We start from the raw sequence: 115,343 nt of genomic DNA on the forward strand, positions 1-115,343 counted from the left end.
ACGCGGTGCATATTTTCAACAATGCGAGCGGCACGGTACATGTACGCCAGTTCTTGATCGGATTTAACGGCGCGGCACCAGTTGACTAGTCCAGTTGCATCGAGAAGTTGAGCATTCGGTAGGTGCGTAGTGAGTGATTCGTAAGCGGTGGCGCTAAAGTAATAGTTATCTTTTTCTACACCGATACGACCACGATCCCAAAGGCGCGGAGCCAGTACGGCTTCGACCAGGAAATCCATCGGGTGTAGCGGCGGATTCATTACATAATGGTCTGGATAGTAGGTGATGTTTTCTGCCGACATATACGCAGTCCTGTATGCTCCGTTGGCATCTTGGCAGCGTCCAAACCAAACTGGCTCATCAGATGGACCAACAACGACACATTGTGGCACGTAAAAAGACCACCCATCATAGCCTGTCAGCCACGCCATGTTAGAAGGGTCATGAATGATAAGGACATCCAATTCTCTTTCTTCCATCGATTGCCGAACTTTCGTTAACCGATCCTGGAACTCATCCAGTGTAAAATGCAAAGCAACGCCTCTCATATTTTCTCCTTGTTAGAAATCCGACGCCTTATGGGCCTTCGGAGACGCTGAGGTATTTCTACCTTCTACCAGCTAGCCAGATCTGCGTTAAAAATGATTGCAATTTACCTCTGGGGTTGTATTTGGATTAAACGATGCTGTTTAACATGTTTGTTTAACCCATACATTTCATGTCAATCATTACAATTGTGGTTTATTTTTGTGCATTTCACCTCGTTTTGTGAGTTAAAGTTCGCCATTTGTTAAATGGAAGTTACAATGAGCATTAAAAATGAATCAATTAAAATATTGTGTCATGACAATTTCTTTGAACCCGATCATTCGGCCAGGCACCGCTAAATACATCTCCATTGGTAACTATCTTGTCGAATGTGTCCGCAGTGGTTATCTAAAACCGGGGACTCGATTACCCACACATCGTGAGTTTGCAGAACAAATTGGCGTCAGCGTACAAACGGTGAGCCATGCATATGGTTATGCAGAGAAAAAAGGGGCGATCGAGTCTTGGGTTGGGAATGGTACTTTTGTCAAATCAGGTTTTGTGGATGAAAGTACGGACACGGAGTTCATGCTGACACAAGAGATGAAAGAAACGCCGGATGAAATTGATATGTCGATTGCACATCCAGTGGTGACCGATCGCCACATTACGCTTTTTAATCAGGCGTTAATGGAGATTGCTGGGCAAACAAACAATCGTGGTTTGATCAGTAAAGCAAAGCCGGTAACAGGTCAGCCTCATCATATTGAGTCAGGAGCACGATTTCTAAGTAGCCAAGGGCTGGATGTGGGTGCCGATCAAATATTACTCACAAATGGAGCATGCCATGGTTTAACGTTGGCTTTAAGCACAGTTGTTGAACACGGTGATTTAGTTGCTTGTGGTCACTTGGTTGATCATGGCTTGATCTCTCGCTCGAGAATGCTTGGATTTAAGTTGCAACCACTTGAAATGGATGAGTTTGGTATAACGCCGGATGCATTTGAATGGGCATGTAAACACAAACCAATCAAGGTATTGTGTTGCACACCTAGCATGGCTAACCCGACTAGTGCGCATATGGATCTTGCACGCCGAGAGGCGATAGCGAATATTGCGCAGCAATACGACATCTATGTAATTGAAGATGACGTGTATGGAGCACTAGAACCTAACCGTGTCCCACCCCTTGCCACATTGTTACCCGAACAAGCTTTCTATGTAACCAGTTTAACCAAAGTTGTAGCGCCAGGCATGCGCACTGGCTATCTGACGGTCCCACGTCATTTTTTGCAGCACGCGATTGGTCGTTTAGCCGCAACGAGTTGGTCTGCGACTCCATTACCATTTGAAGTTGCTCATTTGTGGATCGAGAACGGTACGTTAAATCGACTTATTCGCTTTCAAGTCAATGAGTTTGCTAAGCGACAACGAATAGCAAAAGCCGCTTTAGAAGGGCATGTTTATAGCTCGCACCCGAATGGACAGCACATTTGGTTGAGACTACCCGAGCAGTGGAATAGCGATGACCTGGTTGCTTCGGCAAAGCGTTCAGGGGTGCAGATCACGGGATATAAACCGTTTGTTCTCGATACAAATCAGCCAATGCCTTACGTGCGAATCAGCTTGGGAGCAGAAACAAACCGAGGCTACATCAAACACGGGTTATCTGTGATTGCTGAAATTCTCGATACCAACCCTCCCACCTCACACTTTTTGGTCTGAGCGATAGGTTACTTATGCTTTTATCTGATGGGCTTAAACGTTTGTAACTGAGTTTTTTCTTGTCGCCATTGTCTCGGCGATTTCCCCGTCCAACGGCGAAAGTGGCGGCTGAATACCGCAGTTTCTGCATAGCCCAGTTGCAACGCGATATCGGTAATACTCTGAATATTCTCACTTAAACGCTGCTCGGCGAAATCCTGACGCACTTGCTGCAGTAGCTGTCGATAACTCGTGCCCTGCTGCTTTAGCTTGCTTTGCAGCATTCTCGGGTGTAAATCCAATGCTCTGGCGACACGCTCCACGCTGCATTCTCCGGTCGATAGCAAACGACCAATCATATTTGCCGCTTGGTCACTAAGATTATTGGGGTAACGGGTCTGCAGCTCTTTGAGGTGTTGCTGAAAATGGCGCTCTAGTGCGTCTTCATCTTGGTGGTTCTTAGCGTTAAGTAGACTCGCTTTAAGTAGGATACCGTCAAACTTATCACCGAAACGCAGTTTGTTCTGCTGGGCAAATTCGCTCTGCTCTGCCTCGAAGCTTGCGTGTTGGATCAGGTGTAAAGAGAAGTGGCTCGCTTCAATATCAAGCAGACTGGCAATAAACATCGCCAGATGCGATACACTCAACTGCATCAACTGCGCTATACCGCGTTCGCTGTGCACATCAATACTGAGCGACAACCGTACCCAATCATCTTGTGGCGTCATGTTGAGAGTGACCCCTGACGAATGCAGATAGAGAAAATCATTCACCCGCGCCAAGGCATCACCAACCGTTTCTGCGCGGGAAACCAACATCGGCAAATCTCCCAAACTTTGCAGGTTTTGGCGCTCGGCGAGTAACGCACCAAACAACGGTTGCTGACAACGAGCAGCCGCTTCCTCCAGCAATTCCGCCAGCCTTGGATAAGCGAGATAGGTATCGGGATTGCGAAACTGCGCCGCAGACAGCCCGACGGCAGCCATAATCTCAACCGGATTCTGCCCCAGTTCGGAAACCAAGCTATCAAATTTATCGGCAGCGCCACTTCGTACGATATACATGTCTCGATTTGTAAATGTTAACAGGTTGTAAATCGCAATGTATCAAATTTACTTCGCAAAAGGTCAAGTTAGTGTCAGTGAGTTGATCTAGGTTACATTTTGATAACAACAACGCATGGATGAGAAGCTGTATGGAACTTATCAATAAAACTGCCATTGTGACTGGGGCGGCTGGTGGAATTGGCCAAGCCATTATTGCAAAGCTGAGAGAGCAAGGAGCCAAAGTGCTTGCTGTCGATATTTCAGAACAATCACTGCAAATGTACACAAGTTTTGACTCAAAGCAGTTGGGAACCTTTGTCGCGGACGTCACCGATTACCAACAAGTTGAAGCTATGGTGAAGTGCGCGGTCGAACAGTTTGGCTCGCTTGACATCATGGTCAACAACGCGGGCATCGGTGCACCGAAACCTCTGCTTGACCACGACCCAATTGCCGATTTTGAGCCGATCTCTAAGGTCAACCAAAATGGCGTTTACTACGGCATTCTTGCCTCTGGAAGACAATTCCAAGCGCAAGGCACGCCGGGCGTGATCCTCAATACTTCTTCTGTTTACGCACGAATGGCGTCTGAGATGACCTTTACCTACAACGTCAGTAAAGCCGCAGTCGATATGATGACCAAATGCGCCGCATTAGAACTCGCACCATTGGGTATTCGTGTTTGCGCTGTCGCTCCGGGACGCGTTGATACTCCGATGTTAAGGCAATACGAAGAGATTGGCCTGTGGGACCACATCCGCAAAGAACAGATGCGTCAAAACTTCACACAACCAGAAGAGATTGCTGATGTGGTGGCGTTTCTGGTCAGCGAGAAAGCCAACTGTATCAACGGTTGTACCATCAGCGCATCTGACGGTTTCGAGAATTTTAAGTACCCACTTATGGGATAGGCGAGTACGCCACATTACAGCAATAGCGAGGATGTAAGTTATGTCATTACCAGAAGTTATTCAGCACCAAGATTTCTTATTAACTCTTAATACTAATGAAGAGTCGATCATCGAAGACGCGTTACCGGGTGTGGATGTTTACCCGTTGTTTCTTGATCCAGAAAACGGGACTTGGGTGGTTCGCGCCAAATTCAAACCGGGTATCACTCTGCCTAAGCACTACCACACTGGTGTGGTGCATTTCTATACCCTGAGTGGCGCTTGGCACTACATCGAGTATCCGGACCAAGTCCAAACCGCTGGTAGTTATTTGTATGAGCCAGGTGGTTCGATTCATACCTTTCACTGTCCAGAAGAGTCGGGTGGTGCAGATGGCTTTATGGTGATCCAAGGTGCGAACATTAACTTTGACGACGAGGGTAACTTCATCAACATCATGGATGCAGGTTGGATTGAGCAAGTTGTTATTGCAACAGCGAAAGCACAAGGCTTCACTGCGCGCTACATCAAACCGGGTGCGATTGCTGGCCTAAGCGATGAGCTAGCGGAGTAACCCCATGCAACAGATGAACAGTATCATAATGCAGGATGGTAGTGTCCGCCTGAAGCAAGTCGAAATCCCCAAACCTGCAGCGGGACAAGTGTTGGTTCGTAGTCTAGCTTGTGGCATTTGTGGCTCCGACCTTCACATTACTCGACACGCGGATGAGGTATTTGATGTATTCCACCAGCTCGGGTTGATGCCTGATGAAGCCGGTGAGCACGCTCAAGTGATGTTGGGGCATGAGTTCTGTGCGGAAATTATCGAATACGGTGCCGATACGCAGCAAACGTTGTCCGTTGGTAGCCGAGTCACCTCAGTGCCGATGTTGCTCAGCCAAAATGGCGCGGGCGTTGGTGTTACTCCGGGTACTTATGGCGCTTACTCTGAGTATTTCCTGCTTGATGAAGCGTTATTGCTACCTGTGCCAGACGGAATGCCGTCTGAGGCGGCGGCATTAACCGAACCACTAGCGGTCGGTTTGCACGCGGTCAACCGCAGTGAAATCGAAACGGAAGAAACAGCGCTGGTTGTCGGTTGCGGCCCTATAGGGCTGGCGGTGATTGCTGCACTGAAACAACGTGGCGTCAGCAATATTCTTGCGGTCGATCTTCAGGAAGAAAAGCTGCAACTTGCCAGCGAGTTTGGCGCAAATCGATTGATCAACCCGACCAAGGAAGACGAGATCGCCGTTGGTGAGCAGTACGCGATGAATTCACGCCTGGTCATTTATGAGTGTGTTGGCAAGCATACCTTGATTGACGATTTTCTGCGCCGCGCTCCTGCCCGAGCGCGAATCGTCATCTCGGGTATCCATACGACACCCGCAATCATTAACTACGCGTACGCGACGGTAAAAGAGCTCGATTTGAGATTCTCTTACTACTACCAACCGCACGAGTTTGAGCAATGCCTACAAGCGATTGCCGAACATAAGTTGCCTTGGCAGAAAATGCTCACCGCCAAAGTGGGAATCGATGGTGTCGAAGACGCATTTACAAAGTTAATGACGCCAAATGATCACATCAAAGTCGTTATCGAACCTTGGCGCAGCGGCGCGTTAGAAGTGATTTAACTCTTAGCCAGATTAAGCTAGCTAAAACCAATTTTAGTTTGGTGACAGCCCCAACCGTAGCAGCTAGGTTGGGGCTTTTTTGTTAGGCCTGTTCTGCGCATTCCTGTTGCAGAGCAGGGTAATCGGTGTAGCCTCGTTCGTTTCCGCCAAACAACGTTGAGCCATCGAGTTCTGCCAACGGATGGTGATGTTGCAAGCGAGAGACTAAGTCTGGGTTTGCTACGAATGGCCGTCCGAATGCGACAAGATCCGCGTAGCCTTTCTCTAACACTTCGTTTGCTCGTTGAGGATTGTAGCGACCGGCAACAATAATAGCGTTGCGAAAGCGCTTTCTAAGTTCGATTCGAAACGTCTCAGGAATCGTTGGTGCATCGGCCCAATCGGCCTCGGACAAGTGCAAGTAGGCAATGTCGCGCTCCTGTAGCTGTTTTGATGCCTCTAGGATCGTTTGCACGATATCTGGGCAGTCCATATCTTTAAACGTAATGAATGGTGCCAATCTCACTCCAACTCGATGCGCACCAACAGCGGCGATAACTGCATCCACTACTTCGATAAGAAAACGGATACGATTGTCTCGTGAACCGCCGTAGTTGTCTGTTCGATGGTTTGAATTGGTTCTTAAGAACTGATCGATCAGATACCCATTCCCGCCGTGGATTTCCACACCATCAAAACCCGATTCAATGGCGCGTTTGGCTGCGTTCGCGAAATCACCGACAACTCGGTTGATATCCGCTTGTGTCATGGCGCGAGGCTCAACACAATCGACCATATTGCCGTTGCCTTGTTCATCTGAAATCCAAACTTGCGTCTCTACCGGAGCGAGCGCAGATGGCGCGATAGGCTGTTCACCATTTTGGAATGTTGGGTGAGACACTCTGCCCACATGCCATAGCTGACAAAACATCGCTGCGCCTTGTGATTTGACCGCTTGGGTCACACCCTGCCAGCCCGCCACTTGCGCATCGGTGTAAACGCCAGGGGTGAACGAGTAGCCTTGAGAATCGTCCGAAATTTGTGTGGCTTCGGAAATGATCAGCCCGGCAGAAGCGCGCTGTTGATAATACGTTGCCATCATCTCATTCGGGATGTTGCCCGGCTGAGTGGTGCGTGCGCGAGTCATTGGTGCCATGACAATACGGTTTTGTAGTGACAACGATTTCAGTTGAGCTGGTTCAAACAGCTTATTTGTTCTTTGTTTCATGTTGCGCTCCTCAGATAAGCACTGGCACGTTGGTCGCTTTACGAGCGCTTGCCATCCAGTGAAGTACGGCTGGATCCCATTGCACTTCGGAAGCACTGAAGAAACCGCGCAAAATGGAGAACATAATGGCTTGATCAACCAGTGATGTTTGCTTTTCTGAACTTAGGTTGAGCAAGGGTTTGGTTTGTTCTATCAAAGCGGCGACTTCTTTCGCAATCGCAGGTGTATCGTTAATCAAAGCTTCAAAATTTAACGCTTCGGTTTCTTTTTTTGCACGCCATGCTTGTTTCGCGGTTTCTGTTGCAAATTCCGGTAACGTCATGTTTGACCAACGCGGATACCCGACTTTTTGTAGCGGTAAAAACGCTTGTTTTTGCCAGTCTAAAACCGGTGTTGAGGGTTGGCTGCTTTCATTGGAAGATGCCAATTCAAGGAAGTAGTTGATGATGTCTAAGCTTTCCGCCATGGCTTCACCATCGTCTTTGATCAAAAGAGGAACTTGTTTGGCGCCGATGATGTTTGTGGTGGTGCTCTCGTCGTCATAAGCAATGTTGACGACGTCGAGCTGAATATTCAGCATGCCTGCAACAAAACGGACGCGGGCGCTAAAGGGGCAATGTTCATAAATGTACAGTTTCATGTTTTGTTTCCTATCTCTGGCTGGGCAGGGCGTGTTGTTGTGCGTTGTACAGCGTTACGGCGTTTAACTTTGCCCTGTCACATAACGTTCTGGGTCTAAACAATGTCGATAGGGTCAGTATATGGATTCGATTTAATTTGATAATTGGGTAATATCTGAATTGATTATTCAGTTTTTCCAAACAACAAGGGCGCGAAGATGGATAAGTTTTCGGATATGACGTTGTTTGTCAGCATCGTTAAACATCAAGGTCTGGCAGCGGCGGGAAGGGAGTTAGGTTTGTCTCCGGCGACGGTAACGGCAAGGCTGCAAGCGATAGAAGAACGCTATGGCGTAAAGCTGCTCAACCGAAGCACACGCCACGTATCACTGACAGACGCAGGGGCAATGTACCATCAAGCTTGTCTGAACATCATTGATAGCGTGAAAGAGACGGAAAACTTGCTGCAAACGGGTATTTCGGAAGTGCGCGGAACGTTGAAAATTTCAGCTCCACGAGATATTGGCAAACAAATTATTTCGCCGATGGTGTCGGCTTTTTCTGAGCAATATTCGGATGTGACGCCTTATCTTTATCTTAATGACAATTTATCGAACTTGGCTGAATCGGGGCTCGATTTGGTGATTCGTTACGGTGAGTTAGCGGACAGTAATCTCATTTCGCGCAAGCTGGCGTCGAGTCAACGTGTGCTGTGCGCGTCACCTGATTACTTGGCGAAGCAAGGTGTCCCAAACTGCCCACAAGATCTCGCGGCTCATCGCTGCTTAGCCATGGTGCGCAGCAATGAAGAATTAAAAACGTGGCACTTTAAAGATGAAGAGTCTCACCAATCGATCACGGTTACGCCAAAGCGCTTTTCTGATGATGGTGAAGTGATTCGACAATGGGCGTTGGACGGTGCGGGGATTGCGTTGAAATCGATTTTAGATATTCAGCAAGACCTCAAAAAACAACGTTTAGTAACGGTTTTGGATGGGTATATGAAAAACTTCAGCGCCTTTTCGCAAGGCGCTGAAGCGGATCTACATGTCATTTATCAAAGCCGCCAATATCAACCGAAAAGAGTTCGCCTGTTTTTGGACTTTCTAGTTGAGCAATTTAGCGCGCTGAGTGATGCCAGCAATCAGATCTAGATGCGATTCAGAGGTTTCTCGGCGGTGGCGATAAATCCCGACGGTGCCAGGGTTTGGTTCGTTTTCCATGGTTAAGCATCGTAAGCCAAAGGATTCCAAATACGGTTTGAGGTGGCCGGTATAAGACATCACCGCGACGCTTTCTTTCAGTACATCAATACTGGCGAGCAGAGAATCCACTTCGTAAGTCGGTCTGTCATCCAGTTGCTGCCTTTCGCGTTCATTTTGCTTCGGGATTGGGTTATCGATGATGTGAGCGAATTTCTTAGCGTCATAAGTGACCGAAAGAGCGGGGTATTCGTGCAGCATATCTTCGGTGACGGTTTTCCCTAGAAGTGGGTGGTTTGGGGAAACAAAATAGGCATCAACCGTTTGAAATAGCGGAATAAACGTAACATCACATTTAGACGACAAGCCGACAATCTCGTGGCCGATGAAGAATTCAATCTGTTCGCTGATTAATGAATCCATCAAGCCTAAGTGGTTGCCAAATTCGACGTGCGTAGATGCCGATGGCTGCTTGGTCAGATGGTCATTGAGTGCTTGTTTGACGAACAGCGGCCACCACGCATCGCCAGTACCCATTTTAATTTTTCCGACTTGGTACTGTTTCCGTTCATCAATGCTTTGCATCATTTGGTTGTATTCATGCTGCATCGCGTTGCTATGGCGATAGAGGATGCGTCCGTATTCGGTCAACACCATGCCATTAGGATGGCGTTCAAACAGCGTTACGCCGAGATTCTCTTCCAGCTTCTTTAAATTGCTTGTTACCGTTGGCTGGCTTAACCCTGCCATTCTTGCCGCAGCGCTGATGCTTTGGCAGCGTGCAACCAGTAAAAATTGCTGCAGAGATTTGTCCATTTTCTTTCCCCTCTAAGAACGAGGGGTATTTTGCACAATTTCATTTATAAATCACAAATCTGTAATCTCATTTGATTGAAATTATGCGCATTTCATAGATCTACATCACTGTTGGGGTCTGACGTATAGATGTTATCTATAGCTCGCTCCTGACTTCCTATTTTCCCCTCAAAAAGGTGTTCTTTAGACTGTCGCCAAAACAACAATCTAAGGGATGAACATGAAACCGAGTTTTATTGCGCTTGCTGTCGCGTCTTGTATTGGTCTTGCTGGGTGTGGGTCAGATTCTTCTGATGCGCCTGTGCCGGTCGACAAACCAATTATTTCAGCCGACTTATATTTACGCGGTTTAAATGGGGATTGGGGCACGGCAGAGCATGCCAAGCTAAACTATTTGGGTAATAACGAGTACGAAACCGTACTGCGCGTCGCTCGAGGTAGCAATCAGTTCAAGATTGCTGATCCGGGTTGGCAGATCCAATACACTTATTTTGAGGAGCCCGCGGCGTTCGATAAAGCTCAAGAGTACCTGCCAAAACCAGACACGAATGAAGCGTGTATGAACGATGATTGCAACTCTGAGATCACGTTTGAAGACAAAGGGTATTACAAGTTTTCTGTGAGCTTTGCCGATGAAAGTCGCGCGACAATGACTGTGACGAAAGCAACGCAAGAAGAAGCGGAAAAATACTACTCTGATGCGATTCTCGACCCTGCAATGGTGCATGAAGGGCATCAGAATAAAGAAGTGAAACTGTTCGCCAATTACGATGACTCGAGTGATACCGTGATTTTTTCGGTGAAAGATCCTAAAGCTGAGCTGCGTGAATTTGGTATTTCAACGACGACAGAATTGCGTGATGCGCTCGACCAAGGCTTAGTGATTAATGAGCAAACAGGGCCGCGAGTGGTGTCGGGTGATGTCACGTTTGACGCGTTGTTTGCGTTGACGATGAAAGAGCTAGACCAGCTTGCCGTTTCTGAAATCAAAGACGGCAATTACAACTACAACAACCCAATCAAAGCGGAAGTTTTTGAGACGGGCGCGAAGTGGCATTACGTATGGACGCGTGATTTGGCGTACGCAGCAGACCTTTCGCTTGCATTGATGAATCCAACTCGGGTGCAAAATGGTTTGAATTTCAAATTGTCCGCTTTCCGCGACACGACCGATCAGCAATACGATGGCGAGCAGATTGTGCAAGACACGGGCACTGGCGGCAGTTGGCCAATCAGTACCGACCGTACGACTTGGGCGCTTGGTGCAGAACGCTTACTTTCGGCATTGGATGGGGAAGAGTACAACCAGTTTGCAGAGCGCGCATATAAAGCGATCAGTAATACACTTGAAGCCGATCGCCTGGCGGCTTTTGATGCGAAATCCGGTTTATACACTGGTGAGCAATCATTCCTCGATTGGCGTGAGCAAACTTACTCAACGTGGACGCCAAACGATGTCAATGCGATTGGTAGCAGCAAAGCGTTATCGACAAACGTGGTTCACTACCGCGCGATTCAGCTCGCGGCTAAGTTGGCAGAGAAGTACGACTCAACCAACGCGGTCAAATACACCGAGTGGGCTGAGCAGTTAAAAACCGCTATCAACGATCAGTTTTGGAATGCCGAACGCGGTATGTACGTAAGCTATTTGTTTGACAATGGCAAAGACATTGCGGTCGACAAATACGATATGTTGGGCGAAGCGTTGGCAATCATCAGTGGCGTGGCAAGTGATGCGCAGGCGAAACAAATCATGGCCAATTACCCACACAGTGAGTTTGGCGTGCCGGTTTACTTCCCTCAACAACCGGACGTGCCTGTGTACCATAATCGCGCAATTTGGCCATTTGTTACCGCGTACAGCTTGCGCGCCGCGCATCAAACACAAAATGTGGCAGCAGCGAACAATGCCATTCAATCGTTGGTTCGTGGTACGGCAACTAATTTATCCAACATGGAAAACTTAGAGTGGCTTTCTGGTAAGTCATTCATCATCCATAGTGATCATGGTGAAGATCCAAGCATGGATGGCCCAGTTATTAACTCTCAGCGTCAGCTTTGGTCTGTGGGTGGCTACTTGAACATGGTGGTAGAGACCCTATTCGGCATCCATACCGAAACGGGCAAGTTGGAAGTGAAGCCGTTTATCACAAGTTGGGTGCGCAATAACTTGTTGGCTCAGTCTGAACAAATCACGTTGGAAAACTTTGCCTTCAAAGGAAAGAACTACTCGGTAACGATTGACTTGCCTGAAGTAAGCAAAGATGACACAGGTTACTACCCAGTTGAAAATGTCACGATGGACGATGAGGGGCATTTCCACGTGACATTGGGCGCGCTTGTGAATGTAGATAGCAGCATTACTTTAGTTTCTGATGTGAAACCGTATGTGAGTAAAGACAGCCGTGTTTATTCTCCGCAAGAGCCGACATTGGTGGTAAAAAGCGTTGATAATTCGGTTTCGATTGACGTGACGAGCAAGTACAACGTGAACTTGTATCGCAATGGCGAGCTGATTCAAAAGAACGTGATTGCTCAATCTTATTCCGACACGCCAACAGGTTTTGCTTGTTATTTGGCTGAAAGCATTAACGATAAAGGCTTCCGTTCTAACCCCAGCCAACCAGTTTGTGTCGGTGAAGAGATCCGCATCAAACTTGATGGCGAATATCAGCCACTCAAAGACAATGTCTCAGTGGTTACGGTGAGTAAAGACAGTGGCATCGTAAAAGGTGCAGAGTCGTTTACAGCTCCTGTAACGGGCACTTACCAGTTCGATGCTTGGTACAACAATAACCTAGGGCAACTTAATACTGGCATCACGAACACCGTGAAATTGTTAGAGGTATTGGATGATGCAGGTAAAGTGGTTGGTCAAGGTTACTTGCAGATGGGCCATATTGGTGAAAACCAAGGTATGCGTTACTCAACGCCAATTGAAGTGACGTTGGCGCAGGGAAAAACCTATCAGATCGCGTTGAAGGACCACTTCAATATGAGTTACCTCAAATCGAATGAAACCTACATCTACGCTGGTGGTATTGAGGGTGAAAAGAACGAAGCGCAAATCGCAGATATTCGAATTACACCTTTAATGTAGGCTGTTTTAACAAAGCAGTGTTCTAGAAAACTGTGTTCTAAGAAAAACAAAGCCGCTGAGATTATCAGCGGCTTTGTTGTATTTGCTATCGGGGGCCGTTTACAGATTAGTTTGCAGCCTGCGGACGAGGCTTACGGCGCTGACCTGACGGTTTGTTTCCTGCAGGCTTAGCATTGTTTGGCTTGCGGTTACCAGACGGTTTACCAGCGTTGCCACTCTTATTACCGTTTGGTTTATTTCCACTCGGTTTATTGTCATTTAACTTGTTGCCGTTAGGTTTACGGTCATCTGGTTTGCTGTGTGCACGACCTTGGCCTTCACGGTTACCTTTAGGCTTACCCGCACCGCCTTGGTTGGTGCTGTTTTTGTTGCCGTTGTTACCGCCGTTGAAGCGACGTTTAGGTTTGTTTGCACCATTGCCTGCTTTCTTTTCGGTTGCTGGAGCGTTTTCAACCGAAGCATTTGGCGCTTTTGGTTTTTTCGGCTTCTTAGGTTTTTTCGGTTTGATTGGGCGCGTATCCAGTTTAGATTCTGGCACCACATTGGTTGGCGCAAAACCTTCCAACTCTTTACGTGGTAGTACTTCTTGAATCAAACGTTCAATCGCAAACAACTCAGACGCTTCTAGCGCGCACACTAGTGAAATCGCTTTACCTACTTCGCCCGCACGGCCAGTACGACCAATACGGTGAACGTAGTCTTCCGCCACTTTAGGTAGCTCAAAGTTCACCACTTGCGGCAATTGAGGAATATCGATACCGCGTGCAGCAATGTCCGTCGCGACCAACACACGAATTTCACCCGATTTAAAATCCGCCAGTGCTTTGGTACGCGCGCCTTGGCTCTTGTTGCCGTGGATGGCAGCAGCCGGTAGATTTTGTTCGATCAGGAACTTCGCCAGACGGTTTGCGCCGTGTTTCGTTTTCGTAAACACCAGCACTTGCTTCCAATCGCCGTCTTTGATCAATTTAACCAACATCGGTGCTTTCTTCTTCACGTCTGCTGGGTAGATGCTTTGCTCAACCGTTCTCGCCGTCGAGTTTGCCGGGTTAACGGAAATCTCAACCGGGTTGTTCACCAAGCCTTTCGCAAGGTCGCGGATTTCATCCGAGAAAGTTGCAGAGAAAAGTAGGTTCTGACGCTGTTTTGGTAGCAGAGCTAGGATCTTACGAATGTCACGGATAAAGCCCATATCTAGCATGCGGTCTGCTTCGTCCAGTACTAGTACTTCCAGTTGGTCGAACTTCACTGCATTTTGGTTGTACAAATCCATCAGGCGGCCTGGTGTCGCGACTAACACATCCGCACCTTTGCGAAGACGCTGCATTTGCGGGTTGATCTTCACACCACCAAAAACAACCGCACTGCTTAGTGGAAGATGACGGCCGTACATAAACACGTTTTCTTGCACCTGAGCTGCAAGCTCACGTGTTGGCGTTAGGATAAGGGCACGAACTTGGTTAGCACGAACGCGAGGGCCGTTCGATAAACGCTCAAGAATCGGTAGCGTAAAGCCTGCAGTTTTACCTGTACCAGTCTGCGCTGCTGCCATTACGTCTTTCCCTTCCAAAATAGCAGGAATTGCTTTTGCCTGAATTGGCGAAGGGGTGTCGTAGCCTTTCTCTTGAATAGCTTTAAGGATTGGAGCAGATAGACCTAACGAGGTAAAACCCATATGTATGATTCTCAATTGTAGAGTTAGATAACAACGCGCCGAAAACAAATCGGTACGAAAAGTGCGACATTCTGAGGCTTTTACGCGCAGGCTTCAACTAATTCCGTCATGGATAAATATTTGAACTGGATCTCATTTCTTTTTGGCAGGCAAAACTGATAACTGGTTTGATCGATCGATTGAATGGTTTTACGTTGGCGATGCCCATTCTTACATCGCTATCACGGCATGCAGTTTGAGTTTATCGAATGCTTTTCGGAGCAAGGGGGAGGCTTGATCCTTTCATTACTCCGCTTTTGCATGCGTTAAAAACGCACTCGTCAATTGCTGAAAGAGCGAATCTACCGATGGGCGGTCGGATATATGATGGAAGAGCGGTGTGTGGACATCACCACGAATATCATCGTCATGACCGCAAAGCTGATTACACATTCGTACTGGTACGACAATCTTCTCGACGTCGGCATCAATCAGAATGCATGCTTGTGATAACACCACTTGTCCACCGCCTTTTTTAAGTAAAACGCGCTGCGCGGTTCCCACGATTTTTTGCCCGCCAATGTTGAGGTTGTACTCGCCATCGCAGTAGGAATAAGGCGTAGCATGAACATCCACTTTCACGCCGAGCTGTTTAAAGAAAACCGTTAATATCGCACATAAATCGAGATACGCTTTTTTGATGTTGTAAGGCTTGCCTTCTGGCCAGTGGTAAATGTGGGATAGATTGATAATACCTGGCACCTGAGGGACTGGGGCACCACCGGTTTTACGAGAAAAGAGCTTCCAGCCAGACGTATTTAACGCATGTTCTAACTCATTAGACACTGGCCATTTCTTACCCGCGGGAAGCACGAGCGTTGGACTTTTTACTTGCCAAAGCAATAGCACTTGCGAGAGTTGGTTGGACTGAACTTGTTTAATGAGCTCATCTTCTTTGTCAAATGCATCAGCGACTTCCGTAGCTGTGTAGCGAATTAGCTTATTTTTAGCAACCAAACTCTATCCCTCGCGGCTATTTAATCGTTACTGTTGTATCTCAGATACAGCTTTATTGCTAGGTCTGAGTGATTAGGTTTTTGCTCGCTAGCTGCATGATCACCTTTTGGATCTTTTCCGTTGTCCATTAATTCTACTTGAACACGCGATAAAAAGTTTTTGCTAGTCATCACATCAGCCATTCATAAAATCTGCCATCTATGAAAAATTTTGGCGATATAAGTATGAAAAAGCGAGTGATGACTCTCGCGTTAGCGGCATCATTAACGGGATGTGTGACGTTCCCAACTCAAGAATCTGAGCAAGTACAGGTGCTTTGGGACAATGTGAATGCGATTGAAAACTGTGAACTAATGGGTACCGTGATCGGCTCAGAAGGACACTTTTACGACTACTGGCTTCACGCCGATAAAGACATGGTTTGGGGGACGCTAAACCAAATGCGCATCAAGGCGGCGGATTTAGGCGCAGATACCTTGTACTTGTATCAACCGTTGAGCTTTTCTACGTCAGTGACGATGTTTGCAAATGCTTACAAGTGCAAACAGTAGCTATTGGCTTGATCATAATTGAAAGACAGGCGCTGCTCGCCTGTCTTTGATGCGTTCTACAAATACTGACTACTTTACGTTAATTAACGTTTGCTGTCGCCACCGCTGATGTATCAGAAAACGACAATGTAAAGTCTCGCTCGGTATTAAGCACTTTGGCTGGAAACTCTAAGCTCAACTGCGTATGTGGCGCGACTTCTGAAGCAATGCTAGTAACGAATTTTCGGTTTTCTCCAGGAGAGATCGATATGTCACTTCCACCTTGTGATGAGAGCTCAGCGATACCCATTGTTTCAAGTGTGTTACCTGCAGTATCCGCCAGGTGTAGTAAAGATTCTGACTTGTAGATTAATTCTCCACTTTCTGTGCGATATGCATTAAACGTGTTGAAATTTGGTTGTAATGATCCTTGTGAACCAATGTTAGTAACGGAAAATGTCACATTAGCGCCATCAAAGTTCTCGACTCTTACGAGTACGTTACCGTCTTGGTAACGAGCGGCTGCTGCCGCGGTTGCTTGTTGTTTCTGCCGCTGTTTCTCTTTTTCAATGTCGCTTAACTGTTTCTGCTCATTAGCGATTCGATTCTTTGCCATGGAGTACGACTGATCGACCATTGCTATTAAAGCGGGGATTGAATACAAAGTGAGGCCTTCCAAATGGTCAAAGTCGATTTTGGCATGTTGAGTACGTTTATGATTAGAAAATTGGCAGTAACCATCAATCAAACTGATGAAAGCCACTTCAAAAGTGCCCTGTAATCGGCTTACTTCCTGTGCTGCTTTCTCTAGATTTGAGCGGACTTTCCGAATCTCTTCCAAACTCTTTTGTGAAAGACGGCCGTTTGGCGATACGTCGTTAGAAACCGAAACCAGTTCTTCGGTCACAAATGGATTGTTTTCGGCTGGAATCACCGTAGTGATACGGTTGGATTTGGTGATGTCTTCGCCCAATAAAACCATCATTTTTTGCGATGCGGCGGTTGTGTTGCCCGCTAATACGTCACTACAGTTTGGCGACGTATTGGCATACACGGCGAATGCGGTAAAAAGTGAAAGTGTAACGGACCAGCCGATGGTGACGAGTCCTGTCGTGGTTCGAGTATTCATCCTGATAACCCCTCTGTCATTTGGTGCGATTCACTGACGTAATTGCCAATCAAAAGATTGGCTCGCGACATTCAGAATGGTTCTGGTCAACCCTTCGTAGTGGGTCTGCCCACAGATGCTTTTTTAGTCGTTTATCAACCACTAAGCCACGATTGATAAAGTGTCTGAAATTGAGAGCATTAACGCTGCGAAGTTGATGTCTTTGACTGAAAGATAGACGTAACTTTTCTAACCATCAAATACGTGATTGAGTTCTCATTTTTATATGAGTGAGAGGTTCAAGAGAAAACAGGCACTTACTGTAGAGAGTTGATTTGAAGGAAAAATATAAATTTTTTTGGGGAACTTTTTTGATGCTGCCTTTGAGACTTTTTTTGAATCTCAAAGGCAGGTTCTTACACTCGTGTTCAATTACAACGTGTTGAGGACATCCGCGAGTCGAGAGACAGCTGTCGTCAGTTCTTCTGGTGTAGCATTGGTAAAGTTAAGACGCAGAGCGGCTTTTACCTTTGAACCTTCTGGATAAAAGACCGGGCTCGGCACTACAGCAACCCAGTTTGCGAGAAGGTTTTTCGCCAGTTCGAAGGTGTCGCATTCTGGAATCTCGACCCAAACGAACATACCACCATCGACGGGTTTGAGTACGCAACTTTCTGGCAGCTGTTTTTGCAGTTCAGCAAACATGACATCGTAACGTGATTTGTAAAGCGCACAGATGGTTGAAATGTGCGTTTCGAAGTTGTCATGTTGCAGTAGACCATGCAGCAAAGCTTGCATAGGAATACTAGAGTGCAGATCGGCACCTTGTTTAATTTTGATGAGTGGCTCAAGGTAGCTACTCTTGCCCGTAACTACACCAATACGCAAGCCTGGTGAAGCTATTTTGGAGAAAGAGCGCAATACGATGGAGTGCTGTGGGCAGAAGTCCGAAACCAGTGGAAGCGCTTCACCAGAAAAACGCAGCTCGCGGTATGGTGCGTCTTCAATGAATGCAACGTCGTATTGGATACAAAGTTCGGCAACTTTTTGGCGAGTCTCTAGCGCCCAGCATACGCCCGTTGGGTTGTGAAAATCGGGCACAGCATAGAACATTTTCGGTTGCTGTGTAGCAAAGCATTGTTCAAGTTCTTCAAGGTTTGGACCACACTCGGTTTGTGAAACGGTCACGATGTTGGCTTGCACTAGACCGAATACTTGCATAGCACCAAGGTAGCTCGGTGCTTCCATCACCACTTTATCGCCCGGATTCACGTACGCACGCGCAATCAAATCTAGCCCTTGCTGAGAGCCCGTTGTGATCATAGCCAAATGAGATTCCGGCAGCTGGTAATAATCGGTCAAAAAGTTAAGTAGCGGGGCGTAGCCTGCTGTTGCGCCATATTGAAACACCTCTGGCATATTCGCGAGGCTTTCGAGCGTCGGTTTCATTAAGTCGATCGGGAAGGTTTTTTCGTCCGGCAAGCCACCTGCAAGAGAAATGACGTTCTTATCGCTCGCTGCTGCGAGGATCTCTCGGATGTAGGATGACTTAGTTTGTTGTAATGACTGTGCGATTTCCATGTGCTGTGCTTCTCGTAATTGTCTTTTTTTATGTCAGAAATAGTATAGGTAAATTGCCAAGCTTGGTGTGTCCATTTATGCTGTTAAATGTGTCCATTTATGCTATTTAAGCGAAAGTTTACTCCGTGAGCCATCAACAAGTTTCCAGAATCAATGACGTGCTGTTTTACATTCACCAGGACATTAGCAGAGATTTATCGGCTAAAGAGCTAGCAGATGTAGCAGCCTATTCTGAACAGCACTTCCATCGTATTTTTAAAGATGTGGTAGGGGAGTCTGTCCATCAATATATCCGTCGCACAAGAATGGAATACGCCGCCAATCAACTGATGTTTGATACCAGCTCATCGGTGTTAGACATTGCTAACAAGTGCGGCTTTAGCTCGGTATCTTCTTTTAGCCGAGCGTTTAAAGCAACGTTCGCTATGTCTCCTGGTGCGTGGCGAAAGCATGATTTACAAGTCGCAGAAAAGCCGTATCTAAAAGATCCGGAAGTGGCTGCGGGTTATCATCGGGTTGCGAAACGCGAGTTGCCAGAACCTAAAATTATGGAGGTTCCACAACGCTTTGCGGCTTATGTGCGGCATGAGGGTTATAGCCGTTCCATTCGCAATGCGTGGCTGATTTTGAAGGCGTGGGCAAGCTCTGAGAATCGGGACTTTTCGGTTCAATACGGTTTGCATCACTCCAACCCCGCTTGGGTCGAGCTCGATAAGTGTCGCTATGTGGCTTGTATGGCGATTGATAAGCCGCTTAAAGTACGCGGTGTCGTGAATCAAATGACGATTCCGGGTGGTTTGCATGCTGTTTTTCGCTTAACAGGGGTATATGGAGAGCTTCTTCCTCAATTGAGTATGGTGTTAGAGAAGTGGTTGCCGAATTCAGGCTTTAAGCAGCGTTCTACTCCCGCTTATGTTCACTATCATAAAAACCATTTCCTCAGCCATGATGAGGCGTTTGAGCTGGACTTCTATCTGCCCATCAGCTTTTTCTAACTGGAGTATTTATTTACTATCCGTAAGGAAGAAAATGCTAAGCTCTATATGGTGATTTTTTACAAATAATTGAAAATTAAATGAACATCGATCATGTAAAGCTATTTGTCCGTTTGGCTTCGACACACAACATCAGCATGGCTGGTCAGGAGCTTGGACTTTCTCCTGCTGTCGCTAGCGCACACATCAATAAACTTGAGGACAGCTTAGGAGTTCGTTTAGTTCATCGCACCACACGCAAAGTTTCCTTAACTGAAGAGGGGCAGGCATTTTTACCTCACGCGGAGGAGGTCCTTGCAACAGTGGAGGCAGCAAGGGGAGCTGTTGGCTCAGGGCAGAGCGCGCCAACGGGAGTATTACGTATAACCGCCTCTGCAACTTTTGGTCGCTTGCATATTGTGCCCGCATTAAAAGGTTTTATGGCGCGTTACCCAGGGTTAACCGTGGACTGCCGATTTTCTGATTCCATTATGGATCTGGTTGAGGGAGGTTTTGATGTCGCCATTCGTGTCGCTGAGTTGAAAGATTCTTCATTGGTCGCAAGAAAGCTTGCGCCAGATCGTCGTATTATCGTTGCATCACCAGATTATATTGAACAATTTGGGAGACCCAACAAGCCCCAAGACTTGACGAATCATGAGTGTATTAACTTAGTTGGAATGAATAATTGGTCATTCAATACAAAAGATGGAATGTTCAATGTAAGAACTTCTGGTCGTTTTAAAACCGATAATGGTGATGCGATGAGAGACGCGACGGTAAACGGGTTAGGTATTTCTATCAACTCGGTTTGGAGTGTTTATCAAGAATTACAAAGTGGTCAGCTAGTGGAAGTACTCGAAGATCACCCTTTAGCGATGGATGCTGGGATTTGGGCTGTGTACCCAAGCTCTCGTTTAATTGCGCCTAAGGTGCGTGCCTTTATTGATTACTTTGCTGAATACTATGGCACGCCACCTTATTGGGAGTTTGCGGAAAAGTGATAACAAGCTTCACTTATCGAATACATTGTTTTTAAGGTCCGAATAAAAACGAACCTCAAGATAATTCTTAATTGTTATTAATAGAGTTTGCTTAGGATTAATTCAATACTATCAATTATCTGCTGTGTTTTGCTTTGATCTAATGCATCAGGGTGTGGGGGCGCGAATGCTTCAATGTCATTATCGAAGTACATACCATGCGCTTGAGCAAACTCTTCTGATAGCGCAGCGCGAGTTAGAATATCTGCTCCTAAGCGGATATCACCACCAGCAACCCCATAAGCATCTTTAACCATCTTACTACCTAGGAATGATTTTGGGTTTACTGATACCAACATAGGGCCAGTGTTCTTAAGCTTTAGTCCGATTGCTCGTGACCACATCGTTAATGCCAATTTGCTTTGGGCATATGCTTCGCCATCTGACAATGGTTTGTTACCGAGTAAAGCGCTAGTGTTTACTGTTGTTTGTGCAGCTGAAGACAAATTAACCACACGACCCGTATCACCGAGCAACGGCAATAGCTCTCTAGTGAGTAAGTAGGGAGCAATGGTGTTGACTGCGAAGCGTACATCAAGACCCTCTTTAGTTCTTGGATTTGGTGTTGCGTACACACCAGCATTGTTAATGATGACGTCTAAATGATTGAACCGTTCTGTTATCTCCATCACTATCTGTTTTACCGCATTGGGAGAGGATAGATCAGCAACAAGGCTTTCAACTTTACCACTTTTCATCTCCCTCAAACTTTGCTCAACTTGTTGAACTTTCTCTATATTCCGGCCATGGATTATTACGTGTTGTTCACACTTAATTAACACTTTCGCGGTTTCTAAACCAATACCGTCAGTAGATCCAGTAACTAGAATTGTCTTTCGCATGATCGCTCTCATTGTTGAGGGTTATTATAGAACGATCATAGTGGCATCTTTTGCATTCGACTATTGAGACTAAAAAGAAAACACTTTCTAGGAAAAATTGAAAATAACTTTGTTGTTCTTTTTGTGGACGGTGCGACGAATTAACGTCTCATTAGATGCTACGGTTATACATGTGGTGCTCAAAAATTAGGCACTATTTTGTACTCAAATAATAGCCAAGAGGTCTCTATGTTAGGTGAAAATCACTCATTAACTCATGAATTCCCAGAACATTTGGATACCATTACCCAGCTTACCGAAAACGATGCATCATTTGCTGAAACCGTTAAAAACTACAATGCTTTAGATAAGGAAATCCGCGTACTAGAACTTCAAGGAAGCCCGATTGATGATCACGAAATGAACGTGTTAAAACATAACCGGGCTGAGCTCAAAGACTGGCTCCACTCGCGAATAATGGGTTCTTAGTGACGAAATGATCATCGGCTCGTAAATAGCGGGCCGATTTTAGTTCCAATGGACGATGCCAAGTGTGCAAACATTAGGAGTGCTGAGCAGGAGCTTGGAGCGGCAGGTGACCAGTTTTTACCCAAATGATCGTTTCTTGCTCTACAAAAGGAAAATGCTCGCTCATATGTGGGCTTCGGATCCAAGAGAGAGCGGGATAGGTACCTAGCTCGTCTCTAAACTCTCCTGACAATACGAAAATCTCTTCACCACCAAAGTGACGGTGTGGTTGAAATTTCTCACCTTTTGGCCACTTAACCAACGCGACATGTTCGTGCTCAAAATTATGTAGAGGCATGACTTGCAACCCACCGACACCACTCTGCCAGCTCGCTTGGTTTGTATTAATGCGAACTGTTTCAAGATCCTCAGATTCGAACTGATTTAGTTTAACTAAAATCACACAGCCTTCTTTGCTAAATGGTGCGTGTTGACTTCCTGGAGGGTTACGAAGGTAAGTGCCGGCAGGGTAGTCACCGTATTCGTCAGAGAATACTCCCTCGAGCACCAATATTTCTTCTCCTTGAGGGTGAGGATGAGTCGAAAACTGCGAATTTGGCTCGTATTTAACGACGCTGGTGGTATGCCCTGATTCTTTGGCTTCTCGTTCCAAAGGTTTGCGCCACACACCTTTGGAAGGGCTGGCGATCCACTCCTGTTGAGCAGTATCTATCACGATTCTTTTTGAAAAATCCATATTCAACATATTGAAATTCCGTTACTTATTTAATTACTAATTCTCATTAGTATACGTATAAAAAACATCAATTGATTCATTTGTTGATAGCCCAATTCATGGATTGAGTACGAACATGAAATCGGAGCCTAATTTAAATTTCTGCTTGTGTAATGAGAATTGTTATATTATAACATCGCAAAATTAAATGTTATAACATAACAAAAAGGAAAAAGTAGTGAATAAGAAATTGGTGTCTCTCGTGATCGGTAGCATTTTTGCATCCCCTGTTTTTGCCGACACACTATCGAACCCACAGATTGGTGTTGTTGTTGATGGCTACTACCAAGATGGCCAACGTCATAATTCTGAGCGCGAAGAAGGCTTTGGTCTAGGCCATACGGAATTAAACTTCTCATCAAATATCGACGACAAGTTTTACGGCGCATTGACCGCGGTTCTTGAAAGTCATGGTGATGAGACAGAATTAGAGCTTGAAGAGGCATTCATCGAAACTTTGGCATTGCCATATGGTGTAAACGTGCGCGCTGGCCGATTCCTATCTGACTTTGGTTACCTGAACAACCAACACATGCACACCGATAGCTTTGTTGAGCGTCCAATTGCTTATCGTACTTTCCTTGGCTCGCACTACTACGATGATGGTGTACGTGCAAACATCGTGTTGCCAACCGACCTTTATGTAAAACTTGGTGTAGAAGCGCTCAGTGGTAGCAAAATGTCTTCTGTCGAAGATGGTTCTGAAGTTGGCGTGTACACCACGACGCTGAAGCTTGGTAGTGACTTCTCCGAATCTTCAAGTTGGCAGTTTGGTTTAAGTTACCTGCGTAACGAAAACGGCAAGGTTAAAGAATTCGAAGATCACGACCACGGTCATGAAGAAGCGCATGAGCACGATCACCATCATGGCGCAGCAGTGACAGGTGCGAACCTTTACGGTGCTGATTTTGTTTGGAAATGGGCACCAGACGGTAATTACAAATACAGCAACTTCACGCTATCGGCTGAATACATGCTGTTAGACGGTGTGGTAGATAGCAAATATAAAAACGATGCAGAGTCACCAGACAACTTAAGCGCTTACTATGTTTCGGGTGTTTATCGCTTTAACCCAAGCTGGTCAGCAGGTCTACGTTACGGCGAAGCAGAAAGCTACGATGGTCATGCACATGGCGACCACATGCATTTTACTGAGCTGAATGATAAAGAAATGGATGCGATGATCGCATGGGATTCTTCTCATTTCGGTACTATCCGTGCGCAATACACTCGCATTGATAACCAAGACAGCGAGACAGACAACGTGTTCACTCTGCAATACGTGATGACATTTGGAGCGCACGGTGCTCATGCGTTCTAAGCTGACATTAAATAAATGCAGTTTGGTGATGATGGCGGCAGGAGCTGCCATCATTGCTTCGCCTGCTTCGCCTGCTTCGCCTGCTTCGGCTCTAAACATTTTCGTTTGTGAGCCAGAATGGAAAGCCTTTCTTGAAAGCCACGCGCCAGATGCCAGTATTTATTCAGCGACAACGGCTAAGCAAGACCCACATTACGTACAAGCTCGTCCTTCTTTGATTGCGAAGATGCGCCAAGCGGACATGGCAATGTGTTCGGGCGCAGAGCTAGAGGTGGGGTGGTTACCTATGCTGCAAGTTCGTAGCAGCAATGCGGCGGTGCAAAATGGTGCGCCGAGCATGATCTACGCGACGGACTTCGTGCGCATGTTAGATACTCATGCTCACGTTGACCGTAGCATGGGAGATATACACGCTCACGGTAACCCACATGTTCAATTTGCGGCAAATGACATGATTCCATTATCTCGTAAAGTCACGGAGCGCCTAAAAGCGATTGATCCCGACAACGCACAAAGTTACCAAGTGAATGGTATGAAGTTTCGTGCTCATTGGCGTAAAAAGCTTAAAGAATGGAATGAGAAAGGGGCTGCTTTAAAGGGTAAGCAAGTTGTCGGTTATCACGCGACGTATCGTTATTTGTACGATTGGCTCGGAATGAAGCAGATTGCCGATCTAGAACCTAAACCGGGCATTTCACCGACCATATCTCACCTGCAATCACTTACCAAGTTAGATGCTGACAGTTTTGATGCGATTGTTTACTCCTCTCATCAGGATCAGCGTCCAGCGAACTGGTTGCAAGATCATACTGACAAACCTGTGATTCAACTGCCATTGACCGTTTCTGAGGGTGAAAGCTTGGATGAGATGTACGATCAGGTCATTGATGATTTACTGGATGTGTTAGTGCCGCCCGTTCCTGTGAGGATCTAAGTATGGCGGATTATGCATGGCTTTTACCTGCGGTTTTGTGTGGTTTAATTGCGTTGGTTGGCAACATCGTTCTGGGGCAACAAGTTCTTAATCGTCAGATCATCTTTATAGATTTGGCGGTGGCGCAAGTCGCGGCATTGGGGGCAGCACTAAGCCACTACTGGTTGAGCCAATACGCGCTGTTCTCAGGCACATTCTTTGGCGAAATGATTGGCCCTTGGGTGATGTCTTTGATGCTTTGCGGTTTGATTGCCTTAATGGAGAAACGATACCAGCAACATTTAGAGCCCATGATTGGCAGCTTGTTTGTCGTGTCTGCATCGCTGGCGATCCTGCTGGTGAGTAAAGACCCACACGGCGGAGACTTTATTCAAGGCATTCTTAATGGGCAACTGTTATGGGCGACTTGGGCAGACGTTTGGCCTTTGGCACTCATTACCGCTGCGATGTTGCTATTAGTTTGGTTAAAACCTGCGTTTATGCGCGGTAGTGGTTTTTATCTGATCTTTGCAATCCTGATGCCCATTACGGTCAAGTTAACCGGCATTTATTTAGAATTTGCTTTGTTGGTGATTCCAGCTTTATGTGCGGCTGCATTGAAGGGAACTCGATTCTTTGTCGCCAGTATCAGCATCGGTATTGTTGGGATCTTATCGGGTATTGCCGCGTCGGCTCGCTATGACTTACCGAGTGGTGCGAGTATTGTGATCACCCTGTTTATTGCTGGCATGTTGTTTAATCTCTTGCTTCAGCCTTTTCTGGTGAAAATAACAAAACCAGCTTTTGTAAGAGATTAAGAGACAAGTAATATTGGTCTGATGAAGTAGTATTTGATTAATCAGACCAATACTTTTCTATCCAAGCCCTCCAATCGTGTAACTTTGCGCCTTCCAACACACTTTCTTACGTTGATCTTGCCATAGTCATCAAGTTGCCTTGATTAGTTCACATCCGACTCCCAGACTGTTTCTATAGTTTTTATAAGATATAAAAGACCCTGCGTATGAGAAGCGCAGCTGTAACGCGACTAGGCATAAAAACAAAAACGCTAGGGATACAAGCGAATTTGTAATCTCAACATTTAAGGAAGACCAAGATGAAACCGGAAAAAGTAGCAGTAGTCACTGGTGCGGCTCGTGGTATTGGCCAAGCGATTTGTGAGCAATTACTGGAGGATGGATTCCACGTAATCGGGCTAGACATATCGCCCGTGGAATGGAGTCAGTCGGCGCAGCTAAGCAGTTATCAAGTCAACTTGTGTGATGCCGAAGCCGTCAGTGAAGTAGTAGAAAGTGTTGTAGAGCAGCACGGAAGAATCGATGCTCTGGTTAACAACGCGGGCATCACTCGAGATGCATTGTTGCCAGATATGTTAGAGCAAGACTGGGACAGCGTGATCGACGTGAACCTAAAAGCGGTGTTCTTACTCACCCAACGTGTTGCTCCTGTCATGCTAGAGCAGGGCACAGGCAGTATTGTTAGCATTTCTTCTATAGTGGGAACGGATGGTAATATCGGCCAGAGCAACTACGGCGCAAGTAAAGGCGGCGTCATCTCAATGAGCAAAGGCTGGGCGAAAGAACTTTCAAGAAAGGGTGCACAGATACGCGTCAACTGTGTCGCGCCAGGCTTTATCGCCACCGACATGACCAAGAACCTGCCAGAGAAAGTCATTCAAATGATGGAAGGCAAAACCCCATTAGGGCGCATGGGCTCAGTTCAAGATATTGCCAATGGCGTCTCTTTCCTAACCTCAGACAAGAGCGCTTACATCACAGGCCAAGTGCTCAAGATTGACGGTGGGTTGGTATTATAGCTCGTTAATCAAAAACTAAATTAAAAATGCCTTTTACTTATGTAAAGGGCTTTTTTGTTTGAGGAATGTTATTCGGGCTTTTGACACTTTCACTTTATTCGTTTCGCACTGCCGGACTTGTATGATTAAGTATAGAGTGAGTACACATAATTCACTTTTACATCGTTCTCTGTTATTAACCTAGATATGTAGCTAATCAAAAATTTTAACTTCGAAATAGAATAGCTGTTGAGGTATTAAAGTATGATTTTGTTGCCCATGGTATTAATTTAAATGATAATGCCAAGAAATAATTAACTTTGAATACTCACTATGTACTTAAAAACTGTACTGTTTAGCGCGTCAACTCTTCTTATTTTGGGTTGTAACTCCGAATCAACTAACCCATCTACTGAAGAAAGCGGATGGATAGTTGTAAGCTCTCACTCCGAGCCAAGAAAGCATCAGGTAATTTACGAAAAACATAGCAGGAAAGGTCTAAGTCTTGCCACTAACGTTCCGGATCTTGACCTGCCTTTAACTTACCAACTGGCGAACCAAATTATTGAGGTCAAAGAAGAGCTTACATTTGGTGAAAATATTGACGGGAATCGCCTAACTTGGAAAGCTATTGGCAATTCTAAACTTAGAGAAAATCAAGTCCACTACGGAGTTAATAAAGATTACTCAGCTTCTAATGAAGGTATTGCTATCGGTTATGTTAACTTTGAGTCGAGGTTTGAGGCTGAAGGACAGCTTGGAATCGAAAAGTTAGTAATTGCGATGTATAACGATGTCAAGAGTGTCGAATTTTACTCTGGATGGGATAGTTCTAAAATATCTTGTTACCAAAATACGTTTGATGAAGACTTAGCTTGTTACGGTGAAATTTTAATTAACGACGATATAGTTCATGTTTTTGATAAATATCTGTCGTATGAATATGTAAACATGGTTTACGACACCGTTATGTCCAAAGGTCGAGAAGATATAATTGAGGCAGATTTTCAACATCAAATTAAATACTTACTAGTTGAAGAGAATAACGTTGAGATGCATTAGCTTGATTACTTTTTGGTAATGAGTGGCTTTTCGAAGCCGAAGTGACCATGAGCAAGATTATTAGATTTTACAAAACTCATTTATGTTCAAAAAATGAGTTTTGTAGATATTAAAATGCATGGAGCCAAATGCTCTCACTGATTCTATGAAGTTTTTTGTGCGCTCTAACCACAAGACAATCTATAAAAGACGTTGAGCCAACGTCTTTGCCACAATGCCACCTGTTAATAAGGCTTTCAATGCCTCTTTCTCATTACTATTCAAATGTGCGCTGGTTAATGATTTTTCTGTAAGTAACACAATTGAACGTGATAGAAGTAACAAAATTACCTCTTTGCGGTAACGTTCCCGAAAAGTTTATATATTATCGCCCTCATTGATATAAGTAGTAGAGACGCTCTGAGTACGAGCGCTCTGAAATTCAGGCTTTAGATGGACATTTAAAGTCACCATAAGTTTGCGATTTTTCTTGGGAACGTTTGCAATATGCCTAAGTATAAATTTACGTGAGACTATGGAAATGAAACTACACACTTTGACGATGGCAGTAGCGCTTGGACTGGTTACTGCACCTGTATTCGCAGCAACAGATGTTGACGCTCTTGAAAAGCGAATTAATGAATTAGAACAGAGACTTGAACAGACAGAAAAAGCATCCACAGAAGCAAATGAGAAAGCCTCAAGCTTTGAGTTTCACGGCTACGCTCGTTCCGGGCTACTGATTAATGACGATCTGAATGGTGCAGTGGGTACTGGTCCTTACATGACGGCAGCTGGTGCTATTGGCGCTCCAGTTGGGCGATTAGGGGTAGAGGATGATCACTATGTGGAAGCAAACCTTATTCACAAACGTTTTGCAGATGATGGTTCCAGCGCATTGTTCCGAATCATGTTGGCAGATAGTACGGAAACCAATAACGAATGGACGGCGAGCGAGAGTCAATTAAACGTTCGTCAGGTATATGCTGAGCTAAACAAGTTGAGTATGTTCTCTGAATCAAGAGCTTTTGCTGACGCGACGTTTTGGGCTGGTAAACGATTTGATCGTGATAACTTTGACATTCACTTCTTTGACTCGGATATTGTTTTCTTATCTGGCACTGGTGCTGGTGTGTATGACGTCCAAATGAGCGAATCATGGAAAGCAAACTTCTCGATCTATGGTCGTGATTTTGGTGAGATTGATAGCTCGTCAACGGATGTTGAAAACTATATCGCGACAATGAACAACCGCTTCGGTAATTGGCAATTGATGCTGAGCGGCATGACGTCAGCTGATAACAATGATCGCGTAGAAGGAGCAGCGGACAAAGGTTTACATGCGATGTTTGCTTACCATGGCGATACCTTCTTTGGCATGAGTGAAGGCTTCTCTAAAACCGGTATTTTGATGGGTGATGGACTGGGTGCGGAACTTAAAGGCATCGGTTCAAACGGAGATTTGTTAGAAGACGCAAAAGCCGTACGCTTGTTCAGCTATGGTGTAACACGCATCGGCGACAACTGGCGTGTAGCACCTGCGTTGCTAGCAGAACACAGCCAAGATCGCTTTGCTAAAAATGATGAATTTACGTGGGCATCGTTCAACATCCGCTTAGCGCAAGAGTTTACGCAGAACTTTGAGATGGTTTATGAAGGCTCATACCAATACATGGACCTAGACAATGCGATTGATAAAGCAAGTGGCAGTTTTTACAAAGCGACAATCGCACCAACGCTTAAGATGTCTACCGCTGCAGGTTTCTTTGACCGTCCGGAGCTACGTTTTGCAGTTAGCTACGTTGATTGGAGCGAAGACTTGAATGGCTACTCGATTAGCCAGGATGCGGGTGCTGCAACGATGGGTGATGGTGGTGAAGTTCTGTTTGCACTGCAAATGGAAACTTGGTTCTAAAGGGATCTAACCGACAAAGAGTAATAAGAAAAGCGCCAACTGATTTCAGTTGGCGCTTTTTCATTAACAGGACTGACGCTCAATTGTTTTGAAGGTTAGTACCATCTTACTCATTTCAAAACTTCTGTTGGCAATTCTATCTAGTAGCAGTTTCGCACCATTTTCACCCGCTTTATCAAATGCATAGTTAAATGTTGATAAGGTTGGGGTACACACTGATGCGAGCTCATCATCACCAACTCCTAGCACTAAAACGTCTTTACCCGGTGTTAACCCGAGCTCTTGAATCGCTCTCATCGCACCGATAGCAATACGGTCTGTCGCACAGAACAAGCCATCTAGCTTAGGGTTCTTTGTTAAGTGTTGTTTTGCCAATGAATAGCCAGAATCGATGGTAAAGTCACCACGAGCATGGAAGGCGATCTCAAAACCATGGTGTTGCAGCGCTTGAACAAATCCTTCAGAGCGTTGCTTATCTACCGCGATATCGTCACCTTGCACGCCAATAAAACCCATGGTTTGGCAACCTTTTGCAACCAGTCTATTTCCCGCTTCAAACCCTACTCGTGCGTCATCATGAATGATGCTTGGAATATTAAACATGGAACCATCTTGACCGACGAGCACAACTGGAACGGCTGAGTTTTGAATTGCTTTTACCAGCTTGGAATCGAGGTGGGTGGCGTAAAGAATGATCCCTTCAACCCGTTTTTGGTTAAAGATCTGAATGTATTCCAGTTCTTTTTCGTGGGCTTGGTGAGTGCTAGCAAGTAAGACATGTTTCCCTGCTTTTTCAAGGACATCGGTTAATCCATCGACACCTTGGGATGTGGCATGAGAGGAAACCCGAGGAACAATGACACCAACCAGATTGGTCTTTTGAGATTTTAGATCTTTAGCGACTTGGTTTGGCACATAGCCACACTCCGCTACTGCTTGGCGGACTTTCAGTTTTGTCGCTTCTTTTACGCCATATTCATCGTTTATAACCCGTGACACTGTTGATTTTGATACGCCAGCCAGACGGGCGACATCATGCAGACTCGCCATTGTTCCTATCCATTCTGTTTTTCGTTTTTGGGATTGTTTGCAAAGAGAAGATGAAAAGCTCTTTGATAAGTAGCGATTCTAACCTCCTATACTGCTCTTAGGGAGAGAATTTGACGATCATTCTCACATTCTCTCTGCTTTATCTTTGATCATTTGGTTTTATTGAGCAAAAATCTGTTTTGCAAACGTTCCCGAAGATTTCGCAAGCTCAGATAATAATCCAATGGGGTATGAAATGAATTATCCGGCAGTAGCAAAAGAGTTGTTAACTCTATTAGGTGGTAAAAGCAACATCACCGCACTTGCGCATTGTGCGACACGCTTACGCCTTGCCGTTGCAGATGAGCAAAAAATAGATGAACAAGCGATTGATAGCCTTGAAGGAGTAAAAGGGCAGTTCAAAGTTGCGGGTCAGTACCAAATCATTTTTGGATCTGGCATCGTAAACCAAGTTTATGCAGAAATGGCGAAGTTGACGGGGATGAGTGAAATGTCCACCAACGACGTTGCGTCTGCTGGCGCAGAGAAACAAAACATTGTTCAGCGCGCGGTGAAAGGGCTGTCTGATATTTTCGTTCCAATCATTCCAGCAATCGTCGCTGGTGGTTTGTTGATGGGTATCTATAACCTATTGACTGCTCAAGGCTTGTTCATTGATGGCAAATCTTTGATTGATGCCAACCCAGGACTGACAGACTTGGCGAACATGATCAACACGTTTGCGAACGCGCCGTTTGTTTACCTGCCTATTCTGCTGGCATTTTCAGCCAGTAAGAAGTTTGGCGGTAACCCATATTTAGGGGCGGCGCTAGGTATGTTGATGGTTCACCCTGACTTGCTGAATGGTTGGGGATTCGGCGGCGCATCTGTGTCTGGCAACATTCCGGTTTGGAATATTCTTGGCTTTGAAATCCAAAAAGTGGGCTACCAAGGTTCGGTGTTACCGGTTTTGGTATCGGCATTCATTCTTGCGAAGGTTGAGCTAGGCTTACGTAAAGTCATACCTTCTGTTTTAGACAACCTTTTAACGCCATTACTGGCGATTTTCATAGCGGGTTTGCTGACGTTTACTGTCGTCGGTCCGTTCACGCGTGATATTGGTTTCCTATTGGGTGATGGTCTGAACTGGCTATACAACACTGCTGGCTTTGTTGGTGGTGCGGTATTTGGTCTTATTTATGCTCCGTTTGTTATTACTGGTATGCATCACAGCTTCATTGCGATTGAAACTCAACTTCTTGCGGATATTGCGACGACGGGCGGCACCTTTATCTTTCCTATTGCGGCGATGTCTAACGTTTCTCAAGGAGCGGCAGCGTTGGCGGTGGGCGTGATGAGCAAAGATAAGAAGATGAAAGGTATTGCGATTCCATCTGGTGTTACGGGTTTGCTAGGTATTACAGAACCGGCTATGTTTGGTGTTAACTTAAAACTACGTTACCCATTTATTGCGGCAGTTTGCGCTGCGGCGTTATCAAGTGCGTTCATCACAATGTTTAATGTGAAAGCTCAGGCATTGGGCGCAGCTGGTCTTCCAGGCATCATTTCCATTACGCCAGAGAAGATTGGGTACTCCATCGCGGGTATGGTGATCGCGTTCTTGACCGCATTTGTTCTCACCATTGTTCTTGGTATGCGTGACCGCGCTAAAGTCGGTAGAAAAGCAGCGGCTTAATCTGAACTCCTTAGGGGTGGAGTCCCCCAAAATCCACTTCTTTTCCTAAATGTTTGGGGTGCTAGCCAAGCACTAATGGCTTGGCTAGCCTTTTTCAATTTTTACTTGGTAGTGAAGGTGTTCAACACGTTGGACTATCAGGGCTTTAATTTCAAGGTAAGCAAGATGAATCAAGTGTGGGTAACTGGTGATGCTGTTGTCGATCTAATACCGGAATCTGAGACTTCTTTACTCAAATGTCCCGGTGGTGCACCAGCGAATGTCGCCGTAGCTATTGCTCGTCTATCTGGTAAGAGTGCGTTTTTTGGACGTGTAGGTGATGACCCATTTGGTCGATTCATGCAATCAACGCTCGATCAAGAGGGCGTGAGCACGGAGTTTCTCGTTAAAGATCCTGAGCAAAGAACATCAACAGTGGTGGTGGATTTAGACGAGCAAGGTGAGCGCAGCTTTACGTTTATGGTAAAACCGAGCGCTGATCAGTTTATGTCTGTTGAAGACATCCCTAACTTTAAGCAAGGTGATTGGCTGCATGTCTGCTCGATTTCACTGGCAAATGAGCCAAGTCGAAGCAGCACATTTGAGGCGATCAAAAGAGTAAAAGCCGCTGGTGGTTTCATTAGCTTTGACCCTAACTTGCGTGATGAAGTGTGGCAAGATCAATCAGAAATCCAAGCTGTCGTGATGAAGGCTGTAGCGATGGCCGATGTGGTTAAGTTCTCTGAAGAAGAGCTTTTGTTCTTAACTGACTCAACATCGATGGCGCAAGGTTTACAACAAATAGCCGCTTTGAATATTGCTTTGGTCTTGGTGACACAAGGTGCGAAAGGTGTTTGGCGCGTCTTTGAAAGTCAGAGTGAACTGATCACAGGTCAAGTCGTTAGTCCGATTGATACCACAGGTGCGGGTGATGCTTTTGTCGGAGGGCTACTGGCATGCCTGTCTAGGTATGACGATTGGAAAAATCATCCTGTTGTTAGCTCTGCGATTCAATGGGCAAATGGCTGTGGTGCATTAGCGACGACGCAAAAAGGCGCAATGACCGCGCTTCCGACCCAGACAGAATTGCTGCAATTTATTGGGCAATGATCTCCAGATCCAATTTCAGTTGAGAAAAATTATGAGCTTAAACAACCGTTGGACTGTAGAGCAAAGATATCGCCGACTTGAGCAAATCCCTCAGTGTGATATCGAAGAAATGACACTTTCACGTCAGCAAGATAAAGGCTTTCCTAGTTTTCATATCGCCCCTAGATTTGGGCTGTTAAATGACCCAAATGGGTTGTGCTATTTCAATGGTGAGCACCACATCTTTTACCAGTGGACGCCTGTGGGACCAGTCCATGGAATGAAGTATTGGTACCACCTTTCTACTAAAGACTTCATCCATTTTACTGATCATGGTGTGGGTCTTCATCCCGACCAAGACTACGATTCACATGGTGTCTATTCGGGCGGTGCTTTGGTGGAAAACAACAAGGCTTTGCTGTTTTTTACTGGTAATAAGCGTGACCAAAACTGGAATCGAATTCCAGCACAGTGCTTTGCCACCATGGATTCAGATGGCAACATTGAAAAGCATGGTGTGGTCATTGAGAACGAACATTACACGGAGCACTTTCGTGATCCAAAAGTTTGGAAGAAAGGCGACGACTATTTGATGGTGGTGGGTGCTCAAACCAAAACTGAGCATGGTTCAATGGCGCTCTATCAAAGCAAAGATTTGAAAACGTGGCAGCATAAAGGTCCTATCAAGACCAAGTTTTCTGACCTTGGGTACATGTGGGAGTGTCCTGATTTCTTTGAGATTAATGGTCAATCGGTGATGCTGTTTTCTCCACAGGGCGTGAGCAGTAATAATCCTTATGATTTCAAAAACATCTATTCTGTTGCGTATATCGTGGGTGATCAGTTGAACCTAGAGTCGATGATTTTAGAAAACCACCAAGATATTTTGCAGCCAGATTATGGGTTTGATTTCTACGCCCCACAAACCTATTTAGATGAGAATGGGCGTCGCATTCTTATTGCATGGATAGGGTTGCCAGAAATCGACACACCATCGGTCACACACCAGTGGGCAGGAATGTTGTCTCTTCCTAGAGAACTAACGTTGAAAGATGGTTTTCTTGTTCAAGCTCCGCTCCCTGAGCTGAAGAGTTTAAGAAAAGAAGAGGTGGTCTTTGCACAATCCCATACACTGGAAAGCACAAGTTGTTTGATCCAATTAGACCTTGAGGGCGATGGCTTTGAACTTGAGCTGAGTAACCTCAAAGGTGACAACATCGTCTTTAGTGCGACAGAGCACGAGTTTATGCTGGACCGTCGTCACATGTCTCATTTGTACGCAGAAGAATTTGGTAGCATTCGAAAAGCACCAAGATTGGACGCTAAGCAGACGATTGATATATATATCGACAATTCTGTCATCGAGATTTTCGTTAATGGTGGCAAACACACGATGACCAGTCGTTTCTTTATTGATGACCTGAATACGGTAACGTTGAGAGGGTTGGAGCAAGCAAGGCTTTTCCCTTTGAAAGGTATTTCTGGTTTGTTTGAATCAGCTAAGTAACGGTTTCGAATACATTAAAACGCCCTTCATTGATTTAGTGAAGGGCGTTTTTCTTTCTAACTATCTAACTTAACTGCCTATCACGCACGTAAGTTGTTTGAACTAAGGTATCCAGAACAACTTCATTCTTGGTGACTTTGAAGTTTAGCGGTTGTTCTAAATCCCCAAATAGAGGTGCGCCGCCGAGTGTAGCTTACTCATCGTTGGCATCTCGAACCTAGTTCACATTATCGCGACGTTTTTACTTATAGCGTGAAAGAAAATCCCATAACCAAAGGTTCTAACTAAAAGAGATTGCAGGACTTTTATTTAGCGAATTCGACCTAATATCTTGAGTATGCCTAATCGCAGTTGGCGAAGAGGTGATGTTAATAATGCTTGCTGGCGCGTAAGACCCGTCAGTTTGAAGATGCATTCAAACACAATAAGGGAAAACAATGGCTAACGAATACATTCCACCAAAAGTTTGGACAAACGATAATGAAAACGGCGGTCAGTGGGCGAGCATCAACCGTCCGGATTCTGGCGCACGTCATGAGCAAGAGCTTCCAATTGGTGAGCACCCATTCCAACTTTACTCAATGGGTACCCCAAATGGTCAGAAAGTGACGATCATGTTTGAAGAGCTTTTGGCGGCTGGCGTAACGGCAGCAGAATACGATGCATACCTGATTAAGATTGGCGATGGCGACCAGTTTGGCTCTGGCTTTGTGGCTGTTAACCCAAACTCTAAAATTCCGGCATTGGTTGACCGTTCGGGTTCTGAGCCAGTGAACGTGTTTGAATCTGGCAACATCTTGTTTTATCTAGCAGAGAAGTTTGATCATTTCTTACCAAAAGAAGGCGCTAAGCGTGCTGAGGTAATGAACTGGTTATTCTGGCTGCAAGGTTCTGCGCCATATCTAGGCGGTGGTTTTGGTCACTTCTACGCGTACGCACCAGAGAAGTTCGAGTACCCAATCAACCGCTTTACAATGGAAGCAAAACGTCAGTTAGATGTATTAGACAAGCGTCTTGCGAACAATGAATTCCTAGGTGGCGATGAGTACAGCATCGCTGATATCGCAACATGGCCATGGTACGGCAACCTTGTGTTGGGTCGTGCTTACGATGCGGCTGAATTCTTAGACGTAGAAAGCTACAAAAACGTTGTGCGTTGGGCAAAAGTAATTGATGAGCGTGAAGCGGTAAAACGTGGTCGAATTGTGAACCGTTCATGGGGTGAAGAATGGGAGCAGTTACCTGAGCGCCACAGCGCAGAAGATATTGATAAAGTATTGAAACTTAAACCATAAGCAATCTTGGCCTAGCTACGTCAAATGAGTTTAGTTTTATCTATGCTTATACAGTGACCTTAATCAAATCTATAGCGCACCATATACGGTGCGCTATTTTTATTCTCATTTAGTCTCGAAATGCTAATTTATATCACCTCTTGAAGAGCATTTAGTTCGTAGATGAATCTTTAATGTATTTATATATTATGATGCAAAACAAAGCTCATATTTCCATGTTAAATATGGACTGGTCATACTGCTTTCTAATAATTAAATTATTTAAAAATTATAAACTGATTTTATATCCATTATAAATAAAATTAATGATAATTAATATTTGACATAACCTCTAAATTTATGTGGAATATGCGAGTTGATTTGTTTTGAAGAAATAAAATTAATTTCTAGTACTTTTATTTAAGACAAGCTTAGCTTTTAGCGATGTTTAATTATTAATGCTTATATCATGAAAGAGGATATGTATGATGTCGTCGTTTGAGTCGTACTGGGTTGGGATACGTCAAAGAATAGCCGAACAAACCGAAGGTAACCGCAGTTTAAAGTCTCTAGTCATTAAAAAGCAGCGTGTGAACTTAAATAACAGTGGGTTATCCTTTCGCGCTAAGTCCGGATGCCTTATTCCTCACTGTTATACCAAGTTCTCTGATGAGATAAACCTAAAAACATCGAAAAAATCGTCTCTTAGTTTTAAGAAAGGAAAGCTGTATTTTTCTCCGATTTAATAATAAATGAAATTTACATAAATTATAATATTAGGTTTTTAAATTTATCGATAATTAATTACAATTTTATGATGCGTTTTCAATATGTTCTCTTGGTAAGTAATTAACTGGACTTATTGTTGGTTGTTTTTGTTGTTTCCTATTTAGATATGGATAAAAGCTCAACTACTTTTCCTATACCAACTTACTCCCTGAATTGACTTGCGCGCTTTTTCTCTCCTCTCAAAAAAACATAGCGTTACGGAATTATTTTCGCTCCTGTTTCATTCTTCAAGACGAAAGCTCTACCTACCTCTCATTATTTTCGACAAACATTGAGTAAAAGTAACCAATCGTAACAAGGTGGCTGTAACTGAGCGCCGTTTCAATATACTCGTTTTTTAACTAGGTAATCCCGCGCTTTGAATTCATTCGGGTACCGTTTGTAAGCCTTAAATGCTACTAAGATAAGATGTCATGATGAGAAAAAGTACTATATTACACACAGTGTTAATTACAGGGTTCGCTGCTGTATCCTCGTTGGCTTATGCTGCGCCTTCAGTTGTGCCAAATGCGCCGGAACTCAGTTCTCGTGGTTATGTTTTGATGGACTTCCATACGGGGAAAGTACTGGTTGAACGTGATGCCCACAAACGTTTAAACCCCGCGAGTTTAACGAAGTTGATGACTGCTTATGTAGCTGGTCAAGAAATTAATACAGGCAATATTACGTTGAATGATGAGGTTGTCATCAGCCGAAATGCTTGGGCAAAAAATTTCCCAGATTCTTCAAAAATGTTTATTGAAGTCAATACTTCCGTTTCTTTGTCTGACTTATACCGTGGTCTGATTGTTCAATCTGGTAACGATGCCAGTGTCGCTATTGCTGAGCATGTTGCGGGAAGTGAATCAGGGTTTGTGAGTTTGATGAATAGTTGGGCCGCCAAGCTTGAATTGTCTAACACGGCATTCACCAACCCTCACGGCCTAGACAGTGACGGTTTATATTCGACACCTTATGATATTGCCAAGTTGGGCCAAGCGATTATTCGTGACTTACCTGATATCTATCCGCTGTATAGCGAAACCTCGTTTACTTACAATGGCATCACTCAATACAACCGTAATGGCTTGCTTCGTGATCGTAGTATGAATGTCGATGGCATGAAAACTGGTTATACAAGCGGCGCGGGTTATAGTCTAGCGACTTCTGCAACACAAGGTGATATGCGTTTGATTGCCGTAGTGATGGGAGCGAAGAGTGAGAATGTTCGTGAATCAGAAAGCAAGCAGCTGTTGAGTTATGGCTTCCGCTTTTACGATACGGTAATGCCGACTGAGGCGGGTGCGGAACTTGCGAAAGCTCGAGTTTGGATGGGCGAAAAAGACGAGCTTACTGTCGGCGTAGCTAACGATGTTTATCTCACTTTGCCAAAAGGAGATGTAAAAAATCTGCAAGCGGAAGTTGAATACAACGGTGATTTAGTTGCGCCAATTTCTGAGCAACAAGTGGTTGGTAAAGTGCTTTACAAAGTCGACGGTAAGGTCGTAAATGAAGCCGAGCTCGTTGCATTGGAGTCCGTGGAGGAAGGCAGTTTATTCAAGCGAATTTTAGACTGGTTTAAGCAATTGGTCGCTAGCTGGTTCTAAACAGTAGCGAACTTCTGTCTATATCACTCTATCTTGTTAATGTTCTATTAAATCAATTTACTAAGGCGACCAACGTGGTCGCCTTACGTTTTTGGAATACTCGTTGCGTTAAAACACAGGCCCTCTTGTAAGGGTGTGTTTTTACCTGACCAAGAGCGTTTTGTGTTTTTGGGTGCGAGAGAAAAGAAACTAGAACAAGAATGGAGTGACACGTGCACAAGATTTTATCTTTGACATTGATTTTATCGCTCATGGGCTGCGCTATGCCTTACCAGCAGGAGGTCGATAGCGGCCAATGTGTTGGAGTCATGACCTCTCAGGATGCATATGGTTATTTAAACCCAAACCATTACACGATGCAGGTACTCGCGCTAAAGCAAGAAAAAGATGTGAAAGATTATATTCGCTATATCGATCCTAAGCATCCGGTTTGGGTTAACTGGAAAAACAGCCGAGGCACGCGTTGGTATACGGTAACTGTTGGTGATTTTAAAACGAAGCAGGATGCCTACAATGCGCTTTCTTCATTACCAAGCCGTGTAAAGCAGTCATCCCCGTTTGTGCTGACTTTTGCGGAAATGCAGCGTAAGCAACAAACGAGTGTTGTGAGAATGCGTTAACCAACAAAAAACGGAAGCGATGGCTTCCGTTTTTGTATTTAGGAGTAAGCTTAAAGCGCCGCTAAAATCGTTTCTGCTTTGCTTGCTTCAAACTCTTTTGGCTCTTCAACGTTTAGCTTAGTCACTGTGCCGTTTTCAATGATCATTGCGTAACGTTGTGAGCGAATACCACCAAAGCCGCCTGTATCCATTTCAAGACCTAATGCTTTAGTAAAGCTAGCGTCGCCATCACCCAACATCAAAATCTCAGAAGCGTTTTGAGCTTCGCCCCACGCTTGCATCACAAATGCATCGTTTACAGAAACGCACGCAATTAAATCAACACCTTTTGCCTTTAGCTCATCAGCTAATACCACATAGCCTGGTAGATGGGCTTCTGAACAGGTAGGGGTGAATGCGCCAGGTACAGCAAAGAGTACGACTTTCTTGTTCGCAAACAGTTCTGTAACGTCGTGGTTCACCATACCATCGGCAGTCAACTCACTTAGAGTTGCAACTGGTAGAGCTTGGCCTTGTTGAATCATGATTCTATTCCTTTTTGTGTGCTAGTTTAGCTTTCTCAGTCTAGCGTTTATAAATGCGGTTAACCACAGAGTTTTTGTAGGGTTTTAATACCTACGCGTTTGACCTAAGGCGTGGCACTATGCCTTTATTGCAACGCTTCGTGCTGGTTTACGTATTGGCTAACAAGGTGACGATATTTCGCCTTTAACTCGTTATCGATAAAGCTGGCATCAATCGCGTTCATTGTAAATTGGGCAAGTTCACTCTTACTCATTGGATGTGCGTTGTTGACGGCCAGAAAGTTATCCGTCATGTAGCCACCAAAGTACACAGGATCGTCTGAGTTAATCGTTACGGCGACACCTTTTCGTAGCAAATCCACAATATTGTGATCTTTCATATCGTCGAATACACATAGCTTAAGATTCGATAACGGACACACTGTCAGTGGCATTTGGCTTTCGATTAAGGATTCAACTAATGCTTCATCATCAACACAGCGAACACCGTGATCCACGCGGCTCACGTAAAGCATTTCAATTGCATCGCTAATATTTTGTGCGGGGCCTTCTTCACCTGCGTGAGCAACGGTAAGTAAGCCTTCTTCTACTGCTTGTTTAAATACGCGCTTGAATTTAGCTGGCGGATGACCTTGTTCTGAAGAATCTAGTCCAACACCAATGATCTTATCACGGTGTTTCAGAATAGCCTGTAGGGTCTCTATGGCGCTCTCTTCTGAAAGGTGACGGAGAAAACACGCAATAATTTGCGAGGTAATGCCAAGTTTTTCGTGACCATCTTTTAGCGCACGAGCGATTCCATTGATAACAGTGTCAAAGTCTATGCCGCGTTCTGTGTGTGTTTGAGGGTCAAAAAAGATTTCGGTATGAACAACGTTGTCTTCTTTACAGTGCAGTAAGTATTCCCAAGTGAGATCGTAAAAATCTTGCTCCGTACGCAGAACTCCCGCTCCTTGGTAATAGAGGTCGAGAAATGATTGTAAGTCTGTGAACTGATATGCGCTGCGTAGTTCACTCGGAGAAGAGTAAGGGATCTCGATGCCGTTTCGTTTTGCTAATTTGAATAAGAGTTCCGGCTCAAGTGAACCTTCGATATGTAAGTGCAGCTCTACTTTTGGAAGACCTTGAATAAATGCGTTCATATTCCACCTTATGTGTATTGTGGATGCAGTTACTCTAAGAATAGGTATAGATAGAAATAAATCGAACGCTATCACAAAGAGTAAGACCCACGATGATCTCAACTCTTCGTAATCAGCACTTTGCGGGAACTGGTAGAGACCCCCAAACCATATCATTGGGGTTATACGAAGCAAACGAGAGGGATTATACGCAAAAATATCGCTTTGGCTATACGCAAATAACCTAACTGTCATTAGTCACGGGTTTTCCTGTGAGCGAAACGACTATTTGCAAGTCACTTGAGTATAGAGGAGCCAGTTGTTTTTGCGTGTGTGAGAGGCACGTGTAATTAGAAGAGTAGTCTAAAAGAGTGGAGATTCGTTTGAGCAAAGGTAGGTGGCGGTACCTTGCACAACGATAAAGGCAGAGAAAGCACTAGAGAGCATTTATAGATCGAATAACTTATCAAATTCTCTTTGTTCCATAATGTCTTCTATGCGGCGTCGAGTTTTCTGCTTTACCGCCGCCGCGTTTTGTTCAGACTCTTTTTTGTCTTTTTCTGACTGCTTCTTACTTTTTCTAGCCATTGGATACCTTCCAAATTAGTTGCATTATCCATTAATGCATGAAAACTGAATCAGTTAACAGTAAAACTTCCTAACTTTGAACCTGAATCACAGAGAATAGTTCCAGATTGCGTTTTCTCACAATATTCAAAATCGATCATGAAGCTATGAGAAAGAAGTTTCGGTAATACGTGCCTTCGTAAAATATCACCATTTAATTGATGTATTTTAGCGTTCCAAGAGGTTTGAGGTTGTTCTAAATTAAATTCAATTTCTAACATTTATTCTCCTGTTTTTTAGTGATTTTCTCTTTGTTAAGTAATTGATACCAATGCCTTTGACGGCCAGTTCTTTTTGAGGACATGATTTTTCCTATAAATAATAAATTAAGCAGTACTATTCAGTTTATTTTAGATAGCACAAAGCAATGCCTAAAATTAGGCTGAGTGATTGATGAAAGAATATTTTTGAAGGAGAGAGGTTTGGTGCAGCATGGGCATGCTACACCAAGAAAAGCAGTCTTATAGAGGAGTTACTTCAGTCGCTTGAGGACCTTTTTTACCTTGCTCTACATTGAAGCTTACTTTCTGACCTTCAGTCAGTGTTTTGAAACCGTCAGAAACGATAGCGTTAAAGTGTACGAATACATCTTGGCCGCCGTTGTCTTGAGATAGAAAACCGAAGCCTTTAGTTTCGTTAAACCATTTTACTGAACCAGTTACTTTAGACATAAAAATACCTTTGAATTAAACATTAAAATTATGATTTGTTTTGTGGATCTTTTCTAAGCTATTGAATGTTCAATCAAGAGGAAGTTGTACGCAGGTGTCTGAATTGGGGATTCAAGATTTTACTGAGAGGAAACTTAAACTAAATGTTGCATTAACAGCTCTCTTCTAAGAGCCAAGGCACACTATACACCTTGTTTAGAAAATAGCTACATTTATTTTAGATAAATTAAATGTGCTCATTATTAACTCGATAAATTGTATTGTTCGAAAAAGTTGAATAAGTAGAACGAATAGTATGGCTCATAATTTTAGCTCATCAACCTAAAATAGAACCTTATAGATAGCCATAGATTAAACATGCGATTTGCAAGCGGTCACAAAGATAAACTAGGAGAACTAGTATGAGTACATTCAGAGAAATTCGTCAGCTTATTCCTGCGCAACCTACTGCTGATGGTGATGGAGTGAAAATTCGCCGAGTAGCGGGTTTCAATCATGCTAGTTTTTCTCCATTTTTGATGATGGATGAACTCAAATCAGAAGACCGCGCTGACTATATCGGCGGTTTCCCTCCGCATCCGCACCGAGGTATTGAGACGCTTACTTATATGTTGAAAGGTCATTTCCAGCATCGTGATCATATGGATAATGTTGGTGAGCTTCGTTCCGGTGGTGCACAGTGGATGGCGGCAGGAAGAGGCGTCATCCATAGCGAAATGCCTATTATGAAGGAAGGCGAATTGCATGGTTTCCAAATTTGGATTAACCAGCCTGCGAAAAATAAGATGCAGCCAGCTCAATATCATGACTTTCAACCTGAAACGATCACTGAGTTTGATACTCCGAATACGGGGGTTGTACGTTTGATTGCGGGTCATATGACTATAAACAACGAACGAATTCAGGGGCCGCTAACAGAGACAGGTGTTGCTGCCACGGTAGCCGATTGGAGAGCGATGGGGGGGCAAGCTTTGAATTTGAACACGGATCAAGACAACAACATGATGCTCTATGTCTATAAAGGTCGTATTCAATTAAAAGGTCGTGAGATCAATCAAGGCGAAATGGCCATTTTCTCGAAAGGTGAATGGGTTGAATTGCAGGCCGAAAAAGAGAGTGGTGCACTGATCTTTATTGGTGAGCCAATTAATGAACCCGTGGTGCATTATGGCCCTTTTGTCATGAATAGCATGGAAGAGATAGAACAAGCCATCCAAGATTACAACTCTGGGTTGTTTGAAACTTACTAGTTTGGACTGCCTACTCGCTTTTTCAGTTAGCGAGCAAATTAAAACAGTTTTGAGCCTGAATATTGGGCTCGACCAGAAGCAAATACGATAATCCACTGCCATCGAATTTGCGTTAGCCACGTTTAATCCACGTGGCTTTTTTCTACTTCTGACTCCATCGTATGATGGCTTCCTTTCCTGCTTCAATTCCTAACTCATAAGCATGACGCAGTGGTGCTGGCGATCGACTCAGCCGTTTCAACTTGAATGTTTCAGGAGGACACACTTGAATGATTTCGATACCAGGTGGTGGGTTGTTGATCAGCGCTAAGGTCTGATTGTAGCGAACTTCACGTGTCAACATAGGTTCAATTAATCCGGGCGTTTCTTTCAACATCCTCCTAGTTAGGGCGCTGAATTTTCCTCTTGGCTTTTGATAGCTTGCGGGCTGACTGCGTAAAACCATAATCTTTTTGGCTCCTCGCTTTATTGCTTCTGCAACAGGAAGTGCGTCTGAGACGCCACCATCAACGTATTGAATTCCGTTCAGTGATACGCCATTTCGGTAAAGTACAGGCAGTGCGCTGCTGGCTTTCATTGTTTCTGCCAAGTCGTCGATATCAGGAAGGTGGTACTCCGCTTGCCCATTGTCTTGACGCGTCACGCCTAAAAAGAAAGGTCGTGAATCAGCTTTGAGCGCAGATTTATCGATGCCAAGTTCTTCGAGGGTGACATTCCACATCCAGTCTAAGTTCATCATATCACCACCACGTAGAAGTTGAGATGGAGAGATAAATTCTTTTCTTAAGCTGTAATCGAGGTAGATTTTTAAGTTACGTCCGGGCATTTTAGCTAAGTAGGCAGCCAAGTTGCTAGCACCCGCAGACACTCCCCAAAAGCTATCAAATGGAGAGAACTCGCTAGCAAGAAAATGATCGAGTATGCCGCATGAAAATACGCCTCGCATGGCTCCACCTTCGACAATCAATGCTCGAGAGCCTACTTTTTCCATCACTTCGCTCCACTCTTTATCAATCGGATAATAGCGTGCAGCTTAACGCATAATGGTTTTATACCCAAGTGGGCCAAAGGTCTAGGTTGCGTTCCTTTGAATAAAAAGGGCATCGATGGATGCCCTTGTCACTTTTAGCCTATGGAATTGCGGGTAATTGAGTCGCTAATTTAGTGAAGGAGAGCCGACTAGCCCCCTTACATAGAGCCATACCTGTAGTCCCATACTGATCGTTGTTGGAATAGTTTGATGATCACTTGTTAAATAGGCATACAAACACTATCCAGAGCGTTGTAAGCAAAAGTAATGGGGTGAATACTTTCTGGATAGAAGCGCCATCCGTTAAATTGTAAATTTTGATGGATTCATTATAAAACGCTCGTTTGAATTCTTTGAAGCTAATGTCGCTCTTCGCATGCGACTGTTCATAGTGCTGGTGCGCTGCGTCCGATAGTCGGTATTCCAAGTCTTGGAGCTCGTACTCCTTGTTAAAAAACGCATCCCAAGCCGAAAGGCGGGCTATCGTTTTAGGAGATGGATCCCCATTTAGTTTCTCTAGACGCTTAGCATAAGCTGCTTGATATTTATCCACGGTATATTCCTGTCTGAATAGACGTTGAGTTAGAACATATGTAAAAAGAAAAATAAGTAATAAAAGGTTTTTTACGTTCTATACCTGTGATAAATGCTAAAAAGTTCAATGCTCTAGCACTCCGATGTCGCAAATGATATTGATGGAATTGCTCTGCGACAAATAAAATAATTACTCTAGATAACAACGAATTTTTGTTGTTTTTTAAAAAAACTGATCATGAGATTGAGTGGGGAGTTTTACCGAGAAGAATTTCGCTACTGTAACTGTCTATATTTACTCAAAAAGAGAAAATCTTAGAAGCTTTCTTTGATTGATGTGAGATATTTTAGGTCGAAAAGCATTAATTTTGGCTATGCTTATAGTTCGTCTTTTTTGTTGTTGAACTCTACTTCGAGGGGGAAAGAACCCATATTTCGAGCATAGGATAGCTCGCTTTTTCGTTACGTCGTTCTTGGAGTTTGAATCAGTGACGACGCTATGAGTCTAGCATCTTGAACTCACTTGGGTGTATTGATTAATTATAAAAGTAAAGCAGTGCTGAGCTAGGATAAACTTCAACGTAAAGGTGACGGTATGAATATACAATCAGCCATTATTGAATATGCGATAGCGATTATAGGCTTACTTTTGACGGGCGTTACCCTCTGAGCATGACTGCCCAGAGGATAGAAAGCGCATTAGCTTTTTGCTAACGATTGATGTTGTATCGAGCCATTGCAGCCTCTTCTGACGATACAACCGTTTTACCAATTGGTGCGAGTGAAATAACCGCTAGCTTGAGGTGTTGGAGCGCAAACGGAATGCCGATTATGGTGACAAAGCATGCTGCGGCAGAAAGTACGTGACCGATAGCTAACCAAAGGCCTGCAAATACAAACCAAAGGACGTTACCAATAACGCCGAGCGGACTCGTGCCAATGTCCATTTCATTGGTCAATTCATCGCGTGAGATGGCCTCTTTACCGAATGGGAAAAAGGAAAAATTACCCATAACGATACACGCACGCCCCCAAGGTATTCCGATGATGCTAATAAAGGCCAAAATACCAAAAAACCACCATAGCAACCCCATAAATACGCCACCAAATACAAACCAAATGATGTTACCAAGTGTTCTCATTCTATTTCCTTTATTCTTGAATGTGATGATTCAGATACCTGAGAGCACCGTAAAACAAATCTAAACCGTCTGTTTTGTCAATGTGTGCTTTTGTGCCCTCATTCACCTGATTGATAGAATAATCGCCGTAGTCTTAACAGAGAATGAATGCCTTCCTTAATGCAAGTCTTTTTAGTATAGAGCGTAATACTCAATCAAGCATATAGCCAAGAATCGCATTATCTAGAGACAACTTTCTCGAGACATTGACAAATTTGCTCTGCCAATCGATGGCTGGCAATGTTGCGTGTTACTACTTCATCAGCAATATTTCCAGACTCAACGACGCCAAACCAATCGAGCAACATCGAATGGAAACCTTTACTCGTCAGCATTGGCGTCCAGTCTTTCAAATTGATTTTTTGCTCTTGGTTAGCTTGCCATAGTTTGCCTTCAACGAAGGAGTCGAACTCAACTGCCTTGTTTGCATAACAAGCTTGAACGCGCTCTGTAGTGATACCGAAGTGGCGATTCATCGAGGCGTGGAGCAAAGTATTTCCATGTTGCCACTGAATATCTAAACGCGCCAACTGACCACCTTCAAGTTGATGAGTTACATAAGCATCTTTTAGATCGGCTTTGGCTGTGACGTTAACGCTGTCTAATGGGTGAATAAAATCATCAAATATAAAGGTACGAACATCCCCCGGTAGTTGGTGACGGTTCTTTTCCCAGCGTAGCGACTTTAAGTCAGATATGTTGCCTTGCTGCACTTGTGGCATATGTTGGTTGTAAAGTGGAATGTGACGACGGTTAAAGCCCACATAGAGTGGCTGTCTCTCTTTTTCGGCAATGTCGTACAGCTTTTCCACGTCATCAGCACTATTCGCTAATGGTTTGTCGACAAAGGTTGGAATTCCATGCTGCAGAAAAAATGCCGCTATTTGAGGGTGTACGCTTGTTGCCGCATGAATCATGACGGCATCGACGCCAAAGTGCAGAAGTTGCTGGTAGTCTTGGCAGATCTCTGAGATTCGATACTGCTTAGCCAGGCTCTCAAGTGTGTTTGGGTTGCGGGTACAAAATACAAGTTCGATATTTGGAAGCTGAGTGATAACAGGAAGGTACGCTTTCTGAGCGATATCCCCTAGACCAATAATACCAATTTTCATCCTAGTCCTTATCTCGATGTATGGATCGCGGACTGTCAGTATAACGCTTGGCGTGGCGATGAGTTTAAATACCTTGTTAGAAAAAGCCTGGTTCACACTTTGAGCCAGGCTTTATTGAATGATTTAGGAAACGGCTCGGCAGGCTTTGAATATATCTAACTTGCTATCGTAGGCTTGAGTTTGTACATCCATAATGCCTAATAAAGAGTGGAACACGTTATCATGTGAGTATTGGCCTGCATTCTGTGCTTGTTTATACAAACAGTCGGTATTGATCTGCTTCGCTTGTTTAAAGCCCGAAGACAGCCACATAATCAAAGGAACACGTTTTTGGAAATCTGGTGCAAGGCCATAAGGCATACCATGTAAGAACAATCCGTTTTCGCCTAGTGACTCACCGTGATCCGATATGTAAATTAGCGCGGTATTATACTCAGACTCTAACGCTTTAAGTTTTTTGATGGTTTCTGCCAATACAAGATCGGTGTAGCGTATTGTATTGTCATATGTGTTCACTATTTGTTCGATGCTACAGTTTTCGATGTCTGCACGTGGACAGTCTGGTTTAAAGAAGGCGTTGTCTCTTGGGTAACGCTGAAAGTAGGTCGGACCGTGGCTTCCTATAAGGTGCATGGCGACCACTCGGTTACCGTGCATATCCGCGACTTCCTGATCAAAATGATCTAATAGCGCCATGTCGTAACAAGTTTGGCCATTACACATAGGGTTTACTTGCTTTCGATCCACTTCAATTTTCTTGATCTTGTGGGCTACTTCTTTATCCCCACCGTCATTTTCTTTCCAAATGAGGTCAACCCCAGCGCGCAGCATTATATCGAGAGCATTGTCCTGGTTATCCGCTTTGGTGCGTTCAAACTCGTTTCGCGTGAGCTGTGAAAACATACAAGGCACAGATACAGCAGTCGCGGTGCCACAAGACGCGACGTCTTGAAATGAGATAACATCCAGTTTACTAGTATAAGGGTTTGTCTCTCGTGTATAGCCATTGAGTTGGTAGTTCTGCGTTCGAGCGGTTTCTCCTACGACAAAAACCAGTAGTGTTGGTTTGCGCTGTGCTTGCTGTACGGCGCTATCTGACTGCTTTGCATCTGTGCCGATTTCTCGATATGGCTCTGGCGTGGTGAAATATTTCTCCTTCACATACCCGGTCGCGCTGTAAACGAACTGGGTGGGTATGATGATTTTTTTTAGGTGGCTATTGTTGCGCCCTACAGATGCGTAGTCTTGATAGTACACGCTGGCAATGACGGCGATGACAGCTAGCGACGACAGCATCGATACTAATTTGGTAACAGAGAAGTACAGTAATTGGTGACGTTGAGATTGCAGCTTGACCTTAAAGATAATTATCGCTGGGATAACTCCCATAATCAGCGTCCAAATTACAGAGTGAGCACTCAGGTAAGAACTCGCCTCGCTCGAATCGGTTTCAACAATATTGGCAATCATTCCAGAATCGAAAAGTGTGCCATAGTTATAGCTTGCGTAGCTCACCATACTTGAAACAATGATTAAAATTATAAAGAACGGCTTGCCGATCCAAGGCCAACTAAATAAATTAAAAAGGAAATTGAGCGCGGCAAGAAAGAAAATTGGTATTGTGATAATAAATCCAATCTTGACATTATCTAAGTGTGTAAAGATGCCGATCAGTTCTTTATAAATAGGGATGTTTACGACGAGAGCGAAATACAGCGCCAACAGGAAAGTAAAGGTAACGTAAGAGATACCTCTCTGTTGTAAATCATGTGTCTTCATAATGAGTGTCTTGAATAAAAATTAGAGCAAGAACGAAGCCCAAATAAAAAGGGCAAGAGTTAACGCAACAAATACTGCTGCTGAACCAATATCTTTGGCTCTACCACTGAGCTCGTGCCAGTCATCGCTAACACGGTCGACAACCGCTTCTACGGCGGAATTAATGAGTTCGACGATCAATACCAAGAACAGGCTACTGATCATCAGCACTCTTTCGTATGTGGTGACAGGAAGGAAAAAAGCACAGACGGAAAGCACCAAGGCGAGAATCAATTCTTGTCTAAAAGCGGCTTCGTGTGTCCATGCGGCTTTCAATCCTTGAAATGAATAGCCGGTCGCATCCATGACACGGCGTATACCTGTTTTACCTGGCTTCAAAATATGACCTTACTATTTAAGCATTGGGATGGAACACATATCCCAGAGAGGTAACGAGATTAATCGTTACAGCGTGAAACATTTGTGAATAGAATCCATCGCGCGATAATTTAAGAAAAGTGCTTATTTAATCAAGATCGTAGACGGTATAGCCTTTGTTCTGGAGACATTTACGCAATACGAGAGATTGGGTTTTGGTTGAATCATTTGTTCCACTCAAAGCACCAGCTCCAGCTCCTACAGCACCGCCGGCAGCAGCACCGACAGCCGCTCCACCTAATCCGTCTTCTAGCGCACCAGCAGCTGCGCCGATCAATGCGCCTGTAACTGCCCCATTAGTGGCTTCAGATTTCGCTGCCTCTGATTTGTCGACATTTTCTGCATAGCCTTGGCAGTAAAGAAAGTCTTGTTCATATGTACTAGGGTCAACATTGGTCATGTCGACGACAGGTTTTTGGTTGTAGGCGCAAGCTGTAAGCGTAGAAGTAAGCGCCATAATCAGGATAAAAGATTTATACATGAGTACTATCCATTTAGTGTGTGAATCTTATGGATTAAATGTACACTGTTTTATTGTTGGGCTCTGTCGCTTGAGTGTATTGAAGTGTCGTCTTCTGTAAACGGGGTAGGAAGGTTAAGTTAACTGTCTGATTTTTTGAGGCTAAGTGTGAAGCAAGCTCCTCCAAGTGGGCTATGGCAAATCGAAACTTCTCCACGTTGAAGCTCCATTATCTGTCTGACAATCGCCAAACCGAGCCCAAACCCGCTCGTCTTTTTGTTGCGAGATTCATCCGCGCTGTAAAATGGTTCGAATAGATGAGGCCAATGCTTTTCTTCAATACCTATGCCATCATCATGAACATTGATGAAGCAGCGGTGCTGATCGTGTTTTATCTCCACTAAAATCTGCTTATCTGCGTACCGCATTGCATTGCGCAGCAAGTTATCTAAGGCTCGCTTTAACAATTTTGGGTCAGCAAACGCGAGAACGTTTTCTGAGTTTACTTCTTGAAGCGAGATAGCGAGCGTAGTCTCTTTTTGCCATCTCTGTCGTAATTCTTTGACTAAGTTGAATAGGACGACTTCTTCTTGAGTTTGTAATGCTGTGTCAGGACGCTCCATCTTTGCGTAGTAAAGCAATTCTTCAACCATTTCTTCCATCTCGTCAATGTCTTCGACGATACTGTAAACATACTTTTTCTGTTGTTCAGTTAAGGTTGAATCCGATAACAAATCTGCTTGCCATTGTAAGCGGAAGATTGGGGTACGCAATTCATGTGCAACGGCGTTAGTTAGCATTTTATTGCTAGTGATCAAGCGAGATACTTTATCGGCCATCGTGTTAAAGCTTTTGTTTAACGTCCCAACAGACTTAGCGCTTGAGGTACTAGCTCGAGCCTTGAAGTTACCTGAGGCAAACTCAACGGTCACTCTCTCTAGCTCTCGAATCCGACGGCTTAAGAACCAGATCAACAATATGCAATACAGAGCAAATCCAGCTAAAAAGAACAACCAAACGATATTGTCATCAAAGTTGGCAGCTTTAACCACAGGACTATTCGGATTATCGCTCATTTTAAAGATAGGCGTGCTCGCATCTAGGCGGAACCAGATATCCCTTTCTTCATCGTAAGCGACGTTAACGGAGGTATCACTTTCAAACGCCTTTTTGATGTCTGTTGGAAGCTCTTCAAGCGTATGAGGCACCAACAAACGATGGCTTGATGTGGCAAATTGTTCCAACTGTTGTTGAGTATATTCTAATCCGTGTTCTTTATAGATAGGGTAGATCAGATCGTGAAAAGCTTGACCCTCATGCTCTTGTAACAGGTAGTCATAATCTGTGTTGATCTCATAAACTAAGAACTCGTATCCCCACAAGCTAGCCATAAACAGAATGATAAGGCCAACAAAGCTTTCCAGATAAATCCGTCTCATTATTCATTCCATGCATCAGGCATAAATAGGTAGCCTTTGCCGCGAACGGTAATGATTTTTTGTGGTGAGCAAGAAGCATCGCCTAGCTTCTTTCTCAGTGTCACTATGCGATTATCAATGGTGCGGTCTGTTCCATCGTATTCAATACCACGCAGTGTTTTGGTCAGCCACTCGCGTGATAGTGTTTTTTCAGCATGCGTTGCAAGAACCCACAACAAATCGAACTCGCCGTCTGTCAGCGCAATTTCTTCTTGGTTCATTACGCACGATTTACGCAATCGGTTTAAACACAGAACACCAATTTGTAGGCCGTTTTCGGACTCGGTAGGCGCCGCCTCTTTTCTTCTTAATAGCATGCGAATACGAGCCAGCAATACGCGAGGTTTGATGGGTTTAGTAACAAAGTCATCTGCGCCTATTTCTAATGCGGCGACATGATCGAAGTCATCATCACTTGCTGTCAGCATCAACACTTTGCCTTTGTAGCATTCTCGGATTTGACGACATACACTCAGACCATCTTGCCCGGGTAGCATCAAATCTAACAGCACCACGTCTGGTTGTGTGTCAATAATCGCATTGGGTGCGTCCGTCCCATTGTCGATACATTTGACCTGAAAACCTTGTTCAACAAAATACTCTCCCAACATAGTTTGTAATTTGGGATCGTCTTCCACAATGATTAGAGATGGTTTGATTTGTTGTGCGTTCATTTAAGTGATGTATACAATATTTAATATCAATGGAACTTAAACAAATTTACGAATTATTTCAAATAAAGCTTTCTCAGAATAAGGTTATCGGATGAGTTAATTGGATAAAATTGCCAATTAATGATTTAAATCTAATCACCAATCACATTTCGGGAGATGTAAAAAGGCGCAACGTTTGCGCCTAGGTATGGAATCTTAAAGCGAAATTACCGCTTATTCGGTGGTACACACGACGCTGTTGTCGCTGCCAAAAACATTTGGAACGTAAGCATCAGCTTGTGGGTCATTTTCCCACTTCGCGTCATCGAGCAAGTAACGGAACTGAACATTCCGCGCTTTAGGTAAGCGGGTTTTAAATTTAAACTGACGACTTTTCTTCACTAATTTCATCGGTTCTGGCTGCCAGTTGTTGAAGTCTCCAGCAATTTGGACAGAGTCCCACTGATCTTTATCTAGCTCGAACGTGACTTCGACTTCATCTTTTGTCTTAAAGAATCTTTTTTTAAGCATTGATCTTTCCTTGTTCGTACAAAAACTGTTCTAACTATTACTCGTGTTTCATAATGATTTCAAGTTTTATCGAATTGTTGCTGGTATCTGATGAGGGGAGTATCCGAACGGTGAATAGCTCGTTGTGCTGGTTTCGTGTACTGAGGGAGCGTTAGAGAGAAAATTCACTAGCCTAAAATAGTCAAAGAACAGAGTTTGTTAGCGAGCCGAGAGTCCGTATCTTGAAGTCAAACCGTTATCATGTATTATCTTAAATCACCATTTTCCTTGATGTAGCTATGTTGAAGTTTAACCGTACATTGTTGACTGCGATAGTTTGCTTAGTTGCTATGCTTTTGAGTAGTGTCGCTCCTGTGGCGCAGGCTTCCGCTCCGATGAAAACAATTGAAGTACGCGATCTTATTGTTCAACAGGCTGCTCTACACAAACAACTTGGCGTCAATGACGACTGCGTAGAATCACATCACGATGAGTCAGCCATCAATAAGGCACAACAATCTCACACGAGTTGTAGCTCTTCCTGCATGGTCAAAATTCCCGCCAACTTATCTCAAAACGACTTACTGCTTCTTCCTTATAGCCTTGCTTTGATTGATAGGCCTCTAGTCGAAAAAGTAGTGACAGTGATCACCAAGCTTTATCGTCCTCCGATTGTTTAATTCCTCATCTCAAATTACTTGGGGTTTACCCCTTTTTACCAAATGAAATGATTTGGCATTTGAATGCCACAAGGAAATAAACAATGAAAAAACTACTTGCCTTATGTAGTGCACTTTTACTGACTTTTACCGCTCATGCAGCGCAATTTGAAGAAGGGAAGCACTACAAAGTTCTGGATGTAAAGAAAGCATCGAAACCTGTTGTGACGGAATTCTTTTCTTTTTATTGCCCACATTGCTACAAGTTTGAGTCGCTTATTGAGCGTTTAAAACCTGCTCTGCCAAAAGAGGCAAAGTTTGAAAAGGTGCATGTGGGGTTCATGGGCGGAGATATGGCGATTCCGATGGCCAAGTCCTACGCGACGATGGTGTCGCTTGGGGTTGAAGATACAATGATTCCTGCCATGTTTGCCCAAATTCATCAAAAGCGACAAGCGCCAAAAGACGAAGCTGAGCTGAAACAACTCTTCGTTGATAATGGCGTAGAAGGTAAGAAGTTTGATGCGGCGTACAACAGTTTCGCCGTAAACTCAATGCAGAAAGGTTTTGATAAGCAATTCTCTGCTAGCACGTTAAGAGGGGTTCCGGGTGTGGTTGTGAACAATAAATACATTGTTTTGGCCAACGAAATTCGTACTTACGACGAGTACAATCAATTAGTTAATTACTTATTGACGCTGTAACTGTAAATAGCATTGATGCTTAAAAATGGCGACGGTAGAGTCGCCATTTTTTATGCTTATCACACTCGTATTATCTAAGAACGCTTGTACATGCTTGAGTCGGAACACTAGTCATAAATATGGCATGCGGATAAAACAAGCTAGCAGCAGTGATTGCAACATTACATGGCTGAGCAATCGTGGTTTTAATCACATTGGTAAGCACGGCACCTGTATTATTTACTGTTTGAGCGGCGGCTTGTTGTGCCTGGTAAGACACGCAACCTGTCGTTGCATTGATCATCGCAGTGCTAAACAAAAGTTTGCGAAAAAACATATTCATATCCTTTGTGAATGCTTTGAATTACTTATATGTGGATTGATTCATAAATGAAACAAAACAGTGTTCAAAATATGTGTGCATTCACGAAATGAACATTGTTTTATAAAAAGACGTTTTTTTGTGATCTTAGTACTGGACAGACCAGGTTATGAAACTAAAGCCAATCCGTGCATTACGATTACGCCGAAGGTCAGTTTGCTCCTCATTCCTTGATATCCCTTGGGCTCGGCGTCTTGTTCGACTTTCCTCACGAGCTTTTCTGCATACCAAACAGCAAGATACCCAATTGCTAAGAGTAGGGTAGCGACCGCGTAATGTTTGTGGCCCTGCAGTAATGCGCCCCAAGCCAGTAAGACAAAAAGGTTGCTGAGAATTAATACATTTCGGCTAAGGCGGTGGTAGTAATGCTCAATGCCATTACCCCAAAGGATGCCAGATAAAAAACTTAATATAACGGCGCTATATGCGATGAAAAATTTCTGACCACTTAAATTGAAGAGTGAGATGTCAGTGAAAATCAGCCCTAAACTAAACACAAATGGAACCAGGCCTAAGTAACCGAGTTGTAGCATGGTTGAGCGTGTTGTCATGGTCGTCACCTTACAATTGTTGCTCTATCATATTGGTAAGCGTAGTACTTGTCGGTGATGTGGAGCTTGGAAAAGTAGCAATAACTTTACCTTCAGAGCTAATCAGAAACTTGTAGAAGTTCCATTTTGGTTTTATGCCTGCTTGGTTAGTAATTTGGTTGAAGACTGGGTTCGCATCTACACCTAATACTGAAGAGCGAGCCATCATTGGAAAGGTTACCCCGTAATCGAGATAACAGACTTTCGCAGTGTTTGTTTCGCTTCCTCTATCTTGTCGAAAGTCATTGCTCGGGAAACCGATAACGGTGAAGTTTTGGTCTTTGTAAGTTTGATAGAGGGTTTCTAACTGTTCGAACTGAGGAGTGAAGCCGCACTGGCTTGCTGTATTGACGACTAGTAGTGTCTTTCCCTTAAAGCTTTCGCATAGATCGACTTCTTCCGTTGAGTTTAACAACCTTTGCTTACCTTGAAGAATATCAGGGCACTCAGATGCAAGAGCAAGCGAATTCATGGAGAGAAAGCTAACGAGAGCGGCGAGTTTCAGTAATCCTTTCATGGTGTTGTTCCCCTTGTTTTCAATAAGTATAACTACTCAAGTGCAAAGAGGATCGATCAAAAAAGCCGCACAAATGCGCGGCTTTTTTCAAGAGCTGAGATCTGACTATGCCAGTTTCAACTCGAACTGGTTCAGGTACATTACCATGTCTTCAATCGTCAGTACCGGCATGTTGTGCAGGCGACCGAATGCTACGATCTCCGGTGCCTTTGCCATCGTGCCATCTGGATTGGTCACTTCACACAGTACGCCAGCGGGTTGAAGCCCTGCCATTTGCATCAGATCAATCGTACCTTCTGTGTGACCACGGCGAGTCATTACACCACCTGGACGTGCGCGCAGAGGGAATACGTGACCCGGGCGAGCAAGATCTTCCGGTTTTGCGTGCGGGTTTGCCGCCGTTTTAATGGTCGTTACGCGGTCTGCTGCTGAAACACCCGTTGTTACACCAACTTTCGCTTCAATAGAAACCGTAAATGCGGTTTGGTTTGCGCTGTTGTTGTTTACCACCATTGGAGGCAGTTCCAGTTTGTCTGCTTGAGCATCTGTTAAGCACAAACAAACGATGCCGCTACATTCGCGGATCATCAATGCCATTTGCTCGTTAGTGAGGTGCTCGACTGAATAAATGATATCGCCTTCGTTTTCGCGATCTTCATCATCAAGAAGCAGTACGCCACGGCCTTCTTTTAAAGCGATAAGTGCGTTTTCAACGCGAGTAATTGGGTCGCCGAATTCGGCAAGTAGTGATGACTGATTCATGGTTAACTCCTAAATTTCACCAGAATCAGGGCGGTATGAGAGATCGCCGTAAAATACGATCAAAAAGAAGTGCACCAGCATTCTTAGCGATCTGACTCGCTATGCTGGTGTATTCTTATTCTCTTTCATCCGGACTATAACCGTCGGCTCTGGCATCTCACCAGATCTGCTGACCTCGACGAATCGAGCGCTCGCGGGCTCACTTGAAAAAGTATACCGCCGGTGGGGAATTTCGCCCCGCCCTGAGAACAATTAAAAATGTACCACTTCATCCAAGTTGTGAAGAAGTGGAGCTAGGATAGTACTGCGAACTGAATAGCTTGGAAAGTCGATTCCATCTGTATGATGGAAAAGTGTGCTATCGACGGAAATAATCTGTGCGAATAAAGTGATCAATCTGCTGCGGCACGAAGGTGTTGTAAATCAGGCTCGTATGCGTTTGCTTCACTTCGATATGATCTTGCATACCGTCCAGTCTTGTCTCTTCTACGGTAACGGTACCGTCCGACATGGTGTTGTCATTACGGATCAACAATGGGCGAGCGCCAATCGGCATCGTTCCTGCGATACTGCCGAGTTTTTGAGGGAAATCCCAAGCGTCATCATGTTTGTTTAATCCGTGGTGTGGCGAATTGCCTAAAATTGCACCCAATCCGAGATCTTGAATTCGACCTACAATGGACGCGCCTTTAAGAGGCGAACCGATAGCGACAACATGAGAGATTAAGTTAGTGCTCGGTTTTCTGTTGGCGAGATAGCGCTTAATCATCAAGCCTCCCAAGCTGTGTCCCACGAGCACGTTTGTGGTCAGTGGATTAAGCGAATGATCAATAGAATCAAACAGTGAAGACTCATCGATAGCAACAGTGTTATAGCTGAGTACTTGCGTTTCGTATCCGAGTTTTCTCAGCTTTTGGCTAAGAGGCTGCATGACCAGCCCATGCATATAAAGACCATGTAAGATGATGATTTTCATAATACCTCCTAGATTTATGACGTCGTAGGTATCCTACTCTAATTGACAAGAAACTACTTGTGCTTTGTGGTGCATATTTACGTTTTGCTGCAAAGTTTGACTGCTGTAGCAAGCGACTCAGCCCAGTAAATCCTGTACTTGTTGTTGCAATTGATGACGATTTAAAGACGCAGGACTTAACACTTCACCGATAACAACATCCACTTTTGACCAAAAACGAGTCGGTCGTTTTGTGAGAGCATGTCCGCCTTTGTGGCTGAAAAAAGAACCCCAAAGCCCTTTTAACGCCATAGGGATGACAGGAACAGGGTTACGTTCAAGGATTTTCTCTACACCAGGGCGAAACTCACCCAATTGACCGTTAGACGTTAAACGACCCTCAGGGAAGATACAGACAACCTCACCGTCGTAAAGTGCTTGTTCAATCTCCTCAAATGCTCGTCGGTAAGTGTCGGCACACTTACGTGGAGAACAGATCGGGATAACACCGGCATGACGGAATACATATTTAAGAACAGGTAGCTCGCTGATGGACTTGTCCATCACAAAACGAACCGGGCGAGTAGAGGTTCCCATCAAAATCAACGCATCGACATAGCTAACATGGTTAGCCACGATTAACACAGCACCTTGTTCAGGAATATGTTGACGCCCCTTTACAGACACACGATACATACAATGGCTGAGTAAATAACTGATAAAGCGTTGTGTGAATTCCGGTACTTGACGATAGACATAGACTGCCACGAAGAAGTTACCTATTGCCATCATGGCAAACAGTTCCACAATAGAAAGCTCTAGTACGCTGAGTACAACGATCGAAACCAAAGCAGACACCACCATAAACAATGCATTCATGATGTTGTTAGCAGCAATGGCACGTGCACATTCCCCTTTGTTTGAACGCGATTGGATGAACGCATAAAGAGGAACAATAAAGACACCGCCGCTTACACCAACAAGGAACAGGTCAATCATGACGCGCAGATGTTTGGATTCAGCAACGAAGCTTTGCACATCATAAAAGTGCACCGGAAGCGATGGATAACTCGGGACTGCCCATAGCAAGTCGACGCCAAACACTGTCAGTCCAAGGATACCGAATGGCAAAATACCAAGCTCAACGTGGTTGAAAGAGAGCTTTTCACACAACCAAGAGCCTGTCGCGATACCAATGGAAAACAATGCCAACAGTAAAGAAACGACAGTACTGTCTGCAAACAAATGTTCGCGTGCGAAGTTAGGGAATTGAGTTAGGTAAGTCGCACCCATGAACCAGAACCAACTGATGGCAAGAATAGACATCCAGATGCCTCTCTGCTTTTTTGCCACTTTTAACGTGTTCTTTAAACCAGAAATCGGTTCAAACTTCGCTTTGTCATTTGATTGGCTAGGCATCGCTGGAATATTCACGCTGCTCATGAACCCAAGCAAAGACAAGGTAATCACGACACAAGAAGCAATCAAGGTACCATTAGGAGTGGCTAGCAGCAGACCTGCGCTAAGCGTACCTATAAGAATCGAAAGAAACGTGCCCATTTCAACCCAAGCATTTCCTTTAACAAGCTCATTTGGTTTGAGCGCTTGTGGTAGTAAGGCGTATTTCACGGGGCCAAAATAGGCCGATTGAGTGCCTGTCATAAACAGCAGAACCAGCATAAGCATGGCACTTTGGGTGGCAATAGCGGTTGCTGCGCAAGACATGATAGCTAGTTCGATGAGCTTTAGACGTCGGATTAATTTGGCTTTGTCCATGCTGTCAGCGACGGCACCAGCATGCGCTGAGAATAGAAAGAAAGGTAGGATGAATAAGCCTGCCGCCAAATTAACGAATAGATTGACGGATATTGGTAGGTTATCAATTTGGCTGTATGTCACCATCAATAACAGAACGTTTTTGTAGATGTTGTCATTGAGTGCGCCAAGGCATTGCGTCACAAAGTAAGGAAAAAAGCGTTTTGAGAAAAACATACGGGCCCCGATTAAACAAAGTCGAATGAGATGGGAGCACTTTATGCTCAATGAACGATTAAACCAGCTTTCTCTTTCAAGTGACGTTGTATGCCACCAAAAGTAACGAAATTCGTTACTTTTATTTCCATTTGTTTATTGAGTTACTAATTGCGAGACTTATTGGTGAGTTTTCTTTCCCATGGTTCAAACAAAGGGAACGTCCAGCGACGCATCGCAATAATCAGAGAGGTGCCGTGTTTTTCGTCCATATCGAGAGAGCTATCACTTTGGCAAGCCTGATAAAACTCATCGATGACCTTTTGCAGTTTCTGTTGTAGCTTCTTGTTGCTTGGTACACTCATCAGTCCTGTTGCCATGGAGAACTTTTCATCTTCACCAGAAAAGTAGCTTTGGAAAAAGGCGTCTTGAACTTGCTGTTGGAAGAACCGTTGAATAGGGCCGCCCATCTGCCACTTAAATGTCGGAGATATACGCAAACGAATTTTGTTATTTGGCTGCAAGTCGATGATGTTCAGCCGATCCAAATGAGCAAGCTTTTGCACCAGTTCCAACTCATTGAAGGTATATTGCTGAACGATTTGTTCAAACTGATAGCCATTTACAACACAGATCGCCACGAGCAGCAGGGCTTTATCGTTAACCAGCTGCTTTTCTTGCTCTAACGTTAGCGACTCCAGACCTTTATTGTGCGCAGCCGCGAGCTTAAATAGTTCCGCCATTTCTAAACCAATCAATTGGCAAATTCGTTCTAAGCGCTCAAGGCTAATGTGCTGACCTTCAGCGAGTAAACGTTTGACGCTTCCTTCACTTAAATCAAGGTGTTGTGCAACATCGGCATAATGCAGCCCAGTTAACTTTAGTTGGCGTTTAAGCTCTTTAATTAACGTATAGCTTTCTGACATTTACGCTGTTACCTCGTCGTGTAACTGCTCTAGGTACGTTTGCATAAAGGTTTTGCGTTTTTGCGCTTCGCGTCTTGCTGACTCTGTGTTCATGGTTTCAGCGATTTTGAATAACTTGGTCTGAAAGTGATCCAGAGTGAATTGTTTATCGTTAAGTTCACGTTCTTCGGCAAATATATCGCTGTCGTTGTAAAGTTGCGCGTTAAATTGAGTGCTGACTTGAATGCATCGCGTCACGCCAATTGCGCCTAAAGCGTCCAGACGGTCGGCATCTTGGACGATTTTGGCTTCCAACGTATTTGGCCTGATGTTTGCGCTAAAGCTGTGTGCCTCTATCGCATGAGCAATGGCATCATGATATTGCTGCGGATAATCGATACTCTCTAAAAATGCGACCGCTTTTTTGGCTGCGATGATTGAGCTCTCTTTGCGATTTGGGTGATCTTTCGGGTAAGTAAAGCAATCATGCAAATAGGCAGCCGGTAATACAATCGCGATGTCTGCATTTTCTTCTTTGCAGAGCTGTTTCGCTGTTTTGACCACGCGTTTTACGTGTTTAAGATCATGAGCTGCATCTACTTGCATCTCTTGCTGCATAAATTCCAAAAATTGCGGTTCTATCTGGCTTAATGACGTCATGGTTCATATCTACAACTAAAATGAAGTCAGAAGTATGCCCAACGCTTAGAATAATTTCCAAGTGCGATGGTGTAATTGAGATTCAGCCACCAGAACCTTGTGCAACGTTTGGTACTCAGCCGTTTTATATGGCCTTTCAATGTGTTCAGTGGTTTATGAGACAAGAATAGACAGAGCGAGCAGTGATGTTTACCAGTAGAAAAAAGGCCTGACGATGTCGTCAGGCCTTTTTCGTTTCGCCGATCTTTTTAGCGTTTGAACGTTACTTGCTCTGCTTGTTCAAGATGAATATGAGTTGTCGCAGGCTGTGTTTCTGCAATCACTTTACCGTGACGAACAGAGTAACGAACCGGCACTTGGCGACGTACTGCGTCAAAACCATTTTCTGCGGGAAGAATCAGTAAACTACCAGGTTTGCCTTCTTCAATGCCGTGCTTATCTTGAATGTTCAGTGTACGTGCTGAATTGGTGCTGATCAGATCCAGTGAGTTGTTGATTTGGTCGTAACCCATCACCTGGCACACGTGCAGACCCATATGCAGCACTTGCAGCATGTTTGCAGTGCCTAGTGGGTACCAAGGGTCAAATACATCATCGTGTCCAAAGCAGACGTTGATGTTGGCATTCAGCATCTCTTTCACTCGTGTTACGCCGCGACGTTTTGGGTAATCATCAAAACGGCCTTGTAAGTGAATGTTCACCAATGGATTTGCCACGAAGTTGATACCGGACATGCGTAATAAACGGAACAGGCGAGATGCGTATGCACCGTTGTAGGAACCCATCGCTGTGGTGTGACTGGCCGTGACTTTATTCCCCATATCAAACTTGTGCGCTAATGCTGCCAGTGTTTCAACGAAGCGAGATTGTTCGTCATCGATTTCATCACAATGCACGTCGATCAGACGGTCGTATTTTTGCGCTAATTCGAACACGTAGTGCAGCGATTCAATGCCATATTCGCGTGTGAATTCAAAGTGTGGAATCGCGCCAATCACGTCCGCACCTAATTTGACGGCTTCTTCTAGCAGCTCTTTGCCATTTGGGTAAGAGAGAATTCCTTCCTGCGGGAAGGCGACGATTTGGATATCTACCCACTCTTTCATCTCTTCACGCACTTCTACCATCGCTTTTAGGGCAATTAGGGTAGGGTCTGAAACATCGACGTGGGTACGAACGTGTTGTACGCCGTTTGCTATCTGCCATTTTAAGGTTTGTTTTGCGCGCGCTTTCACGTCTTCAATCGACAGCATTTCTTTGCGCTCAGCCCAACGTTCAATACCCTCAAACAATGTGCCAGAGATGTTCCAGCTAGGCTCGCCTGCGGTTTGAGTTGTATCTAAGTGAATGTGTGGCTCGCAGAAAGGCGCAACCGCCATACCGCCTTCAGCATCGATGATGTCACCGTTATGACTAAGCTCCACATCGTTGCTTTCAATGCGCTTGAATTGACCATCTTCAATCAAAATTTGCTGCAGACCTTCTTGTCCTTTTAGCGTTACGTTTTTGATCAGTAGTGTTGTCATGATGGTTCCTTACGCTGGCTGTGTAGCCAGTGCTTTTTTGTTAAGAATAGGATTAAGAATCAGGAAGCTAATTGCGCCGCCAAGTACAGCGTTAATCGGCACTACGCCAGGCAGGAAGTGTCCCGCACCAACGCCAATCACGACAGCTATAATGCCAGCCCAGTTAACGTTTTGGAATTGGGCGGCTTCAAAGTTTGCGTAGCGTTTACGGTTCGTGAAGAAGTCAGCGATGATCACACCGCCAATCGGTGGAATTGCCAAAGATAAGAAGGTCAGCCAGCCAACAAAGTTATTGTAGAGCCAGAGAGCGCAAAGTGTGCCAACAAGACCGTTCGCCATTGAGATGTATTTACTTGGTAAGCCTGTGATGTTGGAAAATCCAAGACCCGATGCGTAGAGCGCGTTGTCGTTGGTCGTCCAGATGTTCAAGCCAAGAACGATGATAGCTGGAATAAGAAGACCTTGCGCGATCATCACTTCAGAAATGTCTGATTGACCCGTCACCGACGCACCTGCCGCGCCAAAGATAAACATTAACGAGTTACCGATGAAAAATGCCACCATGGTGATCATCACGGCGCTGCGCGGCTTTTTACCAAAGCGTACGAAATCCGCCGTTAATGTACCAGCACTGACAAAAGAGCCGACAACCATCGCGAGAGCTATTGAAAAATCGAGTGGCTCGGTTGGTTGAACTTGTTGTAGTTCGCCAATACCACCAACGCTATTTACTGCCTCGATGACAGAGTAGCCGCCAAGTAGTGCAATGGCAGGAACGGCGATTGCTGACAGCACCATTAGTGCTGAGATGCCAAAGTAAACGGTCACGGTCATGAGCAAACCGGAGACAAGGATCAAAGTAGTGGTATCGATGCCCGTTGCTTTATGCACCGGAATCGCAAACATCGCGACACCAACTCCAAACCACCCAACTTGAGTGCCGCCAAGAAGAGCAGAAGGAAGCCAAGAGCCTTTAGAACCAAAAGAGAAACGAGCAAGAAGGTGAGTAGAGAGACCAGTAGAAGCGCCAATGTAACCGAGGAAAGAAGTGTAAATACCGAGGATTAGGTTACCGATGAGAACAGCGAGGAAAAAATCATTAAAGGAGAGCCCAGTACCGAGAGAACCCCCAGTCCACATACTTGCGGAGAAAAAAGTGAGTCCTAACATCACCATTGTAAGTGACGCCACGCCTTTTCTGGCCGTGTTAGGAACTGGTCCAAGACTGTAGTTATTGTCTCCAGCCATTATTACCTCCGCACATTGAAATATTAAATTATAGCACCTGATTTTCAGGCAAACGGCGCGTATTATCGTGATGTAAATTTAATAGTCAATGATAAAATTGCAATTTAAACGTTTGCTTTGTTTTTGATATGTATTTTTTCTTTTAATAACAATGGTTTGATTTTTAAATTCTAAAGGTGGAAATTTTGATTTTACGTATTTTCTATGATTTATAGACAGGTTTTCTATGTGAAATGAATGTTTTGAATTGCTATTTGTTTTTATGGGTTAAATTCATCTATAACTCTGGATTGTTCAGTCGATTTCTATGAAAAGAAAACGATTTCATGATGAGGTTTTTGGTTTGGACGTTATTTGTTCTTTTCTTGTGTGTGTTTTCTTGGTTTTATTTTATGTAGGTGATTTATTTTTGTTGAAGCTGGCATTTCTAATGGTTTAGTGGGCGAATGTTTGAGTTTTATAAACAGTAAACAATCTGTTGTGGGCAAGAAAAGTACAACCGAGCTCGGTCAGAGGATAAGAGGGCAATAGCCACATAAAAAAATAGCCAACCGCAAAGAGTGCGATTGGCTTATATACATGTGAACAAAATCAAGTTCACTAACAACGTCAGTTGGCTAGGTGACCCTCGGCTTAAGAAGGGTCGATTTATATGATGCAGTTACTGTGCCAACTTTAATATGCCCTAAAATACGTAGTTTCTGTGACATGCGTTGCTTAAAGTCTGAGTTTGTTTGCAATTTGCAACTGCGTTATGCAATTTGACTCTATTATGCTAATGATTGATTAATAAACAATGAACCTTTTAAAGCATGACTAAACTCGCCGTTCCTAAAAAGGCGAAAAAACCAACTACATCTGTCACTGTTGTTAGAATCACCGAGCCAGCCAAAGCGGGGTCCAATTTAAACTTATCCAGAATAATGGGAATCAGCACACCAAATAAAGCTGCGGTAATAATATTGACGATAATGGCCAGCGCGATGGTTCCCCCAAGAACCGGAGATTGAAACCACAATCCGGCGAGCCCGCCGATGATTAACGCCCAAGCAATGCCGTTCAGAGAGCCAATACCCAACTCATTTTTCAAAAGCTTGAAGCGGTTACCTGGGGTGATCTGATTAAGCGCCATCGCACGAATCATTAGAGTGAGCGTTTGGCTGCCAGCAATGCCCCCCATGGATGCAACAATTGGCATGAGCACCGCCAAAGCCACTACCTGAGCAATTACATCTTCAAACAGTCCGATAGTGACAGACGCCAAAATAGCAGTAAGCAAATTGATGCCTAACCAAACACCGCGCTTTTGCGAGCTTTTTAATACTGGCGCAAACAAGTCATCGCCTTCATCCATACCTGTACCGGCCATCAAACGTGCTTCGTAGATTTCACGCTGTGTACTCAATGCAAACTGCCAATCGACTTCACCGATCAGTGTTTGGTCTGCATCAGTTACAGGGAGAGCGGGCAGTGTGCTGTGTTCTAATGCCTCTACCGCTTCAGGAAGCATCATTTTACTGTCTAGAACCGTCACTGCCTCAATAACGAGTGTTTTTAAGCGAATATCGGGGTCACCACGTAAGATATCGAAGTAATTGACCGTTCCACGATACTGTTTATTACGATTAATCAGATATACCTGTTGAGGCGTGTCGTAGCTATAGCGCTCCATTAACTGCTTAGCTGTCCCAATCGTAATGTTGAAGGGAAGGGTGATGATCTTACGTTCAGCCCAGTGGCCGAGTTCTTCATCAGCATACTCGTTTGCTTGATCGTAAAGTTCCAACTCATCTTTTTCTATCAACGAGAGCGCTTCGTTTATGATCGACTCTGGTAACGAATCGGCCCATTCGATGAGCGATAAGTTGTCGAGTTTAGCGAGAGTGAGTTTTAGCTCGACTTCAGATAACGCGTTGATGATAGAGAAACGTACGTCCGCACGCATTTCCGTTAACACGTCGATATGTAGCTCTAGTGGTAAAGCTCGCCATAAGCGAACACGATCGTCGATTGGAAAGGCTTCTAGAATCAGGGCAACCGCGCCGGGCTCGAGGCCCGCTTCAATAGATTCATTGAGCGTTGCGACTTGATCCACTTCTTCGGCTTGGCCAATTTGCTGGATTAGAGTGGAGAGATCTTGAAACTTGCTCACCGAGTACCCCGATAGTTAATTCGTTTTATGGAAGTATGGCATGTTATTGAGATGCACAACTATGCATCTTAACCTTGCTCAAGGTACTTGAAAGTAACAGAAAAACAATAGGCTATTTGCTGTTGATGGTGAGATATGGCTGTACCAATTGGCGAATGTTCACTTTTGCGCCAATACGGGCTGCCAGCAAGTACATTCCGCCTACTTTTCTGTGCAAAAATAGGGCATCTGCTGGTGGAGTATGCCAGTATTCTTGTTCCATGCTCAAAATAGTGCCAGCTTCGCGAAGCTTTTGTGCTAAGCCACTGGCTTTAAAGTCATAAGGCTCATCAACTAACATCGGTTCACATGCCATTTTCACTAGATCGAGAATCGCTTGGCGTTGGTCTGGAAGGATGGTTTGGCTGAAGAAGCCTATTTGTTCAAGCGCATCATTCAAGCCTTGTTCGTCATTGTTAACGACAGATGCGAAAGCTTGGCGATAACCAGTGCTGAACCGCTCGCTGTACTCGCGAGTGGCCCCGAAATCTAGCAAGCCGATTTGACGAGTGTTTTCGATATATAAGTAGTTGGCGAAATTTGGGTCGGTTTGTACCATCTTAAATTCGAACAGCTCTCGAAACAGTAATTCGAGTAGGCTGTGCATGACAAAATCTCGCGTACTCTGATCATAATGTTCGATTTGCTCAATCGGACTGCCATCAATGAATTCCATCGCGAGAACGGAGTCTGAGCAACTTTCAGTATGAATCTTGGGCACCACAAAATGAGGGTGCTCCTTCAAAGCGTCATGATAACGAATGGCAAATTGTGCCTCTCGTGCGTAATCGGCCTCGTCATGTAGCTGCTTTTTCGCTTCTTCGAGTAATCCTTTGTAGTCGACAGACTCGGGAATCAACCCAACGACCTTGAGCATTGTACCGACATTATCGACGTCGCTATCGATACTTTTCCGTATGCCCGGATATTGCACTTTGACGGCTAGGTTATCGCCCGCATCGCTGTAGGCTTGGTGCACTTGTCCTATTGATGCACTGGCGATTGGTTTGAAGTTAAATGACAGAAACTCAGCTTTCCAATTCGTTCCCAGCGAACTTTCCATTACTGCGTTGAGTTGTTTTGCAGGCATTGGGTCTGCGTTGGAACGAAGACGGGAAAGAATATCGGCAAGTTCAGGTTCTAAAACATCACCAGCATCCATTGATAGCATTTGACCAAGCTTCATTGCAGCGCCACGCAGGTGAGCAAGTTGGTCAGTTAAGCGCGCGATGTTCTGTGGCGTCAGCAAGAGGTCTTTCGCTTTTGGTTTGTTGCCTTTGGCTATCTGCTTCGTGCCTTCTGCAATCACATTGCCTGCGACACGGGTAGCAAGTGAAGCGAACTTGCTGAATCTTGAGATGCGATGGGTAGGTAGGCTTCTTTCCTTTGCCGACATGAATCTTCTCCGCTATTTACTAACTAATTGTTATACGGGAAAAGGATATGTTTGGATACAAATGAAAAGAAAACCGCCAGCGTAACTGGCGGTTTGCGAGTTTAGATAGAGTAGAAGAAGTACAGTTGAGACTTCATTCGGATGATGATCCCGCGAATCACATCTAAGAAGGCCATAAAGCCTATCGGTTTTTCACCGCTGACCCATGCGAGGCCAACAGAGCCAACAGGGATGTCGTAGCCTTCTGGCTCATCAATCTTAAGACGAACAAAGTGGTGTTTGTTCTGTAAGTTCTTTCCAGTGGTGACACGTACGGAATCATCGAAACCCAGTAGATTACCTTGTGACTCACCTGTTGCTTCAACAATGCCTTCGACGGTCGCTGAGAAGATCTTACCTGGGTAAACGGACGAAGAGAATTCCGCTGGCTGACCCGGTTTGATGTTACGAATCGCCTGGTGGTTCACTCGCATTAGTACGTACTTTTCGTTGGTGTACATGTTGATACGCGGCATCATTGATACACGCTGACCTTCACGCAGGATAAAGTTGGTGACAAAGCCATCTGTTGGGGCATGAACTTTTGTGCTATTCAAATCCCATTGCGCTTTTGCAATTTGCTCTTTCGCTTGGCGCAGTTCGGCTTGTTTGGTTTCAACTGCAAGTTCCGCTTTATGAATCGCCAGTTTTGCACGGGAAATATCGACTTGTTTCTTCTTGATTTGAGACTCAAGGGTCAACACGTTGTGACGTGCCATATCAACCGCACTCGATTGTTTGTCGATATCGCTTTCCGTGATGGTGTTGTGCACCACTCGGTTTTGCTCAACATAACGATCTAGCATTTTTTTCTGCAATTTGTAGTCAACTTTCGCCGCTTCCAACTGGCTCTTTGATGTTTCTAGATCTTGCACTAGCGCTTCGTGGTTAGCTTCTTCAATCTCGATGTCGCCTTTTGCTGTAGCTAATGCAACGCGAGCAGAATCAGCGGATACGTTCGCTTGATTTAATGCGATTTTGTATTGCGTTGGGTCAAGTTCATAAATGAGCTGACCTTCTTTAACTTGCTGATTCGGCTCAATGTAAATGTGGTCAACTTTACCTTTTACATTGGTTGAATCTGGACGCAATTGGATGTGTGGTGACTGCACGACAGAACCGCCGGATAAATCCATCGGGGTGAAGTTAATCAAACCTACCCAGACGAACATTAGCCAACCCAAGCCGCCAAGATAAGCGAACGATTTGGTTGCTTTGTTCCAAGGCATGCCAACCAAACGCAACAGATAGATGAAGAGTGCCCATACCGCTAAACCTTCTAACATTATGCTTCCTCTTTTGGCTGTGTTTCTGTTTGCGGTTTACTTTTCCATGTATCACGCAGATTGATGATGGCTTTTTCCATATCAACGAATGCAAAGATCACGGCTAGCACCCAAACCCAGTGCCAGACAAACCCTATCCAGGTCAGCGCAGTGATGAGCCCTATCTGATGATGGTCTTTGCTGTGTGCTTTATTGATAGGTAATTCATGGATTTTCCAAAAGCCGTAACACGCGCCCGCGACACTCGCGATTAAAACGACAGCAGCGACAACATGTAACGCCGTATCTGCGCCTGTACCGACAAATGGGACACTCAGTAAACTCATTAAACACTCCTCTATCAAACTGTTGGCGTATTGTGATCTGAATTTGATTTGCGGCTTTCTTTGTGACAGATTCAATCACTATAGGATTAAATTTGATGTGATTGGTTATGAAAACGGTTCGGTTTATTCGTGCGATGGGCATTCTAAACATGCATAACCTCGCGTTATCTAAATACAATTTGGACTCGGATGAGTTAGGGATCCCAGCATCGGTGTTTCGCAACCCAATGACACTGATCCCGCTAAAAGCCGTTGCGGAATGGTACCGTTGTGTTGAACAAGCCAGTGGTGACCCGGATGTGGTGTTGAGTCTCAGCCGAGGTATTGAACTGCAAAAGCTAGGGCCAGTGGGACGCTGGTTATTCTCCGGCAATGATTTAGCCAGTACCATTCGGCGAGTGAATTATGGTGTGAGCAACCTACAATCAGGGGCGTTTTTTGCTGGCGAACAGTCGGGTAAAATCATCAAATGGACTTACCACAACCCGTTTATAGAAACGTCAGTAAAGGTGCACGATAGTATCCGCTGTGCGGTATTTATGATTAAGGTGTTACGCGAATTTCTTGGCAAAGATTACCAGCCTTTACGTGTCAAGGTTTCAGGCTCGAGAAAAAATACTGAGCGATACCGGGAATATTTCGGCTGCGAGGTGGAATGGAGTCAGCCAAAAACAGAGATATGGATCCCGGGAGATGACCGACTAGCTTCTCGCCAAGTGAGCCATCGAGAAGACAGCCGTCTAGCGATGAGTTTTTCCGATTTGGATGATTTGCTTAATATGCCCGACCCAGAAGATGAGTTGAAAGTGATTTATGAAGTGGTGAATTACAGCAGCCATTATGGATTGCCAACGTTAGAGCGCGTGTCTTCTCTGCTTGATTTATCTGAACAGCAGTTTCAACGTCGTTTGCATAAATTAGGGCTCAATTTTTCGACGGTTTCTGGCTATGTATTGAGTAATATTGCAGCTGGTTTGTTGAGTAAGCGCGTGAGTATTGATGACATTGCCACGCGCCTTGGTTACACCAATGTGGCGAGCTTCAATCGTATGTTTAAGAAACATCGTGGATTAACGCCCAAGCAGTATATGGGAAGATTAGAGAAGTAGTGCTCCACTTATCTCTATGAGTACAAGCAATAAAAGCCCTCAAAAAAGTAGAGGGCTTTGTTTTTTTGTGTGTTGTTGTTTTATGTAATGGCTATTTTTTAGGGCGCCAACTTAGTGCACTTGCAACAGCGCCGATGGCAATTACATCCTTTTTTTGTTCGCTAAGTTCAGGGAGCATCTGTACCGCAATGGTACCGTTCGTCTGCACAGCGGCAATTTCTTGTGTGCCTTCCTTAAAGCTATAACCCAATGGAATGTCTACCGCCATCATGGCGTCAGGACTAGTATGTACAGTTTCTACATTAAAGTGGGTGCTACCAATACGCACTACGCCTGTCTCTTTTTTCTCAAAGCTGATGTCGATGAGAGCGGATTTTGGCTCCATCGCAAACTCACCGACTTTTTTACCATCTTGAGTAATGTCACAGGTGTAAGGATCATTCCCACCAAAATCGACGCCCATGTAGTTAACCGACATACCGCCTCCAGTGCAGTTCAAAAGCCAAGTTTCCCCGCTGTCGATACGAGTCACTTCTGCGCCCATTGAACCTTCTTTGAAAGAGATACGGTTAAACCAACTTGAGTTAGAAGCACTGCGTGAATACTTGCCTTTGTACTTACCAGCAAAATCAAAATGGCCATCCGCACCGAATCCCCAAAAATCACCGTCGGTTTTGATCAGCATTTCTGGTTGTGCTTTTACGGCATCAGTACGATCCATGACGGCTAGGCCACCACAACCAACAAGGAGCAAGGGAGCGAATAGAATAAGTTTCTTCATGTTTTTCATTGTTTATAGCTTGGTTACATCTAGGGTTTGGTCGGTGAATTGGATGTTCTGAATGTCGTACAACTCGTCAGTGCCTGTATTTGGGCACTCAACAGAAACACTCTTTGCTTTGATAACAGTACATTCCGCCAGTTTGTGTGGCACGATATAGGTGTTGATACCGCCTTCACCATAAATGCTGTTGTCTTTGCTGTTGCCTTCAAAAGTATTGTTTTGATCATTACCGATCACATTCATCGCGTCGTCGCCAATGATCTTCACTTTTGTTAACCACTGAGATTTGTAGGTGTACGCTTCTATCAAACCGTCTTTGTTGGGAGCCATACGGAAGGTAGGTACTGTGTCTGGATTTGTCTTTTCTGTGTAGAGCTTGACGCCCGCAGAGTCGATATTCGCGGTATATTGCAAGTATCCGTGGAATAAGCCACTGATCCAATCAACGGCTTGTGGATCTTGGGTTTGCATTTCTTCACGCGTTAACGCTTGGTAGCCATCTAAACCATGCCCGTTTGCTTTTGCTACACCCATGTAAGCTTCAAAAGCGGCAGCAAAATATTCGTGAGAATATGAAGGGCCCGTTTGTTTAACACTTTCAGGATCGAAGTCGTCTGATTTCCAATCGTCCCAGTCATACTGAGTAGGGCGCCACACCGTCGGTTTGCCCGATTGAATATCGTTATAGATGCTTAACGCATGAGCTTGAATGTCATTTTGCAGTGCCGCAGTCGCCGTGTTAGGTGCAATACCTTGCGCTTGGACCAAGTGTAAAATTTCTTCAAAAGCGGCGTCTCGTTCGGCTTTTTTGCCAAGATTGGCGCAGTAATCGGCAAAATTACTAATGTAATGGCAATCGCCTTCAACTGTCAGTTCTCGATACATTAAAGATTGGCTATTCTTTAGCCAGTTTGGTGTTTCTTTACTAGTTACTAATGTTGACGCGATAGATGTGACAAGTGTATCCATATCATCTTCGTTAAGTACCATCATGCTTACAACAAACTTTTCTAGAGAACTCGTATCAAAAGAGTGTGCTAAGCCCGAGCTTGTAACTGCATCGTTCAATTTGCCTTGGCGAATCAGTTCGTTGATAAAGATTTTGGTTAGCATCTCATCATTCTGTTCGTCGTTTTCGGTCAGCATTAGTGTGGCATCACGCTCGGCTAATGTCTTAGCGATACGAGACTTGTCAGCACCGTACTTAGAGTCTGGTTGGTTTGTGAGAAGGTGTTGGATGATTTTTGCGGCACGAAAGATTTTTTCATTATTCGCACCGTCATCAACAGCCACAATGTGAAATGTATCGTTGTTGTTTGCTTCGGAAAGGGAGATTTTCACATAGTGGGTGAAGCCAGCATCAGCAGCCACTTTTAACTTGGCTGGAAACTCTGTAGAAACGACAGTTGGGATTGTGACAGTGCTCAATGTTGGCATTGGTGGTGGTGGAGGTGTTGTTTTCGATGGTTTCGGATTAGATTCACTGCCGCCACAAGCAGTTAGACTTATCGCGCAAAATATGGCTAAAGGTGTTAATTTGGAATATCTCATTTCATGTTACTCGTAGACTTTATTAGAGCAAGAAACTTAGAAGCAACATAAAGTCCTGTCTATATAAGCAAACTAAGTCATATATGTTGGTATTGTTTTTTGGTAAGACCTATTATTCGATACATTTGAAAATATAGTGGATTTTTATTCCGAATTTTATTTTCTATGTGAAGCTATATTCTGATAATGAATAAAACCTCAGGTTATTGCATGGCTTTAGGGGTATAGAATGATTAGGATTATCGTATATGTATGGTTTGTAAGCGTATGTAAGCCTGCGTTTTATTAAAATTATCATTTAAGTAGGTTGCGCAGTATAGGACGAGCGATATACTCCCTCCATCATATTGGTGGAGTAAATGATTCATGGTGGGTAATACAATCTTACTGGTAGAAGACGACTCAGAGATTGCTCGATTAACCAAAATGTACCTCGAAGCCGAAGGATATACGGTAACTGTCATCGATAACGGTCAAAATGCATTAGAAACGATTAAGGGGCTCAAGCCGGACCTAGTGCTGTTAGATTTGATGTTACCAGGAAAAAATGGCGCAGAAATATGTCAAGAGGCGCGTAAGTTTTATCATGGTATTATCATTGTTTTGACTGCGACCGATGATGAAATGAGCGAGGTGAGCTTATTTAAGTTTGGTGCTGATGATTACCTTACCAAACCGATAAAAGGCAATATCCTTCTCGCCCGTATTGAAGCAGCGTTGCGTCGCTATTGTCGTCAAGTTGATATCGTTGAAGAAGAAAAGCTGAGCCGATATGGCATTAGTCTTTGTCTTCGTCGCTCCCAAGCATTTTATTTGCAAAAAGATATTGGTTTAACGAGTTCTGAGTTTGAAATTTTAGAGCTCCTGATGCTGAATGTCGATAAGCCAGTATCTCGTGAATCATGTTGCCGTCTTGCCCGAGGCATTGAATACTGTATTACTGATCGTTCGATTGATATGCGTATATCCTCACTAAGGAAGAAATTCTCTAAGGCTCATATCCATACGGCTACCATTAAAACCATACGTCACCACGGCTACATGCTGACAGGTAAATGACGCATGTTTTCCCTGTTTACTCGTCTATATGTGGGGTTAGTAACTGGCCTTGCGCTGACTGTTGCTTTGTTTCTCTTTATGGGGGAAGAGTACATGCGCAAAACAGAAGTCGGTGTTTTTTTGAGTGACGGTGCTTATTTTGTCGATCAATACATTGAGCAACGAGGCACTCCGGATTCTCTCTACAAGAAGTTAACCGAAAACGGCAAGCAAGATTTCTTTATCTTTGATTTAACATTGGTTGAAAACTGGGACGGATCACCGCCTTGTCGAGATTGTAATCTGCTGTACCGTATGCAAGGGATACCTGTTTATCTTATTGATGGCAGTACCTATGCTGCGGTATTCCCTTTGCCTAACACTTCGAAGAGTTTAGTTTTCAAAGAAAAAACGGATTTCTTTAGCCCACACGTTGATTGGAATGAAGATTCTGAGATTGTATTTATACTTACTCTGCTTTTGGTTGTTGTATGCAGTTTAGGCATTATGGTTTACATACCTGTACGACGTCTTGACCGCCAAATTCGGCAACTAACGGCTGCGCAACAACAATTTGGTTCTGGTGAGTTGAATACGCGAGTCGATCTAAAGCAATTTTCGCAACCCGTGAAAGAGCTCGCCCAAGGCTTCAACTGCATGTCTGAAGAGATTGAGAGACGAGTACGTCAAACACACATCTTTACTCAAGCTATTCCTCATGAAGTGCGCACACCGCTGAGTCGTATTCAGCTAGCGACGGATTTAGCTAGGCGCACGAGTGGTGAAATGCAGGCAGAGTTACATGACGATATTGAACGATACGTTGATGTCGTGACGGATTTAACGTCCGACATTGTCATGCTGTCTCGCTTGAGTGTGAAAAACCATTCTTTGAGCGATTCTGTTGAAACCATGGAACTGCCTCTTTGGTGTAAAAGCCGCATGAATTACCTAGGCTTAGAGTCCGCCATGTTGAGAGCAGAAAATGAACTCGCGAACCAATTGATTCACTTTCAGCCTACTTTGGGTAACCTCGTCCTCGATAATTTATTGCAAAACGCCAAGCGTTACGGTGAATCCTGCGTTGAGGTGACGATTCGAATGGTAGCGGATTGCTGGAGCATCGATATTGAGGACGATGGTCCGGGCATACCTGAAGCGATGCGAGAAGAAGTATTTATGCCATTTTCACGTTTAGATAAAAGCCGCAACGCCGACGTGAAAGGCTTTGGTTTAGGGCTTGCTATCGCTACCAGTGCAGCGCGGCAACTGGGTTGGGAGCTTTCCGTCGGCGAGAGTCACTTAGGCGGCGCACGTTTTACGGTGCTTATTCCTGCCAACGATTAGAGTAGGCACTGCGGTAGTCTGGTTCAGCGATACCTTCATACAAATCTCCACAAGCTTGCAGCGGACCTACGACGGTTCGGTAGGGTAGGACACCTGCCCAAACAGGAATGTCCATGTCTTCTGCGTCGTCGTTGACGCCAAAATTGCTGATTTTCACTGATGCCTCCGTGAGCGGGATACGCAGTAGCATGGTGGCTTTGAGTTCTTTTTCATTACTCAAACGGACTTGTTCTGTTCTCCCCGGAGCGATCTGTTCAATAAAGTGATTCAGCAACCTGTCTTTCTCTTGGTTATCTTCCACCACCTCAAACTGGCCAAAGACCACAGCACTGCGATAATGCGCACTGTGGTGAAACGCACTTCGAGCCAATACCCAACCATCAAACAAAGTAAAGGTTAAGCACGTTTGCACTCCTTGTTTGAGTGAGCGTAACAGTCGACTGTTGTTGGCACCATGGATATACACGTAATCATCGACACGCCATGCCAGCATAGGGATGACCACAGGGCCTGACTCGTTGGTTATCGCAATATGAGCGATTAGGCTGTCATCTATGATGGCGTGCAGTTTGCTAACATCAGAGACGGCTTTATGTGCGCCTTTCTTAATTTCCGTTCTATTGGTGTTGGATAGCATTTTCTCTCCTTATTTGCTCACGATTACGAGCGATTGATCCTCATTCTTTGATTGCAATGTAGCGTTTAACTGGTAGCTTAAAGAGAGCCAGTTTTAACTAATGGATGGATCCAGTTTGTCTTTGATTGATATCGGTGACCTACATTTAAAAGACAGTGAAGGAACGCGTCAGCAAGCGTTGTTTTTGGCTATTCGCAAGAAAATTGTTCAAGGACTGTGGGTGAAGAATGGGAAGCTGCCTTCTACGCGGAAGCTTTCACAAGAGCTTAATCTAAGTAGGAATACCGTGATTTCTGCCTACGAACAGTTAGTGGCGGAAGGGTACTTGAACAGCCAAAAAGGTTCTGGCTTTTATGTTGCCGTAGAACTGCCAGAGCAGTACTTGCCTGAACCTAGTTCAGTTCAGAGAGACTCATCACCGAAAGCTCACTTTGATATCAACCGCGCATTTGCACCGGGTGTGCCGGATTTGGACGCATTTCCGATGGCGCAATGGCAAAAGTTACTCACTCGCCATATGTCTCGTACTTGCTTGTTGGGGAATCAAGATATTCAGGGTAGTTGGGCATTGCGCTGTGCTTTAGCTGACTACCTCGCATCAAGCCGTTCAGTGAATTGTTCTCCAGAGCGCATTATTATTACCTCTGGGGCGCAGCAAGCGTTGTCGATTGCGACGATGGTAGTGCTCAAACAAGGTGATAAGGTTCTGATGGAGCAACCAGGTTACGCGCAAATGCGGAAGTTGATTCAGTTCCAAAACTATCAATTTGAGCCTTTGTTCGTAACAGAGAAATTAGGTTTTGATGTGGAAGCGGTGACCTCAAGCGATGCCGATGCGCTGTATATTACACCAAGTAATCAATATCCGATGGGTACCACACTCAATACCGAGCAAAGAGGAAAGATCATCAACTGGGCGGTCGAACAATCAAGTTGGATCATCGAGGATGATTATGACAGCGAATTTCAGTTTGCTCATCGTCCCTATACCAGCTTACAGGGGCTAGCAGCTCAAATGGGTCGAGATGATCGCGTGTTGTATGTGGGTTCCTTCAGTAAAGTGATGTTTAACGGATTGCGGCTTGGCTACCTTGTAGTTCCTGAACGTTTAGTAGAGCAATGCTTAGTGGTTAAGGATGCGTTAAGTGGTGATTCGCCGACGCATACACAAGAAGCATTGGCAGACTTTATTACTGAAGGTGGGTTATTACGTCATATTCGAAAAATGCGTCGACTGTACAAAACTAAGCATGAACAGATGCATGTATCCATTCAACAGCATTTTGGCGACCGTGTTTGCGTCGTTAGCCAAGCGGCGGGGCTTCATGTTACGTTGAAATGGCAAGACGGTATGGATGAGCAGCGTTTTATAAAACTAGCAGAGCATGAAGGGATCATCTTGCGACCTTTGAGCTATTATGAACACCCAGATTTTCAAGCACGTCACTGGCATGGTGCCGTGCTTGGTTACGGCAATATCGCGTTAGAGAACATAGACGCTGGTATCCAACGTTTAGCTCACATATTTCGAAATGGGAAGCGATGACTATTCAACTACACGTGTTTGTCGCTTATGTCGCCACTGTTTCCAAGGCAGTAAAAGTAGAGTAAAAATGCCAAGTGCATAAAACATTGACCAGCCTAAACATATAAAAACACCGGTACAAAGCAGTAGGGACAGTCCCGCAAGTGTTTTACCAAATCCTCGAAGCAATTTAAAAGCGGCTAACATCGCCAACATGTAAACCAGAACGAATACACTGTTTGCGAGTTTTAGGAAAAACTCCAGATCGAGCTGTGATAGGGTTCCTATCACACAAGATATCAATAATATACCGCCAACTAATATGGTGGCTGAGAAAGGGACACCACGACGCGAAATCTTGGCTAGTGGACTAGAAGGACGATGTTCACGAGCTTGAGCCCAGACCATTCGCGCTAGGCTCTGTGTGTATAAGTTAACGCTCGCGAAACAAGCGGAGAAACCTATCAAGCTGATTATCCATTTGGCTCCATCGCCTAGTAGTTGGGCACTAAGCCAGGGGATGGATGCGTTATCAAATTGAGCGTTACCATACGCGCCAAATTTTAAAATAACGACAGAGCATGCCCAATAGGTAGCCCCTGCTACAAAACAACCGACCACAATGGCAATAGGGAAATCTCTTTGAGGGTTTTTGAACTCTTCCCCCATATGGGCAAAAGCCTCTATGCCAACAAAACACCAGAACATCACGCCTAACGCTGCGGTAATAGGCCAAATTGACTCTTGTGTGATGGCGGGCATCACAAGATCGGCGCTGTTAACGTCGCCTTTCCATAAAAATGCGCCAACAAGTGCGAAGACACTCAAAGCAATAAGAGTTTGTAAATGACCTGATGATTTTGTGCCCATCAAGTTGACGAACACAAGAAGTACTACCGTGAGAACTTGTGCAAACAGATTGTTGCTAATAGGCTCTGGCAATATTTGTTGTAGAAAGCCTGCGGCGAGTGCAATCGCGGCCGGAACCCCTACCGGAATGACACTAACAAATAGCCAAGCGACACTACTTTCCAGCTTGGCGTTAAAGGCTTTGCGTACAAAAAAGGCTGTTCCGCCCGCGTTGGGGTATCGTTTACCCAGTTGAGCAAAAGTCAGCGCAATAGGACAAATCGCGATGAACAATAAAATCCAAGCCCATAGTGAAAAATGGCCAGCTATACCTGCTGCGATAGCCGGGATCATAAACAGCCCCGTTCCCATTAATGTGGTGGATAACTGTGCGATACCTGATGTGAGTGAAATGTCTTTTTTGAGCTCTTCCATGCGAATTGATTCATCCAATGTTATGAGGGTTATTGCGAAAAAGCTTGTGGCTTCTGGTTATTTCGTTTTATGTGTTTAAGCGATGCTATTTATGTGCTGAGTACTTAAGGTGGGAATTTGATTTCAATGTGTTATCTATTTTCTGTTGAAATGGATAACAGCACTCATCTCATGCCCGCCAAATAGCATATCCAAAATGTTAATAACAAAATGATTTACTAAACCGTCAATATGACGGTTGTTTTAAATAATTCCAACAAAATGTTGGTTTCTTATGCAGTTAGAATCGGTATAGAATGAGAAAAATAAGGAAAGCTTGGTAACGGTATGGACAAGTTTGATCATAAGATTGTGGATCTGCTCAGGCACAACGCTCGGCTGTCGGTGACTGAAATTGCGGATAAAGTAAACCTTTCTCGTTCTGCGGTAACGGCCCGTATTCGTAAGCTAGAGCATGACAAAGTGATTCTAGGGTATCACGCTGAAATTGCGCCTTCGGGTGGGGATTCGATTTGCGCCTATTTTGCCTTAAAGTTCGATAAATCAACCTCTACGTATTATTGCGAATCATACGCGGACGAGTTATACAAAATTGATGGCGTAAAATGGTGTCATGCGATCAGCGGTGAGACGGACATGATGGTTTTTGTCGAAGTGCCTACGATGGCTCGCTTGAACGAAATCAGAGATCAAATTCAACGATATCCAGAGCTTCGAAACCTGATGACTCATACCGTCTTAGCTGAATTCTTTAACACGACTGGGAACCTGTTTGTGAAGTGACCATGAATGGATGCTATGTTGAAAACCCTTCTGAGCGAATATGTTAAACAACATTAATTTGAATCTACTTAGATCCTTGCATGTACTTTTAGAGGAGTGTCATGTCAGCCGGACCGCAGACCGTTTGCACATTACGCAGTCTGCCGTCAGTCGACAGCTTGCACAATTGCGCGATCTGTGTGGTGACCCACTGCTTATTCGTCAAGGTAATCAACTGATACCAACGCCACGAGCAATAGCGTTAAAATCAAAGCTTGATGCATTACTGGCTGAGTTTGACCATTTACTCGATGACCAACCTTTTGAGCCGCGGCAGTGGCAAGGTGAGCTTGTTATTGCTTCTAGTGACTACGTGGCGCAATACGTATTGCCCGATATTGCCTCTCACTTGGGTGAACAAGCGCCACAGCTAGATATGGCGTACCGACTGTGGCAACCCAACTTTCTTGATAAACTTCATGAGACGGGCATCCATATCGCGTCTTCTATGTATCCAGAAAAACCACAGAGTGTGTCGAGCGTTAAAATTGGTGAGGATTCATCAGTTTGTTTGATGAAATCTTCTCATCCGTTAGCAAAGCAGGACCAGATCAGTATTGAAGACTTGATTTCATATTCACACATCAAAGTGACTGGCGGCGGAGACAAAGATTCCTACACTGATTTAGCATTGAAAGAGCTAGGGCACACCCGCCACGTTACCTTTAAGGTTCCATTCTTCTCTGCTGCGATCAATCGCTTAGTTGCAAGTGAGCACCTGATGGTAGCTCCTGAACATATTGCCGTTAACCTCGCTAAACATTGGGACTTAACCCATAAAGCATTACCACTCGAAACACCTATTCATCAATATTGGTTAATGTGGCACCCCAAATACGACACGGATCCTGCGCATAAATGGGTGCGAGAAGAGATTCGCTCAGTAATGCAAATCTCTGAATATTCCATTCGCTAATACGTACACCGTTTAGTTATGACTTGAAGTCATGATTAGTATGAATAACTTTGATTTCTAATTATACCTCTTCCGTTGATAGAGTGAGCTTCAAAGAGGGGAGATTCTTATGACACTAACAGTTTGGTTATCACTTTTTACCGTGTGTTTATTAGGGGCTATGTCACCAGGTCCCAGCTTAGCTATTGTCGCTAAGCACTCGTTGGCTGGTGGACGTATCAATGGATTAGCTACGGCTTGGGCTCATGCGTTTGGCATTGGTATATATGCGTTTATTACCTTGATTGGGCTCGCTGTTGTTTTGCAGCAAAGCCCGATGCTGTTCAAGACGATTAGCCTTGTGGGTGCGGCATATCTTGCGTATTTAGGGTTTAATGCTTTGCGTTCAAAAGGTGGTGTGGCTGCGAAGTTGGAGTCAGGTGAGGAAACAACGGTAATCCAGTCTGCGCGAGAAGGCTTTTTTATCTCGATTTTAAGTCCCAAAATTGCTTTGTTTTTTATCGCATTATTCAGTCAGTTTGTCGCGCTCGGTAATGATTTGAGTAATCAGATGATCATTGTTGCCACGCCGTTTGTTGTGGATGGGCTTTGGTACACCTTTATTACCCTAGTGCTATCGAGCTCTAAAGTCGTTGACAGAATTCGCTCTAAGGCAGTGTTGATTGATCGTTTGTCAGGGGTAGTACTCATGCTGCTGGCTCTTAGAGTGGTCGTAACGGTATAGACAAGCTCGCAAGACAGAAATACTAAAAGCAGCCCGTGTGGCTGCTTTTTTGTCTACTCTCAGTAACCCTTACACAATTTACGTAATTCTGACGCTAAACGTTGCTAAAATTAATATTATCAATAGTGTTACTTTGGTTCATATTCTCATTTGCTGTGAAAGCTACTTTCCAACGCATTGTTATAATGAGAACGATAGCCACTTAACGTTAATACTAACAGTGTCGCATATTAAGTCGAGAGTGCTTTATTGGATAAAAACGGACTTTCCTCTTACTTACCCTATGAAAGGGGTAGAGACTTCATGACCGTTTAGAAGGTGAGAGCAATATGCAAAGAATAGTAGATTTAGCTCCAGTAGTAATTTTGACCAGTGTTTGCAGCGTTGCTTGGATATTCTTTTCAACAAAGAGCATTTGGGTGTTTTTTGAACTGTTTGTATTTACGATGCTTGGCTTTGGCCTTTTGTACGGGTTACTACAAAAGGCTGATCCTAAACACTTTGACTTTGTTTTAAATCACATCGATGAAATTAAGAAGGAAGGCAAAGATGCTTGCCTAAGCGGCGCTCCGAAAGAATCCAACCCATACTCTGGTGTCGATGGTGATTTATGGGAGGCTGGTTACACAGCCTCCTACAACAAAAAGATAAAGCAATAAACCGCTAGGTGCTTATTCAACATTGTGCATTTCAAAAAAGCACCCTGCCATTTTAAGGACAGGGTGAAAGCAAGAAGTTTCTCAGGAGCGGTCGGGGGAGAGAAACTCATCTAAATCTTATTTACTTACCGGCGAACCTCTTCAAATTCACCTTCAATCGCATCTGCTTTACCTGTATTAAACTCATACTCTTCGTGCATTTCTCTCTGCATTTTCTTGACGCGCTTTTCAATACGCTTGCCGGTAATTAATGCTGCGATGGTCAACGGAATCGCAATGATCAAGCTAAATACTAACGTAAAAAAGCCGGTAATCAGTGCTAGTGCAGTTACAATAATCCGATTCATAATCATGACCTCTCTGTAATTTATGTGCTCAGATTAATGCTGTGAACATGAACAAAACATGAATGCTGACGTTCACTTTGTCCGGAGAGTGTCAAATGAATGAAACGAAAAAACGCCTGAGGGTGATCAGGCGTATAAACGGGGAAAAATATTAGTAATGCGCATGGCGCTTATTATTTAGAACAAATATGAGATATTGTCCGCTACGCTATGTGGTTAACGTTGTGGAGCAAAGTTCACCTATCGAGGGAATGTTTGGTAACGAACACCCATCATTTGTTCCATACAGTGCACAACTTGGCAGCTGTAACCGAATTCGTTGTCGTACCAGATGTAAAGTACACAACGCTTGTCTTGTGCGATAGTCGCTTGACCATCTACGACGCCTGCATGGCGAGAGCCAACTAAGTCAGTTGATACAATTTCTGTTGAATCGGTGTAGTCAATCTGTGCCGAAAGCTCAGAGTTCAACGCCATTTCACGCAAGTAATCGTTCAGTGAATCACGGTCTACGTCTTCACCTAAGTTTAGATTAGCGACTGCCATAGAAACGTTTGGTGTCGGTACGCGTATCGCGTTGCCTGTTAGCTTGCCTGCAAGCTCTGGCAATGCTTTAGCAACTGCTTTTGCCGCACCTGTTGAAGTCAGAACCATGTTTAGTGAAGCACTACGTCCGCGACGGTCACCAGAGTGGAAGTTGTCGATCAAATTTTGGTCGTTTGTGTATGAGTGCACGGTTTCAATATGGCCAGAAAGAACACCATATTTATCGTTCAGAGCCTTAAGGACTGGCGTGATTGCATTTGTTGTACAGCTTGCCGCAGAGATGATGGTGTCATCTTCTTTAATTACCGACTCATTTACACCGAAGACAACGTTTTTGATGTCACCTTTACCTGGTGCTGTTAGCAGTACTTTCTCTGCGCCTTTACACGCTAAGTGTTGGCTCAGGCCTTCAGAATCACGCCAAACACCTGTGTTATCAACAACTAGCGCGTTATTGATACCGAAAGCTGAATAGTCTACTTCGCTTGGGTTATTTGCGTAGATGATTTGGATGTAGTTGCCGTTAACGATCAGTGCTTTACGCTCTTCATCGATAACAATGCTACCGTTGAACTGACCGTGAACTGAGTCACGACGCAGCAAGCTAGCACGCTTCTCCAAATCGCCTTTTTTACCGCCACGAACCACAATCGCACGTAGTCTTAGTGGGTAACCTGGACCACTTTTCTCAATGAGAAGGCGAGTAAGTAGTCGACCAATGCGACCGAACCCGTAAAGAACCACATCACGCGCTTTCAATGAAGAATCTGCGTCGCGAGCGCCATCAAGTGCAGTGATAAGGAAATCGTTTAGAGAGCTTGTATCGTCATGTTCATTCCAGTACATAGTTGCCAATTGGCCAACATCGACACGGCATGAAGAAATGCTCATTTCACAAAGCGCTTGAATAATAGGCATCGTGTGCTCAAGCGAAAGTGGGTTACCGGTATAACGTCTTGCAACGCGATGAGTTTTGAGAATGTCTATAGTAGTAGCATTAATAAGCGTTTTACCAAACAGAACCACTTCGATTCCTTTTTGACGATATAGCTTACCAATTAGAGGGGAAATAGATTCAGCAATCGTTTGGCTAGTTTGCCAGTCTTGGAGATATTTCTCTGGACTCATTGTTGTATTAGACCTTTCACGTTTTGGGGGCTAACCATACTCTCTGCTGTTGCCTCTTCGGCAGCGTGCAAGAGTGTGGTGGGTTATGTAATCGGGTTGTAATAGTTATGTGTGCGGATTCTAAGGTCGGAGTCCTTATTCTGCTAGGAAAATTAAATCCAGTGTAAAACACTACTTAAGGGGACGTTAGTGGTGGATTAATGTGACTAAAGCAGTGGTTTTCACGTATTGACATTTAGAAAGTAACTTACTTTTTTTGCGATGATAACGTTTGCTTTCAAATTAGTTTTGTTGACAAAAATGGATATTTTGCATTTTTTTGTGATTTAACTCGATAAGGCAACTCAATAGGTAAACATACAATAGATGATTTCCTGAAAAGTGAGGCGACTCTTAGTTGTGAGTGAAACTTTATTGTTTGCATCCAACTTTAAGATCAAAAAATATGACTTGAATCACAATTGCCACTTCATTAGCCGATGATAAAACACTCACAATAACCATAATCTAGGTAGGTGAATGTTGTTTGAAAGTAACAATGCCGTATATGCCTTTCAATGCAGGAAACTAGTCTAATATTAAATAAACGGATGAAATCAACCATTAGGCTGATGGATGTTGAGATTATCAATAAAAACACGCTTAGCACTCCTCGCACTATTACCCGCTGTGGTAATAGTGGTGTTTGCAGTTCAGCAGTTTTCTGATAATGCGTTGCGCGTGAGCCGTCTCAATCAAACGGTTAGCAATATTCAAGGTTTCCAATTGATATCCAAGGCCTCCCACTTTATTTACTCCATAGAGAAAGTACGCCGACAGCCTGATCTTCAAGTCTCTGCAGCCATTAATATTGAAGAACAAGGTGAAGTTATTTCTTCTTTGCATCAAAAGTTTGTGAGTAACCCTAATACTGCTGAGTATGCTGATGACCTGAAAGAAGCCATGCTGGGGGTATTGTCAGGTAGATTGAGTGAGATGGACGACCTGGGTGATTGGGCATTTCAACAGCTCCAAAATATGTCGCGCTCTTTGTTGCAAAATCATCAATGGTATGGCAGTGACGACGGCATTCGCATGCAAAATTTTATTGCCTACCTTGCTCAGCTCTCTTTTTGGACACAGAAAGAAGCTTGGCTGACGAACCGTTTAGTCCAAGACCCTAAGAGTCGGCTAAGTCAAAGTATGTTTTATCAGGCGATTGACCGACAGCAGCAAAATTTGGATGCGTTTTTAAACTTAGGTGGGTCATACGAGCAAGTGGATAAATTGCTTGGCTTGTTTACTTCGCCGAGATATCAGAGAAACTTGGCGTCTCGCGGACAATTAATGTCAGGAGACATGTCACAAAGTGACTACGCCGCGTATTTAAAAGAACTCGATTTTCGTGTGCAGCGCTTACAAGTGCTCATTGATGGGTTCACCAAACAAACTGAGCAGTCGCTTCTCACGCAGGTTCATGAACAAAAGGCCAATATAGCGATGATCAGTTTTGGCGTCGCCTTAGTGGTTATCCTGCTTTGTTGGCTCGGATTTAGTACTTGGTTCCGAGTTAACAGCAAACTCGATGCGATCATTCATACTTTAAACGCGTTGATCAACTCCGAAGAGAAGCAAACAAAAGTCAAAGTTGATGGAAGTGATGAACTGACCATTTTTGCTCAGCAAGTGAATCGAGTGGTTGAAGAAATGCAGAGACAAACTGAAGAAATACTGCATGCAAAAGAGTCAGCAGTATCGGCTAATCGTGCAAAATCTGTGTTTCTTGCCAACATGTCACATGAAATACGCACGCCCCTTAACGGGATCATGGGCATGACAGAAATACTCTCTCAAAGTGAGTTGTCTTCGCATCAACAAGAAGTTGTTGATGACATTGACTCCTCATCTCAAACACTGCTTACTTTACTTAACGATATATTGGATCTCTCTAAAATCGAGTCTGGACGATTGGAGCTGTCACTAATAGAAGCGGATATCCGAGAAGTCGTGTATCAGTCGATGATTTTATTCCAATCCAAAGCAACATCTAAACAGCTAAAGTTAGGTATTAATTTAGCTGAAAATATCCCCATTCGCGTGATGGTCGATGATCATCGTGTCAAACAGGTAGTTACGAATCTGGTATCGAATGCGGTTAAGTTTACCGAAAGTGGGCATGTATGCGTTGATGTTAGTTATGAAGAGTTACTTGAGAAAGAACGTGGAGTGCTGACGTTTAAAGTAGAAGATACCGGAATAGGCATTGATCAAGATAAGTTAACCACGATTTTTGAACCCTTTACTCAGGAAGATGAAGGAGTGTCGAGGCAATTTGGCGGTACAGGGTTGGGTTTGGCAATTTGTTGTCAGCTTGTGTCGATGATGGGGGGCAAGCTCGTAGCAACATCTACAAAAGGAGTGGGCACATGCTTTGAATTCTCGATTGAGGTTGAAGCAATTCCGGTGTTTGGCTGGCGTTCGGAGGTGATTAATAAAGGGCTTTTGATCTGCTCAAATTACGACTACGCCGACCAAATATTAAAAGAGTGTCGCTTAGCGAAAATCAATCTCTTTGGCGTTAATAATGTGAATGAAGTGCAAGCGATAAATGATGACTTTGATGTCATATTTCTGTGCCACAGTAATGACGCTAATACCGATGAAGTCTTGGATAATCTATCATTTAATTACGATCTTCGCCGTGTGATTATTTGCCAGCATCATTTATCCACTCCCTACGAAAATGCAGAAAAAGTACATGCCGTACTCACATTACCTTTCCTTGGCAATCGATTTAAGCATGTCATTGATGATTTAGCTAAGGTTGAAAAGACTATATCAAGTGACAATGTCACCAATAATGTTGTCAGCTCTGAATATCGAGCGTCGCGCTCTCATCGGAGGATCTTAATTGCGGAGGATAATTTGATGAACCAGAAAATAGCGAGTTTTTTTCTGGATAAAGCAGGTTATGACTATTTGATAACAAGCAACGGCCAAGAAGCGTTAGAAGCCATCACAAAGGGAGAAGAATTCGATGCAATTTTAATGGACTGCATGATGCCCGTGATGGATGGACTGACCGCGACGAAAGAAATTCGTCGTTGGGAAAAGAAAGCAGGACGTGAAAAAACGATGATTATCGCACTCACTGCGAGTGTTTTGGAAGAAGACATCCACAACTGTTTTGCGGCAGGCATGGATGCTTATTTACCTAAGCCGTATAAATCGAACCAGTTATTTGAGCTCTTTAGTGAATTAAAACTCGCCTAGCTAACATTTCAACTTAGACAAGGCGTCAAAACGATAAAGCCCCACTTCAGGGGCTTAGTTCTGATTATTCATTGTTGTGCGTTGGCTTGAGCGCCTGCGAGTTTGCGTATGGTTTGGCGATAGGTTAGGTATGCGGAAACACCAGCTAACAGGTTGCCGATACAAGCGCCTAAGAGTAAACCTCGGATTCCATCCATTTGAGCGCCAACCCACAAGCACGGTAGGAAAAAGACAAACAAGCGCAGCGCTGAAATGGTGAGCGCGGTGTAAGATTTGCCTAATGCATTACAAAGAGAAACCATTAGCATACAAACCCCTAATGAACCCAAACTGATCGGCACTATCAGTAAATGCATTTCCAAGACTTGCTCCACTTGCACATCACTTGTCATCAATAATGCGAGTGGGTTTGCGACGGCAAATGTAATGGCAGCAATCAAAAGTTGGAAACCTAGAATGAATTTTACGGCAATACTGACGAGCCTTTGGATATCTTCATAGTTCTTTGCCCCAAGTAAGCGTCCAACCATTGGAGGCATAGACATTGTCAGCGCCAAGACCGAAACGATAGCAAAGAACTCATAGCGTGAACCAAGCGCCCAAGCGGCGACTGCTGCGGTTCCAAAGCTTGCCAATAATTTTGTTGCTAGCATGGAAGACAACGGTGGCAGCAGTTGGCTAATCATCGCAGGGCCCATAATGTTACCGATAGATGCAACACTTTTGGCTACGTTAAGATCTTGCCATTGTGTCGTTGCCCAGTGATTCTTTTTCACGCGAGGAGCGACGACTAAAATACCAAACCCAAAAGCGACGATGGTTGCTATTGCCGCTCCGTTAATACCCAAGTCAAACGTGAAAATAAATAGCGGATCGAGCACAAGGTTCACGCCGCTGGTTATCATCATCATTGTGCCAGGTAACATTGTATTGCCATTAGCTCGGCAGATACTGTAGTAAAAATACAAAACTGCACCAGTCCATGAGCTTAATAACCACCAAGGCCAGTAACTGTCGATTATCGGCATAACAGATTCTGGAGCGCTTAATAGAGCTAAAATGGGGTAGCGCAAAAGCCAAATTAGCCCGCCAAAAATAGCGACACCAATTGAGCCGATCATCAATACCAATCCGCCAAGTTGTTTGGCATACCGACTTTCATTCGCCCCAAGAGCTTTAGAAATGACCGCTGTCGTTGCGATCCCTAGACCGACTTGAATACCGATAATGACCATTTGCAAAGGCAGAGTGAAACCTTGAGCGGCTAACGGTAAAACGCCGAGCTGACCGATAAACGCACTATCCACAAGCTGAAAGCTCATTAAAGACAGAACGCCAAATAGCATTGGCCAGGTCATCGTAAATAATTGTTTTGCAAGCGTTGGTTGTGTACTTGTCGTAGTTGAAGACATAGAAAGCTGAATGCGTTAGGAATAAGAGTTAGATTGATTGTACACGGCGGTTAGTTTAGAGACAAAAATAAACCCCGAGGAAGATATTCTTGCTCGGGGTTCGAAAATCTAGCTTACGCGTTTATTTTTTGCCGCTAGTTTGCTTGTCTTCTTCAGTCAGCTCACGAATGCGACGGCTGATGTCACGACGTGCTTTAGAGATCTCAGCGCTTTTAATGATGTGGTCATCAACACGATCTTCATAGTCTGCTTTCATATTTTTGATGATTGCGACGATTTCATCGTGAGTCATTTCTGGTTTGATGTAGTCTAGAAGGTTTTCTAGAAGATCAACACGTTTACGGTTATCACGAACTTTCTTCTCGTTATCAAGAAGCTCACGTTTTAGTTTGTTTTTACGACGAGCTTGGTTAACGATTTCAAATACGCTACTCATAGTTCTCTTTCCTAATTTTATGAATATCTTCCTCGATTAAAGCACAACATCCAGTGGCATAACAGTCTTTAGATCAATAGCAATGCAGAGTTGAACATTTCTCAACCAATTGCGCTGTGTCCATATAATCGTGCTGCTTTCTTCGAGTTTTGGCCAACATCGTAGAATCCATCGATTCATTGTCATAACGTGGCCTTCACTATATTATCAACACCATTGAATGCAAAATGATGAACTTGATATGGACTCTGGTAACACTGCGGAGCAAGTAAATAGTCAAGATAATGAGCAAGTCACTCGCTCTGTGGCTGAAAAGTTAAAAACGGCGTATATCAACGCCCGTGAGCAACTCGAAATCATCGAAGTTGAGCTTAATCGTTCAAAAATAATGATGGTCGACCAAGATGGCAATTTGACGAGAGTGCCGATTCTCTCGGAGCATTGATACCTGACCCTATTCGTAAGGGGTGTCAGGTCTTACGCTATGCTTTAGCCTGACACCAACACCTGAACCGCTAACGCTTCTTGCACTGCTGTGTGAATTTATGGAGTATGATTTCGAAGCGATTTAGGTACAAAGTCAAATGCAAAAATAATAAGGAAATGCATTATGAAAGTTGAGCTAACGGCAATTGAAGCACGAGTTATTGGTTGCTTGATCGAAAAAGAAGTCACTACCCCAGATCTTTACCCCCTCAGCCTAAACGCATTAACCAACGCGTGTAATCAAAAAAGCAACCGTGATCCCGTGATGTCACTCTCTGAGTCAGACGTTCTCGATGCCGTTGATGCTCTTATTGAGCGCAGGCTCGTCAGTGACGAAAGTGCGTTCAACAGCCGCGTCAGCAAGTATCAACACCGTTTCTGTAATACGGAATTTGGTGATTTAAAGCTGACAGAGCAGGAGAAAGGCATTGTATGCTGTATGCTTTTGCGCGGTGCTCAAACACCTGGGGAAATTCGTACTCGTACTAATCGTCTCGCGACATTTCATGATGTAAAAGAAGTGGAAACGGTCCTTGAGCATTTAGCAAGCGAAGAGAAAGGACCATTAGTGGTCAAATTACCACGTGAGGCTGGTAAGCGGGAGTCGCGTTATATGCATTTGTTCTGTGGTGATGTTGATGCGTCCGAACTTGCAGCGCCTGTGTCTGCTGCAAGATCGAGCTCCGATCGAGTAAGTCAGCTAGAGCTCGAAGTCGCTCAGCTGAAAGAAGAGCTGGATGAATTAAAAGCTAAGGTTGAGTCACTGCTTTCATGATGGAAAATACAACGCAGCGTTGGAGTGTCTACCTGATACGAAATAACCGCAACGCGTTGTATTGTGGTGTTACCAATGATGTTGAACGAAGATTCAATCAGCACCAAACCGGAAAAGGAGCGAAAGCTTTGAAGGGAAAAGGCCCTTTGGTATTGGAATGGTCATCGGATTTTGAGTCAAAGACGCTTGCCATGCGAGCAGAGTACTATATTAAGCAACTAACTAAAGCGAAAAAAGAGCTGCTCGTTATGTCAAAAGCAAATATTGTCGTCGACGAACATCAACAAATGATGTTAGAGATAGTGGCACTCTGATAAGCCCTTGCTACGCAAAGATACACGGAAACCGCCTATGTCACATTGGCGGTTTCTTTTTGTTTTTGGAGTACCATGTAGGAATAAACTGACGCATAATGGGCTGGTGTTCTGTTTAAAGGGCCTGAATATGAAAAGCGCGAAATGTCTCTACGTCATCGAGACAAAGGAAGCGACTCAATGTACTTTATTTGCATCCACTCAGACCAAGAACCAATTTACTATTGAAACAGGCACTAAGAGGAAGGTAGATTACAAGAGTATAGGATGACTCGGCTAGGTAATGAATAGAGCTGAATTAGGCTCATAAAAAAGCTAAAAGAGCAGTAGATGAAAAAAGCGTTAGTATTCTCCCTGATTTCAATGGCCGCTTTTGCGCCGAATGTGCAGGCCACCCAAGTTCTTAATGGGTATTGGGCATATCAAGAGTTTTTAGACCAGTTTCCACAACAGAAGCAGCTAACTAGTGCGTTGGCTGAAGTGGTAAGAGAAACCCCTGTACCCGTAGCAAAAGACAAGAAGCGTCCACTGAAAATTTCTGTTGTTTATCCAGGGCAGCAGATCTCTGATTATTGGATTCGAAACATCGATGCGTTTGAAAAACGCCTAGATAAGCTTGATATCGACTATCAACTAAATCAGGTGTTTACTCGTCCTAATGCAGATATAAAGCAGCAAAGTTTGTCTTTAATGGAGGCGCTGAAAAGCAACTCCGATTACTTGATCTTTACTCTAGATACCACAAGACATCGTAAGTTTGTTGAGCATGTCTTAGATTCAAAGAAAACCAAGTTAATTTTACAAAATATCACCACACCTGTTAGGGATTGGGAACATCATCAGCCGTTTCTTTATGTTGGTTTCGACCACGCAGAAGGAAGTCGTGAATTGGCCGTTGAGTTTGGCAAGCGTTTCCCTAAACATAGCCACTATAGTGTTCTCTACTTCTCAGAGGGCTACATTAGTGACATCAGAGGCAACACTTTTATCAACCAAGTGAACCGCGATAATCAATTTGAACTACAATCTGCTTACTACACCAAAGCAACAAAGCAATCTGGGTATGAAGCTGCAAAAGCCAGTTTGGAGAAGTATCCGGACGTTGACTTCATTTACGCGTGTTCTACCGATGTAGCATTAGGTGCTGTTGACGCTCTTAAAGAGTTAGGTCGTGATGATGTCATGATCAATGGTTGGGGCGGCGGTTCAGCAGAGTTAGAGGCGCTTTCTAAAGGGGAGTTAGACGTTACCGTTATGCGTATGAACGATGATACAGGTATTGCAATGGCTGAGGCCATTAAGTGGGATTTAGAAGGAAAGCCAGTTCCCACCGTTTACTCTGGTGATTTTGAAGTCGTTACCAAATCGGACTCTCCAGAAAGAATTGAAGCATTAAGAAAACGTGCATTTAGATACTCAGATAATTGATGACAACTACATCAAAAACAAGAAAGCGTCGCTCACTGTCGACGCTTATTACCAAAATAATTATTCTCGTACTTGCTCCGATCATTCTAGGCATCTTTGTTCAGAGTTATTACTTCTCGAAGCAGATTATTTGGCAGGAAGTCGACCGAACCAAGCAGCAGACCTCTGCCCTGATCCTGAACATTTTTGATAGCCATTTTGCAGCGATTCAGATTCATCACAACAGCAATTCGAAAAGTGATGTTGTATTGGATTTTTATACAGAACGTGATGAAGAGGCACTCAATTACTTTTTCATGAGTATTGACCAGAGTGATCCTTCCCATACACCGGAGTTTCGTTTCCTAACCGATCATCAAGGTATTATTTGGGACGATGGCAACGCGCATTTCTATGGCATCAACAACCTGATACTTAGCCGACTTGCCAGTCAAGTGACCTTTAGCAACAACTGGTATTATCTACCCTCACAGACCCCGATGGGAACTCGCCATCTGTTACTTCGTCGCGTACCCGTTTTACAACCTAAAACCGGTGAAGTGATGGGGTACTCTTACAATGTTGTTGTTTTAGATAATAACTTTGGGTTGATGGAAAGGCTAAAAAATGAAGGCAACGTCGACAATGTTGTGTTGGTCGCTAACAACACACCATTGGCAAGCTCATTAGTAGGAGATGAGGCTTATCAAATATTTGACGTACTCAAACGACGAGAGTCCCAGCACAAGCTTGACCAATTATTGATCATCAAAACCCCTATTGAGGTAAATGCCGCCGAGACTGACTTGTGCTTGCTTACTGTGCAAGACAATCAGAGCGTGGTGACATTGCAAATCCAACACCTGCTAGCAATGCTAGCCTCAGTTATCGGTATGGTCATGATTGCGCTAATGACTAAAGAATGGATCGAGAATCGAGTAGTTGAAGAGTTAGGATCCCTGATGGCATATACCCGCTCGGCTCGTGAAGAAAAAGGATTTGAGCGTTTTGAGGGGTCAGATATTGAGGAATTCGATCATATTGGTTCGACACTAGAAAACACTTTTGAAGAGCTTGAAGCACAAAAGCGGTCTTTCCGCGACCTGTTTAACTTTGCGTTATCACCTATTATGGTGTGGTCTGAATCGGGTGTGCTTGTCCAAATCAATCCGGCAGCACGCAAAGAGTTAGTCATGGAAAACGATGTTGAAACCATGCACCCAGTGTTCAAAGGTTTCAAAGAAAAGTTGATGCCACACCTTCGCATGGCGGCTCAGGGAGCTACGTTGACAGGCGTTAATGTGCCAATTGGAGACAAAGTATATCGCTGGAACTTATCGCCGATTCGAGTTGATGGAGATATTAGCGGTATTATTGTTCAAGGTCAGGATATAACCACGCTTATTGAGGCGGAAAAACAGAGTAACTTGGCGCGCAAAGAAGCAGAAAAATCTGCTCAAGCCCGTGCCGACTTTCTGGCTAAAATGAGCCATGAGATCCGAACGCCAATCAATGGAATTTTAGGGGTTGCTCAATTGCTAAAAGACTCTGTGGAAACAGAAGAGCAGAATAACCAAATTGACGTACTTCGACATAGTGGTGAGCACTTACTTGCTGTTTTGAATGATATTTTGGACTTTTCGAAGATTGAGCAGGGTAAGTTTAATATCCAAAAGCACCCGTTTTCTTTCACTGATACAATTCGAACGTTAGAAAACATTTATCGTCCTATTTGTGAAAGTAAAGGCGTCAACCTTGTCATTGAAAACAAAATAGATCCCAATGTTGAAATCTTTACTGACCAAGTTCGTCTGAACCAAATTTTATTCAACCTAGTCAGTAATTCTGTGAAGTTTACGCCCTCGGGTAGCGTGCGCTTGCATGCGGAACTGGAGCAGTTCTATGGCGCTGACAATAGCGTGCTGGTCGTGGAAATTACGGATACAGGTATCGGCATCGAGTCTGACAAACTCGACCAAATGTTCGAACCTTTTGTTCAAGAAGAAGCAACAACGACTCGAGAATACGGTGGTAGTGGCTTAGGGCTGACCATTGTGAAGAGCCTTGTCGACATGCTGGAAGGTGATGTTCAAGTCCGCAGTCAGAAAGGTTTAGGAACGACTTTTGTCATTACAATGCCAGTGAAAGATCGTGAGCGAGTACTCACCCCTCTTGATTCGAGTTTGCGAGTTAAGCCAGGTGAACTATTTGCAGAGAGTCTCAAAGTGTTGTTGGTAGAGGATAACCATACTAACGCATTCATTCTAAAAGCGTTTTGTAACAAGTACAAAATGCAGGTTGATTGGGCGAAAGATGGGTTAGAAGCAATGGAATTCTTAAAAGATCATACTTACGATTTGATACTGATGGACAACCAACTTCCGCATCTTGGTGGAATTGAAACGACCAAAGAGATCCGACAAAAGCTGAAACTAGGCACGCCAATTTATGCGTGTACTGCTGACACCGCGAAAGAAACCAGTGACGCCTTTATGGAATCGGGTGCGAACTACGTGCTTCTCAAGCCGATTAAAGAAAATGCGCTCCATGAAGCATTTGTGGATTTTAAACAGCGGTTCTTAGTTGAGCGAACATAAGGAATTGGCTCACTACGGGATAATCCAATTATTCATTATCTGAAAAGCACAACACCATGACTGTGGGTTGTGCTTTTTTGTATCTGACCCTTTTACTCTTATACAAATCAGACTTTATTGGTCTCGACGTTTGTTGTGTACATCGCTGCATTTCAAATTCAAACATCGTGTTGTGTTACTTAGATTTCTGCCCCTTCACTGACGCACCCAACGTGATTTCAATCACAAAAAGATATTTACTTAGCGTGCTAACTATTTTATATTACTTAGCACGCTAAGTAATTGAGTAGATCTTATGATTCAAGACATCAACAGTTTGCGAGACCTTTCTCTGGCTGAGAAATTATCTCGTGTTGCTCGTTTGTGGAAAATGGTTGCAGATCGCGAGTTAGAGCCTTTAAACCTAACGTATCCGCGTTGGACTGCGTTATGGAAGCTTTATCGAATGGGTGACAACATCAGTCAGAAGCATTTGGCTGAAGCGCTTGAGATCGAGTTAGCGTCGTTGATGCGAACATTAAAATTATTAGAAGAGCAATCTCTGATCGTTCGCCATTGCTGTGAACACGATAAGCGAGCACGTATTGTTAGCCTCACAGAAGAGGGGAAAACCCTACTAAAGCAAATGGAGGCTCGGATTCTTCAAGTTCGAAGCAAGCTCCTAACGGACATCAACGACCAGGAACTTCAGCAGCTTTCATTGATTCTTGATCAGATTGCTCACAATGCGCTTGATTCACTTAGCGAATAAGTCAGAAAACCGAATAAAAAGAGAAGTAAACGCCTATGACTCCAGATCAAAAATTCGCACGTTGGATCAAATATTCTTGCGTCGCGTTTGTCCTTGTCTTTGCCTATTTTCTAGTTGCAGATCTCGCCATGCCGTTGACGCCTCAGGCAATGGCAACGCGTGTGGTAACTAAAGTGGCCCCCCGTGTGAGTGGGCAGATTACGCATCTTTATGTTGCCAACAACCAAGAAATAAGCCAAGGCGATCTACTATTTCAGATTGATCCCCAGCCTTATCAGCTCGCCGTAGAAAAGGCTCAACTTAACCTTGAGCGTGTGATTCAAAACAACGAACAACTTGATGCTTCTATTGCTGCGGCAAAAGCAGACGTTGAAGCGAGCAAAATCGTGGCGGAACAAAAAGTTCGCGAAGCAAAACGTCTTAATACTCTGTTTCACCGTAATGGTACTTCGCAACAGCAGCGCGATGACGCACAGAGCAGTGCAACGGCAGCTAAAGCGAACTTACTGGCCGCACGTGCTCGTTTAAAAGAGTTGGAAGTAAACCGCGGTGATTTAGGCGCGACGAATGTGAATATCCGCGTAGCGCAAAACCAGCTAAAACAAGCGGAACTTAATCTGTCTTACACTCAAGTCTCGGCGGAACATGATGGCGTTGTCGCTAACTTGCAGCTGGAGACGGGGGCCTATGCGGCAGCTGGTACACCTCTTGTCGCTTTAGTCTCCGATGACGTGGATATCATTGCCGACTTTCGTGAAAAGAGTTTACGACACTTTAATCAGAACAGCCGTGCGTTAGTGGCTTTTGATAGCTTGCCTGGTGATGTATTTGAAGCTCGTATTACGAGTGTGGATGCCGGGGTCAGCTCGGGTCAATTCGATGCGGATGGTCGCTTAGCAACACCAACTGACTCAAACCGTTGGGTGAGAGACGCGCAGCGCTTACGTTTACATTTAGCTATCGATGAGCCTCAGCAGCGTGCATTTCCAGCAGGGGCTCGAGCAACCGTGCAGTTGCTGCCAGAAAACGCATTATCTGGCTGGTTAGCGAGATGCCAGATCCAATTCTTGAGTCTTCTTCATTATATTTATTAACGAGGAGGCGATATGAAGTTATGGGACCACCCCATGTCGGAAAACGACTTCCGTCAGTGTTTGCGCATTGCAACTGGTGCGACTATTGGTTTCACTTTATGTAAAGTATTTGGTTGGAACTATGGCGTATTCTTTACTGTAACCCCGATGTTGTTACTTGGAATGGTGCCAGTCATGAGTCTACATGCCGCACGACAACTGATTTTTTCAGCGGTTGTGTGTGGATTAGAAGTTGGTGTGCTTGGTGGGTTATTTGGTGGGCACCCAGGCATGATGACAATCATTGCATTCGGGTTGTTCCTATATAAATTCGCCTGTATGTCAAAAGGGAGCTTGTTCTTATTTGGAGCGAACAGCGTACTTAGCTTAAGCATCATGCTGCATTTTGCTAGTTATCCAACCACGGACTTAAATGACCTAATATTTAGCAACCTGCAAGCGAATGTTATTTCAGTGATCGTTGCTTATGTGGTGACATTTTTGATTCCCGATGCGGAACCTCGTCAGCCACCAGCGAAACCGTCGCAGCCTAAACAGAGTCATCGAATGCGTCATGAAGCCCTTATGGGGGCGAGTATCGCTACAATGTCTTTCCTTGTATTCCAGCTATTTGACCTGAGTGACTCTATGTCTGCTCAGGCGACAACCTTACTTTTATTGTTTCCTATGCATTGGAACGGTGCTTTAGGGTATGCGCGAAAAAGAGCAATGGGGACCTTGATGGGGGTGACCTTTGGTGTTGTCGGACAACTTGTATTATACGATTGGTCGGATACCTTATTGTTTATCGTCCCATTGCTTTGGATTGGTGCGATGATGTTCAGTTATATGCACGTGAAAGAGTCTAGCGGTTCGGGAGCCGGATTTGGCGGTTTAACCACATTAGGCATTTTGTTCGGCCAATATCTTACTCCGGATGGTGACTTAATGTTCAGTGCGCTGTATCGCGTGAGCAGTATTTTGTTTGCTATTGTTGCGACGCTGCTTGTGACCTATACGGTTCACAGAATACTCAACAGCTTTGAGGCGACGCGCTTTAGCGAGCAGTAAGTTCAGACGTTACTGGTTAGAAAGGATTGCTCCAGTAACTCTGTTTTTAGTTCGTGAGTCATCTCAATGGAACTAGCAAACTTAATTCCAACTACCCATCCCTTCACCAATTTCTTAATGTTGGCAATGACACATCGATTTTCTTCTCCGATATAGTGGCTTAACGGGCATTCGATGGTAACACTCTCACCCACGTTGAATTCGGGCTCAATCAAGGTTGATATACCAACACCTGCTAGAGAGAAATCGATAAGGCTACCGTCGTAGACATTCCCTGCATGAATAACGTTACAGTCCATTTGCAACTTGTAACGCTCATGTTCCCGAACTGGTTTGGTTGCAAATGTTCCTGGAATGCGGATAAACAAAAGGGGGGATGGTCGAACGGTCGTCGTCAGCACGCTAGACTTAAACGCAATGACATGGCCTAACTCCGTATCTGATACACCACGCACGATGACATCGGCGTTGGGGAGTTTTCTCATCACTTGCTCTTCAAGCAAACGCATTGGTATATCAAGAATCAAATAAGCATTTTCTTTCATCCCCAGATAGGTGGTGGAATACGTATATTGATCCTTAGGCCCAAATTCGAAATTAGTAGAAAGCTTCATTCCCGGTTTGAGAAACCTATGCAGTTCATCTTTAGTATGAGTGGCTGGCATCACATTGGCGTTTTAATTTTTTAGTTAAGCTGAGGCTATCAAAACGCCATTTTGTTATTCAAGATAGTAAGGCATAAGTTTTTGTAAAATCATCGCTATCTGTGAAGTGATGGGCGATAAGTTTGGTTCATTCCATCTTTCATAAAGATTTGGCTTGCCACAATACTGCCGCATGTGACCAACATCAGCGCTAACCAAGTGAGAGAATCTGGTTGTTCACCAAAAATTGGAACGGCAAGAAGTGTCGCGACGACTGGAGTTAATGAACCAAAAGCAGCGCTGGCTTCGGCACCGATGATCCTAATTGCATAAATGAAAGTGAAAGAAGCGATTAAACCTGCGCCAACACCTTGTAGCATCGCGTGGCCAAATAACTCCTCCCATGGCCACTGGCTGAACGGTGTTACCACCAAATAACTGTCTACCCACCCGAAACCAACGGCGATGATGAGCAGAGCCAAAGACGCGATTGCAACGAATCCTGCACAGACGTGTGCATTAAGATTGGCGACACGAGCGCTGATGGTGAAAGCAGCCCACATGATGCTGCCAGTTAGAAACAGGATATGCCCTTGTAATTGAGACCAGTTGTACTCTGCGCCGCTATTAGAAAGAAGGAATACGAAAATCCCTAACAACACCGTAGAAAGCCCGATTAAGCGGTGAGCACTCAGCGACTGTTGATAACAAAGTACCGCGATAGCAGAAACAAACAATGGCAAAGTGCCAGGTACTAATGCACTGCCGTGCGCCACGGGAGCGAAATGCATAGCCGTTCCGACGACCAGAAGATAGGGAAGGCCGCTTCCAACCACAACACCAACCAGGTAGCGTTTAGGCACTACGCGCAGCGACTGTTTATGCTTAATCACAAATGGTAATAAAATTATACTTGGGATTAGAAAGCGAACTAACGCGATATCGGCTGGCTGCAAGGCAGAAATTGCGCCCCCTTTTAAAGAAATAAAGAAACCAGACCAAAGCAGTAAGGTCGTTAATATAGCTGCGTATCCCAAGATCATTATCGACATGTCCATTTGTAAATGATGTGTTAATTGTTGAATAAAACTCTTGCCAAAGGGAGGCAAAGTTTGACGTAATTAGGCTTGATGTTGGTGATAAATTGCGTATAAGTGTTAATTGTTGGTGATTAAAGGCACGGAAGAATAAATGGATAAAATTGACAGGCAACTTATCAACCTAATGCAGAAGGATGCCACTCTGACAACGGCAGAACTTGCTGACCAAGTAGGGCTATCGGCATCACCTTGTGCAAGACGCATTAAGCGTTTGGAGCAGGAAGGTGTAATAAGTGGTTATCGAGCTATTGTGTCCAGAGACACTGTAGGCATCGCGATGACTGTATTTGTTGAAGTGAGTTTAAATAACCACCAAGCTTCTTCGATTGATGAGTTTGAACATGCCGTTGTTGAGATGGATGAAGTGATCTCATGCCATGTCGTATCAGGGGCCTATGATTACCTGTTAGAGGTGGTCAGTAAAGATCTCGCTGGTTATGAAACATTTACTAGAAAGTTACAGCGATTAGAAAATGTGAAAGATATTCATACCCACCTGGCGATTAGACAAGTGAAAGGAAATGGCAGTTTGCCGATTTATGCATAAGAAAGATGAAATTTTTCGATAGACTTAAGATTGCCCACTATCATCGAAAGCGATATAGACAGTTTGGTAAAGACAGAGCCCGAACTCTGGGATGGGCAGATAAGTATAGTCAGATCAGCCGTTTTGAGGCGTTGTGCCGAGGGTTAACGTTAGACGGTTCAAGTATTTTAGATATTGGGTGCGGCTACGGAGACTTGTTAGCGTTTATCGAACTTACGGGGGGGCTTCCTCAAAGCTATATTGGCATTGATCAGCAAAAACAGTTTATCTCTGAAGCCAGAAAACGAGATTTTCGTACGCAAAGTAAGTTTATATGTGGCGACTTTTCAACGTTGGTATTGCCTCGTTGCGACTTTGTTTTTGCTTCCGGATCATTGAACTATCAATCCACCAACCCAAATCATACCATTGAAATGATTGATAAAATGTACCGAGCGACAGAGAAAGGTTGTGTGTTTAACTTGTTGGATGAATCCAAACTACCCAGCATGAAAATGTTAGCGTCGCACAATAAAGAAGGTGTCTTTCGCTATTGTCGGTTGCTGTGTCCGAATACACGATTGATTGAGGGATACTCCGAGCACGACTTTACGATTGCCATGATCAAAAAAGCGGAGTCCGTTTCCTGACTCCGCTTAATAAATTCTTAAGCCTTATTGGTTTTTGTATTGTGAGATTTCACAGTTACCTGTGTATCTATCAACCTTGAATGAGAACGCGGCTGAATGGTATTCCCTCCCATCACTCCATATTGTTTCTCCGAAGATTTTACACAGATCCAAATCACTGATTGAACCGAACTCTTTTACGTGCCTAACTACTGACAAAAACTTGGCTTTGGTAGCATTAGGACATTCCCTGTTACTTAATCGATTGATAACCATGTTTGTAGCATCATCTCCAGCCAAATGTGACTTTTTATTAAATTTTATTAATGGCTAAACTAACCAAAAAATGTCCATAAGTAAAGCATTAATGTGACGTATGTCTCTATAAATTGATTGTCTTGGTCATGGTTTAGTCAAGTTTGTCAAAGAGAACAATCCCATTATTTACATTTGATATCATTCACGACTAAGGAAAGAAAAAAGCACGAATAACGTCCAATATTGGAGTGAAAAACCAACATCGTCTATTCAAAACTGGCTCTGTTTTTACTTCGAAACATCTTGAGCGTATTGAAGCGCTCGAGCTTCTTTATCATAGACTTGTGACAGAGTTTGATATTGTGAAGAGAGGCGCTTGTAATCTTCAGCAAGTTCCAAAGCGTTGGTGTTATACCATTCCGCAGTTATTTGATTGACGGTTTTGTTTGACTCGCGGCACTTTTGGGCCAGGATCTCCCACCCATTAGCTGACCATTGGGATTGTGTGCTCAATTTAAGCAGTTGATCCGCTTTAGTTGTGAGCTCTTCTTTGTATTGAATCGATGCTTTTAATTGCGCTTTGAACACATTTTGGTTCGACTTGGCACGCCAAAGTAGCACGAGCTCATGCAGTGAAAAGGTGTCGGACAATAACTGACGCTGTTTATGTTCCGTTAAAAGTGTATTGAATACCTCAACATGCTGATTGTAATTGGACTCTAAACGATTGAATTGGGTAAGATTGTCATTCCACGACGATGGGTTACATTGAATATTGGCGTGCCCCGTTATCGGGAACAGAAGAAATAGTAGTATCCAATTGAGTCTGTTGATCATTATTGCTCGCGTTAGTTGACCTGCTCTTTTGAGTATATACCCAAATTTCTACGACATACGTGCTGCTGGTGGGATAAGAATAAAGAATGAAAAGGAAAAGGGCATGAAGAAAATTCTCGTCGCATTGATTGTCATGCTGTTGCTCGGCGGAGCGGGGGCTGGATACTATTTCTTCGTTATGCAGAAAGATGAACCTGAAGCACCAAAGGCTACGCAAGTCGAGCAATCTTCACTGCAAAAAGAAACATCCAAACCGATTCTGGATTTAGAAGCCGCTCCCCCGGAAGTTACCGAGTACTACGTCATTGAGCGTCGTGTCAATGTTTACAACAAGCCTGACCTTAATGCTTTAGTTGTCGATACGCTCTATAAGGGAGAAAAAGTATCGGTGTTAGAAAAAGTAGATGGGTGGTACCGAATCTCCGGCTATCTTGTCTATGAAGAGGGTGGTGAAGAAAAAGCCGAATGGTTGAATGCTGAAGGGTTATCGGATGCAGAGCCAGTTATTAAAGAGCAAGAGCGCTTAGAGATATTGGATGAATACCTACAGAAGTCGGATGATTTAAAAGTTCACTTGGATATTTTCCGTAAGAAAACACAGCAATTGTTAGACGATGAAACCTGTGATCCGAGTGATTTTGAGGAGCTCGGAGGCTGGGTTCGTTCTGTGACGTTCAAAAAGCGCAACGTTTACTTCATCTATTGTGGCGGTTTGGAGCAAGAGAACAAGATCTACTTAGATGTTGATAAGGGCGATATTTTTTATCGATAACTCACGACCAATTACACTAGTTCTCTAAAGACGTTTTGATAAATGCAATAACGATGCAAACCTGAAATCAGAGATTTATAACTTTTTAGTTGTGAACCATAATCAATAGGAATACTATCAACGAGTCAAGTGACCTAACTTGGCTCTTTGTGTTTTTAGTGAGTTCCTATGTCTTGGATTTACCTTAGAAAGTTGATTTTGCTGCTATTTGCAATGGTATTGCTACCAGTGCATGTATCTGCTGCGCAAATCGACCACAAGGCTCACGTACCGCACTTTTCTAAGCTACAACCTTTTGTAGCCGCAAGTGTATCGCCAAACTCTTCCGTCGATTTTTCTGAAGTCTCAGAAGAAAGCTCTCAATCTCCAGTATCTGAAGGCCATGCAAGTCTCGATTCCGTTGCTTTGTTTAACTCTCAGCGCTGGACGTCTTACTTACGGGAAGGGCTTGATGACGAGCACGTAGATTTTGTCGGCGATCTCACGACTCCGTTTTACGCTGATGCGGGTTACGCATACAGCTTGATGGACATTAACTGGCGTCACAACCAGTCCACATTTTATCATTTCACAAGCGATCATCGCATTTCTGGTTGGAAAGAGACCAATGCCATGTACGTCGCACTCAATAGTCAGTTTTCTGCCTAAACACCATTTATTTGCACCATTGTGCACTCTTAACACGACGATTGTATTCGACAGGACGTGAGCGTTCTGAGCATTTCATACCCTGAATTTATTCTGGGAGCATCTGTCGTGTGTTAAGCCTTGTTATTAAAAGCTTCACTTCATCGTGAAGGGATGATGTTTACATGAAAAAAACACCAAAGCAGCAAAAGAACAGAAAGCTGATGAATCACTACTCAGCTTGGAAATATGTAGTATTAATCACGACGGTCATTATTTTAACCCTAAGTGCTATACCAACTTGGTTTGGCGAACAGCCTTCTATCCAGTTGACGTTTTCGGAGCAAAACAACAGTGAAATGTCGGTTGTTCATCTGAATCAACTGCTAAAAACCAACCATATTTCAGCCGACAAAATCATCGAAAAAGACGGCAAAACAACCATTGTATTCGATGGTGAAGATGCGCAAAGTAAAGCTCGTGCGTTGTTAAACAAAGAGCTAAATAAAGACGACAGCATCACTTTCTCATACGTATCGGTTGCGCCAGAATGGTTGAATGAGATGGGCTTTAGCCCAATTAAGCTCGGTCTTGACCTTCGTGGTGGCGTTCAGTTCTTGTTGAATGTTGATGTGAATAAAGCGTTTGAAGAACAACGTGATGCGTTGATTGATGAAATCAAAGCGAACCTACGTGATCAACGTGTTCGTGGTGTGCAAGTTCGAGCAGAGAGCGGCAACCGAATTACGGTAAACAGTGACAGCGAGCAAGCATTGTCGGAAGTGAACAAGTTCTTGCGTCAAAACTACCCGGGCTGGATTTCAAAAAGTTCATCTCGTGGCTTTGTGCTTGAACCGAGTGAACAAAATATCCAAGAATTTCAATCGTCGACTCTTCAACAAAACCTGAAGATCATGCGTGGTCGTATTGAAGAACTTGGTATCACAGAAGCACTAGTGCAACGCCAAGGTAAAGAGAGCATTCGAATTGAACTCCCTGGTGTACAAGATCCTGCTCAAGCGAAAAACGTTATTGGTGCAACAGCAAGCTTGGCGTTTTATGAAGTGAAAGATGCGAGCCAAGCACACAGCAGCCAAGATCTTGTTCTTCAAGATAATGATGGTCGTACTGTGATTTTGTCAAAACGACCAGTTCTAACGGGCGAGCACATCGTGAACGCTCGTGCTGGTGTCGACAAAATGGGCATGTCAGAAGTCAATATTTCTCTTGACCACGCTGGTGGTAAGAAAATGAGTGACTTCTCAGCAACTCACATCGGCAAGCCAATGGCGACCGTTTACCGTGAATACAAAACAAACGATCGCGGTGTAACTGAGCGTAGTGAGCGCGTTATCAGCGTCGCGACTATTCAATCTCAGCTTGGTAGCCAGTTCCGTATTACTGGGGCAGGTAGCATGGACGATGCGCAGCAGTTGGCGCTATTGCTTCGCGCGGGGTCACTGACCGCGCCGGTTACTATTGTGGAAGAGCGAACAATCGGTGCTTCTCTGGGTGCAGAAAACATTGAAAACGGTTTTGCAGCACTGGCTTTAGGTATGGGACTAACACTGACCTTTATGGCACTTTGGTACCGCCGCTTAGGTTGGGTAGCAAACGTGGCGCTTTGTGCCAACATGCTTTGTTTGCTTGGCTTAATCGCCTTGTTACCAGGAGCGGTTCTAACGCTTCCGGGTATTGCCGGTTTAGTGTTAACCGTCGGTATGGCAGTAGACACCAACGTTATTATCTTTGAACGTATTAAGGACAAAATGCGTGAAGGCCGCAGCTTCGCTCAAGCGATTGATCTTGGCTTTGACAGCGCATTCTCGACCATCCTTGATGCCAACATTACTACCATGATCACCGCCGTGATTTTGTACGCCATCGGTAATGGCCCAATCCAAGGCTTTGCCTTAACACTCGGATTAGGTTTGTTAACCAGTATGTTTACAGGCGTATTTGCCTCTCGAGCAATGATCAATTTAATTTGGGGCCGCGATGCCCGTCGTGATGTGAGGGTTTAATCATGGTCGAAATGCTAAAACAAAATATTCGTAAAATTCGCTATTTTACTACGCTAGTTTCCATCATTTTAACGGTGATCGCGATCGTCGCTCTAGGCTTTAAAGGGTTGAACCTAGGTTTGGACTTCACTGGCGGTATGGTGACAGAAGTAAAGGTAGATAAGCAGCTAACTAACCATGATCTGCTTGACGTTCTGCAACCAAAGCTTGGTGAATCTGCGTCAGTGACACGCTCTGGTGAAGATGGCCGTTGGGTGATTCGTTACTCTGCGCCGGAAGATGGACAAACGTTGCCAAGTGTAGAAGAGGTGTTGAAGCCAATCTCTCACCAAGTTGATGTTGTCAGCAACAGTATAGTTGGCGCTCAAGTTGGCCAAGACTTGTTTGAACAAGGTGGCTTAGCATTGTTGATTTGTGTGTTGAGTATTCTCGGTTACTTGTGTTTCCGTTTTGAGTGGCGTTTGGCCAGTGGTTCACTGTTTGCTTTGGCCCATGATGTGATCTTAGTGCTTGGTTTTTTTGCAGTTACTCAAATGGAGTTCAACTTAACCGTTTTTGCAGCGGTGTTAGCAATTTTAGGTTACTCATTGAATGACTCTATCATCATTGCAGACCGAATCCGTGAGCTGTTGATTGCGAAACAGAGTTGGAAAACAGAAGACATCAATGACCAAGCTGTTATCGCGACGTTTTCACGCACTATGGTGACATCTGGTACGACATTGATCACTGTTGGTGCATTATGGATTATGGGAGGAGCGCCTTTGGCTGGTTTCTCAACCGCCATGTTTATTGGCGTTCTGTCGGGGACATGGTCTTCGATTTCGATTGGTACTGTGCTGCCTGAGTGGTTGAAACTGGAGCCGAAACATTATCTTCCAGTTGAGATCGACGCTGCGCCGTAGCATTATTTTTAAGGTAAAAGTGCTTGCGCCACTCATCTTGAGTGGCGCTTTTTTGTGCTTATTTCACGCGCATCAAGCGATGTTTCACAAGTCCCAAATCGAACTCTAAGACTTGTGAGCGCTTCATTGCTTCGACTTTATTCAACATTGGCTCTTGGTAGCCTTTCTTCTTCATCCACTGAAGAGGTACAGAGAAAGCATCTTCATTAACGACATAAGACTCGCCTTTATGCTCACCGCTATAGACGTTCACAACCCAAACTCGGGCTTGAAAGTCCAATACTTCACCCATGACTTTAGCGATTTTATTCAGAATATTTTTCATTGTTTCCAGTTTGCCTTAGCTTAGTAGCAACCAGACACCAACTCCCATCATTAAAGTGCCTGCGATACGGTTCATTAGACGTACATTCTTAGACTGACCTAATACGTGTTTCAACCCTTTACCACCAGTAGCGTACAGAGACATGCAAATGAACTCAAACAGTAAAATAATGGAGACAAGTATGATCAGTTGCGGTGCAAGCGCTGCGTTTTGGTCTATAAAAGGCGGTAAAAGAGAAATCATAAATGCCCAGCCTTTTGGGTTTGCGATTGCGGTAACGAAGCCTTGCATGATCAGTGCGATATTGTCACTCTTTGGTGTTTCTAAGTTGTCGACATTAATCGCAAGTTTCCCTCGCGATCGCCACATTTCAACACCAAGATAGAGTAAATAACCGCCACCAATGAACTTTAACGCGATAAACATCCAAGGATAATTGAGCATAATCGCAGCGATACCTAACACCGCAGAGACTGACACCAGCGCAACACCGAGAAGTTCTCCTATCATCATCCATAACGTGCGACGATAACCGATACTCATACCTAACGTTAGGGCGAGAGTCATGCACATACCAGGCGTGATTGAGACAAAAAAGAAAGTAGGGATGAACATACTGAGCAATGCAAGATTCATATCTGTTGATGATTTAGTGATTAAAGAGAAGCCACAAAGATAGTGCAAAGTGGAAAAGGATGCTACTACAAAGCGAACGATTACTTTCACTAGTAGCTAGTTGATGTTCTTCGAATATATAAATTTAAAATGAAATTATATTTTAATCTATGCGTCATAATAGTGCGTATTGCACCAGTATGAGACAAGCTCTTATATCATTTTTAGATTAAATATATTTAATTTATTATATTTTATCGGTATTAATCATCACTGTATTAAAATAATCGAATTGATAACTAAATTATCATTAAATACAGTAATTAAATGATATGTTTGATAATTATTTTTACTGATAATTGAATTATTATTCTAATCTCAAGTTTGTTGTAATCATATAGGCTTAAAATTCAGATCTTAAATCATGACATAATGTAACGTCTACCATTCTGTATGTAAGTACATGATATTTAATAATTATGTTTCTATTTCTGTTGGTGTGGCTTTTGTGGAAGTGTGATTTAAAACAATGACTTATGTAAAATTAACCATTTTATAACATTTCACGGGTAATGAGATCTAAATCAATCTTATGCAATTGGGTGAGTTTTTTATTTGAAATGTAATATTTCTAGGTTAACTTAAAATAAAGGCAGCACGGGATTGGTTGTCAAAAGAATAAATAAACACGTCAGTTGGTGAACTATTTCATCAGTGTATTAAGTTTGCTTTTTAAATGCCGTTAAGAATGGAGTCTTCAATGAAGAAAGTCGCTTTGATCACTGGATCAAAAGGCGGAATTGGTTCTGCTATTTCCTCTCAATTAGTCAATGACGGTTACCGTGTAATCGCTACTTATTTCACAGGTAACTACGAATGTGCGCTGGAGTGGTTCAACAGCAAAGGGTTTACCAAAGATCAGGTTCGCCTTTTTGAGTTGGATGTAACAAACACGACAGAGTGTGCAGAGAAATTGGCGCAATTGCTTGGGGAGGAAGGAACCATTGATGTTGTTGTCAACAACGCAGGAATCACACGTGATGGCGTGTTTAAAAAGATGACTGCGCAAGCTTGGAATGATGTCATCAATACCAACCTCAATAGTTTATTCAACGTTACGCAACCCCTCTTTGCTGCAATGTGCGAAAAAGGCGGTGGTCGTGTCATCAATATCTCTTCAGTCAATGGTCTTAAAGGGCAGTTTGGTCAAGCAAACTACTCGGCGGCGAAAGCTGGGATGATCGGTTTCTCTAAAGCCTTAGCATACGAAGGTGCTCGCTCGGGTGTGACAGTTAATGTTATCGCTCCGGGTTACACGGGTACGCCAATGGTTGAGCAAATGAAGCCAGAAGTGCTGGAATCCATCACGAACCAAATTCCAATGAAACGTCTTGCGACACCAGAAGAAATTGCAGCATCAGTGAGCTTCTTGGTCAGCGATGCGGGCGCCTACATCACCGGAGAGACTTTGTCGGTGAACGGCGGCCTATACATGCACTAAGGAGAGAAGATGATGGAAAAAGTATTTATCGTAGCGGCGAAGCGTACTCCAATTGGTGCTTTTGGTGGCAGCCTGAAAAATACTTCTGCTGGCGATCTGGCAGCAGTAGCGATTAAAGGCGCGTTGGAAGCGGCAAAGTTGCCTGGCGACAAGGTTGACGAAGTGATTGTTGGCAACGTTGTTGGTGCAGGTCAAGGAATGGGTGTTGGCCGCCAAGCGGCACTGTTTGCGGGGATTCCTGAATCTGTTCCTGCATATGGCGTAAACATGGTTTGCGGTAGTGGCATGAAAACGGTCATGGATGCCGTGTCCCATATCCGTAGTGGCGATGCTGAGATCGTTGTTGCAGCGGGTGTTGAAGTCATGTCTCAGATTCCATTTGCTGCACCAAGCAGCATTCGTGATGGCAACAAAATGGGCAATCTGGAACTGAAAGATCTGCTCGTAGCGGACGGTTTAACCGATGTTTACAACCAATATCACATGGGTGTGACGGCAGAAAACGTAGCAAAACAAATCGGCTTAACTCGCCAGCAGCAAGACGAATACGCGCTGTCTAGCCAACAGAAAGCGGTAGCCGCTATCGAAGCTGGCAAATTTCAAGACGAAATTGTGCCAGTGGAAGTAAAGCAACGCCGTGAAACCGTGATGTTTGATACGGATGAATACCCAAAAGCGAACGCGACAATGGAAGCCTTAAGCAAGCTACGTCCTGCTTTTGACCGCGAAGGCACTGTGACTGCGGGTAATGCATCAGGCATTAACGATGGCGCGAGTGCGATTATCGTGGCGTCTGAAAGCGCAGTTAAAGCGCATGGATTAACGCCGCTTGCTGAGATCGTAAGCTATGCGCAATCGGGTCTTGATCCGAAGATCATGGGCCTAGGTCCTGTTGAGTCGGTCAATAAAGCACTCGAAAAAGCAGAACTCAGTGTACACGACATCGACGTTTACGAGTTAAACGAAGCATTTGCAGCGCAAGCACTTGGCGTGATTCATCAGTTGGCGGAAACAAACCAAGTTCCAGTTAACGCGATTCAAGATAAAGCGAACTTTAACGGTGGTGCTATCGCGCTAGGACACCCGCTTGGTGCATCTGGAAACCGAATCTTAGTCACGCTGGTTCACGAGCTTCATAAACAAAATGGTCAATATGGCGTTGCTTCACTTTGTGTGGGCGGCGGCATGGGCACGGCTGTGGTTGTAAAGACAGTTAAGTAATTATTTAAACGGACACTTTTAATTCTTTCTCTAGGAGACAAACCATGTACACAGATTTCTTCAAAACATTTAGCGATCAAACTGAAAAAAATCTAGAACCTTACTTGAAGTTCAACAAGCTAGTGACAAAAAACGTAGAAGTGTTGACCGAGCTTCAATTGAACGCCATTCGCACATACAGTGAAGTGGGTCTAAACCAGATGAAAGCAGCGACAGAAATCAAAGACGTAACGTCATTGACTGCTTTCAACAGTCAGCAACTAAGCGTACTTACTAAACTTTCTCAACAAATGATGGATGACAGCAACAAGCTTCAAGCGATTGCAAAAGAGTTCAAAGAAGACGTTGAGAAAATGACTTCGGAAAATCTAAAGACTGTTACTCCAGCGTAATTTGTCCGATTCTCGCCGCCCCTAGATTTGGGCGGCGTTGTTTTTTCCGAATATAGGAGTAAGACTATGTTTCAACACTTCTTTTCGGACTATCTTGTGAAGCTTCAGGAAACCAATCATCAGTGGTGGCATGATTTCGAAGTGAACAAGGCAGTCGTGAACTCTCCTTTAAACAAGGCCATGCAAGAAGTGAACTTTGAGGATACTACTAAACTGTTCGAACAAGCTGCGAATCAGCCTGCTGCGATTTTAAAGCTGCAAGCACAGTGGTGGGAACAGCAGCTGCAAATTTGGCAGAATGTTGCATTGGCAGGGAACCAAGCACAAATCGTCGAAGCTGAAAAAGGGGATAAGCGTTTCTCAAACGAAGCGTGGCAAAATGAAGCCATGTATAGCTTCATCAAACAATCCTACCTTTTATTTAGTAAGACCTATCTGGACACCATCGAGTCTTTGGAAGGCTTAGATGAAAAGACGAAAGAACGTATTATTTTTTTCTCTCGCCAAGCCATTAACGCCCTTTCTCCTTCCAACTTCATCGCCACTAACCCAGAGCTTTTGAAGCTGACACTTGAGCAAAACGGTCAAAACTTACTGGCAGGCTTAGAGCAGTTGAAAGAAGACGTTGAGTCGAGCGCAGACATTTTAAAAATTCGTATGACGAATAACAATGCATTCCGCGTGGGCGATGACGTTGCGACGACACAGGGCAATGTGGTTTTTCAAAACGAATTGTTTGAGTTGATTCAATATCGACCTCTAACAGAGAAAGTGAATGCGACGCCGCTGCTCATCGTCCCGCCTTTCATCAATAAATACTACATCCTTGATTTAACGGCAAAGAACTCAATGGTTCGATGGTTGTTAGAGCAGGGGCATAGTGTATTTATGATGTCTTGGCGCAATCCAGGCAAGGCACAAGCGCACATAGAGTTTGGTGACTACGTGACAGAAGGCGTAGTGAAAGCCGTCGCTGCAATTGAAGATATAACAGGACAAGAGCAAATCAATGCTGCTGGTTATTGTATCGGTGGTACTGTTTTAGCAAGCACGGTTGCCTACTACGCTGCAAAACGTATGAAGAAGCGCATTAAGTCTGCCACTTTCTTCACCACGTTGCTCGACTTCTCTCAACCAGGTGAAGTCGGCGCGTATATCAATGACACCATTGTTAGTGCAATTGAAGCGCAAAATAACGCAAAAGGGTATATGGACGGCCGTTCCTTAAGCGTGACGTTTAGTTTACTGCGTGAAAACAGCTTGTACTGGAACTACTACGTCGACAATTACTTGAAGGGTAACAGTCCGGTTGATTTCGACTTGTTGTACTGGAATAGCGATAGCACCAACGTCAGCGCTGCATCTCACAATTTCTTGCTTCGCGAGCTCTATTTAGAGAACAAGCTGGTGCAAGATAAAGGCGTCAAAATTGGTGGAGTATGGATTGATCTAAATAAGATCAAAATTCCTAGCTATTTTGTGTCAACGAAAGAAGACCACATTGCGTTATGGCAGGGAACTTACCGTGGTGCGCTGAACACGGGTGGTAACAAAACGTTTGTCCTCGGTGAGTCTGGTCATATTGCGGGCATCGTGAACCCGCCAGCTAAAAATAAGTATGGTTATTGGTTGAACGATAATTTGGATGACTCTGCTGATGAGTGGTTGAATAACGCGGAACACAAAGAGGGATCGTGGTGGACACACTGGAACGAGTGGTTACTCCAATTCAACCCTAAAGAGCAAGTTGAGCCTTTCCCTATTGGCTCAGAAAACCATCCGGTTATTGATGAGGCGCCAGGACAATACGTCAAACAGGTTCTGCCAGTAAAAGAATCTTAAACGACTCCCTATAGCAGTAAATCTTAGCGGCCTTTATGGTCGCTTTTTTTATGTATGATTGCTTGTTTATTGTTGGCAAGTACCATTGATTAATAAATAAAAAGCGCCGAGCATTTGCTCGGCGCTCAGTGTCAACAAATAGGCTAGTTGACGAGTAGAGATGCGTTACGTTATACCTCTTTATCCTTACCAAATGACAGCAGCCAGAGAGAGATTGCTGCTACCGCCACAAAGCCGGAAAGAATAATCACTGGCATAGCACTGTAGCCAAGGATATGCCAAATTACAGATTCTAATGTACTCATGGTAAGTCTCCTTAGTGCCAGCCTTCAACGCCGCTCATGTCTGGTAGTTTGTGCGCAATACCTTTGTGACAGTCTACACATGTTTTCTCGCCTGAAGCTAGAGCGGTGGAGTGCTGTTCTGCCGCACGTGATCCTTGCTGAGAGTAATCCATGAAATCAAACTCATGACAGTTACGACATTCAAGAGAGTCATTCTTTTTCATACGTGCCCACTCTCGTTCTGCGAGGTGTCCACGACGCTCTTGGAACTTCTCTGGCGTATCGATAGTCTTCGTTACGAAGTGTGCAAATAGCTCTTTAGATGCCTGTACTTTACGAACGATCTTATCCGTCCATTCATGAGGAACGTGACAGTCTGAACAAATCGCACGAACACCAGAACGGTTGGAGTAGTGAATTGTTTCTTGAATTTCAGCAACGATCGGCGCGTGACAGCCAGAACAGAATTCTTCTGTGTTGGTTGCTTCCATACCTGTGTTGAATGCGCCCCAAAATAGAAGGCCACCAGCGAAGCCTAGAAATAAAACCACACCAGCGGCAGCTTTACTCGGGCTCGACAGTCTCTTCCAAAACGCTTTAAGTATTTTCATAAGTAACCTCTTAGTACTCGCGTTTCAATTACTGAAGCGAATCGACTGCCTTAAACTCGTTTTCCACTAGTGGTTTTGCATCCGTTTGTGGAACGTGACATTGCAAACAGAAGTAACGACGAGGAGACATATCTGCCAGTACCGCATCTTCTCTGTTTACATAGTGCGTTACGCTAATTTTAGTCGCACCTGACTCTTTTGCATTTTTCCAGCTATGGCATGCAAGACACTTGTTAGCATTTAACGAAATTTCGTAGTGACGAATGCTGTGTGGGATCAACGGTGGTTGATAAACATAGCTGTCTTCAACGATTTGATCTTTAGGGAAGTCTTTGAACTCGTCTGCTGGACGCGTATCTTCCAATTGAGACATTCCACGTAAAGATTCTAGACCACCAATACCACCAGGATTATCCAACTCAGCTTGCGCAATGCCTGTCACTAACGCACCTACAGATAAAACTGCGACAAGTAATTTTTTCATCATTTCATCTCCGCCTTTATGGCTTAAATTCTTTATTAGGCCGCCATAATGACGGCCGTAGCATTCAGTATCTGAAGGTTAAGCAATCTTAGTGATTTTGACTGGGCACTTCTTAAAGTCTGTCTGTTTAGACAGTGGATCAGTCGCATCTAGGATAAGCTTGTTAATCAAAATACGTGCATCAAAGAACGGTACGAATACCAAACCTTTTGGCGGACGGTTACGACCGCGAGTTTCAACACGAACGCGTACTTCACCGCGTTTGTTTGCCATGAGTACTTCTTCACCACGACGAACATTGCGTGCTTTTGCGTCTTCTGGGTGCATGTAACACACTGCGTCTGGTACTGCTTTGTATAATTCAGGTACACGACGAGTCATGGTGCCTGTGTGCCAATGCTCAAGAACACGACCAGTACATAACCACATATCAAATTCATCGTTCGGTACTTCTGGTGGCGCTTCGTATGGCGCGGAAATGATCTTCGCTTTGCCATCAGCATTGCCGTAGAAGTCCCAACCAGAACCTTCTTTTGCGTATGGGTCTGAACCTTCTTTAAAGCGCCACTGTGTTTCTTTACCATCAACAACAGGCCAACGTAGACCACGTACTTGATGGTAGCGGTCGTATGGAGCCAAATCATGCCCGTGACCACGGCCAAATGTTGCGTATTCCTCAAACAGACCCTTTTGGACATAGAAACCGAAGTGGTGAGCATCGTCATTCAGTTCACGAGCTTCTTCGATAGGGAATTTGTCGACGTTACCATTGCGGTAAAGTACGTCGTACATTGTTTTACCACGGTATTGAGGCGCTTTCGCTAGAAGCTCTTCAGGCCACACTTCTTCCATTTTGAAGCGTTTCGAGAACTCCATTAGTTGCCAAAGGTCCGATTTTGCTTGACCGACTGTGCCCACTTGTTGGTACCAAGCTTGGGTACGACGCTCTGCGTTACCGTAAGCACCTTCTTTTTCAATCCACATTGCGGTAGGAAGAATAAGGTCTGCTGCTTGTGCTGTTGCTGTCGGGTATGGGTCAGACACAACGATGAAGTTTTCTGGGTTGCGGTAACCTGGAAGACGTTCTGTGTTGATGTTTGGACCGGCTTGCATGTTGTTGTTACATTGAACCCAGTAACAGTTCAGAACGCCGTCATTCAGCATACGGTCTTGCAATACGGCGTGGAAGCCAGGTTTTGGTGGAATCGTACCTTCTGGCAGTTTCCAGATGTCTTCTGCAATCTTACGGTGTTTAGGGTTAGCAACCACCATGTCCGCTGGCAGGCGGTGAGCAAACGTACCAACCTCACGAGCGGTACCACATGCTGATGGTTGGCCCGTTAGTGAGAATGGGCTGTTCCCCGGGGTCGAGATCTTACCGGTTAGTAGGTGGATGTTGTAAACCAAGTTATTCATCCATACACCACGAGTATGTTGGTTCATACCCATCGTCCATAGAGACATCACTTTCGTGTTTGGATCCGCGTATTGCTTCGCAAGCTCGATAAGCTTCTCTTTCTCAACACCAGAGATTTCAGATGCTTTTTCTACTGTGTATGGCGCTACTGATTTCTTGTACTCTTCGAATGAGATAGAAGTGAGTTTGCCAGAGTTCGGGTTCTTCGCTGCTTTTTGTAGCGGATCATCGTCACGTAGACCGTAGCCGATGTCAGTGTCTGCTTGAGTGAAGTTCGTGTGTTTGTTCACGAAGTCCCAGTTTACTGCATCGTTTTCGATGATGTAGTTTGCGATGAAGTTAGCAATTGCAAGGTCAGACTGAGGATTGAAAATGTAGCCGTGGTCTGCCAACTCAAATGAACGATGGTAGTAAGTAGAAAGCACGTTCACTTTAACGTGAGGGTGGCTTAGGCGGCGGTCAGTAATGCGAGTCCATAGAACCGGGTGCATCTCTGCCATGTTTGAGCCCCAAAGAACGAAAGCGTCTGCGTTCTCAAAGTCATCGTAACAACCCATTGGCTCATCGATACCGAATGCGCGCATGAAACCTACAACGGCAGAAGCCATACAGTGACGAGCGTTTGGATCAATGTTGTTTGATCGGAAGCCTGCTTTCATTAACTTTGACGCAGCGTAGCCTTCCATTACTGTCCATTGGCCTGAGCCAAACATACCTACGCTTGTTGGGCCTTTTTTCTCGAGGGAAGCTTTCCATTTCTCAGCCATGATGTCGAAAGCGTCATCCCAAGAGATAGGTGTAAATTCACCATCTTTGTGGAATTTGCCATCTTTCATTCGTAGCATCGGTTGAGTTAGACGGTCTTGACCGTACATGATCTTAGAAAGGAAGTAACCTTTGATACAGTTCAGACCTTTGTTTACTGGTGCTTCTGGGTCACCCTGTGTTGCTACCACTTTGCCGTTTTGAGTGCCAACAAGAACAGAACAGCCTGTACCACAGAAACGACAAGGTGCTTTGTCCCATGTGATTTTGGTTTGATCAGAGCTTGCAATCAGGTTGGCTGCAGATGCTGGTAGTGTCACACCTGCGACAGCAGCAGCTGATGCAGCCGCGTTTGCTTTCACAAACGCACGTCTTGTCATTTTCATACTTCACCCTCGATTTGGGAATGTTGTGTTCCAGTGTCTTCTTCATCCGTTTCTTCAAGCCCAGTTTCGATTTGGTGATAAACCAATACCGTGCTTAAGACGTTCGGTAAATTGTTAATGGCATCGATAGTGTCTGTGATGAAACCTTGGTTCTCAGTTTCAAGTACGACGATAATCTTGCCTTCAGGACTGTCACCATAGATTTCCGCATTTTCGTGTGCTTCTATCTTTTGTTTGATTTCGTCCAAATGTTCCGGCAGCACATGTACTACCAAACTTGAAATATGCACTTCATTTAGTGACATATAGCTCTCTCATTTATTTTTATTGCCTTTGGCCGACGACATTCGGCTTAGGCTGTTGTATTGCTCACATTGATGGATGAAGTCGGGCACACTGAAACACAGGCGCCGCAGCCGTTACACTC

General features: G+C 44.2%; 112 protein-coding genes, 1 pseudogene and 2 riboswitches (2 of these 115 only partly in view). Of the genes and pseudogenes, 52 read left to right on the forward strand and 61 right to left on the reverse strand.

Annotation, left to right across the window (positions count from 1 at the left end; translation table 11 throughout):
* Window positions 1–548, reverse strand: the start of a protein-coding gene (gene doeA, locus R7Q11_RS01075) for an ectoine hydrolase DoeA (protein ID WP_005373780.1). It extends 640 nt beyond the left edge of the window; the window shows 548 of its 1,188 coding nt (coding positions 1–548); the start codon lies at window positions 546–548; the stop codon falls past the left edge of the window.
* 271 nt (window positions 549–819) lie between these two features.
* Here doeA and R7Q11_RS01080 point away from each other — a divergent pair, with 271 nt between their 5' ends.
* Complete coding sequence (locus R7Q11_RS01080; protein WP_080996812.1) at window positions 820–2,253, forward strand: PLP-dependent aminotransferase family protein; 1,434 nt, start codon at window positions 820–822, stop codon at window positions 2,251–2,253.
* 20 nt (window positions 2,254–2,273) lie between these two features.
* Here the strand turns inward: R7Q11_RS01080 and R7Q11_RS01085 are convergent, their stop codons facing one another.
* Window positions 2,274–3,296, reverse strand: a complete 1,023-nt coding sequence (locus R7Q11_RS01085) for a helix-turn-helix transcriptional regulator (RefSeq protein WP_225466110.1) — start codon at window positions 3,294–3,296, stop codon at window positions 2,274–2,276.
* 131 nt (window positions 3,297–3,427) lie between these two features.
* Here R7Q11_RS01085 and R7Q11_RS01090 point away from each other — a divergent pair, with 131 nt between their 5' ends.
* The 3 genes from R7Q11_RS01090 to R7Q11_RS01100 are packed head-to-tail and all read left to right on the forward strand — an operon-like array spanning window position 3,428 to window position 5,805.
* Entirely contained in the window at window positions 3,428–4,189 is a 762-nt protein-coding gene (locus R7Q11_RS01090; protein ID WP_054574554.1) for an SDR family NAD(P)-dependent oxidoreductase, read from the forward strand.
* Window positions 4,190–4,229: 40 nt separating this feature from the next.
* Entirely contained in the window at window positions 4,230–4,742 is a 513-nt protein-coding gene (locus R7Q11_RS01095; RefSeq protein ID WP_225466111.1) for a 2,4'-dihydroxyacetophenone dioxygenase family protein, read from the forward strand.
* Window positions 4,743–4,746: 4 nt separating this feature from the next.
* The gene (locus tag R7Q11_RS01100; RefSeq protein WP_064369391.1) at window positions 4,747–5,805 is read left to right on the forward strand and encodes a zinc-binding dehydrogenase; all 1,059 of its coding nucleotides are present in this window, start codon (window positions 4,747–4,749) and stop codon (window positions 5,803–5,805) included.
* Window positions 5,806–5,887: 82 nt separating this feature from the next.
* Here the strand turns inward: R7Q11_RS01100 and R7Q11_RS01105 are convergent, their stop codons facing one another.
* Together R7Q11_RS01105 and grxB are read right to left on the reverse strand one after the other, a co-directional pair.
* Window positions 5,888–7,012, reverse strand: coding sequence for an alkene reductase (locus R7Q11_RS01105; RefSeq protein WP_213879764.1), 1,125 nt, complete (start codon window positions 7,010–7,012; stop codon window positions 5,888–5,890).
* Window positions 7,013–7,022: 10 nt separating this feature from the next.
* On the reverse strand, window positions 7,023–7,652 hold the full coding sequence (gene grxB, locus R7Q11_RS01110; protein ID WP_033906334.1) for a glutaredoxin 2: 630 nt from the start codon (window positions 7,650–7,652) through the stop codon (window positions 7,023–7,025).
* Window positions 7,653–7,850: 198 nt separating this feature from the next.
* Between grxB and R7Q11_RS01115 the strand changes: the two genes are divergently transcribed.
* Window positions 7,851–8,786 carry a LysR family transcriptional regulator gene (locus R7Q11_RS01115; RefSeq protein WP_225466112.1) on the forward strand — a complete coding sequence of 312 codons (936 nt, stop codon included), beginning with the start codon at window positions 7,851–7,853 and terminating at the stop codon, window positions 8,784–8,786.
* Here R7Q11_RS01115 and R7Q11_RS01120 read toward each other — a convergent pair.
* Window positions 8,739–9,650 (reverse strand): LysR family transcriptional regulator, encoded by a 912-nt coding sequence (locus R7Q11_RS01120; protein ID WP_225466113.1) that lies wholly within the window; start codon window positions 9,648–9,650, stop codon window positions 8,739–8,741. The genes R7Q11_RS01115 and R7Q11_RS01120 overlap by 48 nt on opposite strands.
* A gap of 220 nt (window positions 9,651–9,870) precedes the next feature.
* On the opposite strand from R7Q11_RS01120, the gene R7Q11_RS01125 reads away from it, so the two are divergent.
* On the forward strand, window positions 9,871–12,750 hold the full coding sequence (locus R7Q11_RS01125; RefSeq protein ID WP_225466114.1) for an amylo-alpha-1,6-glucosidase: 2,880 nt from the start codon (window positions 9,871–9,873) through the stop codon (window positions 12,748–12,750).
* 106 nt (window positions 12,751–12,856) lie between these two features.
* Here the strand turns inward: R7Q11_RS01125 and R7Q11_RS01130 are convergent, their stop codons facing one another.
* Together R7Q11_RS01130 and R7Q11_RS01135 are read right to left on the reverse strand one after the other, a co-directional pair.
* Window positions 12,857–14,425: a DEAD/DEAH box helicase gene (locus R7Q11_RS01130; protein WP_225466115.1), complete on the reverse strand. Its 1,569-nt coding sequence runs from the start codon at window positions 14,423–14,425 to the stop codon at window positions 12,857–12,859.
* Window positions 14,426–14,710: 285 nt separating this feature from the next.
* Window positions 14,711–15,421, reverse strand: a complete 711-nt coding sequence (locus R7Q11_RS01135; protein ID WP_225466116.1) for a biotin/lipoate A/B protein ligase family protein — start codon at window positions 15,419–15,421, stop codon at window positions 14,711–14,713.
* A 224-nt stretch (window positions 15,422–15,645) separates the two neighbouring features.
* On the opposite strand from R7Q11_RS01135, the gene R7Q11_RS01140 reads away from it, so the two are divergent.
* Complete coding sequence (locus R7Q11_RS01140) at window positions 15,646–15,972, forward strand: DUF4156 domain-containing protein (protein WP_025767966.1); 327 nt, start codon at window positions 15,646–15,648, stop codon at window positions 15,970–15,972.
* 79 nt (window positions 15,973–16,051) lie between these two features.
* Here R7Q11_RS01140 and R7Q11_RS01145 read toward each other — a convergent pair whose 3' ends face one another.
* Together R7Q11_RS01145 and R7Q11_RS01150 are read right to left on the reverse strand one after the other, a co-directional pair.
* A complete protein-coding gene (locus tag R7Q11_RS01145) occupies window positions 16,052–17,080 on the reverse strand; it encodes a hypothetical protein (protein ID WP_225466117.1) in 1,029 nt (342 codons plus the stop codon).
* Between the two features lie 411 nt (window positions 17,081–17,491).
* Complete coding sequence (locus R7Q11_RS01150) at window positions 17,492–18,640, reverse strand: PLP-dependent aminotransferase family protein (RefSeq protein WP_225466118.1); 1,149 nt, start codon at window positions 18,638–18,640, stop codon at window positions 17,492–17,494.
* Between the two features lie 125 nt (window positions 18,641–18,765).
* Between R7Q11_RS01150 and R7Q11_RS01155 the strand changes: the two genes are divergently transcribed.
* Window positions 18,766–19,635 carry a GyrI-like domain-containing protein gene (locus R7Q11_RS01155; RefSeq protein ID WP_005387011.1) on the forward strand — a complete coding sequence of 290 codons (870 nt, stop codon included), beginning with the start codon at window positions 18,766–18,768 and terminating at the stop codon, window positions 19,633–19,635.
* Window positions 19,636–19,715: 80 nt separating this feature from the next.
* Window positions 19,716–20,618, forward strand: a complete 903-nt coding sequence (locus R7Q11_RS01160) for a LysR family transcriptional regulator (RefSeq protein ID WP_005373741.1) — start codon at window positions 19,716–19,718, stop codon at window positions 20,616–20,618.
* Window positions 20,619–20,695: 77 nt separating this feature from the next.
* On the opposite strand, the gene R7Q11_RS01165 is transcribed toward R7Q11_RS01160, so the two are convergent.
* A complete protein-coding gene (locus R7Q11_RS01165; RefSeq protein WP_213879776.1) occupies window positions 20,696–21,499 on the reverse strand; it encodes an SDR family NAD(P)-dependent oxidoreductase in 804 nt (267 codons plus the stop codon).
* Window positions 21,500–21,727: 228 nt separating this feature from the next.
* Between R7Q11_RS01165 and R7Q11_RS01170 the strand changes: the two genes are divergently transcribed.
* A complete protein-coding gene (locus tag R7Q11_RS01170) occupies window positions 21,728–21,967 on the forward strand; it encodes a YdcH family protein (RefSeq protein ID WP_005373737.1) in 240 nt (79 codons plus the stop codon).
* A 73-nt stretch (window positions 21,968–22,040) separates the two neighbouring features.
* Here the strand turns inward: R7Q11_RS01170 and R7Q11_RS01175 are convergent, their stop codons facing one another.
* On the reverse strand, window positions 22,041–22,712 hold the full coding sequence (locus tag R7Q11_RS01175) for a cupin domain-containing protein (RefSeq protein WP_054574565.1): 672 nt from the start codon (window positions 22,710–22,712) through the stop codon (window positions 22,041–22,043).
* Between the two features lie 208 nt (window positions 22,713–22,920).
* On the opposite strand from R7Q11_RS01175, the gene R7Q11_RS01180 reads away from it, so the two are divergent.
* The 6 genes from R7Q11_RS01180 to R7Q11_RS01205 all read left to right on the forward strand — a co-directional run bounded on the left by R7Q11_RS01180 (window position 22,921) and on the right by R7Q11_RS01205 (window position 29,748).
* Window positions 22,921–24,063, forward strand: a complete 1,143-nt coding sequence (locus tag R7Q11_RS01180) for a hypothetical protein (protein ID WP_225466119.1) — start codon at window positions 22,921–22,923, stop codon at window positions 24,061–24,063.
* Complete coding sequence (locus tag R7Q11_RS01185) at window positions 24,053–24,997, forward strand: metal ABC transporter solute-binding protein, Zn/Mn family (RefSeq protein WP_225466151.1); 945 nt, start codon at window positions 24,053–24,055, stop codon at window positions 24,995–24,997. Before R7Q11_RS01180 ends, R7Q11_RS01185 begins: the two co-directional genes overlap by 11 nt.
* A 2-nt stretch (window positions 24,998–24,999) precedes the next feature.
* Window positions 25,000–25,794, forward strand: a complete 795-nt coding sequence (locus tag R7Q11_RS01190) for a metal ABC transporter permease (protein WP_149192137.1) — start codon at window positions 25,000–25,002, stop codon at window positions 25,792–25,794.
* Between the two features lie 299 nt (window positions 25,795–26,093).
* Window positions 26,094–26,813: a 3-oxoacyl-ACP reductase FabG gene (fabG, locus tag R7Q11_RS01195; protein ID WP_017633598.1), complete on the forward strand. Its 720-nt coding sequence runs from the start codon at window positions 26,094–26,096 to the stop codon at window positions 26,811–26,813.
* A gap of 312 nt (window positions 26,814–27,125) precedes the next feature.
* On the forward strand, window positions 27,126–27,854 hold the full coding sequence (locus tag R7Q11_RS01200; RefSeq protein WP_053808946.1) for a hypothetical protein: 729 nt from the start codon (window positions 27,126–27,128) through the stop codon (window positions 27,852–27,854).
* 520 nt (window positions 27,855–28,374) lie between these two features.
* Complete coding sequence (locus R7Q11_RS01205; RefSeq protein WP_042523226.1) at window positions 28,375–29,748, forward strand: carbohydrate porin; 1,374 nt, start codon at window positions 28,375–28,377, stop codon at window positions 29,746–29,748.
* A gap of 63 nt (window positions 29,749–29,811) precedes the next feature.
* On the opposite strand, the gene R7Q11_RS01210 is transcribed toward R7Q11_RS01205, so the two are convergent.
* Entirely contained in the window at window positions 29,812–30,798 is a 987-nt protein-coding gene (locus R7Q11_RS01210) for a LacI family DNA-binding transcriptional regulator (RefSeq protein ID WP_005373712.1), read from the reverse strand.
* 235 nt (window positions 30,799–31,033) lie between these two features.
* Between R7Q11_RS01210 and R7Q11_RS01215 the strand changes: the two genes are divergently transcribed.
* The 3 genes from R7Q11_RS01215 (at window position 31,034) to R7Q11_RS01225 (ending at window position 35,048) form a co-directional block, all read left to right on the forward strand.
* Window positions 31,034–32,473, forward strand: a complete 1,440-nt coding sequence (locus R7Q11_RS01215) for a sucrose-specific PTS transporter subunit IIBC (protein WP_213879778.1) — start codon at window positions 31,034–31,036, stop codon at window positions 32,471–32,473.
* Between the two features lie 165 nt (window positions 32,474–32,638).
* Window positions 32,639–33,562, forward strand: coding sequence for an aminoimidazole riboside kinase (locus R7Q11_RS01220; RefSeq protein ID WP_054577739.1), 924 nt, complete (start codon window positions 32,639–32,641; stop codon window positions 33,560–33,562).
* A 31-nt stretch (window positions 33,563–33,593) separates the two neighbouring features.
* Window positions 33,594–35,048, forward strand: a complete 1,455-nt coding sequence (locus R7Q11_RS01225) for a sucrose-6-phosphate hydrolase (protein WP_225466120.1) — start codon at window positions 33,594–33,596, stop codon at window positions 35,046–35,048.
* Window positions 35,049–35,112: 64 nt separating this feature from the next.
* Here the strand turns inward: R7Q11_RS01225 and R7Q11_RS01230 are convergent.
* Window positions 35,113–35,232: pseudogene (locus tag R7Q11_RS01230) on the reverse strand (dihydrofolate reductase); the annotation flags it as partial.
* Window positions 35,233–35,485: 253 nt separating this feature from the next.
* Here R7Q11_RS01230 and yghU point away from each other — a divergent pair.
* The 3 genes from yghU to R7Q11_RS01245 all read left to right on the forward strand — a co-directional run bounded on the left by yghU (window position 35,486) and on the right by R7Q11_RS01245 (window position 39,317).
* Window positions 35,486–36,343: a glutathione-dependent disulfide-bond oxidoreductase gene (gene yghU / locus R7Q11_RS01235; RefSeq protein ID WP_053349291.1), complete on the forward strand. Its 858-nt coding sequence runs from the start codon at window positions 35,486–35,488 to the stop codon at window positions 36,341–36,343.
* Window positions 36,344–37,527: 1,184 nt separating this feature from the next.
* A complete protein-coding gene (locus R7Q11_RS01240) occupies window positions 37,528–38,697 on the forward strand; it encodes a D-alanyl-D-alanine carboxypeptidase family protein (RefSeq protein WP_017819852.1) in 1,170 nt (389 codons plus the stop codon).
* A gap of 212 nt (window positions 38,698–38,909) precedes the next feature.
* Window positions 38,910–39,317: an SPOR domain-containing protein gene (locus R7Q11_RS01245; RefSeq protein ID WP_005373701.1), complete on the forward strand. Its 408-nt coding sequence runs from the start codon at window positions 38,910–38,912 to the stop codon at window positions 39,315–39,317.
* Between the two features lie 50 nt (window positions 39,318–39,367).
* Here R7Q11_RS01245 and R7Q11_RS01250 read toward each other — a convergent pair whose 3' ends face one another.
* The 5 genes from R7Q11_RS01250 to R7Q11_RS01270 all read right to left on the reverse strand — a co-directional run bounded on the left by R7Q11_RS01250 (window position 39,368) and on the right by R7Q11_RS01270 (window position 42,260).
* A complete protein-coding gene (locus tag R7Q11_RS01250; protein WP_005373699.1) occupies window positions 39,368–39,841 on the reverse strand; it encodes a peroxiredoxin in 474 nt (157 codons plus the stop codon).
* 125 nt (window positions 39,842–39,966) lie between these two features.
* Window positions 39,967–40,983 carry an adenosine deaminase gene (locus R7Q11_RS01255; protein WP_005373696.1) on the reverse strand — a complete coding sequence of 339 codons (1,017 nt, stop codon included), beginning with the start codon at window positions 40,981–40,983 and terminating at the stop codon, window positions 39,967–39,969.
* Window positions 40,984–41,072: 89 nt separating this feature from the next.
* Window positions 41,073–41,172: riboswitch (purine riboswitch) on the reverse strand.
* Between the two features lie 237 nt (window positions 41,173–41,409).
* On the reverse strand, window positions 41,410–41,550 hold the full coding sequence (locus tag R7Q11_RS01260; protein ID WP_017633782.1) for a PA3496 family putative envelope integrity protein: 141 nt from the start codon (window positions 41,548–41,550) through the stop codon (window positions 41,410–41,412).
* Window positions 41,551–41,600: 50 nt separating this feature from the next.
* Window positions 41,601–41,810, reverse strand: coding sequence for a hypothetical protein (locus R7Q11_RS01265; protein ID WP_005373692.1), 210 nt, complete (start codon window positions 41,808–41,810; stop codon window positions 41,601–41,603).
* A gap of 240 nt (window positions 41,811–42,050) precedes the next feature.
* Window positions 42,051–42,260, reverse strand: a complete 210-nt coding sequence (locus tag R7Q11_RS01270; protein WP_005373691.1) for a cold-shock protein — start codon at window positions 42,258–42,260, stop codon at window positions 42,051–42,053.
* 401 nt (window positions 42,261–42,661) lie between these two features.
* Here R7Q11_RS01270 and R7Q11_RS01275 point away from each other — a divergent pair, with 401 nt between their 5' ends.
* Window positions 42,662–43,510, forward strand: a complete 849-nt coding sequence (locus tag R7Q11_RS01275) for a pirin family protein (RefSeq protein WP_054574573.1) — start codon at window positions 42,662–42,664, stop codon at window positions 43,508–43,510.
* A gap of 142 nt (window positions 43,511–43,652) precedes the next feature.
* Here the strand turns inward: R7Q11_RS01275 and R7Q11_RS01280 are convergent, their stop codons facing one another.
* From R7Q11_RS01280 to R7Q11_RS01325, 10 genes are all read right to left on the reverse strand, one after another.
* Window positions 43,653–44,501, reverse strand: a complete 849-nt coding sequence (locus R7Q11_RS01280; protein WP_025767954.1) for a patatin family protein — start codon at window positions 44,499–44,501, stop codon at window positions 43,653–43,655.
* Window positions 44,502–44,754: 253 nt separating this feature from the next.
* Window positions 44,755–45,093, reverse strand: coding sequence for a hypothetical protein (locus tag R7Q11_RS01285; protein ID WP_054577746.1), 339 nt, complete (start codon window positions 45,091–45,093; stop codon window positions 44,755–44,757).
* 691 nt (window positions 45,094–45,784) lie between these two features.
* The gene (locus R7Q11_RS01290; RefSeq protein ID WP_005373685.1) at window positions 45,785–46,216 is read right to left on the reverse strand and encodes a YccF domain-containing protein; all 432 of its coding nucleotides are present in this window, start codon (window positions 46,214–46,216) and stop codon (window positions 45,785–45,787) included.
* A 218-nt stretch (window positions 46,217–46,434) separates the two neighbouring features.
* Window positions 46,435–47,367, reverse strand: coding sequence for a Gfo/Idh/MocA family protein (locus R7Q11_RS01295; protein ID WP_225466121.1), 933 nt, complete (start codon window positions 47,365–47,367; stop codon window positions 46,435–46,437).
* A gap of 123 nt (window positions 47,368–47,490) precedes the next feature.
* On the reverse strand, window positions 47,491–49,146 hold the full coding sequence (locus R7Q11_RS01300) for a phosphoethanolamine transferase (protein ID WP_005373681.1): 1,656 nt from the start codon (window positions 49,144–49,146) through the stop codon (window positions 47,491–47,493).
* 21 nt (window positions 49,147–49,167) lie between these two features.
* Window positions 49,168–49,524, reverse strand: coding sequence for a diacylglycerol kinase (locus R7Q11_RS01305; protein WP_017635149.1), 357 nt, complete (start codon window positions 49,522–49,524; stop codon window positions 49,168–49,170).
* 127 nt (window positions 49,525–49,651) lie between these two features.
* A complete protein-coding gene (locus tag R7Q11_RS01310; RefSeq protein WP_005373677.1) occupies window positions 49,652–50,044 on the reverse strand; it encodes a glycine zipper family protein in 393 nt (130 codons plus the stop codon).
* A gap of 119 nt (window positions 50,045–50,163) precedes the next feature.
* Window positions 50,164–51,462: an ATP-binding protein gene (locus R7Q11_RS01315; RefSeq protein ID WP_005373675.1), complete on the reverse strand. Its 1,299-nt coding sequence runs from the start codon at window positions 51,460–51,462 to the stop codon at window positions 50,164–50,166.
* Window positions 51,462–52,175, reverse strand: a complete 714-nt coding sequence (locus R7Q11_RS01320; RefSeq protein ID WP_005373673.1) for a response regulator — start codon at window positions 52,173–52,175, stop codon at window positions 51,462–51,464. Before R7Q11_RS01320 ends, R7Q11_RS01315 begins: the two co-directional genes overlap by 1 nt.
* A 213-nt stretch (window positions 52,176–52,388) precedes the next feature.
* The gene (locus tag R7Q11_RS01325; RefSeq protein ID WP_213886164.1) at window positions 52,389–52,685 is read right to left on the reverse strand and encodes an isoamylase early set domain-containing protein; all 297 of its coding nucleotides are present in this window, start codon (window positions 52,683–52,685) and stop codon (window positions 52,389–52,391) included.
* Window positions 52,686–52,963: 278 nt separating this feature from the next.
* Here R7Q11_RS01325 and R7Q11_RS01330 point away from each other — a divergent pair, with 278 nt between their 5' ends.
* Both R7Q11_RS01330 and R7Q11_RS01335 read left to right on the forward strand, forming a co-directional pair.
* The gene (locus R7Q11_RS01330) at window positions 52,964–53,344 is read left to right on the forward strand and encodes a hypothetical protein (protein ID WP_005373669.1); all 381 of its coding nucleotides are present in this window, start codon (window positions 52,964–52,966) and stop codon (window positions 53,342–53,344) included.
* 83 nt (window positions 53,345–53,427) lie between these two features.
* Complete coding sequence (locus tag R7Q11_RS01335; RefSeq protein WP_005373667.1) at window positions 53,428–54,027, forward strand: thiol:disulfide interchange protein DsbA/DsbL; 600 nt, start codon at window positions 53,428–53,430, stop codon at window positions 54,025–54,027.
* 70 nt (window positions 54,028–54,097) lie between these two features.
* Here the strand turns inward: R7Q11_RS01335 and R7Q11_RS01340 are convergent, their stop codons facing one another.
* From R7Q11_RS01340 to R7Q11_RS01405, 14 genes are all read right to left on the reverse strand, one after another.
* Window positions 54,098–54,343: a hypothetical protein gene (locus R7Q11_RS01340; RefSeq protein WP_005373664.1), complete on the reverse strand. Its 246-nt coding sequence runs from the start codon at window positions 54,341–54,343 to the stop codon at window positions 54,098–54,100.
* Between the two features lie 152 nt (window positions 54,344–54,495).
* Window positions 54,496–54,939 carry a DUF3429 domain-containing protein gene (locus R7Q11_RS01345; protein WP_064376220.1) on the reverse strand — a complete coding sequence of 148 codons (444 nt, stop codon included), beginning with the start codon at window positions 54,937–54,939 and terminating at the stop codon, window positions 54,496–54,498.
* A 10-nt stretch (window positions 54,940–54,949) separates the two neighbouring features.
* Window positions 54,950–55,495 (reverse strand): glutathione peroxidase, encoded by a 546-nt coding sequence (locus R7Q11_RS01350; protein ID WP_033906358.1) that lies wholly within the window; start codon window positions 55,493–55,495, stop codon window positions 54,950–54,952.
* Window positions 55,496–55,600: 105 nt separating this feature from the next.
* The gene (ribB, locus tag R7Q11_RS01355) at window positions 55,601–56,257 is read right to left on the reverse strand and encodes a 3,4-dihydroxy-2-butanone-4-phosphate synthase (RefSeq protein ID WP_005373655.1); all 657 of its coding nucleotides are present in this window, start codon (window positions 56,255–56,257) and stop codon (window positions 55,601–55,603) included.
* Between the two features lie 113 nt (window positions 56,258–56,370).
* Window positions 56,371–56,511: riboswitch (FMN riboswitch) on the reverse strand.
* A gap of 104 nt (window positions 56,512–56,615) precedes the next feature.
* Window positions 56,616–57,233: a hypothetical protein gene (locus R7Q11_RS01360; RefSeq protein ID WP_005373653.1), complete on the reverse strand. Its 618-nt coding sequence runs from the start codon at window positions 57,231–57,233 to the stop codon at window positions 56,616–56,618.
* A gap of 117 nt (window positions 57,234–57,350) precedes the next feature.
* A complete protein-coding gene (locus R7Q11_RS01365) occupies window positions 57,351–59,204 on the reverse strand; it encodes an MFS transporter (RefSeq protein WP_225466122.1) in 1,854 nt (617 codons plus the stop codon).
* 146 nt (window positions 59,205–59,350) lie between these two features.
* On the reverse strand, window positions 59,351–60,109 hold the full coding sequence (locus R7Q11_RS01370) for a helix-turn-helix domain-containing protein (RefSeq protein ID WP_017635156.1): 759 nt from the start codon (window positions 60,107–60,109) through the stop codon (window positions 59,351–59,353).
* Entirely contained in the window at window positions 60,110–60,748 is a 639-nt protein-coding gene (locus tag R7Q11_RS01375; protein WP_017819864.1) for an HD domain-containing protein, read from the reverse strand. It lies immediately after the preceding gene.
* Between the two features lie 248 nt (window positions 60,749–60,996).
* The gene (locus R7Q11_RS01380; protein WP_025767946.1) at window positions 60,997–62,274 is read right to left on the reverse strand and encodes a cytosine deaminase; all 1,278 of its coding nucleotides are present in this window, start codon (window positions 62,272–62,274) and stop codon (window positions 60,997–60,999) included.
* 9 nt (window positions 62,275–62,283) lie between these two features.
* Window positions 62,284–63,522: a cytosine permease gene (gene codB / locus R7Q11_RS01385; protein ID WP_213891478.1), complete on the reverse strand. Its 1,239-nt coding sequence runs from the start codon at window positions 63,520–63,522 to the stop codon at window positions 62,284–62,286.
* Between the two features lie 805 nt (window positions 63,523–64,327).
* Window positions 64,328–65,674, reverse strand: coding sequence for a magnesium transporter (locus R7Q11_RS01390; RefSeq protein WP_047101165.1), 1,347 nt, complete (start codon window positions 65,672–65,674; stop codon window positions 64,328–64,330).
* A 112-nt stretch (window positions 65,675–65,786) separates the two neighbouring features.
* Window positions 65,787–67,109: an ABC1 kinase family protein gene (locus R7Q11_RS01395; RefSeq protein ID WP_225466123.1), complete on the reverse strand. Its 1,323-nt coding sequence runs from the start codon at window positions 67,107–67,109 to the stop codon at window positions 65,787–65,789.
* 101 nt (window positions 67,110–67,210) lie between these two features.
* Window positions 67,211–68,434 (reverse strand): HlyD family secretion protein, encoded by a 1,224-nt coding sequence (locus R7Q11_RS01400; protein ID WP_047101169.1) that lies wholly within the window; start codon window positions 68,432–68,434, stop codon window positions 67,211–67,213.
* Window positions 68,434–68,760 (reverse strand): MFS transporter, encoded by a 327-nt coding sequence (locus R7Q11_RS01405; RefSeq protein ID WP_017635162.1) that lies wholly within the window; start codon window positions 68,758–68,760, stop codon window positions 68,434–68,436. Before R7Q11_RS01405 ends, R7Q11_RS01400 begins: the two co-directional genes overlap by 1 nt.
* A gap of 107 nt (window positions 68,761–68,867) precedes the next feature.
* Between R7Q11_RS01405 and R7Q11_RS01410 the strand changes: the two genes are divergently transcribed.
* Window positions 68,868–69,869: an AraC family transcriptional regulator gene (locus tag R7Q11_RS01410; RefSeq protein ID WP_047101172.1), complete on the forward strand. Its 1,002-nt coding sequence runs from the start codon at window positions 68,868–68,870 to the stop codon at window positions 69,867–69,869.
* Window positions 69,870–69,960: 91 nt separating this feature from the next.
* On the opposite strand, the gene R7Q11_RS01415 is transcribed toward R7Q11_RS01410, so the two are convergent.
* A complete protein-coding gene (locus R7Q11_RS01415; RefSeq protein ID WP_080276951.1) occupies window positions 69,961–70,650 on the reverse strand; it encodes a hypothetical protein in 690 nt (229 codons plus the stop codon).
* Between the two features lie 12 nt (window positions 70,651–70,662).
* Entirely contained in the window at window positions 70,663–72,204 is a 1,542-nt protein-coding gene (locus R7Q11_RS01420; RefSeq protein ID WP_225466124.1) for a hypothetical protein, read from the reverse strand.
* Between the two features lie 366 nt (window positions 72,205–72,570).
* On the opposite strand from R7Q11_RS01420, the gene R7Q11_RS01425 reads away from it, so the two are divergent.
* Window positions 72,571–73,263, forward strand: coding sequence for a response regulator transcription factor (locus tag R7Q11_RS01425; protein WP_005373624.1), 693 nt, complete (start codon window positions 72,571–72,573; stop codon window positions 73,261–73,263).
* A gap of 3 nt (window positions 73,264–73,266) precedes the next feature.
* On the forward strand, window positions 73,267–74,589 hold the full coding sequence (locus tag R7Q11_RS01430) for an ATP-binding protein (RefSeq protein ID WP_025767939.1): 1,323 nt from the start codon (window positions 73,267–73,269) through the stop codon (window positions 74,587–74,589).
* Here R7Q11_RS01430 and R7Q11_RS01435 read toward each other — a convergent pair.
* Window positions 74,570–75,226, reverse strand: coding sequence for a pyridoxamine 5'-phosphate oxidase family protein (locus R7Q11_RS01435; protein ID WP_025767938.1), 657 nt, complete (start codon window positions 75,224–75,226; stop codon window positions 74,570–74,572). The genes R7Q11_RS01430 and R7Q11_RS01435 overlap by 20 nt on opposite strands.
* A 100-nt stretch (window positions 75,227–75,326) precedes the next feature.
* Between R7Q11_RS01435 and R7Q11_RS01440 the strand changes: the two genes are divergently transcribed.
* On the forward strand, window positions 75,327–76,772 hold the full coding sequence (locus tag R7Q11_RS01440) for a PLP-dependent aminotransferase family protein (RefSeq protein WP_017635167.1): 1,446 nt from the start codon (window positions 75,327–75,329) through the stop codon (window positions 76,770–76,772).
* Here the strand turns inward: R7Q11_RS01440 and yjeH are convergent, their stop codons facing one another.
* Window positions 76,773–78,035 carry an L-methionine/branched-chain amino acid transporter gene (gene yjeH, locus R7Q11_RS01445; RefSeq protein ID WP_017635168.1) on the reverse strand — a complete coding sequence of 421 codons (1,263 nt, stop codon included), beginning with the start codon at window positions 78,033–78,035 and terminating at the stop codon, window positions 76,773–76,775.
* A 327-nt stretch (window positions 78,036–78,362) separates the two neighbouring features.
* Here yjeH and R7Q11_RS01450 point away from each other — a divergent pair, with 327 nt between their 5' ends.
* The 4 genes from R7Q11_RS01450 (at window position 78,363) to R7Q11_RS01465 (ending at window position 81,156) form a co-directional block, all read left to right on the forward strand.
* Window positions 78,363–78,818 (forward strand): Lrp/AsnC family transcriptional regulator, encoded by a 456-nt coding sequence (locus R7Q11_RS01450; protein WP_005373615.1) that lies wholly within the window; start codon window positions 78,363–78,365, stop codon window positions 78,816–78,818.
* A gap of 40 nt (window positions 78,819–78,858) precedes the next feature.
* Window positions 78,859–79,773 (forward strand): LysR family transcriptional regulator, encoded by a 915-nt coding sequence (locus R7Q11_RS01455; protein ID WP_017819875.1) that lies wholly within the window; start codon window positions 78,859–78,861, stop codon window positions 79,771–79,773.
* Between the two features lie 109 nt (window positions 79,774–79,882).
* Window positions 79,883–80,497 carry a LysE family translocator gene (locus R7Q11_RS01460; protein ID WP_005373611.1) on the forward strand — a complete coding sequence of 205 codons (615 nt, stop codon included), beginning with the start codon at window positions 79,883–79,885 and terminating at the stop codon, window positions 80,495–80,497.
* Between the two features lie 329 nt (window positions 80,498–80,826).
* The gene (locus tag R7Q11_RS01465; protein WP_005373609.1) at window positions 80,827–81,156 is read left to right on the forward strand and encodes a hypothetical protein; all 330 of its coding nucleotides are present in this window, start codon (window positions 80,827–80,829) and stop codon (window positions 81,154–81,156) included.
* 125 nt (window positions 81,157–81,281) lie between these two features.
* Here the strand turns inward: R7Q11_RS01465 and R7Q11_RS01470 are convergent, their stop codons facing one another.
* Both R7Q11_RS01470 and R7Q11_RS01475 read right to left on the reverse strand, forming a co-directional pair.
* Window positions 81,282–81,503: a hypothetical protein gene (locus R7Q11_RS01470; protein ID WP_005373607.1), complete on the reverse strand. Its 222-nt coding sequence runs from the start codon at window positions 81,501–81,503 to the stop codon at window positions 81,282–81,284.
* A gap of 240 nt (window positions 81,504–81,743) precedes the next feature.
* A complete protein-coding gene (locus R7Q11_RS01475; protein WP_025767937.1) occupies window positions 81,744–83,177 on the reverse strand; it encodes a glyceraldehyde-3-phosphate dehydrogenase in 1,434 nt (477 codons plus the stop codon).
* A 615-nt stretch (window positions 83,178–83,792) separates the two neighbouring features.
* On the opposite strand from R7Q11_RS01475, the gene R7Q11_RS01480 reads away from it, so the two are divergent.
* On the forward strand, window positions 83,793–86,429 hold the full coding sequence (locus tag R7Q11_RS01480) for an ATP-binding protein (RefSeq protein WP_064369364.1): 2,637 nt from the start codon (window positions 83,793–83,795) through the stop codon (window positions 86,427–86,429).
* A gap of 68 nt (window positions 86,430–86,497) precedes the next feature.
* On the opposite strand, the gene R7Q11_RS01485 is transcribed toward R7Q11_RS01480, so the two are convergent.
* Together R7Q11_RS01485 and R7Q11_RS01490 are read right to left on the reverse strand one after the other, a co-directional pair.
* Window positions 86,498–87,841 carry an MATE family efflux transporter gene (locus tag R7Q11_RS01485; protein WP_025767935.1) on the reverse strand — a complete coding sequence of 448 codons (1,344 nt, stop codon included), beginning with the start codon at window positions 87,839–87,841 and terminating at the stop codon, window positions 86,498–86,500.
* Window positions 87,842–87,962: 121 nt separating this feature from the next.
* Window positions 87,963–88,277 carry a DUF496 family protein gene (locus tag R7Q11_RS01490; RefSeq protein WP_005373603.1) on the reverse strand — a complete coding sequence of 105 codons (315 nt, stop codon included), beginning with the start codon at window positions 88,275–88,277 and terminating at the stop codon, window positions 87,963–87,965.
* 220 nt (window positions 88,278–88,497) lie between these two features.
* Between R7Q11_RS01490 and R7Q11_RS01495 the strand changes: the two genes are divergently transcribed.
* The 8 genes from R7Q11_RS01495 (at window position 88,498) to R7Q11_RS01530 (ending at window position 96,751) form a co-directional block, all read left to right on the forward strand.
* Window positions 88,498–88,722 (forward strand): hypothetical protein, encoded by a 225-nt coding sequence (locus tag R7Q11_RS01495; RefSeq protein WP_005385630.1) that lies wholly within the window; start codon window positions 88,498–88,500, stop codon window positions 88,720–88,722.
* A gap of 165 nt (window positions 88,723–88,887) precedes the next feature.
* Complete coding sequence (locus R7Q11_RS01500) at window positions 88,888–89,538, forward strand: YceH family protein (RefSeq protein WP_053349266.1); 651 nt, start codon at window positions 88,888–88,890, stop codon at window positions 89,536–89,538.
* The gene (locus tag R7Q11_RS01505; RefSeq protein ID WP_053304534.1) at window positions 89,535–89,852 is read left to right on the forward strand and encodes a GIY-YIG nuclease family protein; all 318 of its coding nucleotides are present in this window, start codon (window positions 89,535–89,537) and stop codon (window positions 89,850–89,852) included. Before R7Q11_RS01500 ends, R7Q11_RS01505 begins: the two co-directional genes overlap by 4 nt.
* Window positions 89,853–90,182: 330 nt before the next feature.
* On the forward strand, window positions 90,183–91,280 hold the full coding sequence (locus tag R7Q11_RS01510; protein WP_005385634.1) for an autoinducer 2-binding periplasmic protein LuxP: 1,098 nt from the start codon (window positions 90,183–90,185) through the stop codon (window positions 91,278–91,280).
* Window positions 91,280–93,856 carry a quorum-sensing autoinducer 2 sensor kinase/phosphatase LuxQ gene (gene luxQ / locus R7Q11_RS01515; protein WP_017635176.1) on the forward strand — a complete coding sequence of 859 codons (2,577 nt, stop codon included), beginning with the start codon at window positions 91,280–91,282 and terminating at the stop codon, window positions 93,854–93,856. Before R7Q11_RS01510 ends, luxQ begins: the two co-directional genes overlap by 1 nt.
* 295 nt (window positions 93,857–94,151) lie before the next feature.
* On the forward strand, window positions 94,152–94,607 hold the full coding sequence (gene slyA, locus R7Q11_RS01520) for a transcriptional regulator SlyA (RefSeq protein WP_017635177.1): 456 nt from the start codon (window positions 94,152–94,154) through the stop codon (window positions 94,605–94,607).
* A 35-nt stretch (window positions 94,608–94,642) separates the two neighbouring features.
* Window positions 94,643–95,701: an HlyD family secretion protein gene (locus R7Q11_RS01525; protein ID WP_005373588.1), complete on the forward strand. Its 1,059-nt coding sequence runs from the start codon at window positions 94,643–94,645 to the stop codon at window positions 95,699–95,701.
* A 12-nt stretch (window positions 95,702–95,713) separates the two neighbouring features.
* A complete protein-coding gene (locus R7Q11_RS01530; RefSeq protein WP_065275183.1) occupies window positions 95,714–96,751 on the forward strand; it encodes a DUF2955 domain-containing protein in 1,038 nt (345 codons plus the stop codon).
* Window positions 96,752–96,753: 2 nt separating this feature from the next.
* Here the strand turns inward: R7Q11_RS01530 and R7Q11_RS01535 are convergent, their stop codons facing one another.
* Together R7Q11_RS01535 and R7Q11_RS01540 are read right to left on the reverse strand one after the other, a co-directional pair.
* Window positions 96,754–97,416 (reverse strand): flagellar brake protein, encoded by a 663-nt coding sequence (locus R7Q11_RS01535; protein WP_005373585.1) that lies wholly within the window; start codon window positions 97,414–97,416, stop codon window positions 96,754–96,756.
* Between the two features lie 95 nt (window positions 97,417–97,511).
* Window positions 97,512–98,438: a DMT family transporter gene (locus tag R7Q11_RS01540; protein ID WP_225466125.1), complete on the reverse strand. Its 927-nt coding sequence runs from the start codon at window positions 98,436–98,438 to the stop codon at window positions 97,512–97,514.
* A gap of 148 nt (window positions 98,439–98,586) precedes the next feature.
* Between R7Q11_RS01540 and R7Q11_RS01545 the strand changes: the two genes are divergently transcribed.
* Together R7Q11_RS01545 and R7Q11_RS01550 are read left to right on the forward strand one after the other, a co-directional pair.
* Entirely contained in the window at window positions 98,587–99,042 is a 456-nt protein-coding gene (locus R7Q11_RS01545; protein ID WP_005373581.1) for an Lrp/AsnC family transcriptional regulator, read from the forward strand.
* Window positions 99,043–99,047: 5 nt separating this feature from the next.
* Window positions 99,048–99,671, forward strand: a complete 624-nt coding sequence (locus R7Q11_RS01550) for a class I SAM-dependent methyltransferase (RefSeq protein WP_005373579.1) — start codon at window positions 99,048–99,050, stop codon at window positions 99,669–99,671.
* A 525-nt stretch (window positions 99,672–100,196) separates the two neighbouring features.
* Here R7Q11_RS01550 and R7Q11_RS01560 read toward each other — a convergent pair.
* Window positions 100,197–100,745 (reverse strand): ATPase, encoded by a 549-nt coding sequence (locus R7Q11_RS01560; protein ID WP_225466126.1) that lies wholly within the window; start codon window positions 100,743–100,745, stop codon window positions 100,197–100,199.
* Between the two features lie 103 nt (window positions 100,746–100,848).
* Here R7Q11_RS01560 and R7Q11_RS01565 point away from each other — a divergent pair, with 103 nt between their 5' ends.
* From R7Q11_RS01565 to secF, 4 genes are all read left to right on the forward strand, one after another.
* Complete coding sequence (locus R7Q11_RS01565; RefSeq protein WP_225466127.1) at window positions 100,849–101,517, forward strand: SH3 domain-containing protein; 669 nt, start codon at window positions 100,849–100,851, stop codon at window positions 101,515–101,517.
* A gap of 168 nt (window positions 101,518–101,685) precedes the next feature.
* A complete protein-coding gene (locus tag R7Q11_RS01570) occupies window positions 101,686–102,165 on the forward strand; it encodes a hypothetical protein (RefSeq protein WP_033906372.1) in 480 nt (159 codons plus the stop codon).
* Window positions 102,166–102,329: 164 nt separating this feature from the next.
* Complete coding sequence (gene secD / locus R7Q11_RS01575) at window positions 102,330–104,168, forward strand: protein translocase subunit SecD (RefSeq protein WP_154204239.1); 1,839 nt, start codon at window positions 102,330–102,332, stop codon at window positions 104,166–104,168.
* 2 nt (window positions 104,169–104,170) lie between these two features.
* Window positions 104,171–105,073 carry a protein translocase subunit SecF gene (gene secF, locus R7Q11_RS01580; RefSeq protein WP_054577769.1) on the forward strand — a complete coding sequence of 301 codons (903 nt, stop codon included), beginning with the start codon at window positions 104,171–104,173 and terminating at the stop codon, window positions 105,071–105,073.
* A gap of 58 nt (window positions 105,074–105,131) precedes the next feature.
* Here secF and R7Q11_RS01585 read toward each other — a convergent pair whose 3' ends face one another.
* Both R7Q11_RS01585 and R7Q11_RS01590 read right to left on the reverse strand, forming a co-directional pair.
* A complete protein-coding gene (locus R7Q11_RS01585; protein ID WP_005373566.1) occupies window positions 105,132–105,398 on the reverse strand; it encodes a hypothetical protein in 267 nt (88 codons plus the stop codon).
* Between the two features lie 15 nt (window positions 105,399–105,413).
* On the reverse strand, window positions 105,414–106,034 hold the full coding sequence (locus R7Q11_RS01590) for a LysE family translocator (protein WP_021035942.1): 621 nt from the start codon (window positions 106,032–106,034) through the stop codon (window positions 105,414–105,416).
* A gap of 739 nt (window positions 106,035–106,773) precedes the next feature.
* Here R7Q11_RS01590 and R7Q11_RS01595 point away from each other — a divergent pair.
* The 4 genes from R7Q11_RS01595 (at window position 106,774) to phaC (ending at window position 110,969) form a co-directional block, all read left to right on the forward strand.
* Window positions 106,774–107,514 (forward strand): SDR family oxidoreductase, encoded by a 741-nt coding sequence (locus R7Q11_RS01595; RefSeq protein WP_005373555.1) that lies wholly within the window; start codon window positions 106,774–106,776, stop codon window positions 107,512–107,514.
* A 12-nt stretch (window positions 107,515–107,526) separates the two neighbouring features.
* On the forward strand, window positions 107,527–108,735 hold the full coding sequence (locus R7Q11_RS01600) for an acetyl-CoA C-acetyltransferase (RefSeq protein ID WP_005373553.1): 1,209 nt from the start codon (window positions 107,527–107,529) through the stop codon (window positions 108,733–108,735).
* A gap of 44 nt (window positions 108,736–108,779) precedes the next feature.
* On the forward strand, window positions 108,780–109,127 hold the full coding sequence (locus R7Q11_RS01605) for a phasin family protein (protein WP_005373550.1): 348 nt from the start codon (window positions 108,780–108,782) through the stop codon (window positions 109,125–109,127).
* A 66-nt stretch (window positions 109,128–109,193) separates the two neighbouring features.
* Window positions 109,194–110,969 (forward strand): class I poly(R)-hydroxyalkanoic acid synthase, encoded by a 1,776-nt coding sequence (phaC, locus tag R7Q11_RS01610; RefSeq protein ID WP_225466128.1) that lies wholly within the window; start codon window positions 109,194–109,196, stop codon window positions 110,967–110,969.
* A 170-nt stretch (window positions 110,970–111,139) separates the two neighbouring features.
* On the opposite strand, the gene R7Q11_RS01615 is transcribed toward phaC, so the two are convergent.
* The 6 genes from R7Q11_RS01615 to napF form a co-directional block, all read right to left on the reverse strand.
* Entirely contained in the window at window positions 111,140–111,274 is a 135-nt protein-coding gene (locus tag R7Q11_RS01615) for a TIGR02808 family protein (protein ID WP_005373546.1), read from the reverse strand.
* Between the two features lie 11 nt (window positions 111,275–111,285).
* Entirely contained in the window at window positions 111,286–111,864 is a 579-nt protein-coding gene (locus R7Q11_RS01620) for a NapC/NirT family cytochrome c (RefSeq protein ID WP_005373542.1), read from the reverse strand.
* Between the two features lie 28 nt (window positions 111,865–111,892).
* A complete protein-coding gene (locus R7Q11_RS01625; RefSeq protein WP_005389061.1) occupies window positions 111,893–112,348 on the reverse strand; it encodes a nitrate reductase cytochrome c-type subunit in 456 nt (151 codons plus the stop codon).
* A gap of 78 nt (window positions 112,349–112,426) precedes the next feature.
* Window positions 112,427–114,916, reverse strand: coding sequence for a periplasmic nitrate reductase subunit alpha (gene napA, locus R7Q11_RS01630; RefSeq protein WP_005389060.1), 2,490 nt, complete (start codon window positions 114,914–114,916; stop codon window positions 112,427–112,429).
* Window positions 114,913–115,221 (reverse strand): chaperone NapD, encoded by a 309-nt coding sequence (locus tag R7Q11_RS01635; protein WP_005373535.1) that lies wholly within the window; start codon window positions 115,219–115,221, stop codon window positions 114,913–114,915. Before R7Q11_RS01635 ends, napA begins: the two co-directional genes overlap by 4 nt.
* A gap of 47 nt (window positions 115,222–115,268) precedes the next feature.
* A protein-coding gene (gene napF, locus R7Q11_RS01640; protein WP_005373529.1) for a ferredoxin-type protein NapF crosses the window boundary here: on the reverse strand, window positions 115,269–115,343 show its final stretch. The gene runs 411 nt beyond the window's last position; the window shows 75 of its 486 coding nt (coding positions 412–486); its start codon lies beyond the right edge, outside the window; it ends in the stop codon at window positions 115,269–115,271.

The sequence above is a fragment of the Vibrio sp. 970 genome (genome assembly GCF_033339075.1).

Coding starts and splice junctions, on each gene's coding strand:
- R7Q11_RS01080 (WP_080996812.1), top strand. CDS start 820: ATGAATCAATTAAAATATTGTGTCATGACAATTTCTTTGAACCCGATC.
- R7Q11_RS01085 (WP_225466110.1), bottom strand. CDS start 3,296: ATGTATATCGTACGAAGTGGCGCTGCCGATAAATTTGATAGCTTGGTT.
- R7Q11_RS01090 (WP_054574554.1), top strand. CDS start 3,428: ATGGAACTTATCAATAAAACTGCCATTGTGACTGGGGCGGCTGGTGGA.
- R7Q11_RS01095 (WP_225466111.1), top strand. CDS start 4,230: ATGTCATTACCAGAAGTTATTCAGCACCAAGATTTCTTATTAACTCTT.
- R7Q11_RS01100 (WP_064369391.1), top strand. CDS start 4,747: ATGCAACAGATGAACAGTATCATAATGCAGGATGGTAGTGTCCGCCTG.
- R7Q11_RS01105 (WP_213879764.1), bottom strand. CDS start 7,012: ATGAAACAAAGAACAAATAAGCTGTTTGAACCAGCTCAACTGAAATCG.
- grxB (WP_033906334.1), bottom strand. CDS start 7,652: ATGAAACTGTACATTTATGAACATTGCCCCTTTAGCGCCCGCGTCCGT.
- R7Q11_RS01115 (WP_225466112.1), top strand. CDS start 7,851: ATGGATAAGTTTTCGGATATGACGTTGTTTGTCAGCATCGTTAAACAT.
- R7Q11_RS01120 (WP_225466113.1), bottom strand. CDS start 9,650: ATGGACAAATCTCTGCAGCAATTTTTACTGGTTGCACGCTGCCAAAGC.
- R7Q11_RS01125 (WP_225466114.1), top strand. CDS start 9,871: ATGAAACCGAGTTTTATTGCGCTTGCTGTCGCGTCTTGTATTGGTCTT.
- R7Q11_RS01130 (WP_225466115.1), bottom strand. CDS start 14,425: ATGGGTTTTACCTCGTTAGGTCTATCTGCTCCAATCCTTAAAGCTATT.
- R7Q11_RS01140 (WP_025767966.1), top strand. CDS start 15,646: ATGAAAAAGCGAGTGATGACTCTCGCGTTAGCGGCATCATTAACGGGA.
- R7Q11_RS01145 (WP_225466117.1), bottom strand. CDS start 17,080: ATGAATACTCGAACCACGACAGGACTCGTCACCATCGGCTGGTCCGTT.
- R7Q11_RS01150 (WP_225466118.1), bottom strand. CDS start 18,640: ATGGAAATCGCACAGTCATTACAACAAACTAAGTCATCCTACATCCGA.
- R7Q11_RS01160 (WP_005373741.1), top strand. CDS start 19,716: ATGAACATCGATCATGTAAAGCTATTTGTCCGTTTGGCTTCGACACAC.
- R7Q11_RS01165 (WP_213879776.1), bottom strand. CDS start 21,499: ATGCGAAAGACAATTCTAGTTACTGGATCTACTGACGGTATTGGTTTA.
- R7Q11_RS01170 (WP_005373737.1), top strand. CDS start 21,728: ATGTTAGGTGAAAATCACTCATTAACTCATGAATTCCCAGAACATTTG.
- R7Q11_RS01175 (WP_054574565.1), bottom strand. CDS start 22,712: ATGTTGAATATGGATTTTTCAAAAAGAATCGTGATAGATACTGCTCAA.
- R7Q11_RS01185 (WP_225466151.1), top strand. CDS start 24,053: ATGCGTTCTAAGCTGACATTAAATAAATGCAGTTTGGTGATGATGGCG.
- R7Q11_RS01190 (WP_149192137.1), top strand. CDS start 25,000: ATGGCGGATTATGCATGGCTTTTACCTGCGGTTTTGTGTGGTTTAATT.
- fabG (WP_017633598.1), top strand. CDS start 26,094: ATGAAACCGGAAAAAGTAGCAGTAGTCACTGGTGCGGCTCGTGGTATT.
- R7Q11_RS01200 (WP_053808946.1), top strand. CDS start 27,126: ATGTACTTAAAAACTGTACTGTTTAGCGCGTCAACTCTTCTTATTTTG.
- R7Q11_RS01205 (WP_042523226.1), top strand. CDS start 28,375: ATGAAACTACACACTTTGACGATGGCAGTAGCGCTTGGACTGGTTACT.
- R7Q11_RS01210 (WP_005373712.1), bottom strand. CDS start 30,798: ATGGCGAGTCTGCATGATGTCGCCCGTCTGGCTGGCGTATCAAAATCA.
- R7Q11_RS01215 (WP_213879778.1), top strand. CDS start 31,034: ATGAATTATCCGGCAGTAGCAAAAGAGTTGTTAACTCTATTAGGTGGT.
- R7Q11_RS01220 (WP_054577739.1), top strand. CDS start 32,639: ATGAATCAAGTGTGGGTAACTGGTGATGCTGTTGTCGATCTAATACCG.
- R7Q11_RS01225 (WP_225466120.1), top strand. CDS start 33,594: ATGAGCTTAAACAACCGTTGGACTGTAGAGCAAAGATATCGCCGACTT.
- yghU (WP_053349291.1), top strand. CDS start 35,486: ATGGCTAACGAATACATTCCACCAAAAGTTTGGACAAACGATAATGAA.
- R7Q11_RS01240 (WP_017819852.1), top strand. CDS start 37,528: ATGAGAAAAAGTACTATATTACACACAGTGTTAATTACAGGGTTCGCT.
- R7Q11_RS01250 (WP_005373699.1), bottom strand. CDS start 39,841: ATGATTCAACAAGGCCAAGCTCTACCAGTTGCAACTCTAAGTGAGTTG.
- R7Q11_RS01255 (WP_005373696.1), bottom strand. CDS start 40,983: ATGAACGCATTTATTCAAGGTCTTCCAAAAGTAGAGCTGCACTTACAT.
- R7Q11_RS01260 (WP_017633782.1), bottom strand. CDS start 41,550: ATGGCTAGAAAAAGTAAGAAGCAGTCAGAAAAAGACAAAAAAGAGTCT.
- R7Q11_RS01265 (WP_005373692.1), bottom strand. CDS start 41,810: ATGTTAGAAATTGAATTTAATTTAGAACAACCTCAAACCTCTTGGAAC.
- R7Q11_RS01270 (WP_005373691.1), bottom strand. CDS start 42,260: ATGTCTAAAGTAACTGGTTCAGTAAAATGGTTTAACGAAACTAAAGGC.
- R7Q11_RS01275 (WP_054574573.1), top strand. CDS start 42,662: ATGAGTACATTCAGAGAAATTCGTCAGCTTATTCCTGCGCAACCTACT.
- R7Q11_RS01280 (WP_025767954.1), bottom strand. CDS start 44,501: ATGGAAAAAGTAGGCTCTCGAGCATTGATTGTCGAAGGTGGAGCCATG.
- R7Q11_RS01290 (WP_005373685.1), bottom strand. CDS start 46,216: ATGAGAACACTTGGTAACATCATTTGGTTTGTATTTGGTGGCGTATTT.
- R7Q11_RS01295 (WP_225466121.1), bottom strand. CDS start 47,367: ATGAAAATTGGTATTATTGGTCTAGGGGATATCGCTCAGAAAGCGTAC.
- R7Q11_RS01300 (WP_005373681.1), bottom strand. CDS start 49,146: ATGAAGACACATGATTTACAACAGAGAGGTATCTCTTACGTTACCTTT.
- R7Q11_RS01310 (WP_005373677.1), bottom strand. CDS start 50,044: ATGTATAAATCTTTTATCCTGATTATGGCGCTTACTTCTACGCTTACA.
- R7Q11_RS01315 (WP_005373675.1), bottom strand. CDS start 51,462: ATGAGACGGATTTATCTGGAAAGCTTTGTTGGCCTTATCATTCTGTTT.
- R7Q11_RS01320 (WP_005373673.1), bottom strand. CDS start 52,175: ATGAACGCACAACAAATCAAACCATCTCTAATCATTGTGGAAGACGAT.
- R7Q11_RS01325 (WP_213886164.1), bottom strand. CDS start 52,685: ATGCTTAAAAAAAGATTCTTTAAGACAAAAGATGAAGTCGAAGTCACG.
- R7Q11_RS01330 (WP_005373669.1), top strand. CDS start 52,964: ATGTTGAAGTTTAACCGTACATTGTTGACTGCGATAGTTTGCTTAGTT.
- R7Q11_RS01335 (WP_005373667.1), top strand. CDS start 53,428: ATGAAAAAACTACTTGCCTTATGTAGTGCACTTTTACTGACTTTTACC.
- R7Q11_RS01340 (WP_005373664.1), bottom strand. CDS start 54,343: ATGTTTTTTCGCAAACTTTTGTTTAGCACTGCGATGATCAATGCAACG.
- R7Q11_RS01345 (WP_064376220.1), bottom strand. CDS start 54,939: ATGACAACACGCTCAACCATGCTACAACTCGGTTACTTAGGCCTGGTT.
- R7Q11_RS01350 (WP_033906358.1), bottom strand. CDS start 55,495: ATGAAAGGATTACTGAAACTCGCCGCTCTCGTTAGCTTTCTCTCCATG.
- ribB (WP_005373655.1), bottom strand. CDS start 56,257: ATGAATCAGTCATCACTACTTGCCGAATTCGGCGACCCAATTACTCGC.
- R7Q11_RS01360 (WP_005373653.1), bottom strand. CDS start 57,233: ATGAAAATCATCATCTTACATGGTCTTTATATGCATGGGCTGGTCATG.
- R7Q11_RS01365 (WP_225466122.1), bottom strand. CDS start 59,204: ATGTTTTTCTCAAAACGCTTTTTTCCTTACTTTGTGACGCAATGCCTT.
- R7Q11_RS01370 (WP_017635156.1), bottom strand. CDS start 60,109: ATGTCAGAAAGCTATACGTTAATTAAAGAGCTTAAACGCCAACTAAAG.
- R7Q11_RS01375 (WP_017819864.1), bottom strand. CDS start 60,748: ATGACGTCATTAAGCCAGATAGAACCGCAATTTTTGGAATTTATGCAG.
- R7Q11_RS01380 (WP_025767946.1), bottom strand. CDS start 62,274: ATGACAACACTACTGATCAAAAACGTAACGCTAAAAGGACAAGAAGGT.
- codB (WP_213891478.1), bottom strand. CDS start 63,522: ATGGCTGGAGACAATAACTACAGTCTTGGACCAGTTCCTAACACGGCC.
- R7Q11_RS01395 (WP_225466123.1), bottom strand. CDS start 67,109: ATGTCGGCAAAGGAAAGAAGCCTACCTACCCATCGCATCTCAAGATTC.
- R7Q11_RS01400 (WP_047101169.1), bottom strand. CDS start 68,434: ATGTTAGAAGGTTTAGCGGTATGGGCACTCTTCATCTATCTGTTGCGT.
- R7Q11_RS01405 (WP_017635162.1), bottom strand. CDS start 68,760: ATGAGTTTACTGAGTGTCCCATTTGTCGGTACAGGCGCAGATACGGCG.
- R7Q11_RS01410 (WP_047101172.1), top strand. CDS start 68,868: ATGAAAACGGTTCGGTTTATTCGTGCGATGGGCATTCTAAACATGCAT.
- R7Q11_RS01415 (WP_080276951.1), bottom strand. CDS start 70,650: ATGAAGAAACTTATTCTATTCGCTCCCTTGCTCCTTGTTGGTTGTGGT.
- R7Q11_RS01420 (WP_225466124.1), bottom strand. CDS start 72,204: ATGAGATATTCCAAATTAACACCTTTAGCCATATTTTGCGCGATAAGT.
- R7Q11_RS01425 (WP_005373624.1), top strand. CDS start 72,571: ATGGTGGGTAATACAATCTTACTGGTAGAAGACGACTCAGAGATTGCT.
- R7Q11_RS01430 (WP_025767939.1), top strand. CDS start 73,267: ATGTTTTCCCTGTTTACTCGTCTATATGTGGGGTTAGTAACTGGCCTT.
- R7Q11_RS01435 (WP_025767938.1), bottom strand. CDS start 75,226: ATGCTATCCAACACCAATAGAACGGAAATTAAGAAAGGCGCACATAAA.
- R7Q11_RS01440 (WP_017635167.1), top strand. CDS start 75,327: ATGGATGGATCCAGTTTGTCTTTGATTGATATCGGTGACCTACATTTA.
- yjeH (WP_017635168.1), bottom strand. CDS start 78,035: ATGGAAGAGCTCAAAAAAGACATTTCACTCACATCAGGTATCGCACAG.
- R7Q11_RS01450 (WP_005373615.1), top strand. CDS start 78,363: ATGGACAAGTTTGATCATAAGATTGTGGATCTGCTCAGGCACAACGCT.
- R7Q11_RS01455 (WP_017819875.1), top strand. CDS start 78,859: ATGTTAAACAACATTAATTTGAATCTACTTAGATCCTTGCATGTACTT.
- R7Q11_RS01460 (WP_005373611.1), top strand. CDS start 79,883: ATGACACTAACAGTTTGGTTATCACTTTTTACCGTGTGTTTATTAGGG.
- R7Q11_RS01465 (WP_005373609.1), top strand. CDS start 80,827: ATGCAAAGAATAGTAGATTTAGCTCCAGTAGTAATTTTGACCAGTGTT.
- R7Q11_RS01470 (WP_005373607.1), bottom strand. CDS start 81,503: ATGAATCGGATTATTGTAACTGCACTAGCACTGATTACCGGCTTTTTT.
- R7Q11_RS01475 (WP_025767937.1), bottom strand. CDS start 83,177: ATGAGTCCAGAGAAATATCTCCAAGACTGGCAAACTAGCCAAACGATT.
- R7Q11_RS01480 (WP_064369364.1), top strand. CDS start 83,793: ATGTTGAGATTATCAATAAAAACACGCTTAGCACTCCTCGCACTATTA.
- R7Q11_RS01485 (WP_025767935.1), bottom strand. CDS start 87,841: ATGTCTTCAACTACGACAAGTACACAACCAACGCTTGCAAAACAATTA.
- R7Q11_RS01490 (WP_005373603.1), bottom strand. CDS start 88,277: ATGAGTAGCGTATTTGAAATCGTTAACCAAGCTCGTCGTAAAAACAAA.
- R7Q11_RS01495 (WP_005385630.1), top strand. CDS start 88,498: ATGCAAAATGATGAACTTGATATGGACTCTGGTAACACTGCGGAGCAA.
- R7Q11_RS01500 (WP_053349266.1), top strand. CDS start 88,888: ATGAAAGTTGAGCTAACGGCAATTGAAGCACGAGTTATTGGTTGCTTG.
- R7Q11_RS01505 (WP_053304534.1), top strand. CDS start 89,535: ATGATGGAAAATACAACGCAGCGTTGGAGTGTCTACCTGATACGAAAT.
- R7Q11_RS01510 (WP_005385634.1), top strand. CDS start 90,183: ATGAAAAAAGCGTTAGTATTCTCCCTGATTTCAATGGCCGCTTTTGCG.
- luxQ (WP_017635176.1), top strand. CDS start 91,280: ATGACAACTACATCAAAAACAAGAAAGCGTCGCTCACTGTCGACGCTT.
- slyA (WP_017635177.1), top strand. CDS start 94,152: ATGATTCAAGACATCAACAGTTTGCGAGACCTTTCTCTGGCTGAGAAA.
- R7Q11_RS01525 (WP_005373588.1), top strand. CDS start 94,643: ATGACTCCAGATCAAAAATTCGCACGTTGGATCAAATATTCTTGCGTC.
- R7Q11_RS01530 (WP_065275183.1), top strand. CDS start 95,714: ATGAAGTTATGGGACCACCCCATGTCGGAAAACGACTTCCGTCAGTGT.
- R7Q11_RS01535 (WP_005373585.1), bottom strand. CDS start 97,416: ATGCCAGCCACTCATACTAAAGATGAACTGCATAGGTTTCTCAAACCG.
- R7Q11_RS01540 (WP_225466125.1), bottom strand. CDS start 98,438: ATGATCTTGGGATACGCAGCTATATTAACGACCTTACTGCTTTGGTCT.
- R7Q11_RS01545 (WP_005373581.1), top strand. CDS start 98,587: ATGGATAAAATTGACAGGCAACTTATCAACCTAATGCAGAAGGATGCC.
- R7Q11_RS01550 (WP_005373579.1), top strand. CDS start 99,048: ATGAAATTTTTCGATAGACTTAAGATTGCCCACTATCATCGAAAGCGA.
- R7Q11_RS01560 (WP_225466126.1), bottom strand. CDS start 100,745: ATGATCAACAGACTCAATTGGATACTACTATTTCTTCTGTTCCCGATA.
- R7Q11_RS01565 (WP_225466127.1), top strand. CDS start 100,849: ATGAAGAAAATTCTCGTCGCATTGATTGTCATGCTGTTGCTCGGCGGA.
- R7Q11_RS01570 (WP_033906372.1), top strand. CDS start 101,686: ATGTCTTGGATTTACCTTAGAAAGTTGATTTTGCTGCTATTTGCAATG.
- secD (WP_154204239.1), top strand. CDS start 102,330: ATGAAAAAAACACCAAAGCAGCAAAAGAACAGAAAGCTGATGAATCAC.
- secF (WP_054577769.1), top strand. CDS start 104,171: ATGGTCGAAATGCTAAAACAAAATATTCGTAAAATTCGCTATTTTACT.
- R7Q11_RS01585 (WP_005373566.1), bottom strand. CDS start 105,398: ATGAAAAATATTCTGAATAAAATCGCTAAAGTCATGGGTGAAGTATTG.
- R7Q11_RS01590 (WP_021035942.1), bottom strand. CDS start 106,034: ATGAATCTTGCATTGCTCAGTATGTTCATCCCTACTTTCTTTTTTGTC.
- R7Q11_RS01595 (WP_005373555.1), top strand. CDS start 106,774: ATGAAGAAAGTCGCTTTGATCACTGGATCAAAAGGCGGAATTGGTTCT.
- R7Q11_RS01600 (WP_005373553.1), top strand. CDS start 107,527: ATGGAAAAAGTATTTATCGTAGCGGCGAAGCGTACTCCAATTGGTGCT.
- R7Q11_RS01605 (WP_005373550.1), top strand. CDS start 108,780: ATGTACACAGATTTCTTCAAAACATTTAGCGATCAAACTGAAAAAAAT.
- phaC (WP_225466128.1), top strand. CDS start 109,194: ATGTTTCAACACTTCTTTTCGGACTATCTTGTGAAGCTTCAGGAAACC.
- R7Q11_RS01615 (WP_005373546.1), bottom strand. CDS start 111,274: ATGAGTACATTAGAATCTGTAATTTGGCATATCCTTGGCTACAGTGCT.
- R7Q11_RS01620 (WP_005373542.1), bottom strand. CDS start 111,864: ATGAAAATACTTAAAGCGTTTTGGAAGAGACTGTCGAGCCCGAGTAAA.
- R7Q11_RS01625 (WP_005389061.1), bottom strand. CDS start 112,348: ATGAAAAAATTACTTGTCGCAGTTTTATCTGTAGGTGCGTTAGTGACA.
- napA (WP_005389060.1), bottom strand. CDS start 114,916: ATGAAAATGACAAGACGTGCGTTTGTGAAAGCAAACGCGGCTGCATCA.
- R7Q11_RS01635 (WP_005373535.1), bottom strand. CDS start 115,221: ATGTCACTAAATGAAGTGCATATTTCAAGTTTGGTAGTACATGTGCTG.